The 115343-nt window shown below is 60.7% G+C and carries 101 protein-coding genes, 2 tRNA genes and 3 pseudogenes (1 of these 106 running past the window's edge); 36 read left to right on the plus strand and 70 right to left on the minus strand.

Annotated elements, in window-relative coordinates:
* Positions 1 to 141 precede the first annotated feature (141 nt).
* Together ASD99_RS10520 and ASD99_RS10525 are read right to left on the minus strand one after the other, a co-directional pair.
* Complete coding sequence (locus ASD99_RS10520; RefSeq protein ID WP_056581968.1) at positions 142 to 1377, minus strand: OmpP1/FadL family transporter; 1236 nt, start codon at positions 1375 to 1377, stop codon at positions 142 to 144.
* A 357-nt stretch (positions 1378 to 1734) separates the two neighbouring features.
* Positions 1735 to 4518, minus strand: a complete 2784-nt coding sequence (locus ASD99_RS10525) for a valine--tRNA ligase (RefSeq protein ID WP_057143520.1) — start codon at positions 4516 to 4518, stop codon at positions 1735 to 1737.
* 113 nt (positions 4519 to 4631) lie between these two features.
* Here ASD99_RS10525 and ASD99_RS33240 point away from each other — a divergent pair, with 113 nt between their 5' ends.
* On the plus strand, positions 4632 to 4766 hold the full coding sequence (locus ASD99_RS33240) for a VOC family protein (RefSeq protein WP_413813929.1): 135 nt from the start codon (positions 4632 to 4634) through the stop codon (positions 4764 to 4766).
* A 65-nt stretch (positions 4767 to 4831) separates the two neighbouring features.
* Here ASD99_RS33240 and ASD99_RS10530 read toward each other — a convergent pair whose 3' ends face one another.
* The 4 genes from ASD99_RS10530 to ASD99_RS10545 all read right to left on the minus strand — a co-directional run bounded on the left by ASD99_RS10530 (position 4832) and on the right by ASD99_RS10545 (position 8274).
* Entirely contained in the window at positions 4832 to 5653 is an 822-nt protein-coding gene (locus ASD99_RS10530; RefSeq protein WP_056581962.1) for a PopZ family protein, read from the minus strand.
* Between the two features lie 216 nt (positions 5654 to 5869).
* Positions 5870 to 7261, minus strand: coding sequence for a TolC family outer membrane protein (locus ASD99_RS10535; protein WP_056582372.1), 1392 nt, complete (start codon positions 7259 to 7261; stop codon positions 5870 to 5872).
* A gap of 180 nt (positions 7262 to 7441) precedes the next feature.
* Positions 7442 to 8110 carry a protein-L-isoaspartate O-methyltransferase family protein gene (locus tag ASD99_RS10540; RefSeq protein ID WP_057143521.1) on the minus strand — a complete coding sequence of 223 codons (669 nt, stop codon included), beginning with the start codon at positions 8108 to 8110 and terminating at the stop codon, positions 7442 to 7444.
* 90 nt (positions 8111 to 8200) lie between these two features.
* A tRNA-Cys gene (locus tag ASD99_RS10545) sits at positions 8201 to 8274 on the minus strand.
* 226 nt (positions 8275 to 8500) lie between these two features.
* On the opposite strand from ASD99_RS10545, the gene ASD99_RS10550 reads away from it, so the two are divergent.
* The gene (locus tag ASD99_RS10550; RefSeq protein ID WP_056581956.1) at positions 8501 to 8707 is read left to right on the plus strand and encodes a hypothetical protein; all 207 of its coding nucleotides are present in this window, start codon (positions 8501 to 8503) and stop codon (positions 8705 to 8707) included.
* Positions 8708 to 8732: 25 nt separating this feature from the next.
* Here the strand turns inward: ASD99_RS10550 and ASD99_RS10555 are convergent, their stop codons facing one another.
* The gene (locus ASD99_RS10555) at positions 8733 to 8990 is read right to left on the minus strand and encodes a hypothetical protein (protein WP_056581953.1); all 258 of its coding nucleotides are present in this window, start codon (positions 8988 to 8990) and stop codon (positions 8733 to 8735) included.
* Between the two features lie 224 nt (positions 8991 to 9214).
* Between ASD99_RS10555 and ASD99_RS10560 the strand changes: the two genes are divergently transcribed.
* Both ASD99_RS10560 and ASD99_RS34630 read left to right on the plus strand, forming a co-directional pair.
* Positions 9215 to 9289, plus strand: a tRNA-Asn gene (locus tag ASD99_RS10560).
* Between the two features lie 210 nt (positions 9290 to 9499).
* Positions 9500 to 9799, plus strand: coding sequence for a hypothetical protein (locus ASD99_RS34630; protein WP_244497684.1), 300 nt, complete (start codon positions 9500 to 9502; stop codon positions 9797 to 9799).
* Between the two features lie 21 nt (positions 9800 to 9820).
* Here the strand turns inward: ASD99_RS34630 and ASD99_RS34635 are convergent.
* From ASD99_RS34635 to ASD99_RS10575, 3 genes and pseudogenes are all read right to left on the minus strand, one after another.
* Positions 9821 to 10921, minus strand: a pseudogene (locus ASD99_RS34635) (recombinase family protein); the annotation flags it as partial.
* Between the two features lie 24 nt (positions 10922 to 10945).
* The gene (locus tag ASD99_RS10570; RefSeq protein WP_057143522.1) at positions 10946 to 11188 is read right to left on the minus strand and encodes a hypothetical protein; all 243 of its coding nucleotides are present in this window, start codon (positions 11186 to 11188) and stop codon (positions 10946 to 10948) included.
* A gap of 275 nt (positions 11189 to 11463) precedes the next feature.
* Positions 11464 to 12381, minus strand: coding sequence for a LysR family transcriptional regulator (locus ASD99_RS10575; protein ID WP_057143523.1), 918 nt, complete (start codon positions 12379 to 12381; stop codon positions 11464 to 11466).
* Positions 12382 to 12658: 277 nt separating this feature from the next.
* Here ASD99_RS10575 and ASD99_RS10580 point away from each other — a divergent pair, with 277 nt between their 5' ends.
* From ASD99_RS10580 to ASD99_RS10595, 4 genes are all read left to right on the plus strand, one after another.
* On the plus strand, positions 12659 to 13318 hold the full coding sequence (locus ASD99_RS10580; protein ID WP_057143524.1) for an ABC transporter permease: 660 nt from the start codon (positions 12659 to 12661) through the stop codon (positions 13316 to 13318).
* Positions 13319 to 13331: 13 nt separating this feature from the next.
* The gene (locus ASD99_RS10585) at positions 13332 to 14081 is read left to right on the plus strand and encodes an ABC transporter permease (RefSeq protein ID WP_057143525.1); all 750 of its coding nucleotides are present in this window, start codon (positions 13332 to 13334) and stop codon (positions 14079 to 14081) included.
* 52 nt (positions 14082 to 14133) lie between these two features.
* Complete coding sequence (locus tag ASD99_RS10590; protein ID WP_057143526.1) at positions 14134 to 14982, plus strand: transporter substrate-binding domain-containing protein; 849 nt, start codon at positions 14134 to 14136, stop codon at positions 14980 to 14982.
* A gap of 74 nt (positions 14983 to 15056) precedes the next feature.
* Positions 15057 to 16310 carry a CapA family protein gene (locus ASD99_RS10595; protein WP_057143527.1) on the plus strand — a complete coding sequence of 418 codons (1254 nt, stop codon included), beginning with the start codon at positions 15057 to 15059 and terminating at the stop codon, positions 16308 to 16310.
* 16 nt (positions 16311 to 16326) lie between these two features.
* On the opposite strand, the gene ASD99_RS10600 is transcribed toward ASD99_RS10595, so the two are convergent.
* Positions 16327 to 16839 carry a helix-turn-helix domain-containing protein gene (locus ASD99_RS10600; protein WP_244497685.1) on the minus strand — a complete coding sequence of 171 codons (513 nt, stop codon included), beginning with the start codon at positions 16837 to 16839 and terminating at the stop codon, positions 16327 to 16329.
* A gap of 163 nt (positions 16840 to 17002) precedes the next feature.
* On the opposite strand from ASD99_RS10600, the gene ASD99_RS10605 reads away from it, so the two are divergent.
* From ASD99_RS10605 to ASD99_RS10620, 3 genes are all read left to right on the plus strand, one after another.
* Positions 17003 to 17239, plus strand: a complete 237-nt coding sequence (locus ASD99_RS10605; RefSeq protein ID WP_032909948.1) for a helix-turn-helix domain-containing protein — start codon at positions 17003 to 17005, stop codon at positions 17237 to 17239.
* A 739-nt stretch (positions 17240 to 17978) separates the two neighbouring features.
* Positions 17979 to 20447 (plus strand): AAA family ATPase, encoded by a 2469-nt coding sequence (locus tag ASD99_RS10615; RefSeq protein ID WP_057143529.1) that lies wholly within the window; start codon positions 17979 to 17981, stop codon positions 20445 to 20447.
* A 424-nt stretch (positions 20448 to 20871) separates the two neighbouring features.
* Positions 20872 to 23715 carry a class I SAM-dependent DNA methyltransferase gene (locus ASD99_RS10620; protein WP_057143711.1) on the plus strand — a complete coding sequence of 948 codons (2844 nt, stop codon included), beginning with the start codon at positions 20872 to 20874 and terminating at the stop codon, positions 23713 to 23715.
* Positions 23716 to 23738: 23 nt separating this feature from the next.
* Here the strand turns inward: ASD99_RS10620 and ASD99_RS10625 are convergent, their stop codons facing one another.
* Together ASD99_RS10625 and ASD99_RS10630 are read right to left on the minus strand one after the other, a co-directional pair.
* On the minus strand, positions 23739 to 25547 hold the full coding sequence (locus ASD99_RS10625; RefSeq protein WP_057143530.1) for an ATP-binding protein: 1809 nt from the start codon (positions 25545 to 25547) through the stop codon (positions 23739 to 23741).
* A gap of 150 nt (positions 25548 to 25697) precedes the next feature.
* On the minus strand, positions 25698 to 26498 hold the full coding sequence (locus ASD99_RS10630) for a hypothetical protein (RefSeq protein ID WP_156388965.1): 801 nt from the start codon (positions 26496 to 26498) through the stop codon (positions 25698 to 25700).
* A 317-nt stretch (positions 26499 to 26815) separates the two neighbouring features.
* On the opposite strand from ASD99_RS10630, the gene ASD99_RS10635 reads away from it, so the two are divergent.
* The 3 genes from ASD99_RS10635 to ASD99_RS10645 all read left to right on the plus strand — a co-directional run bounded on the left by ASD99_RS10635 (position 26816) and on the right by ASD99_RS10645 (position 29915).
* Complete coding sequence (locus ASD99_RS10635) at positions 26816 to 27523, plus strand: helix-turn-helix domain-containing protein (protein WP_057143532.1); 708 nt, start codon at positions 26816 to 26818, stop codon at positions 27521 to 27523.
* Between the two features lie 432 nt (positions 27524 to 27955).
* Entirely contained in the window at positions 27956 to 29116 is a 1161-nt protein-coding gene (locus tag ASD99_RS10640; protein ID WP_156388966.1) for a hypothetical protein, read from the plus strand.
* 4 nt (positions 29117 to 29120) lie between these two features.
* Positions 29121 to 29915, plus strand: coding sequence for an AbiJ-NTD4 domain-containing protein (locus tag ASD99_RS10645; RefSeq protein WP_057143712.1), 795 nt, complete (start codon positions 29121 to 29123; stop codon positions 29913 to 29915).
* A gap of 452 nt (positions 29916 to 30367) precedes the next feature.
* Here the strand turns inward: ASD99_RS10645 and ASD99_RS10650 are convergent, their stop codons facing one another.
* The 3 genes from ASD99_RS10650 to ASD99_RS10660 form a co-directional block, all read right to left on the minus strand.
* Positions 30368 to 31804: a hypothetical protein gene (locus ASD99_RS10650; protein ID WP_057143534.1), complete on the minus strand. Its 1437-nt coding sequence runs from the start codon at positions 31802 to 31804 to the stop codon at positions 30368 to 30370.
* Positions 31770 to 32975: an MFS transporter gene (locus ASD99_RS10655; RefSeq protein ID WP_057143535.1), complete on the minus strand. Its 1206-nt coding sequence runs from the start codon at positions 32973 to 32975 to the stop codon at positions 31770 to 31772. Before ASD99_RS10655 ends, ASD99_RS10650 begins: the two co-directional genes overlap by 35 nt.
* 107 nt (positions 32976 to 33082) lie before the next feature.
* Entirely contained in the window at positions 33083 to 33970 is an 888-nt protein-coding gene (locus tag ASD99_RS10660) for a helix-turn-helix transcriptional regulator (protein ID WP_057143536.1), read from the minus strand.
* A gap of 278 nt (positions 33971 to 34248) precedes the next feature.
* Between ASD99_RS10660 and ASD99_RS10665 the strand changes: the two genes are divergently transcribed.
* Positions 34249 to 35241, plus strand: a complete 993-nt coding sequence (locus tag ASD99_RS10665) for a class I SAM-dependent methyltransferase (protein ID WP_057143537.1) — start codon at positions 34249 to 34251, stop codon at positions 35239 to 35241.
* A gap of 11 nt (positions 35242 to 35252) precedes the next feature.
* Entirely contained in the window at positions 35253 to 36179 is a 927-nt protein-coding gene (locus ASD99_RS10670) for a LysR family transcriptional regulator (RefSeq protein ID WP_082583224.1), read from the plus strand.
* A 43-nt stretch (positions 36180 to 36222) separates the two neighbouring features.
* Here the strand turns inward: ASD99_RS10670 and ASD99_RS10675 are convergent, their stop codons facing one another.
* The 33 genes from ASD99_RS10675 to ASD99_RS10825 all read right to left on the minus strand — a co-directional run bounded on the left by ASD99_RS10675 (position 36223) and on the right by ASD99_RS10825 (position 68772).
* Entirely contained in the window at positions 36223 to 36447 is a 225-nt protein-coding gene (locus ASD99_RS10675) for a DUF2274 domain-containing protein (protein ID WP_057143539.1), read from the minus strand.
* Between the two features lie 2 nt (positions 36448 to 36449).
* On the minus strand, positions 36450 to 37694 hold the full coding sequence (locus ASD99_RS10680; protein WP_057143540.1) for a TrbI/VirB10 family protein: 1245 nt from the start codon (positions 37692 to 37694) through the stop codon (positions 36450 to 36452).
* The gene (trbG, locus tag ASD99_RS10685; RefSeq protein WP_413813930.1) at positions 37691 to 38830 is read right to left on the minus strand and encodes a P-type conjugative transfer protein TrbG; all 1140 of its coding nucleotides are present in this window, start codon (positions 38828 to 38830) and stop codon (positions 37691 to 37693) included. Before trbG ends, ASD99_RS10680 begins: the two co-directional genes overlap by 4 nt.
* The gene (trbF, locus tag ASD99_RS10690) at positions 38827 to 39510 is read right to left on the minus strand and encodes a conjugal transfer protein TrbF (RefSeq protein ID WP_057143542.1); all 684 of its coding nucleotides are present in this window, start codon (positions 39508 to 39510) and stop codon (positions 38827 to 38829) included. The genes trbG and trbF overlap by 4 nt, the downstream gene beginning before the upstream one ends.
* 2 nt (positions 39511 to 39512) lie before the next feature.
* Complete coding sequence (gene trbL / locus ASD99_RS10695; RefSeq protein ID WP_057143543.1) at positions 39513 to 40874, minus strand: P-type conjugative transfer protein TrbL; 1362 nt, start codon at positions 40872 to 40874, stop codon at positions 39513 to 39515.
* Between the two features lies 1 nt (position 40875).
* Complete coding sequence (gene trbK-alt / locus ASD99_RS10700) at positions 40876 to 41271, minus strand: putative entry exclusion protein TrbK-alt (protein WP_057143544.1); 396 nt, start codon at positions 41269 to 41271, stop codon at positions 40876 to 40878.
* Between the two features lie 8 nt (positions 41272 to 41279).
* Positions 41280 to 42038, minus strand: a complete 759-nt coding sequence (trbJ, locus tag ASD99_RS10705; protein ID WP_057143545.1) for a P-type conjugative transfer protein TrbJ — start codon at positions 42036 to 42038, stop codon at positions 41280 to 41282.
* On the minus strand, positions 42035 to 44488 hold the full coding sequence (gene trbE / locus ASD99_RS10710) for a conjugal transfer protein TrbE (RefSeq protein WP_057143546.1): 2454 nt from the start codon (positions 44486 to 44488) through the stop codon (positions 42035 to 42037). Before trbE ends, trbJ begins: the two co-directional genes overlap by 4 nt.
* 13 nt (positions 44489 to 44501) lie before the next feature.
* Positions 44502 to 44798, minus strand: a complete 297-nt coding sequence (locus tag ASD99_RS10715) for a VirB3 family type IV secretion system protein (protein ID WP_057143547.1) — start codon at positions 44796 to 44798, stop codon at positions 44502 to 44504.
* Positions 44798 to 45130 (minus strand): TrbC/VirB2 family protein, encoded by a 333-nt coding sequence (locus ASD99_RS10720; protein ID WP_057143548.1) that lies wholly within the window; start codon positions 45128 to 45130, stop codon positions 44798 to 44800. The genes ASD99_RS10715 and ASD99_RS10720 overlap by 1 nt, the downstream gene beginning before the upstream one ends.
* Positions 45127 to 46143 (minus strand): P-type conjugative transfer ATPase TrbB, encoded by a 1017-nt coding sequence (trbB, locus tag ASD99_RS10725; RefSeq protein WP_057143549.1) that lies wholly within the window; start codon positions 46141 to 46143, stop codon positions 45127 to 45129. Before trbB ends, ASD99_RS10720 begins: the two co-directional genes overlap by 4 nt.
* A 215-nt stretch (positions 46144 to 46358) precedes the next feature.
* The gene (locus ASD99_RS10730) at positions 46359 to 46676 is read right to left on the minus strand and encodes a helix-turn-helix domain-containing protein (protein ID WP_023707464.1); all 318 of its coding nucleotides are present in this window, start codon (positions 46674 to 46676) and stop codon (positions 46359 to 46361) included.
* Positions 46673 to 47020: a type II toxin-antitoxin system RelE/ParE family toxin gene (locus tag ASD99_RS10735; RefSeq protein ID WP_082583243.1), complete on the minus strand. Its 348-nt coding sequence runs from the start codon at positions 47018 to 47020 to the stop codon at positions 46673 to 46675. The genes ASD99_RS10730 and ASD99_RS10735 overlap by 4 nt, the downstream gene beginning before the upstream one ends.
* A gap of 94 nt (positions 47021 to 47114) precedes the next feature.
* A complete protein-coding gene (locus ASD99_RS10740; RefSeq protein ID WP_057143551.1) occupies positions 47115 to 47570 on the minus strand; it encodes a ribbon-helix-helix domain-containing protein in 456 nt (151 codons plus the stop codon).
* 7 nt (positions 47571 to 47577) lie between these two features.
* Positions 47578 to 49563 carry a conjugal transfer protein TraG gene (locus ASD99_RS10745; protein WP_057143552.1) on the minus strand — a complete coding sequence of 662 codons (1986 nt, stop codon included), beginning with the start codon at positions 49561 to 49563 and terminating at the stop codon, positions 47578 to 47580.
* A gap of 27 nt (positions 49564 to 49590) precedes the next feature.
* Positions 49591 to 51330 carry a relaxase/mobilization nuclease domain-containing protein gene (locus ASD99_RS10750; protein WP_057143553.1) on the minus strand — a complete coding sequence of 580 codons (1740 nt, stop codon included), beginning with the start codon at positions 51328 to 51330 and terminating at the stop codon, positions 49591 to 49593.
* Positions 51331 to 51573: 243 nt separating this feature from the next.
* Positions 51574 to 52347 (minus strand): lytic transglycosylase domain-containing protein, encoded by a 774-nt coding sequence (locus tag ASD99_RS10755; RefSeq protein WP_057143554.1) that lies wholly within the window; start codon positions 52345 to 52347, stop codon positions 51574 to 51576.
* 3 nt (positions 52348 to 52350) lie between these two features.
* Entirely contained in the window at positions 52351 to 52686 is a 336-nt protein-coding gene (locus ASD99_RS10760; RefSeq protein WP_057143556.1) for a DUF736 domain-containing protein, read from the minus strand.
* A gap of 70 nt (positions 52687 to 52756) precedes the next feature.
* Positions 52757 to 53302: a S26 family signal peptidase gene (locus tag ASD99_RS10765; protein ID WP_057143557.1), complete on the minus strand. Its 546-nt coding sequence runs from the start codon at positions 53300 to 53302 to the stop codon at positions 52757 to 52759.
* On the minus strand, positions 53299 to 53787 hold the full coding sequence (locus tag ASD99_RS10770) for a DUF2840 domain-containing protein (protein ID WP_057143559.1): 489 nt from the start codon (positions 53785 to 53787) through the stop codon (positions 53299 to 53301). Before ASD99_RS10770 ends, ASD99_RS10765 begins: the two co-directional genes overlap by 4 nt.
* Entirely contained in the window at positions 53784 to 54944 is a 1161-nt protein-coding gene (locus ASD99_RS10775; protein ID WP_057143561.1) for a replication initiator protein A, read from the minus strand. The genes ASD99_RS10770 and ASD99_RS10775 overlap by 4 nt, the downstream gene beginning before the upstream one ends.
* Positions 54945 to 54961: 17 nt before the next feature.
* Positions 54962 to 55243, minus strand: coding sequence for a helix-turn-helix transcriptional regulator (locus tag ASD99_RS10780; protein ID WP_057143562.1), 282 nt, complete (start codon positions 55241 to 55243; stop codon positions 54962 to 54964).
* Positions 55244 to 55384: 141 nt separating this feature from the next.
* Entirely contained in the window at positions 55385 to 55930 is a 546-nt protein-coding gene (locus ASD99_RS10785; RefSeq protein WP_244497689.1) for a DUF2285 domain-containing protein, read from the minus strand.
* Positions 55902 to 56150 (minus strand): transcriptional regulator domain-containing protein, encoded by a 249-nt coding sequence (locus tag ASD99_RS33875; protein WP_082583225.1) that lies wholly within the window; start codon positions 56148 to 56150, stop codon positions 55902 to 55904. The genes ASD99_RS10785 and ASD99_RS33875 overlap by 29 nt, the downstream gene beginning before the upstream one ends.
* A 136-nt stretch (positions 56151 to 56286) precedes the next feature.
* The gene (locus tag ASD99_RS10790; protein ID WP_057143565.1) at positions 56287 to 56547 is read right to left on the minus strand and encodes a DNA -binding domain-containing protein; all 261 of its coding nucleotides are present in this window, start codon (positions 56545 to 56547) and stop codon (positions 56287 to 56289) included.
* A 180-nt stretch (positions 56548 to 56727) separates the two neighbouring features.
* Complete coding sequence (locus ASD99_RS10795) at positions 56728 to 57054, minus strand: DUF736 domain-containing protein (RefSeq protein WP_057143567.1); 327 nt, start codon at positions 57052 to 57054, stop codon at positions 56728 to 56730.
* Positions 57055 to 57671: 617 nt separating this feature from the next.
* Positions 57672 to 58112, minus strand: coding sequence for a hypothetical protein (locus tag ASD99_RS10800; RefSeq protein ID WP_057143569.1), 441 nt, complete (start codon positions 58110 to 58112; stop codon positions 57672 to 57674).
* 135 nt (positions 58113 to 58247) lie between these two features.
* Positions 58248 to 58415: a hypothetical protein gene (locus ASD99_RS34065; protein WP_164482285.1), complete on the minus strand. Its 168-nt coding sequence runs from the start codon at positions 58413 to 58415 to the stop codon at positions 58248 to 58250.
* 331 nt (positions 58416 to 58746) lie between these two features.
* Positions 58747 to 59676, minus strand: a complete 930-nt coding sequence (locus ASD99_RS10805) for a DUF2493 domain-containing protein (protein WP_057143570.1) — start codon at positions 59674 to 59676, stop codon at positions 58747 to 58749.
* A 356-nt stretch (positions 59677 to 60032) separates the two neighbouring features.
* Complete coding sequence (locus tag ASD99_RS10810) at positions 60033 to 61094, minus strand: toprim domain-containing protein (protein ID WP_057143713.1); 1062 nt, start codon at positions 61092 to 61094, stop codon at positions 60033 to 60035.
* Positions 61094 to 65386 carry a strawberry notch family protein gene (locus tag ASD99_RS10815; protein WP_082583226.1) on the minus strand — a complete coding sequence of 1431 codons (4293 nt, stop codon included), beginning with the start codon at positions 65384 to 65386 and terminating at the stop codon, positions 61094 to 61096. Before ASD99_RS10815 ends, ASD99_RS10810 begins: the two co-directional genes overlap by 1 nt.
* A gap of 165 nt (positions 65387 to 65551) precedes the next feature.
* A complete protein-coding gene (locus ASD99_RS10820; RefSeq protein WP_057143715.1) occupies positions 65552 to 67675 on the minus strand; it encodes a ParB/RepB/Spo0J family partition protein in 2124 nt (707 codons plus the stop codon).
* 143 nt (positions 67676 to 67818) lie between these two features.
* Entirely contained in the window at positions 67819 to 68772 is a 954-nt protein-coding gene (locus ASD99_RS10825; protein WP_057143572.1) for an ArdC family protein, read from the minus strand.
* A gap of 315 nt (positions 68773 to 69087) precedes the next feature.
* Here ASD99_RS10825 and ASD99_RS10830 point away from each other — a divergent pair, with 315 nt between their 5' ends.
* From ASD99_RS10830 to ASD99_RS10840, 3 genes are all read left to right on the plus strand, one after another.
* Entirely contained in the window at positions 69088 to 69813 is a 726-nt protein-coding gene (locus ASD99_RS10830) for a hypothetical protein (protein WP_156388967.1), read from the plus strand.
* Between the two features lie 82 nt (positions 69814 to 69895).
* Positions 69896 to 70489: an SOS response-associated peptidase gene (locus tag ASD99_RS10835; protein ID WP_057143576.1), complete on the plus strand. Its 594-nt coding sequence runs from the start codon at positions 69896 to 69898 to the stop codon at positions 70487 to 70489.
* Between the two features lie 109 nt (positions 70490 to 70598).
* Complete coding sequence (locus ASD99_RS10840; RefSeq protein WP_162256687.1) at positions 70599 to 71180, plus strand: HD domain-containing protein; 582 nt, start codon at positions 70599 to 70601, stop codon at positions 71178 to 71180.
* Positions 71181 to 71392: 212 nt separating this feature from the next.
* Here ASD99_RS10840 and ASD99_RS10845 read toward each other — a convergent pair whose 3' ends face one another.
* From ASD99_RS10845 to ASD99_RS10855, 3 genes are read right to left on the minus strand one after another with little or no spacing between them, the layout of a single operon-like run.
* Complete coding sequence (locus tag ASD99_RS10845) at positions 71393 to 74659, minus strand: error-prone DNA polymerase (protein ID WP_057143579.1); 3267 nt, start codon at positions 74657 to 74659, stop codon at positions 71393 to 71395.
* Positions 74656 to 76179: a DUF6504 family protein gene (locus ASD99_RS10850; RefSeq protein ID WP_057143580.1), complete on the minus strand. Its 1524-nt coding sequence runs from the start codon at positions 76177 to 76179 to the stop codon at positions 74656 to 74658. Before ASD99_RS10850 ends, ASD99_RS10845 begins: the two co-directional genes overlap by 4 nt.
* Positions 76091 to 76855 carry an ImuA family protein gene (locus ASD99_RS10855; RefSeq protein ID WP_057143582.1) on the minus strand — a complete coding sequence of 255 codons (765 nt, stop codon included), beginning with the start codon at positions 76853 to 76855 and terminating at the stop codon, positions 76091 to 76093. The genes ASD99_RS10850 and ASD99_RS10855 overlap by 89 nt, the downstream gene beginning before the upstream one ends.
* A gap of 177 nt (positions 76856 to 77032) precedes the next feature.
* Here ASD99_RS10855 and ASD99_RS10860 point away from each other — a divergent pair, with 177 nt between their 5' ends.
* Positions 77033 to 77323, plus strand: a complete 291-nt coding sequence (locus tag ASD99_RS10860) for a hypothetical protein (RefSeq protein ID WP_156388968.1) — start codon at positions 77033 to 77035, stop codon at positions 77321 to 77323.
* Positions 77324 to 78115: 792 nt separating this feature from the next.
* Here the strand turns inward: ASD99_RS10860 and ASD99_RS32050 are convergent.
* Positions 78116 to 78283, minus strand: coding sequence for a hypothetical protein (locus tag ASD99_RS32050; protein ID WP_162256688.1), 168 nt, complete (start codon positions 78281 to 78283; stop codon positions 78116 to 78118).
* A 224-nt stretch (positions 78284 to 78507) separates the two neighbouring features.
* On the opposite strand from ASD99_RS32050, the gene ASD99_RS10865 reads away from it, so the two are divergent.
* Positions 78508 to 79332, plus strand: a complete 825-nt coding sequence (locus ASD99_RS10865; protein WP_057143716.1) for a Ku protein — start codon at positions 78508 to 78510, stop codon at positions 79330 to 79332.
* Between the two features lie 34 nt (positions 79333 to 79366).
* The gene (locus ASD99_RS10870) at positions 79367 to 79672 is read left to right on the plus strand and encodes a helix-turn-helix transcriptional regulator (RefSeq protein WP_320410763.1); all 306 of its coding nucleotides are present in this window, start codon (positions 79367 to 79369) and stop codon (positions 79670 to 79672) included.
* A 27-nt stretch (positions 79673 to 79699) separates the two neighbouring features.
* Here the strand turns inward: ASD99_RS10870 and ASD99_RS10875 are convergent.
* Both ASD99_RS10875 and ASD99_RS33245 read right to left on the minus strand, forming a co-directional pair.
* Positions 79700 to 80004: pseudogene (locus ASD99_RS10875) on the minus strand (hypothetical protein).
* Entirely contained in the window at positions 80001 to 80216 is a 216-nt protein-coding gene (locus tag ASD99_RS33245) for a hypothetical protein (RefSeq protein ID WP_156388969.1), read from the minus strand. The pseudogene ASD99_RS10875 and the gene ASD99_RS33245 overlap by 4 nt, the downstream one beginning before the upstream one ends.
* 502 nt (positions 80217 to 80718) lie before the next feature.
* On the opposite strand from ASD99_RS33245, the gene ASD99_RS10880 reads away from it, so the two are divergent.
* Both ASD99_RS10880 and ASD99_RS10885 read left to right on the plus strand, forming a co-directional pair.
* Positions 80719 to 81123 (plus strand): GFA family protein, encoded by a 405-nt coding sequence (locus tag ASD99_RS10880; RefSeq protein WP_057143586.1) that lies wholly within the window; start codon positions 80719 to 80721, stop codon positions 81121 to 81123.
* A 344-nt stretch (positions 81124 to 81467) separates the two neighbouring features.
* Complete coding sequence (locus ASD99_RS10885; RefSeq protein WP_244497691.1) at positions 81468 to 82031, plus strand: hypothetical protein; 564 nt, start codon at positions 81468 to 81470, stop codon at positions 82029 to 82031.
* 478 nt (positions 82032 to 82509) lie between these two features.
* Here ASD99_RS10885 and ASD99_RS10890 read toward each other — a convergent pair whose 3' ends face one another.
* From ASD99_RS10890 to ASD99_RS10905, 4 genes are all read right to left on the minus strand, one after another.
* Positions 82510 to 83529 carry an ATP-dependent DNA ligase gene (locus tag ASD99_RS10890; protein WP_057143589.1) on the minus strand — a complete coding sequence of 340 codons (1020 nt, stop codon included), beginning with the start codon at positions 83527 to 83529 and terminating at the stop codon, positions 82510 to 82512.
* Positions 83526 to 86195, minus strand: coding sequence for a DNA ligase D (gene ligD / locus ASD99_RS10895; RefSeq protein WP_057143590.1), 2670 nt, complete (start codon positions 86193 to 86195; stop codon positions 83526 to 83528). The genes ASD99_RS10890 and ligD overlap by 4 nt, the downstream gene beginning before the upstream one ends.
* Before the next feature lie 276 nt (positions 86196 to 86471).
* Complete coding sequence (locus ASD99_RS10900; RefSeq protein WP_244497693.1) at positions 86472 to 88013, minus strand: alpha,alpha-trehalose-phosphate synthase (UDP-forming); 1542 nt, start codon at positions 88011 to 88013, stop codon at positions 86472 to 86474.
* A 167-nt stretch (positions 88014 to 88180) separates the two neighbouring features.
* Positions 88181 to 90211 (minus strand): sensor histidine kinase, encoded by a 2031-nt coding sequence (locus tag ASD99_RS10905; RefSeq protein ID WP_057143592.1) that lies wholly within the window; start codon positions 90209 to 90211, stop codon positions 88181 to 88183.
* A 308-nt stretch (positions 90212 to 90519) separates the two neighbouring features.
* Here ASD99_RS10905 and ASD99_RS10910 point away from each other — a divergent pair, with 308 nt between their 5' ends.
* A complete protein-coding gene (locus tag ASD99_RS10910; RefSeq protein WP_057143594.1) occupies positions 90520 to 91380 on the plus strand; it encodes an alpha/beta fold hydrolase in 861 nt (286 codons plus the stop codon).
* A gap of 73 nt (positions 91381 to 91453) precedes the next feature.
* Here the strand turns inward: ASD99_RS10910 and ASD99_RS10915 are convergent, their stop codons facing one another.
* The 4 genes from ASD99_RS10915 to ASD99_RS10930 are packed head-to-tail and all read right to left on the minus strand — an operon-like array spanning position 91454 to position 93763.
* A complete protein-coding gene (locus ASD99_RS10915) occupies positions 91454 to 91786 on the minus strand; it encodes a hypothetical protein (RefSeq protein WP_057143596.1) in 333 nt (110 codons plus the stop codon).
* Positions 91787 to 91788: 2 nt separating this feature from the next.
* Positions 91789 to 92148 carry a hypothetical protein gene (locus ASD99_RS10920; protein WP_057143598.1) on the minus strand — a complete coding sequence of 120 codons (360 nt, stop codon included), beginning with the start codon at positions 92146 to 92148 and terminating at the stop codon, positions 91789 to 91791.
* On the minus strand, positions 92148 to 93368 hold the full coding sequence (locus ASD99_RS10925) for an NRAMP family divalent metal transporter (RefSeq protein WP_057143600.1): 1221 nt from the start codon (positions 93366 to 93368) through the stop codon (positions 92148 to 92150). The genes ASD99_RS10920 and ASD99_RS10925 overlap by 1 nt, the downstream gene beginning before the upstream one ends.
* Positions 93365 to 93763, minus strand: coding sequence for a hypothetical protein (locus tag ASD99_RS10930; protein ID WP_200950985.1), 399 nt, complete (start codon positions 93761 to 93763; stop codon positions 93365 to 93367). The genes ASD99_RS10925 and ASD99_RS10930 overlap by 4 nt, the downstream gene beginning before the upstream one ends.
* A gap of 349 nt (positions 93764 to 94112) precedes the next feature.
* Between ASD99_RS10930 and ASD99_RS10935 the strand changes: the two genes are divergently transcribed.
* Entirely contained in the window at positions 94113 to 97454 is a 3342-nt protein-coding gene (locus tag ASD99_RS10935; protein ID WP_082583230.1) for a DEAD/DEAH box helicase, read from the plus strand.
* A 663-nt stretch (positions 97455 to 98117) separates the two neighbouring features.
* Positions 98118 to 98648, plus strand: coding sequence for a ferritin-like domain-containing protein (locus ASD99_RS10945; RefSeq protein WP_057143607.1), 531 nt, complete (start codon positions 98118 to 98120; stop codon positions 98646 to 98648).
* A 60-nt stretch (positions 98649 to 98708) separates the two neighbouring features.
* Here ASD99_RS10945 and ASD99_RS10950 read toward each other — a convergent pair whose 3' ends face one another.
* The gene (locus ASD99_RS10950) at positions 98709 to 99260 is read right to left on the minus strand and encodes an isochorismatase family cysteine hydrolase (RefSeq protein ID WP_320410764.1); all 552 of its coding nucleotides are present in this window, start codon (positions 99258 to 99260) and stop codon (positions 98709 to 98711) included.
* On the opposite strand from ASD99_RS10950, the gene ASD99_RS35265 reads away from it, so the two are divergent.
* Both ASD99_RS35265 and ASD99_RS10960 read left to right on the plus strand, forming a co-directional pair.
* Positions 99151 to 99570: a hypothetical protein gene (locus ASD99_RS35265; RefSeq protein WP_320410765.1), complete on the plus strand. Its 420-nt coding sequence runs from the start codon at positions 99151 to 99153 to the stop codon at positions 99568 to 99570. The two genes, ASD99_RS10950 and ASD99_RS35265, sit on opposite strands and share 110 nt — an antisense overlap.
* Positions 99571 to 99807: 237 nt before the next feature.
* On the plus strand, positions 99808 to 100842 hold the full coding sequence (locus tag ASD99_RS10960) for a PAS domain-containing protein (protein ID WP_057143718.1): 1035 nt from the start codon (positions 99808 to 99810) through the stop codon (positions 100840 to 100842).
* 162 nt (positions 100843 to 101004) lie between these two features.
* On the opposite strand, the pseudogene ASD99_RS10965 reads toward ASD99_RS10960, so the two are convergent.
* The 3 genes and pseudogenes from ASD99_RS10965 to ASD99_RS10975 form a co-directional block, all read right to left on the minus strand.
* Positions 101005 to 103118 (minus strand): annotated as a pseudogene (locus ASD99_RS10965) (catalase).
* A 35-nt stretch (positions 103119 to 103153) separates the two neighbouring features.
* Positions 103154 to 103621, minus strand: a complete 468-nt coding sequence (locus ASD99_RS10970; RefSeq protein ID WP_057143612.1) for a DUF6894 family protein — start codon at positions 103619 to 103621, stop codon at positions 103154 to 103156.
* 13 nt (positions 103622 to 103634) lie between these two features.
* Positions 103635 to 103943 (minus strand): hypothetical protein, encoded by a 309-nt coding sequence (locus ASD99_RS10975; protein ID WP_057143614.1) that lies wholly within the window; start codon positions 103941 to 103943, stop codon positions 103635 to 103637.
* 416 nt (positions 103944 to 104359) lie between these two features.
* Between ASD99_RS10975 and ASD99_RS10980 the strand changes: the two genes are divergently transcribed.
* The 7 genes from ASD99_RS10980 to ASD99_RS11015 all read left to right on the plus strand — a co-directional run bounded on the left by ASD99_RS10980 (position 104360) and on the right by ASD99_RS11015 (position 112443).
* Positions 104360 to 106756, plus strand: coding sequence for an FdhF/YdeP family oxidoreductase (locus tag ASD99_RS10980; protein ID WP_057143616.1), 2397 nt, complete (start codon positions 104360 to 104362; stop codon positions 106754 to 106756).
* A 30-nt stretch (positions 106757 to 106786) separates the two neighbouring features.
* Complete coding sequence (locus tag ASD99_RS10985; protein WP_082583247.1) at positions 106787 to 107371, plus strand: c-type cytochrome; 585 nt, start codon at positions 106787 to 106789, stop codon at positions 107369 to 107371.
* Positions 107368 to 108357, plus strand: coding sequence for a cytochrome c oxidase subunit II (gene coxB, locus ASD99_RS10990; RefSeq protein ID WP_057143618.1), 990 nt, complete (start codon positions 107368 to 107370; stop codon positions 108355 to 108357). The genes ASD99_RS10985 and coxB overlap by 4 nt, the downstream gene beginning before the upstream one ends.
* Positions 108354 to 110264, plus strand: a complete 1911-nt coding sequence (gene ctaD, locus ASD99_RS10995; RefSeq protein ID WP_057143620.1) for a cytochrome c oxidase subunit I — start codon at positions 108354 to 108356, stop codon at positions 110262 to 110264. The genes coxB and ctaD overlap by 4 nt, the downstream gene beginning before the upstream one ends.
* On the plus strand, positions 110261 to 110863 hold the full coding sequence (locus ASD99_RS11000; protein ID WP_057143622.1) for a heme-copper oxidase subunit III: 603 nt from the start codon (positions 110261 to 110263) through the stop codon (positions 110861 to 110863). Before ctaD ends, ASD99_RS11000 begins: the two co-directional genes overlap by 4 nt.
* 292 nt (positions 110864 to 111155) lie before the next feature.
* Complete coding sequence (locus ASD99_RS11010; protein ID WP_057143626.1) at positions 111156 to 112034, plus strand: cytochrome c oxidase assembly protein; 879 nt, start codon at positions 111156 to 111158, stop codon at positions 112032 to 112034.
* A gap of 31 nt (positions 112035 to 112065) precedes the next feature.
* Positions 112066 to 112443, plus strand: coding sequence for a c-type cytochrome (locus tag ASD99_RS11015; protein ID WP_082583248.1), 378 nt, complete (start codon positions 112066 to 112068; stop codon positions 112441 to 112443).
* A 2-nt stretch (positions 112444 to 112445) separates the two neighbouring features.
* Here ASD99_RS11015 and ASD99_RS11020 read toward each other — a convergent pair whose 3' ends face one another.
* The 3 genes from ASD99_RS11020 to ASD99_RS11030 form a co-directional block, all read right to left on the minus strand.
* Positions 112446 to 113366 carry a c-type cytochrome gene (locus tag ASD99_RS11020; protein WP_057143629.1) on the minus strand — a complete coding sequence of 307 codons (921 nt, stop codon included), beginning with the start codon at positions 113364 to 113366 and terminating at the stop codon, positions 112446 to 112448.
* 49 nt (positions 113367 to 113415) lie between these two features.
* Positions 113416 to 114309 (minus strand): SDR family oxidoreductase, encoded by an 894-nt coding sequence (locus ASD99_RS11025; RefSeq protein WP_057143631.1) that lies wholly within the window; start codon positions 114307 to 114309, stop codon positions 113416 to 113418.
* 364 nt (positions 114310 to 114673) lie between these two features.
* Positions 114674 to 115343, minus strand: the 3' portion of a protein-coding gene (locus ASD99_RS11030) for a zinc-dependent alcohol dehydrogenase (RefSeq protein WP_057143632.1). It continues 485 nt past the right edge of the window; the window shows 670 of its 1155 coding nt (coding positions 486–1155); its start codon lies off the right edge, out of view — the gene reads right to left on this strand; its stop codon occupies positions 114674 to 114676.

Below are 115343 nucleotides of genomic sequence, written 5' to 3' on the forward strand. Positions count from 1 at the left end.
TGCCTCCTGCCAAAATCTCCTGACACAAACTGTCCAAGACACTTCAATCACATAACAAAAAACCCCGCCGAAAATCGACGGGGTTTGTCAGCAGTCTGAAGGCCGGGCGATGCCCGGCCTTTTGTTATACTTTTCCGAGACTTAGAACTTGATCTTGAGGCCACCCGAAATTGCCGTGACCAGATCGTTGCCGAAATCATAGCTGACTTCCTCGCCGGCCACATAGCCGTTTTCGCCATTCACTGTTCCCGAATGGCCGCTGGTCAGCACGCCAATCGCACCGGCCAGACGAACTTCGATATTGGGCTTCGGTGTATAGGCGACACCACCGCCCACAGTCCAGGTATCGGTCTGCGAGCCATAGCCGTGTGAAGTGCCGCGATCCCATGAAAGCTGGCCGGCGGCGCTCCACTGATCATTGAACTTGTGGCCGATGCCGCCGGTGACGGTCCAGCCGTCGCGGTACATCAAATCCAGCGAGGTGATCTGGCCTGAATGCAGAGTATCACCCGTAACGCAATCCGAAGCGGGAGTACCTTGGACACAAATCGGAACACTCTGCAGCAGGCTCCAGTTGACCCACTTGAGCGAACCAAAGGCAAGCCAACCGGGCGCAATGCCCGACTGCAACTTCAATTCCACCGTATCCGGCATGTACTCTGTCGCACCGTAGATCGGGAGCACGACACTGCCAACATGCGTCAGGTCCAGCGTGCCCGAGATATTGTCGAGCTTGACCCGCGAATTGTAGACGAGGCTGGCACGCAGCGCGATCTCAGGGATTTCGTAGGCGATGCCGGCGCGCCACCCCCAGCCGGTGCCTTTGAGATCCACCCGACCGGTTCCCTGGAAATCCGGCACCAGAGGCGATACCAGGTCTTGCTTGAAGCCATAGACTTCCTGGTAATAGACACCGCCAATGAAGCGAACCTGGCCTTTGCCGGCATCCATTTTGTAGGAGCAAGTCGTGGCGTAGTTGTTGCTCTTGATGTCGGTTTCCATGTTGGACTCGGAACCGGCCCACAGACCCGGATTTGTATGTGCGCCCCAAGGCTGGGAATAGTCGAACATACAGTCGACACCCTGGACGATCTGCGCCTTGACGCCGATGCGCGGGACCCAATAGCTCTCGCTGTCCTTCGCCGTGCTACCGAGGAATGTCACATCCCCGTCGTTCGGGTCCGTGTCCACCGCATTCTTGAGCTTGCGCTGCGGCATCACATAGGTCGATTCCGCTTCGGTCGCGAACGGAGCCGGGTCAAACAAAAGATCGATGTCGTAACCGCCGCGCTCCAACCCACCGGCGTGCGCCGTCCCGATCAAAGCCAGCGAACAGCACCCCGCCCCCAGCAGTGCTTTCAGTCGCAGAATAATCATGAGATGTTCTCCCCGAATTCGAGTGCATCAAGCTAGAACCAATTCAGGTTAACGGTGCAATAACGAATTCAAGGGCGTACATGTACGTATTCGCCAGGCGCATTTTCGAAAAAATGCAACCGGGTACAGCAAGGGCGAAAAACGGCCCATGCGGGGGTATCGTCCGAAAAAAAGGAGAACAACCGCCTAAAAAGGCTCGAAAACAGTGCTTTTTTAAGGGCCACGGGCCCCATTGTTACATTATGGCAACAATGGGGCAAAAACTCCCGTTTACGTCAAAATTAACGCAACGGAATGCCGATTTTGGAGGCAAAAAACCGGCATTTAGAGAGGGCTAAAGTCTAGCGAATCTATCCCTCACCCGGCATCACGAACCCGGGTCAACGCCACCGATAGCTTGTCCTGCGCATCGCGGTACTCAGCGAGCTTTTCGCGCTCGGCATCGACGATCTCGGCCGGCGCGCTGGCGACGAATCTTTCGTTCGACAGCTTCTTGTGCAAGCGCGCGATTTCCTCGGTCACCTTGGCCAGTTCCTTCTGCAGCCGCGCCGCCTCGGCGGCAAGATCGATCAGGCTGCCAAGCGGCAGACAGATCGTCGCCTCGTTGAGCACGATCTGCGCCGAACCCTTTGGCGCGATATCGGCGAGCGAGATGTCGCCGATCCGCGCCAGCCGCTTGATCGCGGATTCCTCGCGAACGAGCCGTTCGCGTGTCACAGCGTTGGCGCCGACCACGACCAGCGGTGCGATGGCTGCCGGCGGCACGTTCATCTCCGAGCGCACCGAGCGGATGCCGGAGACGAGGTCGACCAGCCAGTTGATGTCGGCGGCGGCATCCGCGTCTTCGAAGTCCGGTGACGGCCACGCGGCATGACACAGCAGCGACGACCGTTCCTTGCCTTCGCCTGCGGTCTGCGCCCACAGTTCCTCGGTCATGAACGGCATCATCGGATGCAGCAGCTTGTAGATCTCGTCGAGCACGAAGGCGACGCAGGCGCGGCTTTCGGCCTTGGCCGCCTCGTCGGTACCCATGAACACCGGCTTCAGCAGTTCCAGATACCAGTCGCAGAACAGGTTCCAGACGAAGCGGTAGGCAGCGCCTGCCGCCTCGTTGAAGCGGTATGAAGTGATGCCGTCCGTGATCTCTCGCGCGGCCCGCGTCAGCTCGGTCAGGATCCAGCGGTTGACGGCCAGCTTGGCGTCGTTCAGCCAGAATTCGTCATTGCGCGCGACCTCGTTCATCTCGGCAAAGCGCGTCGCGTTCCAAAGCTTGGTGCCGAAATTGCGATAGCCGGCGATGCGTGCCGGGTCGAGCTTCACGTCGCGGCCTTGCGCCGCCATCACCGTCAGGGTGAAGCGCAGCGCATCGGCACCGTATTCGTCGATGAGATCGAGCGGGTCGATGACGTTGCCTTTCGACTTCGACATCTTCTGCCCGTTCTTGTCCCGCACGAGCGCATGCACATAGACGGTGTGGAACGGCTCCTCGTCCATGAAGTGCAGGCCCATCATCATCATGCGGGCGACCCAGAAGAAGATGATGTCGAAGCCTGTCACCAGCACGTCGGTCTGATAGTAGGTCTTCAGCTCGGGCGTCTCATCGGGCCATCCCAAGGTCGAGAACGGCCACAGCGCCGACGAGAACCAGGTGTCGAGCACATCCTCGTCGCGGGTCAGGATCTCGCCCGGCTTGTAGTTCTCGAGCTTGTCCTCGACCCAGGCCTTCCATGGGCCTTCCAGTGCCAGATAGTATTCGATCGCCGCGCCAAGGGCCTCTTCCTCTGTCTTCTCGACGAAGACGCGCCCGTCCGGCCCGTACCAGGCCGGGATCTGGTGACCCCACCACAGCTGGCGCGAGATGCACCAGGGCTGGATGTTCTCCATCCAGTCGAAATAGGTCTTTTCCCAGTTCTTCGGCACGAAGTTCGTGCGGCCTTCGCGCACCGAGGCAATCGCCGGCTTGGCCAGTTCCGCCGCGTTGGCATACCACTGCTCGGTCAGGAACGGCTCGATCGGCACACCGCCGCGATCACCATGCGGCACCGCGTGGCGATGTGGCTCGACCTTTTCGAGGAAGCCGCCCTCTTCCATCAGCGCGACGATCTTCTTGCGCGCAACGAAACGGTCGAGGCCGTCGAGTTCATCCCAGACCGCCTGGCGCTCCGGCGTCACCTCGAGGCCGGCAAGGAAATCCTCATTTTCCCTGAGGCTCACCGCCGCCTCCGTGGTGAGGATGTTGATCGCCGGCAGCTTGTGGCGCTTGCCGACCTCGAAGTCGTTGAAGTCGTGCGCCGGCGTGATCTTCACCGCTCCCGAACCCTTTTCCGGATCGGAATACTCATCCGCCACCACAGGAATCCTGCGGCCGACGATCGGCAGAACGATGTTCTTGCCGACCAGATGCCGGAAGCGCTCGTCGTCAGGGTGCACGGCGACGGCCGTGTCGCCCAGCATCGTCTCGGGACGAGTCGTCGCCACGGTGATGAAGGTTTTCGGATTTTCCGGGTCGAAGACCTCACCCTCGATGGGATAGCGGAAGTGCCAGAGATTGCCGTTGACCTCCTGCTGCTCGACCTCGAGATCGGAGATCGCGGTCAGCAGCTTGGGATCCCAGTTCACAAGGCGCTTGTCCTTGTAGATCAGCCCTTCCTTGTAGAGCGTGACGAACACTTCGAGCACGGCCTTGGACAGGCCTTCGTCCATGGTGAAGCGTTCGCGTGACCAGTCGGCCGAAGCGCCGAGCCGCTTCAGCTGGTTGAAGATCGCGCCGCCGGATTCGGCCTTCCACTCCCACACTTTCTCGATGAACTGTTCGCGGGTAAGGTCGCGGCGATGGATCTGCTTCTCCATAAGTTGACGCTCGACCACCATCTGCGTGGCGATGCCGGCATGGTCCATGCCCGGCTGCCACAAGACGTTCTTGCCGCGCATGCGCTCGAAGCGCACCAATATGTCCTGCAGCGTGTTGTTGAGCGCGTGCCCCATATGCAGTGAACCGGTAACGTTCGGCGGCGGGATGACGATGGTGAAGGCCTCGGCCCCCTCCTCCGCCCCGGCACCGGCGCGAAACGCGTCGGCCTCTTCCCATACTTTGGCGATCTTCGGCTCGACGGTTTTTGCGTCGTAGGTCTTTTCAAGCATGGGAAAATGGTCCGCGCTGTCGGGAGTTTTGCTGGTCCGGTGTAAATCGGAAGGTATTGGCCAAGTCAACCGCAAGGGCTGTCTTGGACACTCGACGTCAAATAGGCGTGACCATGAACATTTCAACGGGACAAGGCGGCAACGGGCCGTTCCGCCAGACGTTGCGAACCGAACCGTCGGGCGCCCGCACGTTCATCGTCAAGGATCCCGACGGAAACCTCATCTGCTTCGCCACCAGCGCGAACTGACCTCACCGACGAGAAACGGCGCCACGAAGGCGCCGTTTCTCCTGGGCAATCGGTATGGGGAACTACTACGCCCCGCGCGCCACGCGCTCGATCTCCTCGCGCACCAGCCTTTCGACCAGTGTCGGCAGATTGTTGTCGAGCCAATCCTGCAGCATCGGCCGCAGCATCTCTTCTGCCATCTCGTCGAATGTCTTCTTGCTGCGGCTGGCAAACGCATCGGAGAGCTCACCAAAGGCGGCGGCGACCTGCCGGCCGGTGTGCTCGGAAACGATCGCCGGACGCGGCGCGTCGCTGGCCGCCACCGGCCGCAACACGCTTGCATCGGGACGAGACGGCTCGATGACCGGGTCCGTGGCCGGCTCGTCCCTGAAATTGTCCACCGGCGGCTGGGCAACCGACTTGCGTGCCTCTCCCCTGTCCGGCACCGCCCTCGCCTGCTCGCCAACCGCGGCGATCTCGCGCCGCCAGTCGGCGACGGGGGCGTCGGTGGCAAGGACAGGACGCGGTGCTGGTGCGTCGACAGTGGCCGGCTCGGCCGCAACACGGGCGCTGACCTCGGCAAGTGTCATCGATGGCCTTGCCGGGGTGGGATCGGGGCGCACCGGCGTTTCCATGCGCGCGATCACCGGCTCGACCGCCGGTAACTGTCCCTGGACTCCCGCCAGCGTCACCGGCTTCCTGACCTCGGGAGCCGCATGCAGGTCGGCACGAAATGCTTCGACGTCGGGGGCTGCGGCGGCGTTCGACGCCGGCTCCAGATCCTGGAGCAGTTCATCGGCATCGCCCGGCTGCTTGCGGCCGCCGTCGCTGTCCTCGATGATCCGCCTGATGGAAGCCAGTATCTCTTCCATGGAAGGTTCGCGCTGTGCGCTGCTTGCCGTTGCCATCGTCACATCCGCCGCCTTTGTGACCCCTGTGGGTTTCCGCTCCGGCAAAGCCGGATCGAATCATGGCGACAGCGTAACCGACGGAGCGCCGCACGAGAATCCCCAATCTGGGGACTTGTGGGATTTCAACAGATTAGCGCGATCCCGAACACAAGAGCAGCGGGGCAAAAAAAGCGCGCTCAAACGGGAAGACGGCAAAGTCCGGGCCGAACGCCCTCAGCGGCCGTCCGGCGTGCGCAGGCCGTACCACTTGTCCTTGACTGCGTTGTAGTGCTCTTCAGGCTTGTATTTTGTCACCTGCAGGCCAAGGCGATCGACGGACAGACGACCTGTCGCCTGCAGGATGGCGTAGCTCGCCACCACCACATCATGTTCAAAGCCGGCCTGGTTGATCTCGGCGGTGATGACCGTTGCCTGTGCGTTGAGGACATCGAGCGTGGTGCGCTGGCCGACATTGCGTTCTTCGATGACGCCGCTCAGTGCCAGCTTCGCTGCCTCGATCACTTGCCTGTTGGCCGCGAGGCTTTGCTGCGCGGCGGTGTACTCGGTCCAGGCGGCGGTGACGGCCTGGCGGACCTGGTCGCGGCTGACGTCGACCTCGATGCGGGCCTGACTGAGCGATTCCTTGTCCTGGCGCACGATCGCCGAGGTGCGCCCACCGGAATAGATCGGGATGGTCAGCGTTGCCCCGACACTGGCCGAATTTGTCGTGCCGTCCTGCGAACCGACGCCCGGCAAGGGCGAGGTATTGCGATAAGCGCTCGAAACGCCAGCGGATGCCGACAGTTGCGGCAGCAGCGCACCTTCGGCCGACTTCACCGAAAACGCGGCGGCATCAACCAGGTGCTGGGTGGCAAGGATGGCTGGATGCTCGTTCGAGGCCACCCCGACAGCGGCGGCAAGGCTCGACGGCAACAGCTTTGCCACCGGCGAAGCGCCCTTGAGCTTGCCCGGTTCGTCGCCGACGATCTGGCGGTAGAGTGCCGCACTTGCCAGTGCCTGCGCCCGGGCAGCACTCAGCGATGCCACGGCGGCGGCCCTCGAAGCGTCGGCCTGCGCCACGTCGGTGCGTGTGCCTTCGCCAACCTCGAAGCGCGAACGTGCCGCGCGCGCCGTTTCGGTCAGGAACTGCAGGTTCTGCTCGGTCAGCACGGCGATCTGCCGGTCGCGAATCACGTTCATATAGGCCTGAGCAGCGCTGAACAGGATGCCCTCTTCGGTGTTGCGCAGGCTTTCGACCGAAGCGCGGACCTGTGCTTCGGCGGCAGCAACATTGTTCCTGGTCTGAAAACCATCGAACAGCGTCTGATTGATCTGGACGCCAAAATTGCCGGTGGTCAGCCGCACGCTTGAGTTGGTGCCGTTGAGATGGCTGCTGGAGTAGTCGATATTCGCCGAGCCGGTGACGGTCGGGCGCCAGCCCGACTTGGCGATGGCGACGCCCTCATCGGTGACACGAACGCCGGCACGGGCCGAATTAAGCGAAGAATTGTACTGATATGCCTTTGCAAGCGCGCCGGAGATGCTTTCGGCCGAAGCGGCCAGTGGGGACAGCATGGTCGCCGAAACGAGGACGGCGGTGAAAAAAGACTTGCGTACAGACGGCACGGTTAAACCCTCATTCGTTTCCATGGGAACTGCGCCGCGCCAGCTTCTCCTTTGAGCAGCTGTAGCGGCGTGTTTCATGTTCCCTGCTGCTCAGCCCCAAAGTGCCCCCAGTCTGGGATCAGCAATGATCGTTCAAATGCAAGCGACCATGACAACGCCTCTCCTGCAAGGCAAAATCATTCAGAATTCGAAGGCACGAATGCGTTCGAATCCCGGTAGTGGCTTAATTGCCGCATTAAACGCGCGTCTTCCGGTTACAACCCCCCCCGCTTTGAAAAAAAGTCGGGCCACGCCGGAATTGCCCTGTCCTTCGACGGCGACGAGTCGGCCACCTTCGGCAAGCTGGTCGAGCAGCGGGGCCGGCACTTCCGCGACGCTGCCGCCGACAAAGATGACATCATATGGAGCCTGGGCTGCATGCCCTTGCGGCAATACCCCCTGGACAACGGTCACATTGCCGCAGCCAAGCGACGAAAGCGTCGATCTGGCGGTTTCGGCCAGCTCCGAATCGCTTTCGAGCGCGACCACGGATCCGGCCAGCCGCGACAGGATGGCCGAGGCGTAGCCCGTGCCGCAGCCGACATCGAGCGCCGAATCGGTCGGGTTGATCTCGGCCAGTTGGATCAGCTTGGCCAGCGGCGAGGCTTCCATCAGGTAGCGCGCGCCGTCAGCGCCTGCGGCAATGCGGATGTCCTCGTCGATATAGGCGAGATCGCGCTGGGCGGCGCCGACAAAGACCTCTCTTGGGACGACAAGCATGGCGTCGATCAGCGGCGCGCTGGTCACATCGGTGGTGCGAACCTGACCATCGACCATTTTGACGCGAAGCTCGGAGAAATCAGCGCTCATGTCCCAACCAATCCGCTTGCCGCGCCAGAACCGCGGTTCATTATGTCAGGAACTTCAGGCCCCAGCGCTGCTGCGCGGGGGCCCGGGCATTGGAGGCCTCGCCCGGAATCGAACCGGGGTGCAAGGATTTGCAGTCCTCTGCGTAACCACTCCGCCACGAGGCCTCGTTGCTCCCGGCGTTCCACCCGGTTCCAATAGGTTGCGGCGAAAATGCCGTCAAGCGGCCACCGTGCATTCCGAACGGTTTCCTCGGCGCGAGTGCGGACAGCATCCGTCAAATCCTCATTACCCAGGCAACACAACGGCATATTAGCCGATTGTTAAGCATGACCAACCGCCGGAAGAAACGCATCAACGGCCCACGCGTTGAGCACGCCAGGAGGCAAAGCGATGCACCAGGCAACTGTGGTAAAGGACAAGAACGCGCCGTCCGGCCTGTCCCTGTCGCGGTGCGGAGAGCTTTTGCACCACGCCATCGACCGCCTATCCATCGAAGGTGCGAGCAGCCTTTCGCCGCACGACCGGGCAAGGCTTGCCTCGGCCGCGGCGATTCTCAAGCAAATCCACGATGCATTGGAAGAGCACGCCAGCCGCTGAAGCGCGCCACCTTGCGCTAACGACGTCAATCCGGTCGGCGGCGCCGTTCCCACCAGACGACAAAGCGGCGTCGGTGGCGCCGAACCATGGCGAATTCATAGGACAGCACCAGCAATCCGAGCGGAACCATCCAGAAGCCGAGGATCGGCAGGAAACCGAGGATGCCGCCGATGGTCAGCAGGAAACCGATGGTGATTCTGAGTCCGCGCGAGCGCGGCATTTTGAACTCACGCCCGAAAACCGAGATTTTTCGCGCCGGCATCTGGTTGTCCTGTGCTGTCATCGTCTCGAAAGATTGACCCGTTTTGATCGTTCAGGAGCATCGTTAAACCAAGCCGCAGCCGCGCATTCGGTTCCCTACCCCCTGCCAAGACGGCTAATATGAGGGCATCCATCGACGATTGCGAGAAACGCCTATGCGAAAAAGCCTCGGAAAAATGCGAAATGCTTCTTTGCAAAGCCGAAAAGGGCAGCTATAGGCTGCGCCACTCACATAAGAGCCTCCGTTCCCCGGTAGCTCAGTGGTAGAGCAACCGGCTGTTAACCGGTTGGTCGCTGGTTCGAATCCGGCCCGGGGAGCCACTTCAGATCAAAACTGCGAACGCCGCTTACACGCGGTTCCACTCCCGAGCCCCCCTGCTCCGTGGCAAGCGCCTGCAGGAGTTTGATTCTGGAGCCAGTGATCCGAATTTCGGCATCTCCCACTTCAATCCGCTGCACTAGCGCCTGCACGTAGTGACGGCTGAACCCATTATCCGTTCGAATCTTCTTTCGCGCCTCTGAGCCGAACCGGTGAAGCAACTCCGGCGTAATCGTGGTTTCCCCGCTTTCCGTGCGCACTTCTGCACGCTCAGCGTCGGCACGCGCAGCGTCTCGGGCTTGCTTCAGCTCACCGATTCGCCCTTTAAGATTGGAATCACCCAAATCGGCGAGGCCATTTTCGATCGCCTCGTACAATCGCGTGAGCTTGGCATCGGCGTCCGCAGCCTGCCTCTTCAGCTCGGCGACTCGGCCCTTTCGCCGCTCTGCTTGCTCGTCGCGCCGCTTTATCAACCCCGACAGCAGCTCTTCCAGGCGGGCTGGCTCCAGTAGCCGATCCTCCATATAGGCAACGACCTTCGTATCGAGTTCCTCCATGGGGACAGTGCGTCCTCGGCATCCGGTCTTTCCCTGACGCGCTGCCGTGCAGCAGGTGTAGTAGCGATACTGTTTCCCCCTTCCCGATGTACGCAGGGTCATCGCCCCACCACAGTCAGCGCAGAAGCAGACGCCACCGAGCAAGGTGCCTCCGCTCACGAATCGGGGCGCTTTCAACTGCGGGCTTCGGGACCGCATCATTTGCTGGACCTCGGCAAACTCCTCAGGGTCGACGATAGGCTCGACGATCACTTCAACCACCTGGTCGTCGGGGTTCTGCTGTTTCTTGCGCCAACTGGCCACGTTGAAGCGGTGGCGTCCAATGTACGTCTCGCGCGTCAGAATTTGATGCACCGCGCCAACACCCCACCGTCCACCGGTCTGGGTCCGAATGCCTCGAATGTTCAAGAAGTCAGCGACCTGCCTCGCCCCCATGGGTCCGTTTCCCGCGCCAATGCGCGCGAGGCGGAACATCAGGCGGACGGTATCGACTCGTGCGGGATCCGGTTCGATCTTCTTCTTCGTCCGCGAGCCGCGCTGCTCGGCAGCGACGATCCTGTAGCCATAGGGCGCGCGGGAGCCATTCCAATAGCCCTGCCGGGCATTCTCACGCATAGCTCGAAGCGTGTGTTTGGCGTTTTCCTTCGACTGATACTCGTCGAAGAGCGCCATGATCTGGCGCATCATCACACTCATCGGATCGTCACCGAGATCCTGGGTGGTGGATGTTAGCCGGATGCCGTTCTTCGCCAAGCGGCGCACATAGAACTCAAGCTGAAACTGGTCGCGGAAGAAGCGCGAGAATGAATGCACGATAATGAACTCGAACGGAGCCGGCTTTTGCGCCGCTGCGTCCATCATTCGTTGAAACTCCGGGCGGCGGTCGTCTGTAGCCGATGCGCCGGCCTCCACGAACTCCGCAACAACGGATATTCCCTTCGCTGTGCAATAGGATTGGAGCTGACGTCGCTGATCGGGAATCGAAAGATCGTGCTCGGCTTGCCGACCAGTCGAAACTCTTAGATACAAAGCCGCGCGCCCTGATGAAGGCAAGGCGTTGATCACCGTGAGGGTCATGTGACACCTCCCTTTTTAGAATTGTTATGTTTGGCGCAACAGTTCGTCCAACAACGCCCCGAATTGAACCTCGAAGACATCGAGTTCGACGTCAGTGACCGGGACTCGGTCCGGCCAGTCATCGGAGATGTTGAGGTCGCGACCATCTTCGGCAACACGTCCTGCGCGGCGCCGACGCCGTGCATCCGGCACACTGCTACCGCGGGCGTAGTCATAGAGATCGAGATGGCCTTGCCAGGCAGGCGATGGAAATATGTTGTCGCGCATCGCCCCATTGTGCCGACTATCGGCACAAAATTGAACCGCGCCAGACGATTATCGGCAACTTCTAAAGCGCAATGACGGACGCCCGCTGCGGTATTCAACCATCTTGGCGGATTGCGTCGCACTTCAGCGTAGCGCAATAACCGGGAAATGGCTCGCCGGTCCGGTACATGTTGGAATCTGCCCATCCGCCGCTCCGTTTCCTCTATCAGGCTTCATCTCTCTGGAAATAATACCGGGAACAAACGCAATCTCTGCCGCTTCGGGAGGAATATCTGTCAACCTCGCGCAGGGGGCTCCGTGGAAAACGCGGCGATGATCGCCTCGAGCGACACATTCAACGTGTTGGAAAAGGTTCTGCCCTTCTGCCAAATCGCAACGTAGTGATAGAGCGCGGACGGCTCCACTGGCCTTATTCCCAAGTGAAACGCCGCGTATTCGCGCGCAATGATCTCATTGGTTATCGAAATGCCGAGGCCAGCCGAAACGTATCCGGCTTCGTGACCGTTGCAATCGAATTCCACCAATATGTTTGGCTCAACGCCGGCGAATCGCAACGCGTTGAAGTTCATTTGGTGGGCCGCGAACTGGGGATCGATATCGACGATCGTTTCGCCTGCCAGGTCGTGAGCCTCGATACCGGCCTGTTTTGAAAAACGGTGGTCGGGATGAAAGATGCATACGTTTCGTGCCGATCCAAGCGGCGCCCACTCAAACAGGCTTGGATCCAGGGGCAGTCTCGAGATTCCAATATCCGCCCGGCCGGCCAGGATGTGCTCGCCGATCTGCTCGTAGCTTCCCGAAATCGAGCGGACATTCGACGCGGTCTTTGCGTGGATGATCGCCACGACCTTGGGCAAGGTCACGAAACCGAAAACAGAAGGCGCGGCAATCGCAATCCTCTGCTTTTCCTCGTTCTTCATTGCGAAAATCGACGCCTCCAGCCGATCCAGGGACGTCAGGGCAAGTTCTACGTTTCGCAGGAGTTCCCAGGCCTCCTGCAAGGGCACGATGCGGTTGGCCGACCTCTTGAAGAGTGTGATGCCGAGCGTGCTCTCGAGTTGCTTCACATGTTGACTGACGGCAGGCTGGCTTATCCCGAGCGCAACCGCTGCTCGCCTTGTCGAACCGGCCCGCAAAACTTCTCGGAAGACTTTCAACTGACGGAGCTTGAGGTCGCTCTGTAGCAACTCCATCCCTGCGCTCCATTCCCTGATAACGCCCACCTGGGAAGGAAGCGGATAACCGCCAACCTGGGGAGCAACGAACCGCCTCAGTATATAACGGCACGTTATAGATAAAAGAATAAAAATTATAGATTGAGTGTGTAATTTCAAGTGCTAGAATTAGCAAATATCTCAAATTAACTCCAAATTACCAATATAGCAAATCGCAACCTTGGGTTATACGACTTGGTCTTGGCGATAAAGACCGGCGTATCCTGCGGTAATTGCGAGTCGAGGAAAGCGCCCCATGGGTGGTTTTACTACTCAGTTTGTTGTCGCGCTCACCGTGACCATAGGCCTGGCTCTTGTCAGCGGCTGCCTGGGTACGGCATTTGGTTTGTTTCTGGCGATTTCGAAGGGCACGGCCCTACCCCGCGTCAACGCAGTCGTCACGGCCTACACGACTGTGGTCCGGGGTGTACCAGAACTTCTCATTATCCTGCTCATCTACTTCGGCGGAACGACGCTCGCCAGCAAGATCGCCGGCCGGTATGTCGAGGTGAACGCATTCACCGCAGGCGTTATCGCGCTCTCGGTCGTTTTCAGCGGTTATGCGACCGAAGTGTTTCGCGGCGCGATTGCGGCTGTGCCTGCCGATCAAACCGAAGCGGCAAAGTCGCTTGGGCTGAACGCCTGGCAACGCTGGGTGTTCGTCATCGGACCGCAGATGCTGCGGCTGGCGCTGCCGGCCTATGGCAATCTCTGGATTTCGCTCTTCAAGGACACCGCGCTGGTCTCGATCGTCGGCCTGACCGACATCATGCGCGTCGCGTATGTGGGGGCCGGATCCTTGCGCGCACCATTGACCTTCTACCTTGCGGCCTCCGCTCTCTATCTCTCGCTGACCACCGTCACGCTGCTGTCGATCCGGCTGGCTGAGCGACGCTATCCGGCACTCGGCCGGTAGGAGGGAGCGACCCATGAACCTCGGCTTGATGCTTGACGCAATGGTTGTCCTGCCTTCGGGCGTCGGTCTCACATTGACCCTGACGGTCTTGTCGCTGACGGCCGGATTTCTTGTGTCCGTGCCGCTGGCCTTCATCCGCGCGTTTGGACGTCCCAGCCTCTCGCTTGCGGTGCTCTCATACACCTATGTGATACGCGGCACGCCGATGCTGGTTCAACTCTTCCTGCTCTACTACGGCCTCGCTCAGATCGAGGCGGTGCGAGCCAGCATCTTCTGGGTGATCCTGCGGGATCCTTTTTGGTGCGCCCTTTTGACATTTTCGCTGAACAGCGCGGCGCACACCACCGAGATCCTGTGCCGCGGTCTCCAGTCCGTGCCCAAAGGTGTCACCGAGGCAGCCACGTCTCTCGGCTTGAAACGCTTCCAGATCGCTCGTCTGGTCACCTTCCCGATCGCTTTCAGAATATCGCTTCCGGCCTACGGGAACGAGGTCGTGGGGATGATCAAGGGCTCGTCCCTTGCGAGCACCGTAACGCTGCTCGAAATCACCGGCATGGCGAGACAGATGGTGTCGACCACGTTTGCACCGTACGAGATCTTCATCGTCGCCGGAGCGATCTATCTGTCGCTGACATCGATTGCCGTAAAAGCGATCCAGCTCCTGGAGCGATGGCTTTCGACCGACGGCCATCCGGTGCGACGTCGAAAGGCGCGATTGCGCCCCGCCCTACCTGACCCAGAAATCACGACGCCCCTGCCCTGACCCGCGGGTCTTTCGGCAGCCCTTTCCATCTTAACCAACGAAGAGGTGCATCATGCGCATACCCCTGGCTATTGTTGTTTCTATCGCATCCCTGATGTCGGCATACCCGGCGAGCGCGCAAAGCGAGCGCGTCATTTCGATCGCCTCCGAAGGTGCTTCGCCGCCCTGGGACAGCACCGACGCGAACGGTCAACTCTACGGTTACGATATCGATGTTGGACAGGAGCTGTGCCGTCGCATCCAGATCAAATGTACCTTCGTCCCGCAGGATTGGGACGGGATCATTCCGGCACTGCTTGTCGGAAAGTTCGACGTGATCATGTCCGGCATGGCGATCACGGAAAAACGCAAGCAGAAGATCGCGTTCTCAGTTCCCTACGCCACCGGCTTCAACCAGTTCGTTGTGCGCAAGGACCTGGGTCTCGACGCCGGTGACACCAAGGAGAAGGTCAACCTCTCGACCATCGGGGACAAGGAAAAAGCGACCATTGAACGCCTCAGATCGACACTCGCCGGCAAGGCGATCGGGGCCTTGCGCTCGTCGAATTCGGAAGCCGTCGTGAAGGAAATGCTGGGCGATGTCGTGACCATCCGCAGTTATGACAGCCAGGACAACATGAAGCTCGATCTTGCCGCGGGTCGCATCGACGGCGGCCTCGCCGACTACTTCACCTGGCGGGATTTTCTGGAGACGCCTGCCGGCTCGGATGTGGTGTTTTTCGGGCCGGAACTGAAGGGCGGGCTCTGGGGGCCAGGCGTCGGCGCCGGCATGCGCAAGGACGATACCGAACTGCTCACCAAGTTCAACGCAGCGATCGACGCCGCCACCAAGGATGGGACGATCAAGGCGCTGAGCCTGAAATGGTTCAAGAGCGACATCTCGCCTGCCGTCTCGCAATAAGCGGCGACCGACTTCCACATTGACGTGGCGCTGGCCGAAACGCCGGCGCCCTCCCCTCCTTCAAGGCGAGCCCCATGAAAGACCAATTCTGTGCGGTCGTTACCGGCCAATCCCTGATCAAACACGATATTCGTGACGTCAAAGACGAACGCTTCATCGCGGTTAAGGACTTCCTGCGCCAAGGCGACGTCGTCTTCACTAACTTCGAGTCGACGATCCTCGGCAAGCACGGCGGGTGGCCGACCAAAGGCAAATACTTCGGATATTCCAGGGCTGAAGTGCTCGACGCATTGCAGGCCATCGGTTTCAACGCGCTTGCGCTCGCAAACAATCACGCTTTCGATCTCGGCGCTGGCGGCATCCTCTCGACGCTGGACGAGGTGGAAGCGCGCGGCTTCCTCCATGCCGGCATCGGAGCCGACGAGACGGAGGCCAGGAAACCGGGGCGCCGCCGGCTGGGCGCGCGAGAGGTCGCGCTTCTTGCGATGGATGCAGGCCCCGGCCCGACCAACATGTATGCCGAAGACCGCACGGCCTTCCGGCCGGCTCGGCCGGGCGTCAATCGTCTGAACACCTTTCGCAAGATGGGGGTGCCGGACGGACATTTCAGCAGACTGGCAAGACTGGGCGCGCATTTGCAAAGCTCGCCCTTTGAACTGGCCAACTATGCGCAACCGGAGGACCCTGTAGAGGTGGCAGCCGGCAAGGAGATCAATTTCTACGGCACCGTGTTCACGCAAGCCGCCGATTTCGGCCGCATGATCGAAGTCGATCAGCGGAGCGCGAGTGTCCATCTGTCCGCCATCCGGCATGCGGCGGCACAAGGCGATTTCGTCATCGCCTATCTGCACCACCATCATTGGGAACCAGGTTGGCAGGACGTGCCGCGCTGGGTGCAGACCTTCGCCCGGATGTGCATCGACGCCGGCGCGAACCTCTTCGTCAGCCACGGCGCTCCAGTGCTGCAGGCCGTGGAAATCTACAATGGCTCGCCGATCTTCTACGGTTTGGGGAATTTCCTCTTCCATGTGCACCCCGACGAAACCGAATGGGATCCACCGGAGGTCTGGCAAAGCATCGTCGCCGCGTGCCGCTATGATGCGCGCGGAAACCTTGCGGGAATAGATCTCCTGCCCGTCGTTATCGGCGCGGAACCTCAGTCCCTCGGATCAGCGACGGGCAGACTGGTGCCCGTCGCTGTGACGGGAAGCGCGGCCCGAGACATCCTCGAGGGATTCGCGACCCGCTCGCGGGCGTTCGGCGTCGAAATCGAAGTATCCTCGACTTGCGGCCGCATCGCCCTGCCCGCTGCCCGAAAATTCGGCTGACGGGCACGGCCGGCCGTCAGACGGTCTTGCATTCGGCCGGCGCGGATTCGCCGGCCGTTTCGCTGTCCGCCTCTGTGTCTGGCAGGGCCAGTTCTTCTCCTAGCGCTGCGATCAGGGCCGAGACGCGACCGCGCACTCGCGGCGGAAGCTTCACCAGTCCCTCGATCAGGCGCCGCCCTTCCGCGCTGGCAATGAAATCCAGGCGTTCATCGACCGGGAGGGGCCGCGCCTCGACCCGGGCCTCATCGTTTCCGGGCAGGCCTTCGAAGAAGCGGCCGACAGGTACGCCGAGCGAGCTGGCGATCTCGTAGAGCATCGACGCGCTCACGCGGTTCCTCGCGTTCTCGTATTTCTGGAGCTGCTGGAAACTGATGCCGATGGATCGGGCAAGCTGGGCTTGGGAGACGTCCGATTGGACGCGAACGGTCGCAATCTGCCTGCCGACATGTTGATCGGCGGGATGAGGGTCACTCTCGATCTTTGGCTTCGTCTCTATCCGAAGGAGGATGGAGCGTTGCGGTTTCAACAAGGCCGTTCGATGCTCCATTAGTCAGCCGGGATTGTAGTTTTCGCGTACGCTCCGGGTTTTTCGACCGACGTGACTGAAAGTCGAATCGCCATTTAATATACCTTATAGGGTGCAAAATGACCCTATAGGTGGCAAACAATATCGGCCTGCCGATTGTGGACCCATGGTCAGTCCACGACAGATTCGAGCCGCACGAGCATTGCTTGGTTGGTCGCAGCAGGAGCTTGCCGACAAGGCAATCGTGTCGCTGAATGCGCTGGTCCGGTTGGAAAACGGCAAGGTAGATTCCCGGATCAGCACTCTCCAGGCCATTGAGGCGGCTCTGATAAAAGCGGGTGTCGAATTCTTGTCCGCTGGTCAAAAGGGTGAAGGTGTACGGCTCTTAGATCCTCTGGTTTGAATGTCCCGTTCGCGGAAAGACAGGTTCTAGCAATTGCAATTGCCCCAAGTACCCCCTCCTGCGGATGACGAGAGGCAAAGTCGTGGTATTGTCGGAATCAGCCATGATCCGAACTTCTGACAGCGCGGTTGTGGTCAGGTCGATCAAAGTCTTCCTGCACCTTGATCGGTCGTAGCACGCGCTATGCATGTGCACTGCACGTGCTTTGTTATGCATTTTTTCTGCGCCAAGTTCAAGCCGAAAAGCGACAATGATAAAAAAGCCATTCACAACGCGTTTGGACCCATCTGTGCTAGCTCTGGCTGAACAACTCGCAGAGTCCGAACGTCGGTCGATAACCGCTGTCATTGAGCTCGCATTGATCGAGTATGCGGAACGTCGTGGTGTTAAGGCGCGAGACGCCGAAAAAGGCGGATAGCTGCGTCGCGCTCGGAGGTTCGGTTTACGACAGCCCGACCGCCAAAAGGCGGTCACGCTCCTGTCTTTCAAGTAAAACCTGTGTGGCTACTCAATTTATTGCGGCACTTATGCTTTAGGCATAAGTTCAGTGCATGGCGAACGCAAATCCACCTCTCTCATCCACGGTTGAAACGATATTCACTGCATTCCTCAAGCAGCTTGAAGCCGACGAGACAATTCCAAAAGACGCGATTAAGAATTTGAGGAACACGCTCGAAGGGCAAAAGCTGGACGCGGAGAGTCTCCGCAAAGCGCTGTTTCCGCCGACCGAGCCCAAATAATGATTCGAATCAAGCAAATCGAGATCGTTGAGTTTCGCGGTATCCGCAGCCTCACGCTATCTCTCAACGGCAAAAGCTTTGGAATCGCGGGGCCGAACGGAACCGGCAAGAGCGGGATCGTTGATGCTATTGAATTCGCACTGACAGGTAACATCACGAGGCTGGGCGGCTCGGGAAGTGGCGAGTTGAGTGTGAAGGCGCATGCGCCTCACGTTGATTCCAAAACGAAGCCAGAGAACGCTCTCGTCCGGATAACCGCGCTCGCGCCGTCTCTAGGCAAGGAGATCGTGATCGAGCGCAGCGTCAAGAATCCGACTACTGCCAACATAACCCCTGATGAGCCCAAGACGCGTGCACTCCTTGCACGTCTTGCAACGCATCCAGAGTTCGCGCTGTCGCGCCGGGAGATCATCAAATACATCCTTACGCCAGCGGGTGACCGTTCGAAGGATGTCCAAGCACTGCTTCGCCTGGACCAGGTCGAAAAGGTTCGCGTGTCCCTGCAAAAGGTGGCCAACGACGCCAAGAAGGAGGCTATTCGGGCAAAAGCGGAAGATGGTCGCGCCCGCGATGACCTTTGGCAGCATCTAAAGGTCAGTGCCCCGAAAAAATCGGAACTGCTGGCTGCGGTCAATGAGCGCCGTGCGCTTCTCCAACTTGAACCTCTGGTCGACCTTACAGCTGACACTTCGATTAAAGCGGGTGTCGCCTCAGCCGACGTGGATCAGCCAAAGCGGCAGCGCCTCTCCAAAACGCAGACACTTTCGGACCTCACGCTGCATGAGCAACGACTTTCAAAACTCAGCGACCCGGAGATGAAACAACAGCGCGACAAGGCCGTCGCGGCTTTGACCAAGTTCACTACCGATCCTGAGATATTGAGAAGCTTCAGGCAGAAGGTGTTGATCGAGCAGGGTTTGGAATTGATCGACAGCGATGCCTGCCCGCTATGTGATGCGGCTTGGGACCAGGAGCATCTCAAAAACCATCTTGCAGAAAAGGTCGCACGAGCGTCCACCGCTTCGTCGATCCTGGACGAATACAATCAGGCCATCCAGCCTATCGTTGAACGCCTCGATCACGCTGTCGGCGCCGCGAAGAAAATTGAGCAGGCATGCGGAAATGTCGAACCCAAGATCGATTCAGCCGCCATCGCCTCCTTCTCTGCAACTTGTCTGACCGATCGCTCGGCGATCCAGCGAGTTCTCAATGACCCCGCAGGCCTCATTGAAGCTGTTGCGGTCCTTGGCAGGATTGGCGCAGTCCCACCGAACGAGGTCGCGAAAGCGGCTGATGATCTGAAAAAACTTGCTGATGCCCTGCCTGACCCATCCGTCGAGGAAGCAGCGAAGGACTTCCTCATCGTTGGCCAAGAGAAGCTTGACCGATTGCGTGCAGTCGCAGCTGAAGCCGAGACGGCGAAATCACGGGAGACATTGGCAGCTAACGTATCAGAGCAGTATGGCGCTGTCAGTACGTCGGTACTGGAGAAAATCTATGACGACGTCCAGACGGATTTCACCGAGTACTACAGCTTCGTCAATCGGGACGACGAGGAGAAGTTTGAGGGCAAGCTGACGCCGTCAGTTGGCAAGCTCGCCTTCGACGTTGATTTCTACGGACGGGGCAAATTTCCTCCAGGTGCGTACCACAGCGAAGGCCACCAGGACGGAATGGGATTATGTCTCTATCTTGCGCTGATGAAACACATGCTCGGCGACGATTTCACGCTCGCGGTGCTCGACGATATCCTGATGTCGGTAGACGCAGGGCACAGACGGGAAGTCTGCGCCCTTCTAAAAGCCAAGTTTCCCAAAACGCAATTTGTGCTCACCACGCACGATCCGGTTTGGCTGCAGTTCATGCGGACAGAAAACCTCATCCAGGGCAACATCAGCTTTGGCGGGTGGACGGTCGATACGGGGCCGCAGGTCTGGAGCGAGGGTGATGTGTGGAAGCAGATCGCCGACAAGCTGGCGAAGAACGATGTCGCCGGCGCGGCTGCTACGTTGCGACGCTATCTTGAATACATCTCGACCATCCTGGCCGACAATCTGCGGGGCCAGGTCGTCTACCATGGCAATGGCCAGTATGACCTGGGCGATCTCTGGCCCGCGGTCATCAAGGCGTGGAAAGACCGATTGCAGGAGGCAAAGGACTCGGCTGTCTCTTGGGAAATGAACGTTGCCGACATCGAGGTGATGCAGGCCGATGCCAAAAAGAAAATAGCAGCCACCCAGTCCGACCAGTGGATGATTAACAAGGCGGTCCACTACAATCAGTGGGCCAACCTCACGTCGAAGGAGTTTGCCAGCGTCGCCTCAGCATTTCAGGATTTCCTGAAATCGATGCAATGCCCGGCTGCTGCTTGCACTGAATTCCTATGTGTCTCGCCCGCGAAGGGTGAAAGGGAAGCGCTTCGTTGCGGATGTGGGACCAAAAACATCAACCTGAAATCCAACAAGTAGCGTGTCTTGACGCATGGAAAGATCGGCAGGTGGCCCGTTCCGATCCGACCGCGCGCCGCTAACCATGCCGATGAGCGCTATCTTGCAGCTAGGGCGTTGCCCAAACCCGTCTCGACTGCTCCACTCGGCTCGCGCGAATCTACTCACTTGGGACGGGCGCATCTAGCGTGGAACTTATGTTGCGAGCATTGGCGGAACAATCTAATTATACACTGTATTAGGGTGTACATCACGCGAGAGTATTATGAAATCTGAGTATGGAGAGGATATTGTGAGGGCGAGATCCTTCGATCCAGGCTACGTTGCCGTGCCTATGCGGGAGCGTGAGAGCGCCATGAAGGAAGCGGACGCCAAGGGCGCCCCTGCAATCGTTGGTTCCAATCTTCACCCTACGCTGGTCTGAGCGATGGCGCAGGTTGGAGGCATGCGCCTATCGTGGAATGAGATTCGAGCTCGGGCGGCTCGCTTTGCGGACGAATGGAAAGATGCCCATTACGAGAAGGGTGAAACTCAAACCTTCTACAATGAGTTTTTCGAGATTTTTGGCGTCACACGCCGCCGAGTTGCGAGCTTCGAGGAGCCGGTAAAGAAACTCGGGAAGGATCGTGGCTTTATCGATCTCTTCTGGAAGGGCCTTTTGCTCGTCGAGCAAAAAAGCGCTGGAAAGAATTTGGTCAAGGCGAAGGCTCAGGCCCTCGATTATTTCCCAGGCTTGAAGGAAATCGAGCTACCTCGTTTCATTCTTCTAAGCGATTTTCAGACTTTCGAACTGTACGATCTTGAGCAGGACAGCGAGGTTAAATTCTCTCTCTCCGAGCTGCCTCGGCACATCGAGAAGTTCGGTTTCATCTTAGGCATTCAAACCCGTACCTTCCTCGACCAAGACCCAGTTAACATCGTGGCGTCGGAGCTTATGGGAAAGCTCCACGACGCTTTGAAAGCATCAGGCTATGACGGGCACGATCTGGAACGGTTTCTGGTGCGCGTCGTGTTTTGCCTCTTTGCTGACGATACCGGCATCTTCGAACCTAGAGGTATTTTTCAAGACCTCATTGAGCAGCGAACCCATGAAGACGGCAGTGATGTTGGACAATGGATCAGCCATCTATTCGATGTCCTGAATACGCCGCCGGACCGACGCCAAAAATCTCTCGACGAGGATCTCACCAAATTTCCATATATTAACGGCGACCTCTTCGCAGAGCGCTTGCCGATACCGGCCTTTGACGCAGCAATGCGCGGGCGGTTGGTCGAGGCTTGTGACTTCTTCTGGGATGCGATCTCCCCGGCAATTTTCGGGTCGTTGTTTCAGTCTGTCATGAAGAAAAAGGAACGCCGCGCTGTCGGCGCCCATTACACGACCGAAAAGAACATCTTGAAGGTCATCGAACCACTCTTCCTAGATGATCTTAGGGCGGAGTTTACGCGACTGAAAGCGCGCCGGGACACCGGCCGTACAAACGTGCTCAAGGCGTTTCAGGACAAGCTCGGAAGTCTCAAGCTGATCGATCCAGCCTGCGGCTGCGGGAATTTTCTGATTATCGCCTACCGCGAACTACGTGCATTGGAAATTGAACTGCTCCGTGAGCTGAACCCGAAGGGACAGCGCGTTTTCGATGTTTCCTCGCTTTCAAAAGTGAATGTGAATCAGTTTTACGGCATCGAAATCGGAGAATTCCCAGCACGTATCGCAGAAGTCGCGTTGTGGATGATGGACCACATTATGAACAACCGACTCTCTCTTGAGTTTGGCGAAAACTATGCCCGGATTCCTCTCGAAGTTGCGCCCCATATTCACCACGCCGACGCGCTCGATACGGATTGGGCCGATGTGCTGCCGCCCGCGGAATGCTCTTACATCTTAGGCAATCCTCCGTTCATTGGATTCGTCATGCGCGGTGCGCACCAGCAGGACCAAGCAACGGGACTGATGAACAGGCTCGGCGCTTCTGGATCTAGGCTCGACTATGTAGGCGCCTGGTTTTTAAAGGCCGCCGAATACCTACAGGAATCACGAGCGCGGATCGGTTTCGTTTCCACAAATTCTATTACCCAAGGCGAGCAAGTGGCCGCGCTTTGGCCCGCTATTTTCGGAAGGTACGGCCTTGAGATCGCCTTTGCTCATCGCACATTTGCTTGGGGATCTGATGCGCGCGGTAAAGCACACGTCCACTGTGTAATTATCGGCTTGACCCGTCGAGACGACGAAGTGCCGGAAAAGCGTCTCTTTTCATATCACGACACCGACTCGAATCCGGACGAGACTCTCCATAAGAGCCTGTCTCCCTATCTTTTTGATGCGTCAAGATTGGCCAATCGTCACCTGGTCGTTCAGCGGACTCGCCGCCCGCAGGGGGGCGTGCCAACCATACGAGTCGGCTCCAAGCCAGTTGACGGCGGATACCTAATTATGAGCGGGCCCGAGCGGGCAGCTTTTATTCAGGCAGAGCCTGATGCCGCCGAGCTGGTTCGGCCCTACGTCGGTTCCAATGAACATATCAACGGCGGTGACCGATGGATTTTGACATTGCGAGGTGTGGGGCCGAACCGTCTGCGAAGTATGCCGCTGGTGATGGACCTCGTGGAGAAGACGAGGCGATACCGGCTTGGTCAGTTACCCCCTCGCGACGATCCTGAAGGGGAGAACAAGACGGCCAGTGCATTGTCCAAAAGTCTAGCCAGCACGCCGACAGAGTTTCACGTTACGGTCCTTCCCACTTCCTCCTTCTTAGCGATCCCGGAGGTGAGTTCCGAACGTCGCGAGTATCTTCCTGTCGCCTGGTTAGAGCCACCCACAGTGCCAAGCAATAAACTCTTGATCGCGACCGGCGTTGAACTCCACCATTTCGGGCTAATCGTCTCAAAGATGCATATGGCTTGGGTGGCGTTTGTGGGCGGGCGGCTCAAGAGCGACTACCAATATTCGCCCGGCATCAACTACAACCCGTTTCCCTGGCCGGCGCTCGACAACCAGACGAAAACGAAAATCGATCTTCTTGCTCAAGCGGTGTTGGATGCTCGCGCCGCGCATCCGCAAGCCTCGCTCGGCGATCTCTATGATCCCGACGTAATGCCTCCTCTGCTGCGTAAGGCTCACCGGGCACTCGACGCCGCGGTCGATCGCTTATTTCGATCCTCACCGTTTGTAAGTGATCGAGAACGAGTGGAGCACTTGTTCGCATTGTACGAGAGCGCCATAGCGCCGCTTACGACGAGAGCACGAGCTAGCACCGGTCGTAAGCGCGTAGCAAAAAAGGCAGCCGGATAAATCAGCCGCTAACTCCGGGGCGCTCAGACCGGCAATACAGGTTCTTGCGCTTGCGGCGGATTGACAAACGCCTCTGCGTCAATGCCGTGCTCCTTCAAGAACGGAGCCTCTTTGAGCTTGTCGCGCAGGCCAAGCATCCGCTTTTCTGCCCTGCGGATAAAAGTATTGTAGATCATCGGAATGATCGTGACCCGCCCAGTCAGCTCGGTCCTTTCGCCAACCTCGGCAGCAGAAATTTTGGACCCCAAGATGTAGCAGGTCACCTTGGTTTTCTCGGTGATTAACCCGCGTTCGATCAACTCCTTGACGTAATTCCAGGCCTGAGTTTTCTGCTCTGCGCCGATCGTCACGCCGGCTCTTTTGATCTCAGCAACGACCAGACGTGCAACCCCGTCAACCTCGTGTCCAAGGTCATGCGCGTCGCGACTGTACAATCCGACACTACCGTCGGGTAGCATCACGAAATCCGGCCGTAACCTGCTGCCAGTGATGTTCGCGCCGAAAATCTTCTGGATAACCTCAGTCATCCCCCTGTTGCTCGTGAATTCTAGACTCTCGAATTCTGGACCAAATACCCACAGCGAGCGCTCCAAGAGGGGTTGAAGATCGCTGACCTCGTCCATAGTCTCGTCGCGAAGCTTCGTATCCAAGTCCTCGATGAGTTTCAGCCGTGTCTGGATCTCATCCAGGGCATCTTTAGCGAGCTTCAGCGTCCAATCGTCAAGCAACTGGTAGAGCGCGTCCAGGTCACCAGGTTGAAGCTCGTGAAGCTTGCTCATCAGCCCGAATTTCGAAGTGCTCAGCTCAAGATTGGCAAGAATTCCTGCTACCTTGCCGACCTCCTCGGTCGAGATCGACGGGCAATTATCGATCACTTCATCGACGAATTGATTCCAGCGGTCGCGGCCGACCGGCGGAAGCAGGCGAACTGTCTTGACGAGATGTTCCCGGACGGTCTCTTTCGCTTCGCGGCGCCGCTCCGCCGAGAAAGACGACAGATATTCTCTGATCTTACCATGCACGATTGGCTGCGTTGCCTGCCAGGCGGAATCACCGGGAATAAAACCGCTCCAGTCCGCTTGAACGGCGGTTTCGAGCAAGTCGGCCGACACGATAAATTGGAAACGCTTCGCTTCCGACGTCCGGCCGTCCAAGATGCGCTCATGGTCGAAGCCGATCCAGCCGGGGTTTCCGACTAACCGAGAGTTTACACGCCAGGCGATCCCGTGCTGCTTCGTCGTCCTGTCCGCTTTCTGACTGTCGATCATGACAATATGGACCTGGCCGTATCCGGGTACTTCCAGATCGGCCTTCTGGATGCTGTGGGTTGGGATGTCGTCGAACGTGACCAATGTCCCATCAAGGGAGACCACGAAGTTTGGATCGGCCAGGAACCGCGTCCCAATGATCTCTCGGGCCGTATCCGCATCCAACGAAACCCCGTCGGACGACGTAGCCGTAATCTCCGTGCCATGGCCTTTTACCCCGCCGCGCGAGCTGATCTCGTTGACATCGAATGGCTGTGTGGTCCCTCGACGAATTTCGTAGACCGTCTCGATGCCGTCTCGCCAAGTTCGCACCCGGTAGGGATCTGAGAACTTGAACGCAGCGTGGCGGCCTTTGCCGTTGCGGCCATAAGCGTTACGAGGCGTGGCGTCAGCCATGTCTGCCGGTGGTGACGACTTCGCTCCTTCTTCTGTGATGCGATTGTAGTCCAGCGTCTTCCAGCGGCGCTTGAATTGTTCGGGGCTCATCCCCTTGCCGTTGTCTTTGATTGAGAAAGGGATGTTTTTGGTACGCTGTGGCCAAACAATATCGATTCGGCCCCGCATACTTGTCTAAGAACCGATCGTCGAACAGGACTCCCTGTTTCGGCGCTTCTGTATCCATGGAATACCCCCGCCCGCATTACACACGGGATTGTAAGCAGCGTCCACTGCGAAGCGCATATGCCCTGACGCGTAGGCAAATCGTACATATAGTCAGTACGGCCAGATGCGATGCTTTCGATTGAAGCGCATTTCTTCCCTGCTTTTGCACTCCTGCGCTCTCGCGCCGTTAGGGCGAATCTCGCAATCAAGAACGATCAGAGCCCTCGTTGACATGTTGAAACTGACGCTTGGCTCATCATAGCCGAATTGGTCGATATGCCGCTTGAAGTGAAAACCAGCATGTATTGCAGCGGCGACGAACGCCCCGTTTGGCACATACTGCGGCCCAAGCTCGTCACCGTCCGGATAGGTGCAAACATAATTTTCGGCGACATGCTTGAGCCAATAACTGCCGGTGTCCGGCCTGATCGTTTTGGTGCGCTTCACCCGGTCAAGCAACGCCAATGAGAGAAGGAAGGGGACAACGGCTGCGTCGCTTTGCAATTCCAAGCGAGCCTCGACAAAGCGCGCGCTGTGCTCGCGCGCGTTTTCAAACTTCCCATCCGACTGTCGTTGTGGGCGGCCTATGCCTATGCCCCACATGGTCAGTGTAGGTGTTTGTTCTACGATCTTGCGTAACACTGCCTTGGTAGCGGCGTGGTACAAGTGTCGGCTGGTTGTCTCGAAGCGATGGCTTGCGAGATAGTCAACGAATGGGTCGCCACTGACATCTGCCAGCGCCGAATCGGTTGATTGTGCCGCAGCTTTCAAAGCTGCGTATGTACCAAATCCTAGACCGCGCCCGAGTGCTTCGCATCGATGAGAAGATTTGATTCCAGGCAGGGAACGAGTGAGTTCGGCCTTGATGGCTTCGATACTATCAGGCGTTACATGCATTTTCAGCGTGAACATGAAGCATACCTCCAAGTGGGCAGCGCTGTTCGCCGATTACGCAGCAGCCCATTGGTTGGGATGCATTCGAGCTGAAAGAAAAGATGCTATCGATGTTAGACGTTTGACCCGGCGACAGGTCACAGGTGCCCAACCCGACTCAGATTCTACGTTCGTGGCCTTTGTGATGCAACAGGGGCCTGGAGCGTTCCCAAGTTAGGTGATGCCAACTTTGATAACCGCGCTGCCGCTCGTTCGGTACGCGTTCGGGTAGCGTTCGGGGACATTCAGGCGAGTCCGCTGTCATAGTCGTTGCATCCTCAACAAGGAGAGCGAAAATGGACACAATGGAACGCAACCCGACCTACATTGCCGAGCAAGTCAAATTCATCCGTAAGCTGCACGGGCTCACGCAAGAGAATTTGGCCGATGCCGCTGGCCTCACGACGCGCACGATTGAAAAGATTGAGAGCGGCCGCCACCGCCCTGAGGAGCAGACGCTCCGCAGTATCGCTCGTGCCCTGCAGATCGACGTGAAATATTTTGCGAAGCCTACGCCCGAAGAAGAAGCTCGGCAAAGAGCCGATATGGAGTGCGCGCTCCGCAAGATGGTGTTGGTGCCTACCCAGCCAATTCGCACGACGAGCGACTTCCTCAGTGCATTTGAGGCGCGACATGCGTTCCGGATTGATACTTCGACCGTCACGGCCGATGAGGCTTTGGACATCGCGGCGGCGATGTCCGACTACATCACGGACGTTAATGATATATGGGACGATTGTCCGAGGTCGCAACAGCTGGAATATGCCCGAAGCTTTGTGGATTTGTGTCAGCAGATCGAGCAGCATGGATATGTCTGCCACATTGGCGACCACCGCCAGCGGCTTAGAGAGAAGGATCGGCCCACCCTCGTTTTCAGGGTCGGTGTAATGACCATCCAGCCCAAAGAAGGGGTAGATGGGACCCGCTATGCGCTCATCCATTTAGAGGGTGGCTGGGAAAGCCTTGAGGCAGATCGGGTTCTGCGTCCGTCAGATAGTGCCTAACTCTAAGACGAACGCGATACGGACCTTTCGCCGACCATTTCCGCCTAACATGCTCCGTGTCCGGCGATGTAATATCACCTTGGGGACCTAAGGTGAGCTGGAAGAGTGATGATCAGACTTGGATAGGGATAACTTGCTGATTTCGCACGGGCTGATCATACTCGAATCGGTGATCAAGAGCGACGACGCTTTAAGCGAAGAGTTCACCTCGTACCAGTAAGGCACTGCGCCTTCGGGAGGGCAAAAGACAGCTGCGGCGTCGTCGGTACGATGTCATTGGTTGATGCGATTGTTGGACCCTGACTTACACACCACCAAGCTCGCTGCTCCACGAGCGTAATCGCAGAATGGACCTAGTCGGGCAAAGTGAGAGAACCCCGCAGACCAACGGCGAGGACGAGCGATTTCGGAAATCAAGGGCGGGATTTAAGTGTGAAAAGGCGGCATTGTGTTTTCTGCGGCGAGCCTGCGATTAACAAAAATCGGGAGCATATCCTTCCCAAATGGCTGCTTGAGCTCACGGGCGCCCCAAGTCGCGTCGTGACGATGGCATTCGACCCGGGAACGGGTAAACCAATCAAATTCGCTTGGTCTGCTCTGGTTATGCCTGCCTGCGAGGCTTGCAATGCGGAGTACAGCGCGCTGGAAGCAGCGGTCAAGCCAATCTTGCTGGCACTGCTAGATAGGCGGCCCATAACGTCTCGCCAGTACCTCTTGCTCCTAGACTGGCTCGACAAGGTTCGTGTCTGCCTCTGGCTGAACCAGCTAATTCTGCAGAAGGCGATGGAGACCATCGATCCTCATCTGCATGTCGGTAATCGCATCGGCACGAAGGATCGTCTGCTCTACCTCTACACTCTCGATGGGCAAGCGATGGGGCTGAATGCGTTCGGCATAGAGAGCCTGATTTTCCAGCACCAGCCTAGCTGTTTCGCCCTTAGGGTAAACAACATTATCCTGTTCAACGCATCCAGCGACTATGCATTCTCTGACGGCTGTGGTTTCTGGCATCCGGAGCGCATCGACAGGCAGATCGACGGAGAGTTCGCGGGGCGCGTGGTCTTTCAGGGTCATGCCATGACGCGCAAGATTACGCATCCGATCGTGGACTACCCCCTCCTAAAGGCGGCGGTTCGCATCATCCAGCCCATTGCTCAGCGGGGCGAGGATGGTGAGTTCTTTGGGCCGCTTCGGCAGAACGAGAGCTACCACATCAGACATATGTCCGACCCGTCACGTGGGGCCGGAATCCTTTTCCGGCAGTTCGACGATAAAGTTCTTCCCATCCACAATTTCGACGCGCCAATCGAATTCGAGGGCGTGGATGCGGTCAACAACGGCAACGCTGGCGATATTGCGGCACAGGTGTACCGCTTCCAGGTCTACCTGTTGCATAAGGGCGTCGAATTGGTGGGGAGCGAACCAGCAATCGCTCACGCCAATTCGATGTCCAACATCCTGACGACGACCAACGAGATGAGAGCAGTCCTAACCGAGAGGGGCCAGAGGAGCAATCAGGGAAGGGATTTCGTGACGCTCGCGTTTCGCGATGCAATGGCGGCCGCCAAGCGCCCTGCTGAACCGAAAGGGTGACCAAATGGAGAGTCGATTTTCGCAGAGGCACGGCTATCGCGGTCCCGAGCGTGACATTACGATTCGCGAGGACGCGCCGGACAGCTTGCGTTTCGCCGTCGCCCAGATCGCCACCGATGCGGGATGGGCTCCGAGCGATCTGCGGGAGGTAATCTGCAGGGTTCTGTTCGTTGCGCCGGACCGCAACAACTGGTCCGAATACCCTAATATTTCGGACGAAGTGCAGTACCTTTTGGCGCACTGCGAGTGGTTCAAGGTTTATGACATCGCAGAATCCATCTACAAGAAAATGCGGGCCGGCACGGATCGCGCCGAGGAGTTTCGCAGCGAACTCAATCGGTGCTTCCGTGAAAACGGCATCGGCTGGGAGCTGACAGATGAAGGGATCATCTATCGCGGGGAGCAGACATTTGAGACGACGACCCACGAAGCGGTCTCGGTTTTAGAACGTGCTGGCCGAAACACGGCAGCGAACGAAATCCGCGAAGCGATCCATGACTTGTCTCGCCGCCCCTCGCCCGATTTGACCGGGGCAGTTCAGCACGCTGCGGCAGCGCTAGAATGCACGGCGCGGGATGTTCTTGGCGAACAGAAGCCAACGCTCGGGCAACTAACAAAGAAGCTCGATCTGCCGAAACCGCTCGACGTCGCCGTTGAGAAGCTGTGGGGGTTCGCCTCAGAGAACGCGCGGCATCTGAGTGAAGAAAAAGAACTCGAGGAGAAGCAGGTTGAGTTGTTTGTGAGCGTCGCGTGCGCTGTCTGCTCCTTCCTAAGCAAGCGACGCGAAGAACCTTCTTGAGAAAGGCGACTTAGAGCGACTGAAGCATGCGACCCAGCTGCCTCTCTACCTGAACGCAATCGGACTCGATCAAGGCTCTTCCTCCATGACGGAGCTTGAGTCTATAGCGGTACAATCGACCCAAAGGCTCATGACCGCGATGCGACTTGTGGGCTAGCCCTTGCCCACAGGTCGTGAACGACTGCTGCAGCATCCGGGCGCAAACAGAACAGACAATCTGCTGCGCACGGCACATTTCACGAAGACGCGTAGCAAACGCTTTTCCGACGAGCGACCGCGGCGGCCATATCAGTCATTGGCAGGCCGACCCACCCGGTAGAGTTTTCCATTGGCGCTGAAGACCTGGCATCTGCTTTGGGAACGGGATCTGGATCGCCTCCGCGACCGACATTGCAAAGCAGCCATTCGCATTCCGGCGCACACATGCCAGTTGCCGGAAGCGCATAAACATCTCAGGAAAATGCCCATTCGTCATCAGCCGGTGTGACCAAACCCTGCCGCAGCCGGCTGTGAAGTTGATGCCATGACGGGTCCGACACGAAGCCTTTCATGCTTCCACATGCCTCGGCGAAGGAAATGTCGCCCAAACGGTCGATAAGATCACTCATCCCGCCGTTCCTGCCATTTAGCAACAGCTCGAACGGATCATCATCACACTCAATTACCCGATGTCCCCAAGCACCCGGTACGTCGTCGGTTGCGAGGGCCTGCCGAAGATCCCCATCCACGCCTGCGGCCTCAAGCGCCCGGCAGACGACATAGCGCATCAGGGGGTAGTAGATCGGCTGATAGCTGCCTCCAAGCGCGCGCACGCCGGGCAGGATCGACAAAACCAGAAACATCAGCAGGAGATTCGGGACAAGGCTGCGGTTTGCCAGCCGCTCGAGAATGTCCTGGGCTGTGAAGCACGCCACCTTCATACCGGTCGCAGGATCGATGAGTTCTCCGGCGACCAGACGCAGCGGACGGCGTTTGCCATTTTCATAGGACCAGAAGAAGTCGGTGCCGCGCGCGAGCCAGCCACTCCAGGGCCCGGACGCGAGCCCGTCGAGGCCGGCAAGGATGTTGGAAGCGAACTTCGGGTCTTCCAGCAGTCTCATGCGTAGCCAGGAATTTTCGTCCGACAGATGGTCGGCCACCAGGTCGGCGATATCCTCGTCGTCGATCTGCAGGAAGGCAAATCGCTCTCCGAACATTTTTGGCCAAAGGATAAGATTGGCTGCTCTGATGGCGTGTGCGGGCCGTTCGAATTGCGTTTTCGGCAGAAGGCTACGAAGCAGCGCGAGCGGGTCTCCCCCAGTGTTCGGTTCCGTTGGCAACAACTCGAACCTATAGGGTCCCGGCCCGGCTAACAGGCTGTATCCGATCATCCGGCTTCGGCTGAGGCCAAAGACGTTGATCGGCTTCCCGTCGACTGTGAGCCAGCCTGGCCCTTTGCGTGCCTTTTCAACGAGGTTCACCGTCGAAACGGCATAGGAAACATAGGTCGAACAGCCATGCGCCGAGAGGCCGAGGAGGCTGAAGACGTGTGTGTAAAAAGCTTCCGGCTCCATGAGGAGAAACAAATGAGGCCCTGTCTGCATCACACGGCGTCTTTCGAAATCCCTGCAGATTTCCGAGGCCGTATCGGTCGGCAACCCGTTTCGTGTCGCTGCCTTCCTGATGATGTCGAGTAGTTTGGTGAAGGCTCGGAGCCGGATTTCTGGCATGGGACCCGAAGCCGGCGCCGCAAACAGGCGAAATGCATAATCGCGGATCGGCCGGGAATGATAAGGTTTCATCCAGGGGTAGAGTGCCGTCAGCGACCCCAGGACTGCCTGTTTCGCATCGGCACCTGCTGCTAGCTCTTCCACCTCACGATTCACCTTTTTCTTGTGGCTGACCGGCACCGACGCTCAAACACGAAATACTGATGAGGAGCACCACTCCAAAGCTGAAGAAAATCGTCGAAGGAAATGCTCGATCTCCTACACCGGCGGCGATGCCGAAGACGAGTAACCCGAGCACCACGGCCACACTATGCATAATGCCTTTTGCCCGGCCCAATAGATAAACGGATACACGCGACTGCAATGTGACTTCAACGCTGACGCGTCCAAGATTGTATAGGAATCCGAGCGCGGCAAAAAGGATCACTGTCCAGGGCATGCGCAGAGATGTCAGCGCCATGAGTACCAGCGCCGTTAAGCCCAAAAGCATGAGATGCCGCGCATGGGTACTCATCGTTCTTTCAATTCGGAACAGAGAGACCGCGCCGATCAGTGAGCCCGCCGACCATGCAGCCTCGAGGTAGCCGAAATCCACGGCAGTACCCTTCTGCTCCTGGAAGACGAAGCTCGACCCCATGACGCTGACAAGCACCGCGCCTGTATAGAGAAGCGCGTAGACGACAATGAGACGACGCAGGCTCGGATCGATTTGTGCCGCAGAGATTTTGGCGATGCGGACATCACGCGAAACCGGTTCCAGCCGCATCAAGGCAAGGCAACCCGCCGAAAACAGGAAGAAGGCAGCAAGAACGGCGAATGGCAGGGCTGGGGAGCGCTCATGCAGCAAAGGTCCTCTAAGCAGAGCTGCGCCGAGATTGCCGAACTGCATGACGAAGAAGACGGCGGAATTCGAGGCTACAAGATCGCGACCGTCAGCTATCAAGGGGATCATTGATTGAGAGCTCGTAAGCGCGACACGGTCGCAAAACGAAAAGAGGGCCGCTGACAGACAGATAATCAGAAACACGTCCATGTAGAGAAGCGCGCCAGCGGTAGCCAGCATAACGACGAAGCGGCTGAGGTCTGCCTTAACGTTCAAGCGTCGCCTGTCAAATCGATCCGCCGCCGCGCCGGCCAGAGGGCTCACGATGAATTCGACAATGCTTGCGATCGCAAGGAACGTCGCCACGCCGGCAGTTCCGTACCCCCGCTCGACGAGAATCCAGGCGGATGCGATGTAGTAGCCGTTTCGGGCAACAGCCGCCGACAGCGTGCTGGCCAGGAAACCGAGGCAGGGATTGAACCGGTCGGCCCGTCCGTTGCCATGAAGAATTCGAACCAGGTTTGACATGAGCGGCGCATCCAGGCTGATCGCCGATGGATACCTTCTTCCGCCAAGCCTGCTTTACTGTGACGTTGGGGTTTTCCGATAGTTGCTGAGAACCGACAACCGGCCACCTAGATTCTGCACTTACGACGAAATTCCGTGGGGGCCGCGCCGAAGGCCCGCTTAAAGGCGGTCGTGAAATGGCTCGAACTGCCGAAACCACATTCCATCGCGATCTCCGTCGCCGACAAATTGGTCGATCGCAGCATATCCGCGGAGTGCTCCAATCGGCGATGCGCAATGAATGCGTGCGGCGTCATGCCTGTCGAGTGCTTGAAGGCCCTCCAGAAATGGAACCGGCTAACCCCAACCTCTTTTGCCAAATCGGCGAGCGTAGGTCTGCCGCCCGACGATGCCTCGATCATTCCCACCGCTCGCTTGAGATCGAACGATGACAAACCGCCTTTTGCCGGTTCCTGATGGACGCCGTTCAACCTGAACATTTGCCCGAGCAGTTGCGTGGCCTGGCACTCCGCCATCGTTGCGCTGATGGGGTCAGGCTGCTTGAGCTCCAAGACAATCCTCTGCAACGCCGACTCTACAGTGGTGTCCCGAAATCCGATCGAAGGCGGCAGCACGGCCGCGCGATTGCGAGCCATCCCCGCAAACACGTCGTCGGCGAACCCTTTTTCAATCGAGACCAGTAGGTAGGAAGCGGTCGCATCCCCCTCGTCCCACCCATTCCAATCACTGCCGGCGGGCATGAAGATTATCGAACCGGCCCGGCGCGGCAAAAAGGCAATCCGGCGCCCGTCCACAATGTCTTCTCCGCGGCACGCCGTGCCCTTCAGGTTCATCAAGAACACATGGTTTGGCTGGAGGATTCTTGTCTCCTGGCGCTCGAGCCCGGTCCTTTTGACGACGTCCGCTCGCACGCTCCCCCAATTTTCATACTTGTGGGAAAGCGATTGGTGGTGTGAACGGCGGTTCTCGGTCGGGTCGAGGGCAAGAGTACTCACGTATCCACAGTCTCCTTACTGGCGAGTGGCCAGTCGTTGCGTGATGTGGCGAACCATGGGTTGCTGAACAACACGCAAATAACTCTGGATTGGTAGAAGATGTGACTTTAGCGAAAAAATGACAATCGAGTGAAAGCCGTCTGTATCCCGCAGGCCTACCATTTGGCTCAGCCGATACTTGAGCCAGGCGAAATATTAGACCACTCTTATCTTAGTGGAATTTCCCCCGTCGACGTATCGGCATCTCACCAATGGAACGGTGCTGGAGGCATACTGCGATGCGTGGACTCGACGACTTTCTGGCTGAGTGCGACCATGGCCCACGGATCAACGGACTAGCCGGCTTTTTCGCGGCGACCGCCGCTGGCAAGAGCGGGATGCCAATGCGCAAGCCCGTCGCCGACGCCCGCCTTCTGCCGAGCGATGACCTGCTGCGCGGCCTGGTCAGCCTGCATGCGGCACGACAAGGTTTTTTCGACCAGCACTATCACGGCAGCATTCCCTACAGACTGGAGGAAGAGTGCCGGATGGCCTATGCAGTGCTAAAATACGCACGGCTCCGTGGCGCTCCGCTTGCGCTATACAGCCTTGGAACAGCGGAAGGCACGATGGCGAGAACGTTGTCGGAACTGTCCGAAGGACAGATACGCACGCTGTCGTGCAGCCCGAACGCAGAGAATTACAAATGCTTCATGGCCTATGGCGAACCGCAGCACGCCGACTTCTTCGTCGGCCCCTTCCATCATTTGACGAAGGACGTCCTGCGTTCAGATCCGCGACTGGCAAAATTCGCCCACGGCTTCGATATTATTCTCGAGGACACGACCTTTCAGATGTACTCGCCAAACAGAGCAAGCCAGATCGAGTTCGTGACCCAGCACCTCAAGCAGGACGGAATCTTCGTCTTCGTCGAGAAGTTCCGGGCTACCGAGGAGCCGGACTACAGGCGTCGCGAATACCAGAAGGATTTCGGCTTCAAGGCGCGCTATTTTCCCCCAGACGAAATCGAGAAGAAGCAAACCCTCGTTCTGGATACGATGTTCGGCAATGAGGTCACTTTGGCGCAGATGGCTGACGCGATGCGCGCGCATTTCAGCCATTGGTCCCTGACCTGGAACAGTGGAAATTTCTGTAGCCTCGCTGCGAGCAATAGCGCGGAAAACCTCAACCGGTACCTTTCCCAGATGGCCGCTCCAGCCATTCCGCTCGAGTACGTCTACGAAACCAGCCTGTATCCGACCCTGCCGGTTAGCGCCGCCGCGCAAGAATAGGCTCCTGAGCCTTGAGACAGGTCAACAACACGCTCCGCCGTTTGGACCATGTCTTCGCAGCTGTCGACCATGGTAGCCTCAGGCAGGCCGCAAGAGTTCTCAGAGTGAGGGAATCCTGTGTCAGCCGCAACATCGTTGCTCTCGAACAATTGCTAGACATGCAGTTGTTTGATCGCGACGTCCATGGTGTTCGGCTAACTGAAGCAGGCCGGGCCTGGACTGACCTCGTCCGGGCTCACTATGAAGGCTTGCAAGATGCCTTGGCCGGAGGTGGTCGTGGCGACCAGAATGCCAAAACAGTCAAGATTGGGTTGTGCGGCCAGATAGGCCGGGCGTTCGTGGCGCGCCTTGTCGATCGATTCCGCAGCTTACATCCGGACGTGTGCATCGCCATCGAGGACGTTCCCCATGAACAGTGTCTGGCGGCAATACGTCGCCGGCGCCTTGACATCGTCTTCACGCACGGGCTCGAGAACGGCGCCTTATGCCGCAGCGAGCTATTTGGGCACGAGCGCCTGTTCGTTCTCCTGCCCGGCGGCCATCCGCTCGCTGAAAGGCCGGCAGTCAGATGGAGGGATCTCGCAGATACTTGTCTGCTGGTTTCGGTCGGATCGCCGCAGGATCCGGTTTTGCTGGAAAAGATTGCCGCAGATGGTGGCCCCGCCATACAAATATGTCGCGCGAGCGAAGCGACGGTCATCCTCAAGATACAACTCGGCCAAGGCGTAACTCTGGCAGGCGAAGGTTTTGCCAGGACAGTCGCCATCGGCGCTACGGTGTGGAAACCCATCGACGGTCCAAACAGCATCAGTTCGGTCAAGGCAGTGTGGCTGGAATCGAACCCCAAGCGTACGCTTTTGCGGCTGGTTGGGACTGCAAGAAACATGGTGATACGCGACTTGAGCCGACCCCGTCAAGCGCTTGAAATTACTCCATGAATTCCGGCGAGATTGACAAGGCTCAACTTCAGTCGTCCGGCCTTCAACCACCCTCCGATCGCTTTGCGCTGGCGAAGCCTCGATCCGTCGCAATGAACCGCTCCAACATCGCAACGATGAGGCGCGGCGCATCGGCTGGCCGTTGGCCCGCTTCGCGACCGAGGATCTCGGCATAAGCAGCCAGATCGCGGTGCAGTGCCGCAGGGAGTTCCACCATGACCTTGACGGGTTTGTCGTCGGCGATTGGTCCCAGTTTCAGCTTGGCCATTTTCAACCCCCGTAAGGTTCGAGTACGAGATCGCGTGTGACGATGACGCGCACCGGGAATCCCGGCCGGATGGTGAGTGTCGGCGCTATGTTGAGCTGCCGCTGGACGATCTGCTGGCCTGTCTGGCTGATGCTGTCGGAAGCACCCTGGCGAAGGGCGCGCACGATGTCGCTCTCCTGGCCCGATGAGCCTGCCTGCGCCCCGATGCTCAGAACCGTGGAAAGTGCTGCAGCCTTGAACAGTTCGCCCCAGTGATAGTCGACGCCGTCCTCGAGGCCAGCATAGCCCTCGGCGTCCGCGCCAGGCTCACGTTCCAGAACGATGGAGCGGCCGTCTGGAAAAATCAGCCTGGTCCAGACCAGCAAAACGCGACGCTGGCCGAAACCGACACCATTGTCATACTGGCCGATAAGGCGCGTCCCTTGGGGAATGAGGCGGATTTGTCCGGTGGGGCTGTCATAGACATTCTCCGTCACCTGCGCGGTAATCTGACCCGGCAGGTCGGAACGAATGCCGGTGATGAGGGCGGCTGAGATGACCGCGCCCGCCTGCAGGACGTTCTTCGACGCCGGCGCCGCGACGCGATCGGCCGACACGGTGCGTTTGTCCGGTGGCTGATCTAGGAATTCGCGCTGGCGGTCCTGCGCCGAGGGCGTCGCTGGCTGCGGCGCGAGGCCAAGGCTGGCGAGATCGGGCCTTGGCATGGTCTCTGTCGTGGCTTGAGCGGCAGTCGCCTTACTTGCAGGCCGCGTTTGCGTGGACGCGAACAGTCGCGCGGTCCTCGCCGCTTCCAGTTCCTGCTCCCGGCGCTGCTCCTCCGGGTCCGGACCGATGGGGCCTGTCGATGGCGCGGGGCCGCGATTCTGTGCGGCGAGGATCGGGCGGCCGAGATCGCCGGGAAGCGGTGGGCCAAGCTTCGGAACGCCCGCATAGTCCTTTGGCAGGCCGGCGAGCCCATCGGGCGTCGAGCGATTGTCGGTCGAATACAGTTCCTGCCCCTGCCCTTGTTGACGGTTCTGAAGTGCGTAAATCAGCGCGCCGCCGACGATCAGGCTTGCGGCGAGCCCCAATCCGGCCAGCGCCTTGCGGGACAGACGTGTCACGCGCGGCGGCTCGGCGCGCAGCCGCATGGCCGCGGCCGGCTCGCCTGTCAACGGCCGGGCGTCTTCCTCGACCGGCGCCTCCGGCCGGGCGTCATTCCTCGGCCCCCGGTCTTCTTCCTTCCCGGGATCGAATTTGCTGGTCACGATGCCGGCCCTCCGCTGTCCGTACGGAGGCTCGTCGCTTTCGGGGTCTCACCAGGGCCACGCATCCATGAAAATCGACTGCTCCTTACCCCATCGGTGCGAGAGATGCGGATGCGCTGCTGGTTCTTGCCGGCGCCGAAGCGCATCTCGGCGGCGGCAAACAGCCGGTCGACGATCATGTAGTTGCCGCGGACGCGATAGTTCACCAGTTCCGACGTGTCGCCTTGCGGCCCGACCACGAAGAGTGGCGGCATCTCGCCCTGGCCGATGCCCCGCGGGAACTCGATGAACACCTGCTTGCCATCGTCGAAGGCGCGCAGCGGCCGCCACGGTGCGCGATCGCCCGTCACGTCGTAGCGGAAATTGACGCGAGAAAGATCGATGCCCGTCGAGACCGGCTGCGCAGCTTCAGCCTGCTGGTTCTGCCTGCGCAAGGCGATCAGTTGGTCCTGCGGGTATTGCCAGGAGACCGAGGCCATATAGGTCGACGGCGTCGAGCGAAGTTCCATGTGATAGGTGCGCCGATCGGTATTGATGACGAGATTGGTTATGAGTTCGGCGCGCGTCGGCTTGACGAGGATGTGGACTTGCTTGGTCCCGCCCGTACCGCTCTCGGTATCGCCGATGATCCAGCGCACGGTGTCACCGGCGGCGACGGGGCCGGAGCCGACGAGCTGCTCGCCGGGCTGGAGCGCGATGTCGGTGATCTGTCCCGGCGAGGCATAGACCTGATAGAGCGCGCCATCGACGAAGGGATAGACCTGCATCGAGTTGATGAACCCGTTGCGGACAGGCTGCATGCGCGCGGCCGCATTGGCCAGGTTCACGCGCGCGGTCGGATCGGACGGTTCCGGCTCGGGTTTTGCGTCCTTGCCGACCGGCTTCAACTGGCCTGGAAGCGGCAGCGGCTTTGACAATTCGACCACCTTGACGGGCGGGGGCGGATCGACGGCTTGCACGGCCGGGATCGGATCGTCATAGGAAATCTCCGGCGGCTTCTGCCTGGTGGCACAGCCTGCAAGCGCCGAAGTGCAAAGCAGCAGTGCTGGAAAGGCCATCTTGCGGAAAGCCGGCATTGCGTGGATGAGGAAAGTTGGACACACCCAGTGGGCGGCCTTGAAGAGTGCGGGCGTCATTGTCCAAGCTCCTTCGACCAGTTGATGGCGTTGATGTAGATGCCGAGCGGGTTCTTCCTCAGTGCGTCGGCGTCGCGCGGGGGCTGCACGACAATTGTAAGGATCGCGGACCAGCGCTCCGTGGAAGCAAGGGAGCCGTCCTGATAGCGGCGTTCGACCCAGGCGATGCGGAAGCTCACTGGGGATGCGCGGATGACCGACGACACGTCGACGGCGATCTGCTGTTTGCCGACCATGGTGAACGGGTCATTGGCGCGCGCATAGTCGTTGAGAGCCAGCGCCCCGCCCTGCGTCGCGAAGTCATACGCGCGCAGCCAGTTCTGCCGCACGATGACCGGATCGGCGGGGATCGACCTCACCTGTTCGATGAAGTGCGCCAGGTAGAAGGCGATCTGCGGATCGTTCGGCTGATAGTCGCCGACCGCTGGGGCGACAGCCTGCGCCTGGCCCAGACGATCGACCTGCACCACCCAGGGCACGATCGAGCCGTTGGCGGATTGCCAGACGAGCGCGGCGGAGAACCCGGCGGCGAGCGCCAGGCAACCGAAGGCCATGGTGCGCCAATTGCGCGCCTGCACGCGAGCCGAACCGATGCGCTCGTCCCAGACCTGTGCAGCGCGTTGGTAGGGCGTCTCGGGTTGCGGGGATCTGCCGTAGTGCGTGGACGGTCGTTTGAACATGCTTAGTCTCTTTCAGACAGGTTGATCGAGGAGCCGCCGCCATGGCTGTCGCCACTGCGAACGGCGTGGGCGGCGGCCTGGACGCCATGGGTCATCTGTTGCGAGCGCTTCATGCGCTTCGCCCAAGCGGGCTGACTTTCGGCTACGGAAGACGCGACGGGAGCGGAGCCGGCTTCGCCAGTGTCCGCGCCGATTGTGCCAGCGGTGGATGATCCGCCCGTCGCCTCGAAGGCTGCGCGAGCGCCGGACTGGTAGCTGTGCTTCATGCTGCCTGCCGCATTATTGGCCGCGCGCTTGAGCGGTGAGATGGCACCCTGGGCGCCGGCGCTGATGACACCGCCGAGCCCGGATGCGACGCCGGAAAAGCCAGAGTGTCCGGCCGCGCCGAGATTGTAGGCTGTGGATGCCCTGCCCGCGGTGGCGGCACCGCCACGGGCGGCCGCTGCTGCACCGCCGCTGACAGCCGCGCCGCCGGACACGCCGGCGCCTGCGGCCGCGGCGCCCACTGCTGCCATGCCGCCGGCGGCGAGCCCGGTGCCGACCGCCGCGCCCGCGCCGAGCTGCGGGCCGCCGGAGACGAGACCGTTGGCAATGCCGGGTCCAAATATGCCAAGGCCGAGCAACGACAGCGCGGCCAGCACGATCGCCATCGCGTCGTCGATCGACGGCGTGTTGCCGCTGAAGCCTGCGGTGAACTCGGAGAAAAGAGTCGAACCGATACCGATGACGACGGCGAGCACCAGCACCTTGATGCCGGACGAAATGACGTTGCCGAGCACCCGCTCGGCCATGAAGGCGGACTTGCCGAACAGACCGAAGGGTATCAGCACGAAACCGGCGAGCGTCGTCAGCTTGAACTCGATCAAGGTGACAAAGAGCTGGATTGCCAGGATGAAAAAGGCCAGCAGCACCAGCGCCCAGGCGAAGAACATGCAGGCGATCTGGATGAAGTTCTCGAAGAAGGACCAATAGCCCATGAGGTTCGAGATCGAGTCCAGCAACGGCCGGCCGGCGTCGAGCCCGGTCTGCGCCACCTTGCCCGGGCGCATGAGATCGTTGACGGCAAAACCCGTACCCGAGGCCTTCAGGCCAAGCCCGGCGAAGCTTTCGAAGACGATGCGGGCGAGATTATTCCAGTTGGAGATGAGATAGGCGAAGACGCCGACGAACAGCGTCTTCTTGACGAGGCGCGCCATGATATCGTCGTCCGCCCCCCAGGACCAGAAGAGCGCCGCCAACGTCACGTCTATGACAATCAGGGTCGTGGCGATGAAGCCGACCTCGCCGCCGAGCAGGCCGAAGCCGCCGTCGATGTAGCGCGTGAAGACTTCGAGGAAATGGTCGATGACGCCCATGCCGCCCATGTCAGCGGATCTCCGGCCGGGGCGGCTCGACCTGCATCGCGGGAGCGGTCACATCCGGCCGCTCTCCTTCTTTCCGGTCGGCTGACGCCGCTACGTCCGGAAACAGCGTTGTCGGCGCTACCGGAGCAGGCGCGGTTGCCGAGTCACGTTGACCGAGGAACCGGCGCCGGCTGTCTGCCCACGCCTTCAGGCAGCCGGGATCGCGAGGGCCGGCCTCCCCGATTCCGGAACAGCGGCGCAATTCAGCCGCGAGTGGGTCTTGTAACGCGATGGAACGGTCCCGCGTCGCAAGGGCATCAGACTCATCGTCCTTGCTGCTCATCTCGATTGCGGTCACTGTCAAAGCGACCGCGATGAAGACGACTGCACCGATGCGAGCGAGGATCTTGCCGTCCATCGCGGGCCTCAGTTCTTGCTATAGAACATCTGCGCACGGCCGGGCTGGTAGCCCGAGCCCTGCGTCAGGAAGCGCCGGCGCTGCTCGCGGCCCTGGTCAGCGGCGGTGGCCTGTTCTGCCGATTGCAACGCCTGCGCCCGACCGTTCGCGGCGACGACAGCGGTGAGATCGGCGAGTTGCTGCGCCTGAAGCGCGAGGAGTTGGTTGCCGGCCTGTGTTGCCTGAAGCGCTCCGTTCGCACCCTGGCTCTGGCCCACCAGCGCCGACATCTCACTGCGATTGGTGTCGATGTTGCCGACGACGCCCGCCTGCACACGCATGGCATCCTGAAGGCCACCAACGGTGTTTCCCCACCGCGAGCGCGCCTCAGTGACGAGTTGCTGATCCGAAGCCGACAGCGAGACGTTGCCGTATTCCTGCTGGAAGGCCTGATCGATCTGTTGGACGTCATAGGCAATGTTCTGCGCCTGGCCGAGCAACTGCTGCGTGCGCTGCACCGACTGCTGGAGCTGCTGCAGTGAGGAGAATGGCAAGCTTGCGAGATTGCGGGCCTGGTTGATGAGCATCTGCGCCTGGTTCTGAAGCGAGGTGATCTGGTTGGTGATCTGCTCCAGCGAGCGCGCTGCCGTCAGGACGTTCTGCGTATAGTTCGAGGGATCGAACACAATGAAGGCGTGTGCCGGCGTCGCCAGCATTGGCGCCAGGGCGACCGGAGCGACAAGCAGGGCGGCAGCAAGCCGCATGCCAAGGGAACGGCGCTGTTTCATGGGGATTTCTCCTTGTTGGTGAGGGCGGGGCTGGTTAGGACGGGAATGAGTTCAGCGGCCCAGCCGACGCCACGGTGGTTGAGCCAGGCAGCGAGGAAATCATTGCTGCCGTGCTCAGCGACGATGCGGGCGATCGCGGCCTGGTCGGTCTTGGCGGATACAGCGCAAAGCGCGAGCGCCACATCCGACAGACCGAGCTCGAACAGCCGGTTGCCGCGACGGGACTGGCAGTAGTAATCGCGCTTCGGCATCGCCCGGGCGATGATCTCGATCTGCCGGTCGTTGAGGCCGAAGCGGCGATAGATCGCGGTGATCTGCGGCTCGATGGCCCGCTCGTTCGGCAGCAGAAGCCGGGTCTGGCAGCTCTCGATGATCGCCGGCGCGATTGCCGAACCATCGATGTCGCTGAGCGACTGCGTGGCGAAGATGACGCTGGCGTTCTTCTTGCGCAGCGTCTTCAGCCATTCGCGGAGCTGGCCGGCAAAGCCGTCATCGTCCAGCGCAAGCCAGCCTTCGTCGATGATGAGGAGGGTCGGCGAGCCATCGAGCCGGTCTTCGATGCGATGGAAGAGGTAGGACAGGACCGCTGGCGCAGCACCCGTTCCAATCAGTCCTTCGGTCTCAAATGCCTGGACCGACGCCGATCCGAGATGTTCGCGCTCGGCATCGAGCAACCGGCCGTAGGGACCCCCGACGCAGTAAGGGCGCAGTGCCTGCTTGAGATCATTTGATTGCAACAGCACGACCAGACCGGTGATGGTGCGCTCCTCGAAAGGCGCGGAGGCCAGAGAGGTCAACGCCGTCCAGATATGCTCCTTGACCTCTGGGGTGATCGCCACATTCTCGCGCGTCAGGATCGACACGATCCAGTCGGCGGCCCAGGCGCGCTCGGGGACATCAGGAATGCGGGCGAACGGCTGAAGGCTGACGCTGTCGATCGCCCCGTCGCTGAGATCGCCGCCGAGATCGTGCCAGTCGCCGCCCATGGCGAGTGCCGCCGCGCGGATCGAGCCGCCGAAATCGAAGGCGAAAACCTGCGACCCCGCATAACGGCGGAACTGCAGCGCCATCAGTGCCAGAAGCACGGATTTGCCGGCGCCGGTCGGGCCGGCGATCAGCGTATGGCCGACGTCGCCGACGTGAAGCGAAAGCCGGAACGGGGTCGAGCCTTCGGTCTTGCCGAAGAGCAGAGGGGGCGCTGCAAAATGCTCGTCCCGTTCCGGCCCCGCCCACACCGCGGAAAGCGGAATGATGTGGGCGAGATTAAGGGTGGAGATGGGAGGTTGACGGACGTTGGCGTAAACATGACCCGGCAGGCTGCCGAGCCAGGCGTCGACGGCGTTGATGGTTTCGATCATTGCCGTGAAATCGCGGCCCTGGATCGCCTTTTCGACCCGGCGCAGTTTTTCGTCGGCGATGCTGGGATCATCATCCCAAACAGTCACTGTCGCAGTGACATAGGCCATGCCGGCATAGTCGGCGCCGAGCTCCTGCAGCGCCATGTCGGCGTCGGCGGCCTTGTTTGCGGCATCGGTGTCGACGAGGACGGACGCCTCGTTGGTCATCACCTCCTTGAGGATCGCTGCGACCGATTTGCGCTTGGCGAACCATTGACGCCGGATCTTTGTCAGCAGCCTGGTCGCATCGGTCTTGTCGAGCAGGATCGCGCGTGTCGACCAGCGATACGGAAACGCCAGCCGGTTCAGTTCGTCGAGCAGACCCGGCGTGGTCGCGGTCGGGAAACCCGTGACGGTGAGAATGCGCAGGTGCGACGCGCCAAGCCGCGGCTCGAGCCCGCCGGTCAGCGGCTGGTCGGCCAGCATGGCGTCGAGATACATCGGCGTTTCGGGAACGCGGACACGGTGACGATTGGTCGAGACGCAGCCATGCAGGTAAGTCAGTGTCTCGGCGTCATCGAGCCAGCGGCATTCCGGCATGAAGGCTTCGACAAGGCGCAGGACGCGGTCGCTGCGATCGGCGAACCCGGTCAGTACCGCGTTGGGGTCGAGGCCCTTCTTCTCGCGGCCTTCGTAAAGCCAGCTTTCCGCTCGCGCGGTGTCTTCGGCGGGCGCTAGATAGGTGAGTGTCAGGAAGTAGCTGGACTCGAAATGCGCGCCGGCCTCCTCGAAGCCCGCCTTTCGTTCCGCATCGACCAGCGTGGAGGCCGCATCCGGAAAGCTGCTGTCGGGATAACGGGTCGAGGCATGGCGCTGCGCCTCCACGAAGATCGCCCAACCGGAGCCGAGACGGCGGAAGGCATTGTTGAGCCGGCCGGCGACGGCGACTAGTTCGGCCGGAACGGCGCTGTCGAGATCTGGGCCGCGGAAACGCGCGGTGCGCTGGAAGCTGCCGTCCTTGTTTAAGACCACGCCGGCGCCGACCAATGCCACCCAGGGCAGGAAGTCGGCGAGCCGGCTGCTACGATTGCGATATTCGGCAAGATTCATCATCCGATGGCCCCCCTCAGACCGTGAGATGCGCCGGGATGCGCAGATGCCGGCGAACGACGTCGACGAAAAGCGGATCGCGCTTGGCGGCCCAGACGGCGGCAACATGGCCGATCGCCCAGATTGCGAGGCCGACGAGCCAGAGACGCAGCCCCAGCCCCACGGCGCCGGCGAGCGTCCCGTTCATGATCGCAATGGCGCGCGGGGCGCCGCCGAGCAGGATCGGCTCGGTCAGCGCACGGTGCACGAGGACCGTATAGCCCGGCACTGCATAATCCGGCATTGGGCCGCCCTGTTCGACAGCGCCCGCCATCAAATCAGCGCCCCGCCGCCGAACGAGAAGAACGACAGGAAGAAGCTCGACGCCGCGAAGGCGATGGACAGGCCGAACACGATCTGGATGAGCCGGCGGAAGCCCCCCGACGTGTCGCCGAAGGCGAGCGTCAGGCCGGTGACGATGATGATGATCACCGCCATGATCTTGGCGACCGGGCCCTCGATCGACTGGAGGATCTGTTGCAGCGGCTGTTCCCACGGCATAGACGAGCCGGAGGCATGAGCGGGCGCGGCCATCAAGAGGATGAGCGTGGGAACCGAAACTGTCATGGCAAGGCGATGGCGCGCGAGGCGCAGGCGTTGGATCACGGTTTTCCTCCTTCAGGGCTTTGGATGGGCAAGGTCGGGCTGTCGTCGCCCGCGAGGACGGCTGGCGCGACCCGGTAATCGCCGTCTGGGCGAAGGCCATCGACACGGGCGAGTTCGGACAGCCGGCGCGCGGAGCCGCGACCGGAAAGGACGGCAACCAGATCGATTGTTTCGGCGATCAGCGCGCGTGGAACGGTGACGACGGCTTCCTGGATGAGCTGTTCCATGCGTCGGAGCGCGCCAATGGCGCTACCAGCGTGGATCGTGCCGAGGCCGCCGGGGTGGCCGGTGCCCCAGGCCTTCAGCAGTTCGAGCGCCTCGGCCCCGCGCACCTCACCGACCGGAATGCGGTCGGGGCGCAGGCGCAGCGATGAACGAACAAGATCAGACAGAGACGCGACGCCGTCTTTTGTGCGCATCGCCACGAGATTGGGTGCTGCGCATTGCAGTTCGCGCGTATCCTCGATGATGACGACGCGATCGGCGGTCTTGGCCACTTCAGCGAGCAGCGCGTTGATCATCGTGGTCTTGCCCGTGGATGTGCCGCCGGCGACCAGGATGTTCGCGCGGTTGGCAACGCCCTGGCGCAGCGTGTCCGCCTGGCGCGCCGACATGATCCCGGCCGCGACGTAGTCTTCAAGGGTGAAAATGGCGACGGCAGGCTTGCGGATCGCGAAGGCGGGCGCCGCGACAACGGGAGGAAGAAGCCCCTCGAACCGCTCCCCCGTCTCGGGCAGCTCGGCCGAGACGCGTGGGGTGCCGGCATGGACTTCGGCACCGACATGATGAGCGACGAGGCGAACGATGCGTTCGCCGTCCGCCGCCGACAAACGTTCGCCAGTATCGGATAGGCCCTCGGACAGGCGATCGATCCACAAGCGCCCATCGGGGTTAAGCATCACTTCGACGATGCTCGCGTCGTCGAGATAGCGCGCGATCGCGGGTCCGAGCGCTGTGCGCAGCATGCGTGCGCCGCGCGCCAGACTTTCTGAATTGTGAGGCGAAGCTGCCATCGTGTCCCCGTTTCGATCCGGGGAACATGGGCGGCCCTGGACGGGGATGATTAAGAGAACCGCATCTCGAGTGGTTTCAACACCTATATCGAGGCGTAGTGGCGTAGCGTGCAAATACAGGAGATTGGCGGTGCGGACCTGTAATCAAGTCCGGCGATCTTCGGGCAAGGGCGGTGCTCGCCGTCAATTGTGCGCTCGTGGGCAAAGCCGTCTGATCAAGCGGCCTCAGCACGAGTTGACCGTCGAGGTTTATGGCGCACCACAACATCCACCTTGTAATCGAGCCGATCGAGGCAACGCACGAGGCGATCTATCGAGAACTTGCCCGTTCGCCCGGTGACGATCGCGGAGACGTCCGGCTGTTTCATTCCGAGCAGCTCGGCCGACTTCGCCTGGGTCAGGCGCCGGCGCTTGATGATGGCGCGGATCTCGCGGGCCAACTTGGCCTTGAGCAATTCCTCTTCGGGATTGTCGAAGCCGAGGTCCGCAAACACGTTGCCGCTGCTCACTTCGGCGGTGATGTCTTCTGTCATGACTTTGTTCCTTTCCCATAGTTTTCGCGGTAGTGCGCCTCAGCCGCCTTCAATCGCACTGTCACGAGATCGATTTCGTGCTTGGGTGTCTCCCTGCCCTTCTTCGACTTCTTCTGGAAGCAATGAAGCACGTAGATCACCCCGGCAAAGCGCACGGCATAGACGGCCCGGTAGGTATCTCCGTCGAAGTCGTCGACCACCTCGAGGATGCTGCGGCCCCCAAACCCTTTCAGGGCTTTGACAGCCGGGTGCTCCTCACCATTCTGGGCGTCGTTGATTGCGACACCCATCAACCGGCGAACATCGATCGGAAACTCGCGCAGGTCGCCCTTCGACGACCCCATCCATACTGCGGGCTTTTGGTTTTTCATTCTCCCTCGCCTTATAGCATACAGACTATAATTTTCAACGAAAAATCCTGATATCGCTCAGGGCCATTTAGCCCACGGGCCTGCCGGGCTGGTGGGTGTCCAGGCCGCCATCGATGTCCTCGGAGATCTCCTGTCGAAGCTTTGGACCTTTCGCCAGGCGCCGGCCGAGCGCGGTGACGAAGGCATCATAGCGCTCGCCAGCCTTGGCGTGGGCAGCCTGTGCCGCGGGCTCGGGCAACGCTGGTGTTGTCGCCAGCCAGAAGCGGACGAAAACGGCGAGCGTCTCCACGGCAATTCCAAGATCGCGCTCCTGGCGTGCCGTACGGCGATCGAGTTGATCGAGCCGCTTGGTGATCGCCGCCTCCTGTCGCTCGGCGGCATCGGGTGAGAGGAACGACTCGATGGCCGCTTCCGCGACGAGCGACCGCGAAAGATCACGTCGCGCCGCATGTTCGACCAGCCTGCTCATCGCCTTCGGATCGAGATAGACGGACAGGCGTTGTTTGCGGGGTGACTTTGCCATCCGAGCCTCACATATCCACGCCGTCGCCGGGGTCGAGCGACGCCTGCCGCGCAATGCCTTGCATGAGGCGCGTCAATCGACGATTGCGGGCAACATCGTCCTCCACGTCGTCGAGGTGATCGATCTCGAATTCGTTCTCGGTCGATGGCTTCACGACCGGCTCGACGCGACTGAGCTCGGGTTGCCGACGACGCTCGGATTCGGTCAGGTCCGCATCCTCGACGGCGGGCGATGATGTGGCTTCGGCAATCCCGGGACGGGAAGGCAGAGGCAGTTTCGTCCAGTCGTCGGGCCTCCCCTCCTCCTCCGTCCCCGTAAGCACCGGCGGCGGCAGGATACGCTCCCGGAAGCGAGCATCCTCATGATAGCGCGCCTTTTTGGCGCGGATCGGCGGCGCACCCGAGACCATGACGATCTCGTCGGTGGAGGGAAGCTGCATCACTTCACCTGGCGTGAGCAGCGGGCGAGCCGTCTCCGAGCGGGAGACCATGAGATGACCGAGCCACGGCGACAGCCGGTGGCCGGCATAGTTCCTCATGGCCCTCATCTCGGTCGCGGTTCCCAGCGCGTCGGACACCCGCTTGGCGGTGCGCTCGTCGTTGGTGGCAAAGCTTACCCGGACGTGGCAGTTGTCCAGGATTGAGTTGTTGGCGCCGTACGCCCTCTCGATCTGATTGAGGGATTGAGCGATCAGGAAGCTTTTCAGGCCGTAGCCGGCCATGAAGGCGAGCGCCGACTCGAAGAAGTCGAGGCGGCCAAGCGCCGGGAACTCGTCGAGCATGAGAAGCAGCCGGTGCCCTTTCGCCCTCACCTGGAGATCTTCGGTCAGGCGGCGGCCGATCTGATTAAGGATCAGGCGAATGAGCGGCTTGGTCCGGTTGATGTCGGACGGCGGCACGACGAGGTAGAGTGTCGTCGGATGCTTGTCGTCTACAAGATCGCTGATGCGCCAGTCGCAGCGGCGCGTGACCTCGGCCACGACAGGATCGCGATAGAGGCCAAGGAACGACATGGCGGTGGAGAGGACGCCAGAGCGCTCGTTGTCGGATTTGTTCAAGAGCTCCCGCGCGGCGCTGGCGATGACCGGATGCGGACCGCCGTCACCCAGATGCGCCGTTTTCATCATCGCCGACAGCGTCGATTCGATCGGACGCTTTGGATCGGAGAGGAAACCGGCAACGCCGGCAAGCGTCTTGTCCTTCTCGGCGTAGAGGACATGCAGGATCGCGCCGACCAGAAGGGCATGGCTGGTCTTTTCCCAATGGTTTCGCCGCTCGAGCGAGCCTTCTGGATCGACCAGGATGTCGGCGATGTTTTGAACGTCGCGGACTTCCCATTCGCCGCGGCGCACCTCGAGCAGCGGATTGTAGGAAGAGGATTTTGGATTGGTCGGATCGAAGAGCAGGACACGGCCATGCCTGGCACGGAAGCCTGCGGTGAGTTGCCAGTTCTCTCCCTTGATATCGTGAACGACGGCTGAACTCGGCCAGGTCAGCAGTGACGGGACGACGAGGCCGACACCCTTGCCCGAACGTGTGGGCGCAAAGCACAGCACATGCTCCGGCCCGTCGTGGCGAAGATAGGCCCCGTCATATCGCCCAAGAACCACACCATCGGGGTCGAGGAGGCCAGTTGCCTTGACCTCCTGCTTGTCGGCCCAGCGGGCGGAGCCGTAGGTCTCGACCTTCTTGGCCTCGCGAGCCCGCCAGACCGACATGCCGATGGCGACGGCGACGCAGGCGAAACCGCCGGAAGCCGCGATAAAGGCTCCCTCCACGAAGATCGACGGCGCGTAGGCATCGAAGCCATACCACCACCAGAAGAAGGACGGCGGAAGGTAAAACGGAAAGCCGAGGACACGGAACCATGGCCTGCCGAGCTCGGGCTGGAATGCCAGGCGCCAGGCCACCCACTCCGTCGCGCCCCAGGTCGTGAAAATTACGATCGCGACGACCGCGAGGATCTGGCCCCAGAGTATCTTGGTGGCGGACATGGAAGCGGTCCTTTCTTCAACATGAGGTTAGAGGCCGAGGCCTCGCTTGCGGCCAAAACTCCAGTCGATGCCGTCGTCATTGCGAGCGACGCCAGAGACGTGGCGGCCAAGATGTTTTTCCAGGGACGGCGTCCAGGGCACCAGTTGGAAACCGAGGCCGTCATCGATCATGGCGAAGCGGCCGGAGGCGAGCGTGAAACGTTGCCGATAGGAACCGGCGACAAACTCGCCGCCGCGGGCGCGATTGAAGGGCAGGCCGGTTTCGGTCGAGAGCTTTTCGCCGAGCGCCTCCAACTCGCGTCGACGCAGCGTGTCGATCAGGTTGGGCGTGAAGCTGATGCGTTGGCCATGCCGCTCGCCGAGACCCTTTTCGACGAGATGGTCGGCCCGGCGCTGCATCGCTTGCCGCACCTCGCCCCCAAAGCCGCCTTCCGACAACGCAATCGGTTCGCGGGCGATGTTCTGGCGGTCGAGCCAGGTGGCGCCGGCGGCGGTAACCTGCCGCTCAATATCGTGATCGGAACGGACAGCGAGTGCTGCGCGCCCATGTCCCTGCGCGTCATGGAACTTACGCAGCTCGACGATCGAACCCGGAGCGCTGTCGTCGGCGGCATCGAGGTCGGACAGCTTGATGTGATGTGTGCGGCCGTCGGTGCCATCGACCACGACGTACGCGGTGCCCTTCAGTTCATCGTCGAGACCGCGGTCGATCAGCCGACCCACGATCGGCGTGTCGAGGCGCTCCGCCGCCAGCACATAATTCGACGCGCCGCGCTCGATGCCCTGCTCTGTCAGGGCGCGATGCATCCGCTTGATGATGTCACCGCGCTCGCCAAGCTCGCGCAGCGTCGCCTCGGCCTTGTCGTCGATCATCCATTGGCCCGGGCCGACCTGTACGGCAAGTCCAAGGGTTTCGAGCTTGCGCACCCGCCCGACCTTCAGCACGTGATACTCGTCGGGCTGGGCGTTCGGGGCGGCGGCAAGGTCGATGACGCCTGTGTCGCGGCCGTCGCGAACAAGCTGCCGGTCAAGCTGGGTCCAGCGCTCGGCTTCGACCTGGCGCTGCAAATTGCGACGGATGTCGAGATCGCTGCGCGGGCCGAGCTCCTGGGTAACGAGATCGGCCGCGCGGGCGCGCATCCCCTCCTTGATGTAGTCGCGCGAGATCACGAGATCCTGCCCGTCATCAGTGTGGCCGCGCAGGATGATGTGAAGGTGCGGGTTGTCGGTGTTCCAGTGATCGACGCCGGCCCAATCGAGCTTCGTGCCGAGGTCCTTTTCCATCTGGCCCATCAGGTCGCGGGCGAAGGATTTGAGATCCGCCATGTCGACGGCGTCTTCCGGCGAGACGATGAACCGGAAGTGGTGCCGATCATCGCCGGACCGCTCGGCGAAAGCACCGCCATCCACCTCACCCACCTCCGGCCCAAACAGCCTTGCCTTCTCCCCGTCGCGGGTGACGCCCTCGCGGCGCAGATAGGTGAGATGGGCGGCAAGCGGGGCGCCGCGCGCGTGATGGCGCACCAGCCGTGTCTTGATGATCACGGTGCGCGAGCGGCTGGTGAGGAGACGATTGGCGCGCACGCTCGCCGTGCGGCCACGCCCGAAGGTCGAGCGATTGCCCGGACTGATCCGGCCGGTGCGAGAGACACGGGCGCCGGCCTTCTGGGCGGCGGCAAGCGCCTGCGCGATGAAGGGCCTGGCGCGCTGGGCGCCAGACGAGCGGATGCGGCCGGGGCGGATTCGGAAACCATCCTCACCGTTCATGGCGAGTATCCGCACATCGTATCAAGGCATTGAAATCAAAGCTAAACAAGTGTTTAGGCGAGGCGCGCCGAATCTTCGCACCTCGTGGAAATGCGGCATAACCTAATGAAACTACACAACCGATCGACGCCGCACCTCGCGGCCTTTTATCTCGCCATCTTCCGGTTGTTCTGCCCACCTTTCGCCTCCAAGCACGCCACGGTGCGCTGAAGTTTGCGGTTGCGCGAAAACGCCCATGCGCGCTCATGGCTGGATCCCTTCGCCCGCTCGCGCCACGAAGAGGCCTTCGGACAGCGGCACGATGGCGGAGACATCGCGCACGGTGGGCGCAGAGCTCGCGTCATTTGGTGCTCGCTCGGTCGGCATGAGAGCGACAGCTTGTATGCGATCCGGCTGACCTACGAAGAGCGAGCCGTGCTTCCAGGGAATTGCCTCGACAGACGTGACGGCGAAAGGGCGGGTGGTCGCGCGGCCTCCGACAAGCGGGGCAAGGGCTGCGACATAGGCGCGGGTCTCGGCCGGTAGCGGACGCCCGGCCAGATAGGCTTCGTAGCGCGCAGGCCCCGCGTTGTAGGCGGCCAGAAACCCCGGCGAACCGTAGCGATCGTGCAGTTCGCGCAGATACGCCGTTCCTGCCATGATATTGTCGCGAGGATCGAACGGATCGCGGCCAAGCGACCAGCGGGCGCGTAGATCATCCCATGTGCCGGGCATGATCTGCATCAAGCCGCGAGCACCAGCGCTGGAGCCGGCGCGCGCATCGCCCGCACTCTCCTTGCGCATGATGGCGCGTATCCACGCGGTCGGAACTCCGAAGCGGTGCGAGGCTTCTGCGATGTGCGCGCCGAACGGATCACGCTGGGACAATGGCGCGACGGCCAAGTCCTGCGCCACTGTCGCCACCGGCATGACGGTGGCGACGGACAGGCCGCAAAGGAGGAGCAGAGCCATGCGCCGGGCAGCGCGAAGCGGCCCGGGCGCACCGCGATGGCTCGTCGAGGGACGGCGAGCGCGCATCGTTCACTCCTTTTCGCTGCGGTCGCGCGGTCGCGCCCAGTGCAGCGACCAGGACGTCTTGTCGTCGCCATTGCGAAAGAGGTTCGCGCGTATCGGCTGCGCGAAGGTCGGGTCGTCGAGCTGGATCGAGACATAGTCTCCGGCCTTCTCGCTGGAGCGTTTCCAGCCGGCGCCAATCTCGGGGCCGTCCTCGTTGCCGGCGTGAACGCGGTAGTCAGGCGCATTCTCCGTTTCGCTCGCCTCTGCCGCAACAATGGCGATATCCAGGTTGAGGCTGAGCGTTTGGATGCGCCCGCTATAGCCAGTCTTCTGGCGCGTGAATTCCCCGATCTGTTGCATGTCAGGCTCCTGTTCTAGAGTTGTGCGGTGATGAAGGCTGGCGGCACGACGAGCGCCGCCGGTCGCGCGCTCACCGCGTTGGCGCGCGCCATTCGAAGCGGCCGTTGCCGCCCTCGTCCGTCCACAGCGGGACGGCGCGGCCGATGATCTGGGCTGTGGAGATGAGGCCGAAGTAACGGCCGTCGAGGCTGTCGCGGACCTGCCAGTTCATCAGGAAGACTTCGCCGCTCGGGATGCGGCGGCAACCCTGCCAGACAGGTAGGCCACGGCCGGCACGATCACGTTCGAGCGCCACGCCCACCTCGACGCCATCGACGGTGACGGTGAGGTTTGAGCGACAGACAATTTGCCCGGATACGCCAAGGATTCGCTTCAAGAGTGGCACGCCCATCGGCAGATAGCCGCGATCAGCGAGGAACGCCGCGAGTGGCTCGGGCGCGTCGACAGCGACAAGATCGGTGACCTCGAAGGGTCCGTCGAAGTCGATCGTGTAGAAGCCGATCGGTGCGCTGGCTGACGCATTCCAGATGAGCTTCGTGGGCATCGAAGTGAGGCCGGGATAGCCGACGCCCATGGCAGCGAGAACGCTAGCGAGGATGATCCCGGCGCGCGTCACGGTTCGGTCCTCCTGCGCAGCAGGAACGCGCGATGTTGGTCGAGTGTGTAGCTGCGCGGCGCGTGGCCTGCGGTTATCCGGTTGTGGATGTGCCGCCAGTGATCGGGCGACACCAACTCGGGCTCGATGCCGAGGGCCTGGACGGCGTCGATCGCCTGCAGTACGCGTTCGACTTTGGGCCAGCTCTCGACCTTCAGAAGGATGTCGCCCCCGGGACGCACGAAGGGCAGTGTCTGATAGGCTTCGCCACGTGCGGCCGCACGCACGATATCGATGCGTGAGATGATCGTTCCGAAGTCGTTCGCGGCCCAGCGGACGAACGCGAAGACCGTGCGGGGGCGATAGGACAGGATGCGCCGGCGACGATCAACGATCTGTTCCTGGGCGTGGGTGCCGAACCGTATCCAGTTCTCTTGCCTCTTCTCAACCCAGGTCAGTTCGACATGGACGAGTTCGTCGCGAGCGTGGTGCGTGGCGGCGCTCATCGGGTGGCTCCCGAGCGCGGATCAAGAGGCGGATTCGGGACTTCGGAGACGCTGGTTGCCGTGCTGCTGCCGTCAGAGACCGATGGCCCATTCGAGGTCTTGTCGGCGTCTATGCTGAGTGCATCGCTGGTTCGCCGGATGAGCCTTTGCACATCACGAGCGCGCTCTTCAAAGTTAGACTCTGGGTTAGACTCTAAGTTAAGGGCGCGATTTCGGCTTTGCTTTCCAAGGGTTAGGCCCCGTTTGGGTTCCTGATAGCACGAGCCTGCGGTTCCCGATGGCACGATAGGTCCGGTTCCCGATAGCACGAGGCTGTCCACAGGCCTTCCACCGGAGGCGATCCGCTCGAAGGCGAGCAGCGTCCGGCCGCCCATCTCCACTTCGAGGAAGAGCGTGTAGCCGGGCAGCGGCTGGCGGCGGATGATGTCGCGCAGCTCGAAGGCAAAGCGCTTGTGGGGCGACAGGCTGCCGGATTTCTGATGAAGGTGACGGAAGTCGAAGCGCCAGCCGTCGCGCTGGCGTCCGCCATGCTTGCGCACCAGCCGATAGAGCCAGCGCTCCAGCCCGCCAGTCAGGTCAAAATAGGCGCGATCGATCGTCAGCACGAGCGCGTCATCGAGGACTGCCTGGTAGAACCAGTCGGGGACGATCAACTCGATCCCCGCGGGTTTACCATGGCGATCGATGCGCTCCTGCCACTCGTTGATCCATGAGAACCGGTGACGCCTGCCCTCGGCGGGCTGACGGATGGTCGTCGAGACGGTAGTCGACTGCAGCCGGTCAAGCGCCGCCTTCAGGCGTTGATAGTCGCGCAGGCTCTTGCCGCGGCCGACGAAGGTGAGGATCTCATAGGGCGTGGCGGCCATCAGGCGCGAGGTACGAAGGCCGGTGTCGCGCGCCTCGACGATCTGGCTCGCGGCCCAGATCAGGATGTCGGCGTCCCAGATAGTGGCCATCCCATGATCGGGTACGGCTTCGACCCGGATCGTGACGTTGCCCGCGGCAAAATCGATCGGGGTGACGCGATGGGTCTTGGAAAGGGAGAAGAACGGATAGGCCATGAGATCCTGCGCGTCTCGTGGGGCGAAGTCGCCAGGCAGCGCCCGGAACAGGTCGAGTTGCCCGCGCTCCGAAAGGGATTGGTTTCGCGCCACCATTTGAAATCCGCGCGCGGTCAGCGTGCGTATCGTCCGCCATGCGCCGGCGGCGACGGTGTATGACGCTTGGCCGGCAGGACCGAACCGCGCGGATCGGATGTAGAGGTGACGGCACCGCGTTCGGCCCAAGCCTGAAGGTCGTCGACGGCATAGACGACACGGCCGCCGAGCTTGCGGTAGGAAGGACCCGTGCCATAGGTTCGGTGCTTTTCGAGCGTGCGGGCGGACAGGCTGAGGAAATCCGCGGCTTCCTTGGTGCGCAGGAAGCGCGGCGGCAAAACGGCGATATCGGGTCGCATGGGTCGGACCTCCGTGGGGTTTTTGGCAGCCGCTGGCGTTCAGCGGTGGACGGGGACCACGGTGGCGGAGAATGCGCTTCGCAAGGGATGGGGAAGTTGAGGGAGGCTAAAATCCCACCCCCCTGTCCAGGGCCAGACCCGCTATGGTCGACGGCGATGACGCAGGATCTGCAAATAGCCGCCGCCGATCATGGCGGTGGCGCCTTCGACGAGGCCGATCACCGCATCGCGCAACGCCGAGGTCTTCCAAGGATCGGCGGCGATGCGCTTGTGTCCATAGAAAGCAACCGCAATGTCGCGGTAGCTCGCGCCGTTCGCACGGCCGTCAGCGGCCTGCATCATCAGACGAAACCGGCGGCGCTGCTGTGGGGTCATACGCGTGTCCGAAGCCGTTGGGCGCCCCTGCAAGGAACGCCAGAAACGGGTGAGTGCTTCGATCCGTCCCAACGTTTCTGCATCCAAGGGGATCAGCGCCGCCACGTGGCCGTGCGGATCACTGCCCGGCAGAAGGAGAAGTTGGGTCGCGACGCCTGCACTGTGGACGATGTGACGTCCTTCCGGGCTGTCGTGGACCGCCCCAAGACCGGTCAAAGGCGCCGATCGCAACGACGACAGGAATTCCGGCGCCGGCACGAGAGAAACCACAGCTGGATCGACGTCAGGCGACCACAGAACGTCTTGCGCCAAGGCGGACAAATCCGGCCTGGCCGGGAAATCGCAACCCCCACAGCCGCTGTGTCTCAAAGTGGAAGGGTGCTTTTTCGGCCCTGGTGGTCAGGAGCGCCTGATAGTGCCGTTGATAGGGTTCGTGACGCCGCAGACACTCCCAGGCGAGCCCTTCGACGGGCAATGTATCGAAATAATCATAGCTGGCATTGTCTCGCCAATGCGACGTATCCGGCCTCATCCAAGAGCTCCTCACGCAAGAAACGCGTAGACCCCGCCTCAAAACAATTCCGGGTTGTAGCGATTGGTGGAAGACCCTCGCCGGGCATCGGGTGATGCCAAAACGGCATCACCCGGGAACGACAGGAGCGGCGGTGCTAGCTGCCTGGTTGACGCAAAAGATGGCGGTAGCCAGCACGCGCCATCCAGCGCGCTCGCGCCAGATGGCTGTCATGGATACGCCGGGCGCGTTGTGGCTCCTTCGTCAGATCAATGCCGAAGAGAATTTCGACCACCTCGCGCCAGTCCGCGCCGTCGTCGGCGGCGTCGAGCAGGCGTGCATAGAGCTTGATGTGCTCCTGATCGTATTCGGTGAGTTCGTCACTGGTCGGCGCGGTTTCGTCAAACGGCTCGATCATCGCTTGCCTCATCTTCACAGAGTGAAAGCCTGCATTTTATAGAAACAATAGCGCCGACGGAGGATGGTTGATCGGCATCAGGCGATGCGGTTTCGGCATCGCCTCGGTTGAGTGAGATGAACCGGACCGGCCGCCCGCGAAAGAAGGCCCCGGCCTTCCGGCCGGGGCCTGCGCGGGGTCTTAATCGCCCCGCCGCGCGTTCGGGCGGGACCAGATGAGCGAGAAGCCCTCACCTTCCTCCTCGTCGAAGAGGTTGGCGTAGATCGGGGCGTTGAAGCTCGGATCGTCGAGCTTGAGGCCCAGGTAGTCGCGGCCCTCGTTGGAGGTCTTCGACCACGCGGCGCCGATCTCGGCGCGACCGACCAGCACCCGGTGGCTGGGAGCGTTCTCGCCAGTGGCGCGTGTGTCTGGGACGATGCGCACGTTCTTGGCCTGGACGCTGAGGGTGACGATTTCGCCGGTGAACTCGTTCGAGGCGGACTTCTTGAAAGTGCCGATGGTAGCCATTGTAAGTCTCCGTTTTCTGTTCCGAGCCCGCACCATGCGGCCTCGATGGCGATCACTTGGCCGGAGGCGACCGACGACGCATCGCCTGCGACCGGAGCAACGCGGAGGACGGCGCAGGAACGACTTTCTTGTCTCGCGAGGAATGGCGGCGCTCGGGGTCCCCATGCACTTGCGGCATGGGGTGGGCGCCCGGCAGGGGAAGAAAGTCGAGACGCGCCGTTGCGGCTTAGGCGGTCGAGGCTTCAGCCGTCCTTCGGCCAGATCAGCCCATTGAAGAGGTCGTTTGGAGCGCTCTTGGGACGGATTGGCAACGGAGACGGTGGCGTCCAACGCGCCTCCAGCAGATCGCTACGAGTTCACTGGCTTCGTCCACGCATTCCAGGCGCCGCGAAGCCCACGCACCTCCAACGCCGCAGCCACCGGCCGCGCTGCCCTCCTGCCACCGACTGGTCGGACCTGCCTTGCAGCATCGACCGAACAAAGTCCAAGACCAAACGAGGTCGCGCCGGCACGTGCACGTTGCTCGATTCTTGGCACGTAACCCGTTCGCTCCAACCCCGATGATGAGGAGGCTAAGGCCTTCATCGCTCTGGTCCATCTGCTTCGCTCGCGCGGGTTTAAGCTTGAACCATGCCCCTACCGGATTGGTCGCCGGCGGCCATGCCCGCGATCCGGAGAAACGCCGTGACGCCAACGGCGATCGCGCCAATGGCGGAAAAGACGATCTGCCAGGTTTCCGAAGGCATCATGAGCTTCGCGATGCCATGAGTGGCATGGTAGCCGGCAACGATCGCAGGCGCGACGAAGACCAGCGCGATCGCTATCTTCGCCCACATGGACCTGATAACGCCGAGGAGGATTTGGCCGACGCCGAGTGTCAACCCGGCTGCCAGGACGCCGACCAGGATCGCGCCAAGCCAGCCGGCACCCGCGTTGAGTGACCACGTGCCTGCGGTGACCCCGGCGAACAGCGGAAGGGCGAAGATAGCAAGCGTGAACAGCAACCAGCACAGGATGCCGATGCCCGCGATGCAAAGGAGAATGCCGAGAATGATCATGATGGTGTCTCCGAGAGAATAGCTCTGACGATTGTGCCTTCCACCACCACCTCGGCGCAGTGCAAAGCATAGCAACAAAAACCACGGACAAAAATGCCAAAGGTCTTACTTAGCCAAAGGCAATGTTCGCCCCCGTCATGGGGCGAACGGGTCGATTTCACCGATGATGGCAGCCTCGTCGCCGTCATACTCGTTCACCGGCACGACCGAGAGAGTGCCGTCACCGGCCCGGAAAATCACGATGCTGACCATCATGCTGGTGGCGAGGCTGAAGGCGAAGGCGTTTGCTTCTGCGAGGGACATCTTACCGGCTCCGGTTTGGAAGCGGGGACCATCCCCGCGTGACAGGCGCCCGATGTGTCCGGCCGAGGGCCGCAATCACCGTGGAGGCGAAGCCGGAATGGCGGCACGCTTTGCGTAGTCCGACCCTTCATGGGTTGATGGCATCAGGTCCTGGGACCGGACCAAGGAATTGCGCCGATAAACGCGGCGATGGGCCGTGCTTGCAATTTCAGAAGCCGATGAAGCCTCTAGCTAAACGTCCTGCCTTCGTTCGCCGCAAACTGCCAAGAAGGCTGGTCAGAATCCGTCCGGGGCGAACATGGCATCGTGTGACGTTGGCCTCGTCGACCCATCATGCGGCGCCGAATTTTATGACCGGGATGCCGAGCTTGCGTGCCTTGTCAGCGAGGTTGTCCTGGATGCCGGTGCCAGGAAAGTGAATGACGCCGATGGGCATTGTATCTAGCATTGCATCGTTGCGCCTGAAGGGAGCGGCCTTGGCGTGCCGGGTCCAGTCAGGCTTGAAGCCAACCTGCGGAACCTTGCGATGGTGAGCCCATTTGGCCGCGATCAACTCGGCTCCCTTCGGTGACCCTCCGTGGAGAAGGACCATGTCGGGATGCTTGGCATGGACCTGGTCAAGCTTGGCCCAGATCAGCCGATGGTCATTGAAGTCGAGCCCACCAGTGAAAGCGACCTTTGGACCGGCAGGCAGAAGCGCGTGGCTATCGGCATACTTCTTGGCGGCGAGGAAATCACGACTGTCGATCATTGCCGCGGTGAGATGGCGATGGTTGACGACGGAGCCCGAACGGGGTCGCCAGATCGAATGCGAGTGATGCTCGAAATGCTCGCCGGCCTGGTCGCGCATAAGCTCGAAGGCACTGCGGCGTTCGAGCAGCGTCTGCCCCTGGGCGATGAGCCGTTCGAGTTCAACGGATTTGACCTCGGACCCATCCTGTTCACGCTGCAGGCGCTGCTGGGCCACCTCGTTTTCGTCAAGTTCGCGCTCGATCCGGTTGCACGCGCGATGGAATAGATTGACCGTGCCCCAGAGAAGCTCCTCAAGGTCGGGTTCGAGGCGTGTGTCGGCCATCGCCACCACGAGGGCGTCGAAGATGTCGGAGATGCTGGCTGCGATGACCTGGCCCTCTGGAAGCGGGCGCGGATCGGGTTCATCCTCGAAGGGACGGTACCCGTAGAGCTGGAGCTCCTGCAGGAGGTGTTCGGTGGGGGACGATGCTGGTTGCGGTTCTAACTCGGTGTCTTGCCGGCTAACCATTGTCGGCTTCCTTCGGTGGATCGACCGCGCCCATCGCGGCCTTCATGGCGACGAAGGCGGCGGGCGGTCCGGACCTGCACCCGCAGCGCCAGCGCAGGGCCGCAACGGCAGTGCAGGATGGCGAGCACGGCTATTTTGGTTCGCGATGGAAAGGCCCGAGCCGGGGTCCCCGCGCGGCCCGCCGCGCGGGGTGGATAGGGCTGCCGGAAAATAGCCGGGCGCAGCCATTGCCGGTCCGGGCCGCCCGCTGCCCGATCGCCCTCTGGAAGGCCGTGGGCCGGCCCGATCCCCAGCGGAGAAACGCGACATGCGCACGACATGACAGCGGCTCGCCGCCGTCACCACCCTCCTTCCGGTCAGGCAGCGAGGAGCATGAAACGCATGACATCCTGTGGCGCGATCTGAACCCGCAAGGACGCTCTGACCGCGTCCAGACCGAGCATACGCAGATCCTCGTTGAAATCGCCGAGCCGGGGCGTCAGCACCATCGCCTCGATCCCGGCCGAATTGGCGCGTTCGATGAGGGTCGCCATTGCTCCATCCCCTGCCCGATCATTGTCGCGAGCGATGTAGAGCCGGCGAAGCGTGTCGGGAAACAGGATGGCCGACAGATGTGCAGCCGACAGGGCTGCAATGACCGGCATGGAGGGAAGCGCCGAACGTTGCGACAACATGGTCTCGATACCTTCACCGGCCGCCATCACGTCGCAGCCGACGCCGAAGCGGACCGCGTGCCCGAGCAGTTCGCCCATGGCTCGCCGGGGTGTGTCGATCGGAGCCCGGCCGAGATGGGCTTCGCTGAAGCCGCCCGGATCGAGCCATGTGCGGTGTGCGCCGGTGAGCTTGCCTTTGATGTCGGTGACTGCCGCGATCATTGCCGGCCAGGTCTCGGTCGGCCCGGGCTCGTTGGGACGGTAGTAGCAGCGCGGATGAAAGCGAAGGCTTCCGGTTTCGTGCAAGGCCGTTATGCCGCGTGCACGCAAATATGTCTCGACGGGCGTGCCAGGGATCGGCTGCGAGATGGAGACCAGCCGCCGGGCCGCTTCGACAGAACCGAAACGAACCGGAGCCGATTGTCGTTTGCGTTCCGTCTTGTCGGGAGTTGGCCGAGGGATGGACAAAAAGCTGCGCGCCTCATCGGCGACGTCCTTGAAGCTTGCCGCGCCAAGAAACTCTCTGATGACGTCGAGCAGATCGCCGTGCTCACCGGTTGCGGCGTCCGTCCACTTGCCTGCCTGGCCTTTACCGGAGTCTGGACCCTCAAGGCGGACGAACATTGACCGCCCAGGCGAATTGCGAACATCGCCAACCAGCCAATACCTGCCCTCGCGGTGACCATTGGAAAGATAGCGCCGGCATGCCGCTTCGGCCTGTTGGGCAAGGCGCCATGCCAGTTCGGAAGCATTGTGAGGAAACATCATGCGGCCTCCCTTTCACCAACGCGCTGCACGGGATAGCGCTGAAGGACCTTGGCAAGGACCGATGATCCATGTGCATCGGTGGGGACGAACATGCGCAATTTCCAGGATATGATCTCGTGGAACAGCCCGTCCGCCGAGAGCCGCTCGCGCATGGTACCGGTGAAGCCCGAAAGCTCGATGCGATTGGCGCCCATGACGCGGACACGTCGCAGATGAAGGCCTTCAGCGAGGTCGAGCGTCGTGCGACCCTCCATCAGTGCGTTGAACGCATCCTCCGCGCTCAACGTGCTGACACCGATTGCGAGTGCGCCAGCGACCCAGGCGGCCGAAACCCTGCGGCCGATAATGCGCTGGCCGTCATCGGTCTGAAGGCGATAGACGCGGCTTGATTCATTGGGCAGCCGTTTCCAGACCGGCAGCAGCAAGCCCGCGACGATGTGGATGGTCGAATCGGAGAACGCGGGGACGCCGGCAACCTCGGCGCTCCACGCCGCCTCGAAAGCGTCGCGATCCGCGTTGTCCCAGTGGCTGTCCTCCATCACGCGCAGTGAGGCATGATGTTGCTCCATCGGACGGATCAGGCGAACCCGTCGCTCGATCTCGCCGTCATCGAGCATGAACGAGGGTGCCGGCAGTTGCACGGCGGCGCGCCCTGAGCGTTCGTTGATGAGGAGAAAGGCATGTTGCTCGTCGAGATGGGCGACAGCCTCCTCCGCTGACATGGGTCGATTGCGCTGGCGCTGCGCGATGGTGAGGAGCTCCGTTTCGGCGCCGGTGCCCGGATGGGTGTAGATCGTACGCCGCTCGGTGATGACGAAGCTCTCGGCCCGCATCGTTTCCAGTCCGATATCATAGACGCCAGCCGCGATGGCGCCTTCCACCTTTGCGGTAAGCAACTGCTCGAAGACCGCGAACAGAATGTCCTGCAAGTCGATGGTGAGTGCGAGCAGGCGATTGAGGAATGTGGTGATCGGCGGCAGCTCATCCTTGATGCCGCTATCGTCCATCAGCTTCAGGCCGGTCATCTCCTCGAACCGCTGCAACGAGCAGCCTTCGACCTTGCCGCGGGCGACCAGCAGATAGAGCTGGCGCAAGGCCGCGCGCGCATAGTGCGATTCCAGATTGTCGTCTGGCCGAAACAGGCCATGCCCGCCGGTTTGGCGCTGACCGCGCGTGATCGCGCCCAGGGTGTCGAGGCGCCGAGCGATGGTAGAGAGGAAACGCTTCTCCGCCTTCACATTGGTCGCGATCGGCCGAAACAGCGGCGGCTGCACCTGATTGGTCCGGTGTGTGCGGCCGAGACCCTGGATGGCGGTGTCGGCCTTCCAACCGGGCTCCAGCAGATAGTGGACGCGCAGCCGCGTGTTTCGCGCCGAGATTTCGGCGTGGTAACTGCGTCCCGTCCCGCCGGCATCGCTAAAGACTAGAACGCGTTTCACATCATCCATGAAAGCCTGCGTCTCGGCGAGATTAGCCGAGGCCGCGCGGCTCTCAACCATTAGTCTGTCGCCCTTTCGGACGATGCGCCGCGACCGGCCCGTCACCTCAGCCACTGTGTCCGTGCCGAAGCGCTGCACAATCTGGTCAAGCGCGCCGGGTACCGGCGGCAGACTGGCGAGCTTTTCGATCAACGCCGTCCGGCGGCCGACCGCTTCGCGGCTCTCGACGGGCTGCCCGTCACGATAGACCGGCCTGGATGACAGGTTGCCCCCTGAATCCGTGAAGGGCTCATAGAGCTGGACCGGGAAGGAATGAGCGAGATAGTCGAGCACATATTCGCGTGGCGTTATGTCGACGCGGATATCGTTCCATTCCTGCGCCGGGATTTCGGCCAGCCTCCGCTCCATGAGCGCCTCGCCAGTGGAGACGATCTGGATGACTGCCGAATGGCCGGCTTCGATATCCTGCTCGATCGAGCGGATCAGCGTCGGCGTCTTCATCGATGTCAGCAGATGGCCAAAGAAACGCTGCTTGGCGCTCTCGAAGGCCGAGCGGGCGGCCGACTTGGCCTGGCGGTTCAGTGTGCCGCTGTCGCCTGTGATGTTGGCGGCCTGCATGGCTGCGTCGAGATTGTTGTGAATGACGGCGAAGGCGGCAGCGTAGGCGTCGTAGATGCGCCGCTGCTCGGATGTCAGTTCGTGCTCGATGAGCTCATACTCGACACCGTCGAAGGAGAGCGAACGAGCGGTGTAAAGGCCCAGCGCCCGCAGGTCCCGGGCAAGTACCTCCATCGCCGCCACGCCGCCTGCCTCTATTGCCTCGACGAACTCCGCCCGGGTCGAGAACGGGAAGTCTTCACCGCCCCACAGGCCGAGCCTCTGGGCGTAGGCCAGGTTGTCGACGGTGGTCGCTCCGGTTGCGGAGACGTAGACGACCCGGGCGTTCGGCAGAGCATGCTGCAGGCGCAGGCCGGCGCGGCCCTGCTGCGAGGGGGCAACATCGCCGCGCTCCCCCTTGCCGCCGCCGGCGTTCTGCATTGCGTGCGCCTCGTCGAAAATGAGCACTCCATCGAAATCGGAGCCCAACCATTCTACGATCTGCTTGACCCGCGAAACCTTCTCGCCGCGGTCTTCGGAACGCAGCGTGGCATAGGTTGTAAACAGGACGCCTTCCGCCAGAGCGATGGAACGGCCCTGCGGGAAGCGCGACAGTGGAGTGACCAGCAGACGCTCCATTCCAAGCGCCGACCAGTCGCGCTGAGCATCTTCAAGCAGCTTGTCCGACTTGGATATCCAAACGGCCCTGCGGCGGCCCTGCAGCCAATTGTCGAGGACGATACTGGCGGACTCCCGGCCTTTGCCGACGCCGGTGCCGTCCCCGATAAAAAACCCCTGCCGGAAGCGCACCGCCCCTTCCGCATCCTGCGGCGCGGCTTTGACGATATCGAAGGTACCGTCGTCGACCAACCATGAACCGGCGAGAAAGCCCGAATGGGCTTCACCGGCCAGGATCAGCGTTTCGAGCTGGGCATCGGAGAGTGACGACAGGATATCGCCGGGAAGCGTTGGCCGATAGCTCGGCTTTGGCGGCGCGACCGAGGCCATGGCGGTGGATTGGACAAGCTTGGTGGGATGCGCCTGGGAGCCTGGAATGCGGATCGTCTGCAATCCGTATTGCTCATAGATCGCGTCGGTCAGCCGCGCCTGCTCACCGGGTGCCCAGTCGATCGTCTCATACGAGAGTTCAACACCGGCCGGCCCGGAAAGCTCGTGGCGAGCAGGACAAGCGACAGAGCGGCCGGGATAGCCGCGCACGGAGCGTGGAACCGAACCAGCTGGAAGGACCTTGATGGTCTCGGCGACCGGCAACCTTGCGGGAAGATGCTCTTCTATCCAACCGAGCAGCATTGCGGCGTCCGGAGCAAGACCGGGAGATTCCGGAAAGAAAGATGGATCGTCGGCCGGCAGCTTGTCGATGACCGTCATGCGCGTCTCGATCGTCGTGCCATGCCTGGCATAGACCGAGCCCTCGATGGCCGCGGTGAAGACGACGCGACCATGTCTCTGCAGGCGGATGAAGGCATCGCGCCAGGCGGGCGCCTGCGGTCCAAAGTTCGCGCCGCTGATCGTGACCAGCCGGCCACCCTCGGCAAGCCGTGCGAGGGCCGAAGCAATGTGGCGGCTGGCTGCATCAGAAGCCCGACCCCGCACATTGGCGAGCACGGAAAATGGCGGATTCATCAGCACCACAGTCGGTATAATCGTCGGGTCCAGGTGGTCATCGATCTGGGCAGCGTCGAACCGGGTCACCGAGAGTGCCGGGAAGAGGCTGGACAGCAGGCTGGCGCGGGACTCGGCAAGTTCGTTGAGGACGAGCGAGCCGCCGGCGATCTCGGCGAGAATGGCGAGAAGGCCGGTGCCAGCGGAAGGCTCCAGGACCCGATCCGCAGGCGTAATGGCGGCCGCGGTGACGGCCGCGAGGCCAAGCGCGATCGGCGTCGAGAACTGCTGGAAGGCCTGACTCTCCTCGGAGCGGCGCGTATGCGTCGGCAGAAGGCCGGCGATCCTGCCAAAGCGCGGCAAGGCGTGAGCCGAAGATCCGGCTTTGCGCAGAAGTGATTTTCCATATTTGCGCAGGAAGAGGACGGTTGCCGCCTCGCATGCATCATAGGCAGTCTTCCAGTCCCATGCCCCGCTCGCGTCGGATGCGCCGAACGAGGCTTCCATCGCCGTACGCAGAACGGCCGTGTCGATGCATTGACCCCGTTCGAGATGGAGAAGGAGAAGTCCGCCTGCCGCGAGGATGGCCGTGGCTGGGTCGTTGATGGGTGTCGAAAACGAAACGTTCATTGGTCAAGGCCCTGGGAGAGCGCCACGAGAAAGCCCGCCGGCGCTCTCTCTGACCGGACGGGCTCAAACCCGTCTCGGCCGGACTTTCACTCTGACCGGCGAACACAAAAATGCCCGGCGCTCTTGCGAGTGCCGGGCAGCCGGTTGGCCAGGGAAAGGCCGTGACTATTCGGCGGCGTCGAGATGCTGTTCGTTCCCGTCGCCGGCCGATCCATCCTCGTCGTCACCTGCCAGGAAGTCCGGCAAAGTTTCGTCTGTGTCGTCCGCGTTTTGCTCGACCGGCTCGGCATCGAGGCCGGCAAGCCGCAGCGGTTCAGGCAGCCAGCCGCTGCCGGCGAGCAGCCGCTCCGCCTCCTTGGCCATGTCGTCCTTCTTCAGGTGTTCGATAAGCTGGGCTGCGCGTTCGCCGTCACCCTCACGAACGGCCTCGACAATTCGCGCCTTGGTGACGCGTCCGAGATAGTTGCCGACCGTCGGCCGCCAGCCGGCATCGACCATGTCGAGGCCGACCACGCGGGCCAAATGATCGGCATCAGTGAGACGCTGCCGGACGCCATGCGCCGAGATGGCGCCGTTGCCGTAGCGATCGGCCCTTTCATAGAGGGCGTTCACACCGAAGGAGGCACAATGGGCAAACAACGCGGCTCGCTCGTCGTCCCCGAGCGACGCAAGTGCACCCCAAAGGTTGCTGACGTCTTCCGGCAGGCGGGTCTCCCAGCTCGCATGACGGGCTTCGATCGCTTGCGCGTAAGGTGTGTCACGAAGCCCGGGAGCTTGGGCAGGGAAGACCGTGCCGCGGACGGAGACCTCCATCGCGACACCCTGTGAGCGGTACCGGGAAAACACGTCCCGCACGAACTTGTGGAGCACGGCGAGGAAGGCGGCCGCCGGATCATTTGCCAGCTTGTCGCGCAGCGCCAGCGTGCGCTCGGCGGTCAGCTCCATGACCAGGCGATCCGGCAATGGCTTGATGCTGTCCTCCTCCTCATCCTCCTGTTCGATCGGCCTGCCACCGATGGTGATGACTGCGCGATGTATCGACCCTGCCTTCGCCGGATCGCCGGTCCCCTCCGTCCCGAAATCGTTCTCCTCGTCAGTCGCAACGGGGGACTCGTCCTCCGGCCTCACATAGCCACGTTCGACGAGAAGCGATCCATCCGCATCGACGCTGAGAAAGACGCCGGCTCGTGCAATTTCGACCGGATCGAAGCGGACGGGGCGCGCCTCTAGCGCCCGAATGGCGGTTTCAAGCTCGCCAAACCGCTGGTCGATCTCATCGGGCAACTCGTCTGCCTCTTCGTATTCCGCCTGCAGCTTGTCGACCTCGCCACGCAGCGCGGCGAGCGTTGCCTGCTCCTCATCGGTCAAGTCGACGGGCGTGCCCTCGAGTTCACGCAAGCCGTTCGCCGCGCCATAGGGAAAGCTCACCGCGACTTCGATCCACTTCCAACCCTCATTGGCGATTTCGTTAGCCATGACCTGGAGCTTTTCGGTCACAAGACGGTCGAGCAGCGGCGCGTCTTCGAGCCATCCGCCATCATCGGACTGGAAGAGATCACGCAGCACCTGACCGCCTGCCGCTTCATAGGCATCGAGACCTGTGAACACGGCCCGTTTGTCGGAGGCGCGGACGCTGTTCTCGGTCAACATGCGGCGGATCTGGTATGGCTCCTTCGACCAGCTGTTTTTGATCGCCTCCCACACTTGCTCCTGTCGCGCGTGATCGCTGGTGACCGAGAACGCTTCGAGCTGGGTGATCGTCATGCCGTCGTCGGCATAGACATCGAGCAGCGCCGGCGACACGGCGGTGAGCTTGAGGCGCTGCTTGACGATGGTGACGGAGATGAAGAAGGCGGCCGCAATCTCCTCCTCCGACATGCCTTTGTCGAACATGTCCTTGAACGCTCGATATGCATCCAGCGGATGAAGTGGGGCGCGATCGATGTTCTCAGCCAGCGAAATTTCCTCCGCCATGACAGCGCTGCTGCCCAAGACACAAGGAACGGGTGCGGTCTTGGCAAGCCGCTTCTGTTTCACGAGCATTTCGAGGGCACGGTAGCGGCGTCCGCCGGCCGGCACCTCGAACATGCCGGTCTCCTCGCTGCCTGCATCGAGCACCGGACGAACATGGAGGCTCTGGATCAGGCCCCGGCGGGCGATCGAGGCTGCCAGGTCCTCGATTGAGACGCCGGCCTTGATGCGCCGGACGTTGGACTGGGCGAGCACCAGCTTGTTGAACGGAATGTCGCGTGAGGAGGACAAGGTGATCTTTTGGACGGCTGTAGCCATGGTGTTTTCTCCGCGACGGGCGCCGAGAGACTCTCTCTCGACCGAAAACCCGTCATGAAATTCCGCCACCCCTCTCACTCTTTCGACGACCGAAGCGGATAGCCGCGGAAGCGCACTCCCGGCTCCGGGTCGGCTTGGCCTCATCACGCCGCCTCCCGTTCGTTCGCTGCAGCCGCGGCCGCTTGATCGACGCCAGGTTGTAAGCCAAGGATGAACTCGGCGGCTTTCGACGCCGCGCTGGCAGCGCGGACAATGGCGCGATTGTCCTCGCGCAGGACCTCCAGCCATGAACCGATATAGTCCGCATGGCGCACCCTTGGCAGGATAGAGAGCGAGGCACAGATGAAGGCGCCGGCCATTTCCGCCACCAGTTCCTCCCGCGCATAGGATTTGGAGCCGAAGGATTCGGCTATGTCACGGCCGAGCCGGGAGGGATGACCCGACCAATGCCCCAACTCGTGGAAGGCGGTGCGGTGCCAGTTGATCGGTTCGAAATAGGCGGCTGGCGGGGGGACCTGCACGAAGTCGCTCGCAGGGCAGTAGAATGCGCGATTGCCTCCTATCCGAAAATCCGCGCCAGTGGACCGGATCAGTGCCTCTGCTTGTGGTTCGATCATGCCGGGCGGAGGTGGTGGTGCGACGGCGGCAATGTCCTGCGGCAGGTTCTCGCATTGATCGGCGTTGAAGACTGTGAAGCGTTTGAGGAATGGAATTGCCTGTGCCTGGTCCCCGCTCTCCCGGGCTCGCTTGCGCTCATCTTCGGGCACGAAGCGGTCGGCGTAAACGACGCTCGTGCCACGCTCTCCCCTCCTCACGTTACCGCCGAGGGCGAGAGCCTGACGGAATGTGAGCCAACTCTGCCCTGTGAATCCGTGCCCGATGACCGCGCCCCACAGGATCAGGACGTTGATCCCTGAATAGCGCCGGTGCGTTGACGCATTCTGCGGCATGGCGAGCGGCGCCTTTGCCGCCGCCGTCCCCCAAGGTTGCACCCAGGGGATGCGACCGGCTTCCAGCTCGGCGATGATCTTGTCGGTGATTTCCTGATAGAGGCCCGTGCGGTCATTGCCGGCACGGGCGCGAGTGTTTCTGAACATCGCGGTTCTCCGCGACGGGCGCCAGGAGCCTCTCTCCCGACCTTCAACCCGTCACGGCAAGCCCGGTCTGCACTCTCACTCTCATCGATCCGTCTCGATGCCAATCGGCGGCAGGAAGAGGCGCCGGCATGACAGCGGGCGCGTCAGGGATGGAAGCCCAGATGGGGGAAGATCCGTCGCAGGCGGGGCTTCAGCTTTGCCGGCGGCCCAGTCCAAAAGGGGACGCCCGGTAGGACCCACGCTCGATCAGCTGCTCCATGCGGAACGAAATTCACACGCGGCAATTATCGATGCAAACCAAGCGTGGGTGTTTGCATGCCTAAGGTTCACGAAACATGGCAAGTTGAGCCGCATGGCCGCTTGGAAACGGTTGCTACCGGTCTCTTGACAGTCAGCGGTGAGATTCAGATGCCGCTCGGTCATTTTCCGCGGCGAATGACAGTGATCGGCCTGACGGGAGACCGCACGGCGATCTGGAGCTGCATACCTCTTGCAGAGTCGGAAATGCGGGAAATCGAAGCGCTCGGCGATCCAGCCTTTCTCATCGTGCCGGGCGCTGGCCATCGGCTCGACATCAAGCCTTGGAAGCTTCGCTATCCCCAGGCGAAAATTGTCTGCCCGCCGGGGGCGCGGGAGGCTGTGGAGAAAGTCGTCAAGGTCGATTCGACTGCCGATATCTTTGATGATCCTTCCGTTCGGATGGAGACGGTCCCGGGTTTAGGGGAGAAGGAGGCGGCGCTATTCGTGCGACGTGACGGCCACACCACCCTTGTCGTCAACGACATCCTCGCCAATGTGCGCCATCCCCATGGAATTGGCGCCCACATTATGGCGCGCGTTCTTGGCTTTGGGGTCGACCGGCCGAGCACTCCGCGCGCTGCCAGATGGTTTTTTGTCCAGGACGGAAAGACGCTGGGAGCGGCTTTTCGCAAGTGGTCAAAAGATCCCGACCTGGAGCGCATCATTGTTAGCCACGGCGATGTCATCGCCAACAAACCGCGCAAAGTGCTCGAGCGTGTCGCCCAGGATTTCGGAGCATAGCAGAAAATCACAGCGTGCTGGCGCCGAGGCCAAGCCGCGCTATTTTGCATACTCTGCAATAGACCGAACGTATGGGGCAGCCATGTGCAATGACTACGAGCAGCATGTCGTCTGGGCCGAATATTGCCGGATGATGCAATCGCTGGCGCTCGATATTCCCGCTCATCAGACGGAACTTGATTTGCCGCTGTCGGATGATATCCGCATCAGTGACCCCGCCCCGATCATGCGCGCGGCTGGCGACGCGATCGAGCTTACGCGCATGACCTTTTCCTTTCCGCCGTCCGGGCCAAAGGGCGGGCCTGTCTTCAACTTCCGCTCGGACGGACGGAGTTTCGCCAACAGCAAGCGCTGCCTCATCCCGGCATCGGCGTTTTTCGAGTTCACCGGAAAGAAGTCTCCGAAGGCGAAGCATCGCTTCACCCTCAACGGCACCCCGTTCATGGCGATTGCCGGACTATGGCGCGAAGGCGAAGGCAACAAGCCGCCCACATTCGCCATGCTCACCACGGAACCCGGGCCTGATGTAGCGCCCATCCACAATCGCCAGATAGTGGTGCTGCGCCCGGAGGACTGGGCACCATGGATACATCTCACAAAACCCGAGGCAGAACTCTTGAAGGCCTTGCCAGCTGGGTCGTTGGCGGTCGAAACCGTACGGCAAGGGAGCGACTGACCCTGGTGCGCCGGCACTCCTCGAGCCAAGAGATGTAATGGTCGATTTGATGAGGTCGGAACATGCTGGAAGAGATTCGCTGGTTATTGCGGGTGATGGGAACTGTTGCATGAGCGCTCGTGAAATCACTCCACGTGATGTGAGGCAGATGGCGGAAGCGGCACTTTTTGCCTCATATGCTCACAAGGACCAGATGCGGGAAGACATGAAAGATCCTTACATCGTCCATCTTTCCGAGGTGGCAGCGATGTGCGCAAGCATCGAGCCGCTGGATCCAGTTCTGGTGGCCGCTGCGTGGCTGCACGATACGCTAGAATACACAGATACCGATGAGAGCGCCCTCCGTGAGCATTTCGGCGAGGCAGTGGCTGATCTCGTCGCCGATGTAAGCGATCCATCGGGGCTCAAAGGAAAAGCCCGCCGCCAGCGACAGGTTGACCATACCGCCACGGCCGGCCTTCGAACTAAAAGGCTCAAGCTGGCGGATCGGACGTCCAACATCGAGGAGGTTCTAAACGGTCCCGATGCCCGTTTCAGGGCAAAGAGCGGAGCCAGATATCTGAAATGGTCGCGCCGCGTCGTCGATGTTTGCCGTGGCGCCGCTCCCACGCTGGAAGCGCGCTTCGACAAGTCGGCAACGCGGCTTCAGGAGCGCCTCGACAAAGTTTTCGGCCAAAGCGTTTCACGATAGCGCTAGCTGAACCCGCATTATCGCAAGTTCACACCAAGAGAGGAGCTCCGGGTGTCGAACAGCGCACGCTCGACGGCCGTATCCAAGAGCTTATCTATCGGCCGACCTTGCATCGCTAGGACAACCTCGCTTCTTCCCGTCAGCCGCCTTTCGGCAGGCAGAGCGGCGTTGGCCAGCGTGCGCATCCTCGTCGGCAAAGCTGAAACCCCAGCCTATTTGAAATCCCGTGTCTTCACCTTGATCTGGTCGATGTGCAGATAGGGGTCGATGATGTTTCGCGGCCTCGGCCCCTTCGGCAGTCCGCGCGGATCAGGCGTCGGGCTGCCGTGATGGAACTCGTCGCCACGGCCATGCGGCAACGGGAAAGCGGCATTCCGATCACCGACGCTGGCGAGATCGACTGACAGATCGGTGAGCCGATGCGCGACGAGATGGACCACCTCGCCTTCTCGCTGAATGCGCCCATAGACGCCAATCATGCCGGCACCAAGGACTACCCTGCGATATTTTTCGAAGACCTTCACCCAAACGACCAGATTGGCGGTCCCGGTCTCGTCCTCGATGGTGATGAACATGACGCCCTTGGCTGAGCCTGGCCGCTGGCGGACCAATACGAGGCCAGCCGCCTCCAGCCATTGTCCGTCACGCGCCTGCATGGCCTGCCGGCACGAGACGATGCGCCTGCGTTGCAGATCTGCACGCAGGAAGGACACAGGATGATCGCGAAGTGTAAGCCCCACATGGCCATAGTCTTCAACGACCTCGCCACCGGCGGTCATGGCACGCAATGTGACGCCGGGCTCCTGGAGCTCGGCCACCGTCCGCTGCTCGCGTGAAGACGCGGCGGCAAACAGCGGCAGCGGTTCGTCGCGTAGTCCCTTGATCGCCCATAGGGCTTCACGCCTGGCTAGCAACAATGACGGTTGAAACCCATCGGCCTGCGCAAGTTCAACCAGAGAGGCAGCGGGAACGCCGGCTCGGCGCCATAAATCATCGACCGAAGTGAACGGCCGGTCAGCGCGTGTGGTGACGATTGTGGCCGCGTCAGCATTGGCCAGGCCACGAACCATGCGCAGGCCAAGGCGAACGGCAAACCGATCCTCGTCCTCAGTGGGCTCGAGCGTGCAATCCCAGCGTGAGGCATTCACACAGACCGGGCGCACCTCAACCCCATGGTCGCGGGCGTCACGAACGATCTGCGCCGGCGCGTAAAAACCCATCGGCTGAGCGTTGAGAAGGGCTGCGCAGAAGACATCGGGGTGATGGCATTTCAGCCAGGAGGAAGCGTAGGCGATCAGCGCGAAGCTCGCCGCATGGCTTTCGGGAAAGCCATAGCTACCGAAGCCCTCAAGCTGTTTGAAGGTCTTTTCGGCGAACTCGTGCTCGTAGCCGTTCTTGACCATACCGCCGATTAGCTTGGCGCCGAAGCTGGAGACGCCGCCGGTATGCTTGAAGGTCGCCATGGCGCGGCGCAGCTGATCGGCCTCGCCCGGGGTGAAGCCGGCGCATTCGATTGCCACCCGCATCGCTTGCTCCTGGAACAGCGGCACGCCCAGAGTTTTTCCGAGCACCTTTTCGAGCTCGGGCTTGGGATAGACGACGTCCTCCTTGCCTTCGCGCCGACGCAGATAGGGGTGCACCATGTCACCCTGGATCGGCCCCGGGCGAACGATCGCGACCTCGATGACCAGGTCATAGAAGGTGCGAGGCTTGATGCGCGGCAGCATCGACATCTGCGCGCGAGATTCGATCTGGAAGGTGCCGAGAGTGTCGGCCTTGCGGATCATCGCATAGGTGCGCGGATCCTCGGCCGGGATCGTTGCGAGATCGAGAGTGATGCCCTTGTGTTGCGACAGGAGATCGAAGCCGCGCTTCATGCAAGACAGCATGCCCAACGCCAGCACGTCGACCTTCATGAACTTCAGCGCGTCGATGTCATCCTTGTCCCATTCAATGACCTGACGATCCTTCATCGCGGCCGGCTCGATCGGCACCAGATCGTCGAGCCGGTCCCGGGTCAGCACGAAGCCACCAGGATGCTGCGATAGATGACGCGGCGCGCCGATCAATTGCCGGGCCAGATCCAGCGCCAGGCGCAGACGGCGGTCGCCGAGATTAAGGTTCAACTCCTCGGCGTGTTGGGGCTGGACGCCGTCCTCCGACCAGCCCCACACCTGCGACGACAGCATCTTGATCAGGTCTTCGGGCAGGCCGAGCGCCTTGCCGACGTCGCGCATGGCGCCCTTGGAGCGGTAGCGGATGACAGTGGAGCAGAGCGCGGCATGCTCACGGCCGTAAGTGTCGAACACCCACTGCATGACGATTTCTCGTCGCTCATGTTCGAAATCGACATCGATATCAGGCGGCTCACGCCGCTCCTCGGAAACGAAGCGTTCGAACAGAAGATCGTTTCGGTCGGGATCGATCGAGGTGATGGCAAGCACATAGCAGACGGCGCTGTTGGCCGCCGACCCCCTGCCCTGGCACAGAATGTCCTGGCTGCGGGCAAAGCGGACGATCGAATTGACTGTCAGAAAATACGGCGCGTATTGCAGCTTCTCGATAAGCTGCAATTCATGTTTGAGCGTGCCGACAACCTTGTCCGGCACGCCCTCGGGAAAGCGCTCCGTGGCGCCTTCCCATGTGAGTTTCTCCAGCGCCTGCTGCGGCGTCAGGCCGGGCAGCATCCGCTCCTCGGGATATTGATAGGCAAGCTCGTCCAATGAGAACCGGCAGCGCTCGGCGATTTCAACGGTTCGAGCCATCGCTTCGGGATAGCGGCCGAACAAGCGTGCCATCTCATCCGGTGGTTTCAGGTAGCGGTCGGCGTGCCGCTCGCGCCGAAACCCGGCATCGTCGATGGTGACATTGTGCCGGATACAGGTGACGACGTCCTGCAGGATGCGCCGTGACGGTTCGTGGAAGAGGACATCGTTGGTGACGACCGTTGGCACACCGGCCTGCCTGGCAAGGGTGGCCAGATCGTGCAGCCGCAACGCGTCATTGGGACGGCGGCGCAGCGTCAGCGCCATGTAGGCCCGATCGCCAAAAGCTTCATGCAACCGCCGCAGCCAAAGTGAGCATGTGTCATCGGCCTGGCCGGGAACAAGCACCGCAACGAGGCCCTCGCCATAAGCAACAACATCGGCCCAGTGCAGCACGCATTTCGCCTTGCCGCCGCGCTTCTTGCCCAGCGACAGCAAGCGGCAAAGTCGGGAGTAGGCCGCGCGATCGGTCGGGTGGACCAGGATGGAGGCCCCTTCCGCCAGATCCAGCCGGCAGCCGACGATCAGCCTGACGCGGGTCGCCTTTGCTGCCTCATGCGCCCGCACGATTCCGGCCAGGCTGTTGCGATCGCAGATGGCGAGCGCCGGCATGTCCATAGATGCTGCTTGCGCAAACAATTCCTCGCAGGAACTGGCGCCGCGCAGGAACGAAAAATGCGAGGTGCATTGCAGTTCGATGTAGGACGCGGTCATCCGAAGATGCCGTGCAAGAACCAGCGATGCGAGCCGGTCGCGACATCCTCGCCGTCGCCGGCGCGATAGATCCAGAACCGTTCGCCGGCGTCGTCCTCGACCTGGAAATAGTCGCGCACGGCGGCAAGCTCGGCGTCACGCTTCCACCACTCGCCAAAAACCCGCTCGGGGCCATCGGCGCGCGTGACCCGCCGCCGGATGCCTCTCCAGGTAAAGCTGGCCGGCGGATGATCGGGCAACAGCGCTATCGCCTCGATCAACTCCGGCACGGCAAACAAACGCGCCGGACGCGGCCAATGGTCAGGCCAAGCGTCGCCGGTTTCAACCGACGCGGGTGCCACGCGCCGAACAGACCGTTCGGGCACGTCGCTGGCGACCGGGGCAAACCTGTAGAGCTTTTCCTCGCCGACACGATTGCCGAGTATGTCGATCAGATCTGAGATGTCGGCGTCCTGTTGCTCGATGAGCGATGAAATGGTCTGTCTGGGCGTCAGCGGTTCAGCCAGCGGCGCCGACAGGCGCATCAATTCGATGCCGAAGCCCGGATCGACCGTTTCGATCTTGTCGCACAACAAGCGCGTCAGTCGCTTTACATCGCGAACCGGCAAGGCCGTGCCGACGCGAATGGCCTCGACGCGGTTGTCGACGCGGTAGAGCAGCAGGTCAAGCCGCCGCGCGCCGAGGCCCTTGGCCTCCAGCTCGAGACAAAGCGCTTGAACAAGCTTGCCGACATAGCGCGCGATTGTCTCGGCCGCACCGATGGGTTCGCCAAAGGCACGCTTGACCTCGATCACATCAGCCGGCCGGACCGGCTCTATCGGTTCGGCAAGGCGCCCCGTCGCCTGGTCAAGGCGGCGACCCAGTTCCGGTCCGAAGCGCAGGGTCAGCGGCGCGCGCGGCTGCTTCAAAAGCTCGCCTACCCTGTCGAAGCCCAAGACACGCAGACCGTTGACCATTGCATCGGGCAAGCGCAGCGCCGGGATAGGGAGCGAAAGGATTGCATCATAGGTAGCGTTCACGGCAACCACGCTGACGGTCTGCCTGACGTATCGCGCAACGGCGTGTGCGGCACCCCAGCTGTCCGCAACTGCTGCCCGCGCCAAGATGCCGGCCTGGCTGAGACGCTTGACCATATCGATCAGCATCAACTTCTCGCCGCCGTGAAGATGATCGGCGCCCGTGGTGTCCATGACCAATCCGTCCGAAGGATCTGTCGCGACGATCGGCGCGTACCGCCGCAATGCCCATAGCGCCAGCCGCTCCAATGCCTCCGCGTCGGCATCGGGTTCGGCATCCATGACCGCCAGCCCCTGGACCAGTGCCTGCGCCTTCGTTGCAGGCATTCCGACGCGCAAGCCGGCTTCCAATGCGGCGCGATCGACCGCGGTCACCAGGCGACGATTGCCGTGCCGCCCCACTGTCACCAACGGCTTATCCGATGGCGGCGAGACGTCGCCCAATTTCCTTCTGAGCCGGTCGGTCGACCAGCTTGGAAGGAAGAGCGAGACGACCCTTGGCATCACAAGCCTCCACTTCGATATCGAGCGTTTCCCCTCCACGGGATCTGATCAATTCAAGTTGCCATCGTGCCCGGCCAACGCCCGGCACGGGGAGCGGACGCGATGGCAGGGCAGAAACCCGCCAGCGGGTGACAGACGCCGTCGGTTGCCCGAAATCGGCTGCTTCGGTCTGGCGGCGCCAGCGGCGGATAGCGATGCCCATTGCACCAGAGCCTTCCGATGCGAGTTGCAGGCGTCGCGAAGCCGTCATCGACAGACGGGCAACCTCGGCGACCACAGCCCCTAGTCCGACGTGCCGCAGGCCTTCCTCGAAGCAGGCGAGCAGGGATTTGTCGTCACCGGCCTCGACATAGATCACCCGATCAGGGTGAAGTCCGACCTGTGCGATTGCCGGCGCAAACAGATCCTGGCGCGTCACACACCACAGCACCTTGCCTTGCGTCCTGGCCGCAATGCCTGCAGCAAAAAGCGATGCAGCAGCGCCATCGATTGCACCATTGCCGCCACCGGCCACCTCATGAAGAGCGCCAAGCGCCACCCCGCCCCCAGGCAGATGGCTGTCAATGGAAGCGACACCGAAGGGAAGCACCGCTCGTTCGCGCGTGCTTCCTCCTTCGAGACGCGCAATGCGATCTCGGAGATCGGAAATGGCAGCAGTCGGCGTCGATGCACTCATCTGTCCTCTGAACGCGAAATGCTGATGGCATGTTCCTCATTTGTTCTCTTCCTGACAAAGAGTCAATGGGACGTGAGGTCGGCGGGAAGGATCGGATATCGGTCTTCGAGCTTCCCCGTACGTCGTTCTCGGGAACCCAATTTGTGCACGGACATTGCTTGGTGACAGGAGATGTTCATGCCGAAGTTCCGCTTTGAGACCACAGAGTTCGACCAGACCACAACATTCGAGGAAGAGTTGGCGAGTCCCGATTTGGCTAGCCCGCGAGCAATCGAAAAGGCCCACGCGGCGCTTGTTGCGGGTGCTCCCACCGGTCTCGACCAATCCGGATCGGTCACAAGGGTCTACGACGAAGCCGGCTATCTGGTCGCCACAGTCAACTTTTCAGACGTGGTGCTCGACAGCTCCCAGCAGCAGCCAATCAGCGATCAGCCGACAGAGGAGCCCGGTGTTATGCGGTCGGGCTGACTGCGCTGGCCTTCCAACTTTGAACCAACCGTCACACCGAGTTCGATTTCCAGAGAGTGTCCAATGCCCATTATCACCGGAATCGCTTTTACCTTGCTGATTTTGTTCGTTGTCCTGTTCATGACGCACGCCGCGCGTGACTTGCAGAGCTCCCCGGCGTTCTATCGCTTGAGGCGCCGGCTGCGTTACTAGGTCGTGGAAACGAAGTTCAGAGATTCGATGTAGACTCAAAGGTCGCGGTTCTGCGGGCCGCTGGACGGGTCGAAGACCCCTTCTCGATGTAAACCCTCGGTCGGCCCTCTAAGGAAAGACGGCGTATAAGCCGCAGTTCTGCGCGCGTCCGCAACAGCGGACAATTGTCGCGCGCGGGACGGAGGAAATTCGCCCCCGCCGCGGGCGGTGAACGGGACAGCCGTAGGAGCGTCAGCATAGCGCCGGCCGCAGGACGGGACGCGGGACCGACTGTCCCCGTCTGCGGCGGTCCGCATGAAGCATCGGCCAATGAGTGAAGTCGCCTTGGATGGCCCACGCCGGCAATGGTGTATTTCTCGATCACCTCGTTGCCATCGACGTCGCTCCAGACCTGCCGCGTTTGTCCATCGACGGTCTCTTTTCGAGCAGGGCTTGCCCCCAACGCGGTGAACGCCCTGCCATTGGGCGACAAGGGCGTCAGCATTCGCCGGCGCCACCGTATGGTCGGCCGTGCCCTGCTAGTCAAAATCTTCGGCCAGCTTCCGTGATGTGGCGACGCCTGCGCGAGGCGACTGGAGATTGCAGCGATGCCAGAAACACTTAGGCGGGTGCAATTTCTTCCGGCTGCGCGGGCCGTTTCATCGGCCTTCGCGCCAAATTTCGAGACGTCCGCGGCCTGCTTTTCCGGCGGGTTGAGCGGTGGCGACATTGGACCGGAGCAACGTCGTTCACGCGGATTCCCTTATCTGTCAGATTGCCAGATAGCACCCTGGCGAAGGCATGGATTCCGCTCTTCGTCGTGTCAGTACCTTGGAGCCGTCGAAGCCGGTTGCCGAACCGCTGTTGACGATCGCTGGCGCCGCGACACGGTCGATCCCGCCATCTTGGCTTTCAAGCTTCTTGCTGGATCCAGTCGACTCCGCCGAACCCGCGGCGGAGGGAACGATTTGAAAGAAAACTCGTTTGCACTGACCGGAAACAGGATGAACGACATGGCTGCGCCACGTGCTGTCTGGAAGGGCTTTTTGAAGGTTGGATCGGTGACTTGCGGGGTGAAGATTGTCGGCGCCACCAGCGAGGCATCCAAGATCCACTTCAAAATTTTGAACCGCAAGGACGGTCTTCCTGTCAAAAGCGTCTATGCCGACGAGAAGACAGGAAAGACCGTCGACGCAGAAGACCAGGTCAAGGGGTTCGAGGTCGAGAAGGATGAATTCCTTCAGATCGAGCCCGCGGATATCAAGGCGCTTAAGCTCACCTCGGATCACACGCTCGAAGTAGGCGAGTTTGTCGCGATCAGCGAGATCGACACCCGCTATCTCGAGAAGCCCTACTACCTCATTCCCGCCGACGGCGCGGCCGTCGAAGCCTACGGTGTGATCCGCGACGCGATGAAGAACAAGGGCGTCGCAGCACGGTCGTGCATCGTGCTCTATCAGCGCGGCCGGGAAGTTGTGATCCAACCCTATGGCAAGGGCATGGTGATGACCGAGCTGCGAAACCACAACGAGATGGTCGCCGAGGACAGTGTTTTTGAGGGCTTGACCAAGGCGAAGTACGATCCCGAGTTGCTGGAAATCGCCGGCATGCTCATCGACAAGAAGGTGACCACTTTCGATCCCTCGAAATTCGAGGACACCTACGAAGATGCGCTGATTGCCATGATTGACGCGAAGCGCAAGGGCAAGGCGCCACCGAAGGCGGCTCCTAAGCCGAAAGAGAACGTTATCAACCTGGCTGAGGTGCTTAAGAAGAGCCTCAAGCAGGAGGGGCTAGCGACACCCAAAAAGAGCGAGCCGAAGCGCAAGAGCGCGTAGGCCAACGAGCACCGTGTCGATCGAGGAGAAGTTTGTGACCCAATTGACTGTCGAGCAATGCCGGGCGGCGCGTGCTCTGCTGGATTGGTCACAAGCCAGGCTTAGCGCCAAAGCGCAGGTCAGCGAGGGGACGGTTCGGGACTTCGAGAAAGGGAAGCGCATTCCGGCCGCCGGCATGATTGTCGCGATGCGATCGGCGCTCGAACTGGCGGGGGTTGCCTTTCTAAGTGATGGCGAGACGATCCATGGCGGCCCTGGCGTTCGGCTCAAGAACACAACGGTATCGCGCAGGCCTATCCAAGATGGCGAAGCGGGAATTATTCAGAACAGCGAGATGTAAGCCGTCACCGAAATCGAGCCATCGTGGTTACCGCTGATCGTTATACGGCTCTTTCGTTTGTCCAACCATCTTTTTTCCGAGAACGGTGGAATGTCGGATTCGCCTTGGGCATTGTTTGCGATCTGCAGAAGCCGGATCGGGAAGCAGATGGCGTCGCGATTGGCCGGCGACATATCTTCATAAGTCCGCTCGTCGCCCGTCACATTGGCCTCGGCCTTTCGCAGCGCAATATCGATGTCGTCTATTGAAAGCAGGCCTTTGTGGACCAGCAAATTGTTGATCGACGCGACTGCTATCATCAGACCTTCGAGCTGAAGATTGGCGACGTTCATGGCCGAGCACTCTTTACCTGTCCTGATGGGTTCTGTCCGTCCGATTGATGCGTCTTGTCATCGACTTCGTCCACGGGACGCGTCAATCCAACTCCGCCCTTGGGCTTCTTGTTTCCAGCTGCGTCCTGGGAGAACGCATCCGATGGTTCGGCACCCGTCTTGGCGGGATATTTCGTCGCGCCGGTTTCACGATGGTTTTCATTGTCAGACATTTTCATTGCTCCTGTGTGATCATCGATAACAGGCCTGCACCCTGCGGGTTCCGCGCTGCATGGAACATTCCTGGCGGCCGGTCGTTGGCCAGCAAAGGAGATGACGGCATGGCCAAAATCAAAAACCTCAACGCTGCAATTGCCTGGGAACCGGAGACGGCTGGTGTCGAAATCCAGCGTAAAAGCCCCGGCGGCAAGGACGCCCGCCAAGCGTCAGCCAGCCCTACGACGGCAGGCGCTCCGCCCACAGGTAATATCCCTTTGGCGGACCCCTTCCCGGCCAGACAAGGCGACGCACGTCCGGTGGCCGGCAAGACACCGCGCCCAACTAACAGACCGGGAGAATAGTTATGCCGCCCAAACCAGAGCCCCACGAAGAACCGCCGGTGGATGCACCAAGCTGGACCCCAGATGTGCGCGAGCCTGACCCTGACCTCTTGCCGGACGAATTGCCCGTCCCCAACCCCGACGAGAACCGTGATCCTCCAAAGCGAGCTCTGACATGAGCGAAGATTATATTCGCAGGGGTGGGTGCCTCTGTGGTGCGGTTCGCTTCTCGGTCACAGGCGCTCCGCTTCGTGTTGGCCTTTGCCATTGCCAGGATTGCCGCCGCTCAAGCGGCAGCGCGTTCAACTTCTTCGGCGTTTGGGCGCGGTCGGATTATCAGGGCACTGGCGACCTACGGGCTTTCAATGGCCGAAGCTTTTGCCCCGATTGCGGATCGCGCATCGCCTCATTGCGGGACGACGAGGCGGAGATCATGCTGGGCGCTCTGGACCTCGCCCCGAGCGACATCATTCCAGGCTATGAACTCTGGATCGGCCGGCGCGAGCCTTGGCTGATGGATCTGCAATGGGCAGAGCAATTCCAACATGATCGAGAGGCCGAAACGCCCGACTCGGCTTGAGCCGCCGGACACATCTGCTCTCGGTCCGCTCTCTCGATCTTCTCGCGATCGATGCGTCTTGTCATGGCAGCCTCCCTTGGTCTGCCCCCCAAAAGTGCGACCGGGTGCAAATGTTCATGACAAATAAGCGTTTCCGTCAAATGACATTGACGGATGTTCCGCGATATTTCGCGGCGGACTACACGATTGCTGGGTGGGGGTGACTGTCGAATGTGTTGCCGTTCTGCCGGGTACTGGAACCGCGCCTCTCGACGCTCGTTACTTCCGTGCTGCGCAGACTAACGGCCCGACAAAGCTTGCATGCGCAGCCGTACGCTGTTCCATCGATTTCTCAGGACATCATGATGACCCAGAACGACACCGAACTGACCGCCCGTCTTGCGCGCGAGCATGGCATCTCCGAAGGCGCTGTCACCGCTGTTCTAGACGCTTTGCGGCGTGGCGGGGGGACCATGGCCCAGTTCAGCCATGTCGACTTCGGCGGCATGTCGCAATGGTCTTCCGGCATGACGATGGTCGGCGACATGTTCAACGGCAGCCTCAAGGCGAAGCTCAACGCTATCGCGGGCGAGCTGTCCGCCTACCTCCGCGATCATCCAGCGGAGGGGCGCAACGACGATACGAATGTGAGCTATCGCTCGGCTGGTTTGGCAACGGCCGGCTCGTGGTGGCCTGACGAGTTTGGAAGCCCGTCTGCCGCTGGCTCCCAGAACCATATGCGCTACGCGGCGTTTAACGAGAAGCGCCGTCTGGTCATCGACGATCATGGAAATACGATAATCTACGATACCGGAGATCATCGCATATCTGGTGTTTCACAGAGCCAGAGCACGGACACGACCCTGACCTTCGTCAGCCAGCACGGCGTGGTCAGCGTCTCTGATCTCCAGCGCGTCGATGCTGCTTAGGTCAGGCCCGCAATTACGCAAACAGTAACGCTCATTGGCGCACCTGCAGCGCAGTAACCGGAGGACTCCACAATGACGCAATCGACACCGATGCCACCTAACCCAATGGTTGAGCAGCCTGCCAGCGAGGTTTTTCGGACCATCAACGGGGGAGAGCTCCCGCTGTCTAAATCCGGTCAGCAGCAGGCGGTGCAACCTCAGCACTCACCGAAAACACCAAGCGGGTATGAGAACTTTCGGTGACGCCGACCGAATCTCTGTAGCGGAATTTGGCTCGGCGGATTCAGGAATGGATAGTTCCAGGCGGATTGACGCGCTGATCGATTAGCGCCGCCGCCGGAGCCAGTGGGTCGTTGCGGGAATCACGCCAGAGGCCCAGCCTAACTACGAAAGGAGGTCAAGAAGCGAACACTGGGCAGTCGAGCGCATAGGGCTAAGGTTTAAGCGCGACGCGCGCGCTACAGACCGCGTGCCGATTTTATGTTTTCAGCATCTGTTCGAAGGTGCACTGCTTGGGATTCTTGTCGGGGCGCCATCGCAGAAATTTGGTACCGTGCCGGAAGCGATCATTCGTGACGTGATCGAAGCGAACTTCGACCACCAATTCGGGGTGAACCGGTTCCCACTCCCCACTCCTCTCGGTGCTCCAGCGGCTTGGGCCGCCCGGAGCCTTGCCGGTAAAACCAGGAGGCGACCGCAAAGCTTCAAGTTGTCGGGTCAGTTGCGGTCGATCCTCCCGCGCGATTGTCGACGTGAACCCCACATGGTCGAGCTTGCCCAGGTTATTGTAGAGGCCCAGCAGTAGTGAACCTACCTCGCGCGCGCTGGCCAGATAGCGGAAGCCGCCGACTACACAATCGGCTGTGCGCAACCGTTTGACCTTGATCATGGCGCGTTCGCCGGGCCGATATTCGTCGTCGACAAGCTTGGCGACAACGCCGTCCGTCGAACCATGACCGGATGCGCCAAGCCACTTCGTTGCTGTCGCCAAATCCCGAGTACAAGGAGACAGTTCGATATCGGCATGACCAGCCGATTCTACGAACAGTTCCAGAGCTTGGCGCCTTTCGGACAGCGGCTGGTCCATCACGTTGAAGTCCGCCCTAGCCAGCATATCAAACAAGATCAATCTGGCGGGGGTTTCGACAGACAGCTTTCGAACCCTGCTTTCCGCTGGATGCAATCGCATCTGCAGCGCATCGAAAGAGAGCGCGCCATTCACCTCGATGACGATCTCACCGTCGACCACGAAATCAGTGGCCCTCAGAACACGCAGCATCGAGACGACTTCCGGAAAGTATCTGCCGAGCGGCTTGCCAGACTTTGCCCTCAGGTCGACCTCATCGCCAGCTTTGAAGGCAAGGCAGCGGAAGCCGTCCCATTTGGGTTCGTACTGCCATTGGCCAGCGCTGTCAGGCAACGTGGCGGCGGCCTTTGCCTCCATCGGTTCCGTGTCCAATGGGACGGCGAAAGACGGTTTTGCATGTTTCGATGTCATGCCGCTAGCTTTGCTGAACCGAGCCGTTTGATCGCGCTCGCGATTGACCTTTCGCCATCGTCGTAGTCGGCCCAGGCAACCGTCTTCTTCAGCAACCCCGGCACGGTGCGGACTGTGTATTTTTTCGGGTCGAGATCCGCCTTCACCTGGCTCCAGGTCAGTGGCATGGAAACAGTTGCACCTTCTCTGGCACGCGGTGACAGGGGTGCAACGGCCGTCGCCATGCGATCATTGCGGAGGTAGTCGAGAAAGATCCGGGACGTCCGCAACTTCTTGGCCATGTTGACGAGGTAGAGATCCGGACGGTCCGCCGCCATTTGCACGCACACCGCCTTCGCGAAGGCCTTGGCCTCGGGCCAGTTCGTTTTGCTGCGCTGGCCGGCCAGCGGCGTCACAACGTGCAGGCCCTTGCCGCCCGTGGTCTTGCAAAAGCTGACCAGCCCCAAATCTTCGAGACGGTCGCGCATCTCCTTGGCGGCCGCGACAACTTCGCCAAAGGAAACCTCCGGACCGGGATCCAGGTCGAAAACCAGCCTGCCGGGAACCTCGGGATGAGCGGGGTGGCAATTCCAGGGGTGCAGTTCCAGGCCGCCGATCTGGGCGATCGCAGCCAGGCCCTCGACGCGGTCGATCTGCAGATACGGCTTGTGGTCGCCGAAGACTTTCACCAATTCCAGTAGATTGGACGTGCCAGGCATGGCGTGGCGCTGGAAGAACTGCTCGCCGGCGTAACCGTCCGGCGCGCGCACGAGTGAACAGGGGCGGCCCTTGAGATGCTTGATCATCCAAGGGCCAACGGCCTCAAAGTATTCCGCGAGGTCGAGCTTGGTGACTGGCTTCCCGCCATCACCGGCATTCGGCCAAAGCGGCTTGTCAGGTTTCGAGATAATGACGCCCATGACGATTGGGGTTTTTCCGGTCCGGCCGGACCCTCTGGCAGGTTCGGCAATCTGCGTCTCTTGTGGATTGGCGGGACGCTCCGCCTCTACCTCCTTTGCTGGCTTGTCTTCGCGAAGGCCCTTGAAGGCCGCCTGCCTGACATTGCCGCCGCCGGTCCAGCCGGCGAACTCGATTTCCGCGACCAGTTGCGGCTTCGTCCAAAAGACGGTTGAATCCTTTTTCGGTGCGCCATCGCCTGTAAACGGCGACTTCGCTGTCTTCATCTCCTTCAGCCGCGGCAGCAGCTGCTTGACCTTTGCCTCGCTGTATCCAGTCCCGACACGGCCGACATAGGCGAAATGTTCGCCCCTGTTGACGCCGACCAGCAATGAGCGGAATTTTCCGTTGGTCGTCGACCAGCCGCCGATAACAACCTCATGTCCAGCGCGGCACTTCGATTTGGCCCAGGTGTCGGTTCTGCCCGAGACGTAGGGTGCATCAGCCTTTTTTGAGATAATGCCTTCGAGTTCAAGTCGGCAGGCGGACTGCAGCACAGCGTCACCGCCATTGGTGAAGTGCTCGACATAGCGGATGAGGTTCTCCTCACCGCGCTCAACCTCGCCGATCATCTCGCTTAGCCTTACCTTGCGTTCCGAGAGCGGCAGCTTTCGCAGATCGACACCGTCCGCAAACAGCAAATCAAATGCAAAGAAGATCAAATCCTTCGTCCGGCGCTCCGACAACGCGGCTTGCAGCGCGGCGAAATCCGGTGCGCCATTTTCGCCGAGCGCCACGATCTCACCATCCACGATAGCGTTGGGAAAGCTCTCCGCCTCTTTTGCAATGGCGCCGAACTTCTCCGTCCAGTCCAGGCCTTTTCTGGTCTTCAGCGTGGCGACGCCATCTTCGACCCGCAGCTGGACGCGATAGCCATCGAACTTGATTTCGTGAACCCAGTTTGTTCCTACAGGCGGCCGGGAGAGCGTCGCGCAAAGCTGTGGTGCGATGAAGTCGGGCATCTTGACCGCATCAGCACGAACGGCGCGTTTCGGACGTGGCGATGCTTTCGGCGACGGCTTTGGCGATACCTTTGACGACTTTGCGCGTTCCTCAGCGGCGAGGCCGCGATTGCTGTCCCACACGGCGTCCGCATCGGGCACCGATGAGCCTTGCATCATGAACGGCTTCGGGCCGGCCCCCTTCCCGGCAGCAATCTTTTCCATGCTCCGGCCCGAGGCGACGGACCGGTCCTGCGTCAGCACTGCGTCGCCATTGCCATCAGTCGCGTATTTGTCGCGGTGCTTGATCAAAAGCCAGTTGGTTCGCTTTCCGCCATTGCGGTCGTGCTTCATGCGCACGAGAACGAAACTTCCATGCACGCGTTTGCCGTCGAGCGTGAATTTCAGATCGCCTTTCTCCAAGGCTTGTTCAGGAGACATAGCGCCTTCTGGCTCCCAATATCCACGGTCCCACAGCTGGACGGTGCCGCCACCATATTGCCCTTTAGGGATCGTGCCTTCGAAGTCGCCGTAGTCCAGCGGATGGTCCTCAACCTCGACCGCAAGGCGTTTATCCTGAGGATCGAGCGACGGACCTTTGGTGACGGCCCAGGACTTGAAGACACCGTCGAGCTCAAGGCGAAGGTCGTAGTGGAGCCGTGTGGCTGCGTGTTTCTGGATTACAAACCGTAGCCGGTTTGATTTCGCGATCAAACGCTCGCCGTTGGGTTCTTTCGTTTTGGTGAAATCGCGTTTGGTCCGATAGGTAGATAGCTCGCCCTTTGTCATGGAAATGCCCCGGCTGATGACGCAACGCGACTCAACGCCTTTGGCGACATTTGGTTCTGTCCGCGGCGTTCCAGTCCGGTTTTGCAGTGTTTCGGTAGGAACTCTGGCGCCACCTGCTTCGGAAACGGCGGCGCCGGATATTTTCGCGCACCGGCCTGCATCGCGCCGCCGAACTTGGTAATTCCGCATGAAAGCGGCCTGCTCGCCGCCACACAGCTGCTTCCCTTTGTAAACTCGGTGTAGTCAGGCCGCTTGCAGGATTAGTGCAAACGCACACTACCCCTCGCCCGCGAGCGCGGCGAGAAATGATCGCCGCCATTCTGCTGCGTCATTGCGCCTGATGCGCTTGAGCAGTGCGCCGTGCCTAGCAATTCGTTCATCAAGTGGCATCACGAGTGCTTTTGCGATGGCATCGGCAACCTCGTCAACCGCATAAGGATTCACGATCAGGGACTCCGCAAGCTCTTCCGCCGCACCTGCAAAACGAGACAATACAAGCACTCCGGGATCGGCTGGATCCTGGGCGGCTATGTATTCCTTTGCCACAAGGTTCATCCCGTCACGCAAAGGCGTGACCAAGCCGACCTGGCTAGCGCGCAACAGACCAGCTAGCCGCGAGCGCGCTACGGCCCGGTGGATGTAGCGGATCGGGGTCCAGGCCAGATCGGCGTACTTCCCGTTCACCGCGCCAGCAGTTGCCTCTAGCTGTGACCGGATGTCAGCATAGGCGCTGACCTCCTCGCGCGTGGGCGACGCAATCTGCAAATAAGTTGCCGCCCGCTCTTGTTCAGGGTGCCTTTCCAGCAGGCGAGCGAAAGCCTGCATGCGGCCGGGCAGACCTTTGGAGTAGTCCAGCCGGTCGACGCCGATGATTTGTTTCAGTCCCAGAATCTGACGGCGCATGGAATCAATCTGGACATCCTCGGCCGCGTCGTTGGCCATGCGAGAGAATGAATCGACGTCGATGCCTATTGGGAAGCACTTCGACAACACTGTCCGGCCATTTGCCTCAGCTGCGCCGTTGGTATCAAAGGTCGTGGAATTGGTGGCCTGCACCGAACGCCGAAAATTCGCCACGTCCGTTTCGGTCTGGAAACCCACAACGTCATACTGAAGCAGATCGCCGATGAGCTCTTCATGGTCGGGTGTGGCTGCAAACAGGTCAGGCGGCGGGAACGGAATGTGCAGGAAAAAGCCGATCCGATTGCGGATTCCGAGCCGCCGCAACTCGGCGGCCAAGGGGATAAGATGGTAGTCGTGTATCCAGATTAGGTCGTCGTTGCCCGACAACAGTCCCGCGAGCGCTTTCGCAAACCGCGCATTGATCTGCCGGTAGGCGTCTAGAAACTCTGCCCGGTGGTTCACCAGGTCTAGCCGATAATGGAACAGCGGCCATAGCGTACTGTTTGCGTAGCCGTTGTAATATAGCGAATACTCCTCGCGCGGCAGGATGAGCGCAGCCGTCTCGATCCTACCTAAGCGTTCGAGGCGGATCAGCGGTTGGTCGCTCGCGACAGAGTCCTGATGTTCGTCGCTTGCTCCGAGCCATAAGCCACCACGCTCGGCCAACGCATCCGCGACACCAACCGCCAGCCCGCCGGCTTGCGACAGATCGCGAATGTTACCCAACCTATTCGAGATGACAACCAGTCGGCGCGCAACGTTGGCGATTTGCCTGGGCTCGGCCAATCCGCCCTGGCCATGAGTGGCATCGCCAGACCTTTGCGAGGTAGCGAGACTTTCGTTGGGTCGCTGAAACAAGGCAAATCCTGAGCTTGAAGACCGCTTGGCAACGGTCTGGGCATCCGATTGTTCCACGAAATTCGCCGTAGATTGTCTTGCTGTGCCACGCAAATTTTCGGCCTCGCGCCGGCCATGCCAGAAATGCGCACGCAACGACGAAAGACCTGCGCGCGCCAGGGAGTTGGGCCGGAGCCAGCGTCCGCAATCCCACTCGGCGTAGTGTCTCACATTGAGATGAACTCTTAGGTCGTTGCCCCCGCAATTGTCTGCCTGGAGAGGCTCACATGGAAAACGCAAAGCAGGCCGGATGGCTCGTATCGCAAGACAACTCCGCCAGATTGCTCATTGTCGAAAACGCGCGTCAGCAATTGCGTTCCAAAGCCCTTGCGCGTTGCAGGTATGACCGGAGGCCCTCCTGACTCACGCCATTCCAGCTTGAGTTTACGCCCATCCTCCTCGCCGGTAATCGTCCAGGCGATTGAAATTGTCCCGGCCCCGTTCGAGAGCGCCCCGTACTTGATGGCGTTGGTCGTGAGCTCATGAAGTGCCAAAGCAAATGAAAGCGCTACGGCTGGCGGAAGCCAGACATCCTCGCCGCTGATCCGAAAACGGTCGAGCGGTGCGTGCGCGGTGATCGAGTTGGCGATCAGATCGCCGAGGTCCGCGCCGCTCCAATTTTGGCGTGTCAGAGCATCGTGAGCCTTCGCCAGCGAGACGAGCCGGCTGGACAGGTTGCGTCCTGCCTCCGGCAGATCCGCGGCGTTGCGGATTGTCTGGGTGGCGATCGACTGGACAACCGCCAGCGTGTTCTTCACCCGGTGATTGAGTTCGTTGAGCAGCAGCTGACGTTGCTCTTCGCCACGCTTACGCTCCGAGATATCCAAACTGATTTGCACGGCACCAATGATGGATCCGCTCGGATCGCGGATCGGACGTGCGCTGGAGAGCAGGTAACGGTGAACACCCGACGGCAGAATGTATGCAAATTCCTGGTTGTCGATCGTCTCGCCGCGCATCGCCCGGCTCAAAGGACGATCTTCGCGAGCGACACGCTGCCCGTCCTTGACGGCCACCGTGTCAATAACGAGATCGGGTTCGCCGAATGACTTGGACGTTACTGTCGGTAGACCCATCAACTCGGCCGCGAAGCGATTTCGGATAACTTGGCGAGCTTGAGGGTCATAAGTAAACCATACGGCTGCCGGCACCGTCTCAAGCACGGTCTGCAGCTCTCGCGTGCGTTCCGTAATAGCGTGCTCTGCATTGACCATCGCCTGGGCGATCGTGGCGAACTCGGCCACCGAGGTGGACATTGGCCGAACTTCGCGGCCATTACCAAGCGACTCTGCGCGGCCAGCAAGATCAATCGTGGCTTGGGTCAGCTTTTCTCCAACGATGTAAGCGAGGGCAAGGGAGATGAGCAGCGCCGCCGCGCCAATTCCACCAATCGCTGCGAGCGAACGCCAAAGCGGCGCCTGGACTTCTGAGAGCGGCACATTGGCGGTGTAAAACCATCCAGAGTACGGAGAACGGTAGTAACCTGCCAGCAGCGTTGTCCCTTCGAAATTGCGGGCCGTGAAACTGCCATGAGGCCTGACGATTTTTTCGACGTACTCCGGCAACCCAGGCTTTCCCGTCATCTCCTCGTGTTGCTTCGACCGTGCGACGTAACTGCCGTGGCGATCGCCAATGCCCACAGTCCAGCCTTGCGGCACGGCGGGCAACATGACATCGCGAATGCGGGCAGTCGGCACGGATACCGAAAGCAGCCACTCTTCACCGTTCGGTCCGGACACGCGTCTCTCGACCGCCGCCCGATAGTCCGTGGTGTCTTTGGCCGCGAACACATTGCTGACCGAGATGCCGCCCGATTTCAGCTTTTCGCGCTCGTCGGTCGTCACAGGGTCGACGGGCGGCAATGGCTCTCCCTGTGCAATCTGCGTGTTTGCAAGTTGGCGGCCATCGAGGTCGCGCAATGCGATGATCTTATCGGTGCCCTGCGCAAGCCGACGCGCTTCATCCTCAAACGCTTTCAGATCCCCCTTTGCGAGAGACCCCGATTTTGACAACCCATCGAGGATCGTCTGTAAATTGAGGAGTTCGGCCTCGACCACCAAGGAGACCTGTCGTGCCGTCTGCAAGGCATCCTGTTCAAAGCGGCTTTGTTCATGAAGCGCATATTCTACAAGGAGGTAGGCAGCAAACAGCCAGACTGGCAAAACGGCCACCGCGATAAGACCAAGCAAATGAGCCCGAGCCGATCGACGAGGCATGCCACCCTCCGGAAATGGGCTAACCATAGAGACAAGAAAACAAACAACAAGGGACAGCGCGCACGCATGAGAGCGCCAGCGATACCCCGAGGTTTGGTTTGCTTTGACTACCCACCGGCGGCTTGCCACGGCTTGCAAACTTTTCGCTCCATCAAGTGTTGATGGCAAGGACAAATCTATCTGACGGGGAGCCCGTCACGTCCCGGGATTATTCCGACTGGGGCACGGAGAAATGGCGATCCCGCCGTGAACCGTTCCTAGGTGAGAAGGTTCTATAAGCTCATGGTTGACCTGTAGGTAGATGGTACATGTTCGACAACTTCGCGCTTGAAATGATTGATACCGAGGGAGGACCGATACGGCTTCGGCACGGCGGATCTGGCCCGCCGCTGCTTCTGATCCATGGCCATCCCCGCTCGCATATGACGTGGGGCCGGGTTGCGGACTTGCTGTCAGCAGATTTCAGAATTGTGTGCCCGGATCTTCCGGGGTTCGGGCGCTCCTACATACCGGCCGATGACCCCGAGAGCAGGTTATCGTCCAAGCGAGCAAAGGCTTCGGCGCTGGTTGAGATGATGGAAAGATTGGGCCACCACACTTTCTTCGTCGCCGGGCATGATCGTGGCAGCCTGGTCGCTTTCAGAATGGCGATGGACCATCCCGACCTGGTGCGAAAACTGATTGCCGTGGATGGATTGCCAGTCATCGAGCATCTGGAGCGTGCCGACTGGAAATTTGCCCGCGATTGGTACCACTGGTTCTTCTTCGCTCAACCCGAGAAGCCAGAACGGGCCATCCTGGCAGACCCATTGGCATGGTACAGCGCCTTGCGGCCAGATGAGATGGGACGTGAGGCCTATGACGAGTTGGTTTCCTTCATCCACGATCCTGCTGTCGTCCATGGGATGATCGAAGACTACCGCGCAGGTGTCAGGATCGACCATCGCCACGACCGTGATGATCGAGATGCAGGCCGGAAGGTGCGCTGTCCGATGCTTTGCCTCTGGTCGCTCGACGATGACTTGGAGCAGATCTATGGCGATCCGGTCGCAATATGGAAGCACTGGGCCGACGACGTGGGAGGCTTTGGGATAACGAGTGGGCACCATGTCGCCGAAGAAAATCCAGTCGTTCTCGCAGCAGCATTCAAGGCCTTTCTTCAAAAATGATACCAGTTGATCGATCGTCGTTGCGTGCCAGTTACCTGATCGTCTGAAGGTCGACTGACCCGGCGACCGGACCTCAGCGTTCGACCCGCACGCTGGATTGCATCGTTGCGAGCTCGTGCTCAGAGCAGCGAAGGACCGGCCGCGCGGGGTCGGAAATGTCAAGCTTGTCCCACGGAATCCGATAGATCCCTTTGCGATGGCGCAGCCGAACGAGGTCGAGCAGGGCCGTGCCGATTGACGAGGCGGACAGACGCTCGAACACAGCGAAAATACCGACATGGTACTCAGTGACGACAAGTTCATCGCCATCTGCCTCGGCGACGATCTCTTCCAGATGGCCTATGCACTGACCCTCTTTTGACAATACGCGCCTGCCAACCAGTCGGTCGAGATTTGCGGTTGCCATCGTCAAGCTCCCGGAATCCTTCCGACGACGTGGTCGCGCAACCAGTCCTGCCAGTCAAAAATCGCAGTCTTGCGCACATCGACATCGAACTCGATGTCGATGCCGATGTCGCGAACCTTGCTCCATGCCACCCGATGAGGCTTGGCATGGCGTTCGCCCCCCAGCTTGGCGGCCAGAATGACCATCCAGCGTCCAGGGAGCGGTCCCAAGCGGCGCGCCAGCGCAATCGAGCCGATCTCGACGGCGATGACCCTTGGGGGCTTACCTTGTCTCAACTGGGCTACTATCCCGTCCACCTTGCCGATCTTGACCTGATTGCGGTCGACAACCTGCTTGTCCAAAACGTCGCGTATCATGTGCATCAACTGCCTCCAAATATTTGCAGAGGAATGGTGACAACCGCGAGGATGAAGCCAAGCGCGATAACTAAGAGCACTGCCGCGTTGGAGATCACGCCGTTGCGATGTTCGCCCATATAAGACCGGTCATTGAGCAAGAAGAGAAATGGCACCACCGCCAGAGGCAGGCTTGCGGCCGTAAGGGCCATTGAAAAGATGGTAAGCTTCAGCGGATCAAGGCCGAGCGCAATCGGAATGGCGGCCGCGAAGATCGTGACGGTATAGACCATGGTGAAGCCTGGATCCTCGCGAGGCTTGCGGTCCTCGCCCCAATTCCACCCGAACCCCTGCGCAACGAGGTATGCCTGCTGCAGGGCGATCTCGACCGTGGCGCCGAAGCAGGCGATGCCAAGCGATGCAACGAACAGCACAAAGCCCCAGAAACCGAACACCGGAGTCAGCATCAATGGCAATTGGTGGTAATCGTCGACCTGGGTGATGCCGTTCGCTCCAAGCACCAGCGCCGAGATGATAAGCACGGCTATGGAGATGGTGCCGCCGAAACTCATGCCGAGCCCGGCAATGGCGCGATTGATGCCGAGATAACTCTTGTCCCACTTGTCCTCGATCGCACCCGCGGAATAGAACATGAACAGATATGGCGAGATGGAAGCACCCAGAATGCTGACAGCCATGAACCAGTAGGTAGCGGTGTCGTGATGCGGCAAGGAGGGCACCGAACTGACGGCGACCCGCGTCCAGTCAGGCTTGAGGATGACCGCTGCTACGACGAAGCAGAGCGTTACCAGCCCCAACAGCGAAACGCCTTTCTCAATCAGGCCGAAAGTGCCTTTCCACAGCAAGAGCCACGCAATGAAAGCTACCGGCAGCGCCCACCATTGGAAGCCGATCCCGGTGGCGAGTTCAGCAGCAACGGAGACACCGCCGATTTCAGCAGACAGCACCAGGAAATTGACCAGCAATGTACTGACCAGAGGCCAAAGGAACGCATTGAAGCCGAAGCGCTCGCGAATGCCGTCGGCTATCGTGTGCTTGCTGACGGCTGCGAAACGGCCGGCCATCTCCACTAGGAAAATAATGCAGATAGTCCCAAGGAGAATCGCCCAGACCAGCTGAAAGTGGAACAATGCACCGGCCTGGGCTGCTGTCGCCAACGATCCGACCTCAAGGAATCCGCCAACGCTGGTCACCACGCCGAGCGAGATTTCAAGCAATTTTTTCATGGATTTGTCGCTTGATCGGCGGGACCTGCCACAACGAACTTGGCAATGACAGTTCGAAGCTCCTGACCGGCTTGCCCCGCTTGTGCTCTGTCCCCGCTCGTGACGGCATTTTCGGCCCGCTCGGCAGCGGCTGTGAGTTGTCGCGCCAGTCGCCTGGAGGAGTCCGAACCGTCCGCCGTTTGTAGTTGCCGATCGTAGTCAGCTAACGCTTCGGCCAAAGACCGCAACGTGGCTCCCGCATAGTGGGAAGGTGCGGCGCCGGCGGTCCAACTGTCGATGACCATGATCGCTGAACTGGCGGTGGACTTGGCGTTCTGCGCCTGCTTGTCTTCAGCATCGGACGAAGAACAGGCAGCTACGCCGGCGAGCAACAAAGCCGCCAGCAGACGCGACATGATGGTATTGGCGAACGTTACGACGCTGCGTGACATCGGATGCGTAAAGCATTGCGGTCGAAAAGGTTCCGCAAGCGTTCGGCTCAGGAACTACCCTCCCTGCTTGTGATCGTCACGTTCGCCGCGATTTCATTGCGGGCTTTGCTAACGACCGTATCCGGAGGCCCGACTGCATCCTGCACGTCCTGCCGCCGAGGGGTCACTCGGCGAACGGTCGAAGAACAGCCACTCGCACGCTGTCCTCTGGCCGCCGCATTCGGGCTACACGCCTTCTTGAAGCGCGCCCGCCGCCTTTGGAACACACCGTGCGCAAGCTCGTTAGAAGCGGGCAACCTCGGACCGATATTTCATGAAACGACAAAAAAACTTAAAACCGCCGATCGACGTGGTTGGGTCGAGCACGCTTTCAGAATCGGGTGTTCCGAGCGAAGCACACGCAACAAGATCGCGTCGTATACCAGCTTCGGCGATTGCCGCGCGGCTGGTCCAGGCCGTACGGGATAGCGACGCGGATGACATGATTTTCATCGCACGGAGCGAGAACCAGGCCGAAGAAGTCTCAATTTCTTTCAAGCAGTTTATGCCGGAAACGCAGGTGATTTTATTGCCGCCGTGGGACTGCCTGCCGTACGACCGTATCCAGCCATCGCGTGAAAGCATGGGACGACGCGCAACCGCGCTTCTCGCTTTGGCCAAGGCAGCCAACAGTCGCGCTCGCCTGGTCGTCATGTCACCCGAGGCGGCGCTGCAGCGCTTTCCTCCTGCCGATGCCATTGCGAAGGCCTTCACATCCCTGGCCACCGGCGACCGCGTTGATGTTGAGGCATTTTGCGATCGCCTGCAGACTTATGGCTACCTGATGGACGATCGGGTCGACGAGCCTGGGGAATTCGCCTTGCTTGGTCAGGGCATCGAGGTGTTTCCATCAGGAGCGCCACATCCCTATCGCATTCTAATCGAACGTGGAGCCGTAGACAGCATTCGTTCATACAACCCTGTGTCGCAACGCACAGATGAGAGTTTCGAGAACATCATGCTCGCGCCTTCGACGGAGTTGCTGGAATGCAGCTCAGCGCCGGCTGGACCTACGGAAGCACAATGCATGGAAATGCAGATGGTCGGGGCCGGGTACAAGCTCAACACCATTTTCGAACTCTTGTCGCACGCCCGTATCGCAATGGAGCCGGCTGTGGACGAACGCTTCGACGCCGCGATCGCGTTGATCAATGACGCCCGCCGGATGCGCGACAGGCAGCAAGGCCGCAAGCCGACCTCGGAGCGCTTCTACCTGGATCGCCCGACCCTTGATAAGCACCTGGCGAAACGTCGGATGAAGATCGATTTGCAGGGCTTGTCGCCAACGCCCGATTTTATCGTTGAGGTCAACCCGTCAAAGGCCATGGGGAACTTTATTGCCGAACAGATCCAAGGTGGCCGGCGCGTCGCCCTCGCCGGCCCTGCGGTGGACCTCGATCGAATGGTCAAGACGCTGCAGCGTCATCTGACGCTTGATGTCGGCCACGCCGAAAGCTGGGCATCGGCACTGGGCGCCGAGCCCGCAACCTTGGTCAGCCTCAATGTCGATATCGATGACGGCTTTGTCGATGACAGGGCCGCTCTTGCGGTCGTATCGGCCGCCGACGTCTTCGGTACACGTTTAAACCCGGGAAATCATGGAGCCCCCTCGCTCTCTCAGGAGCCAGAGTTGCGAATCGGCGACGTCGTTTTGCATGAAGATCGCGGCATCGCCGTTCTGCGAGACCTTGAGACCGTCGAGGTCGAGGGACTGGTCACCGATACCGTACGGCTTGAATATAATGGAGGAGCCACGCTTCTGGCGCCCGTAGAGGAATTCGGCCGCATCTGGCGTTACGGGGCCGATGAAGAGGCAGTGACACTCGACAGGTTGAAAGGGGATGGCTGGGCCAAGCGCCGGGCACAGCTCGACATGGAGATTGCTGAGGCGGCGGAACAGCTTGTCAGACTGGCTGCCGAGCGTGACAGAACTGGTGCCCGAGCGTTGAAACCACCGCGTATTCCTTATGCTCGTTTCGCCGGAAGGTTCCCCTATCCGGAGACCGCCGATCAGGCCGAGGCGATTGCCGCAGTCATCGACGACCTGTCATCTGGCAAGGCGATGAACAGGTTGATTTGCGGCGATGTTGGTTTCGGCAAGACTGAAGTGGCCTTGCGCGCTGCCGCCGTTGTCGCGTTGAATGGCTGTCAAGTCGCGGTCGTCGCACCGACTACGGTGTTGGCGCGCCAGCACTACGAAACATTTTCCCGCAGGTTTGAGGGCACCGAGGTGAGTGTGGCCCTTCTTTCGCGCGTCGTCAGCGAGGGCGAGTCAAGAAAGGTCAAGGCAGGGCTCGCCAACGGATCGCTTCGAGTCGTCGTTGGGACGCAGGCAATCGCGGCCAAGGACGTCAGCTTTGCCGACCTCGGTCTGCTCGTTATCGACGAGGAGCACCGCTTCGGCGTCAAACTCAAGCAAACGCTTCGCGGCCTCGGCCAGAAGCTGCACGTTCTGTCGATGAGTGCCACTCCCATACCGCGTACGCTTGCGGCAGCCATGGTTGGTGTGCAGGAAGCCAGCCTGCTTTCTACGCCACCGGCAAGGCGGCGTCCGGTGCGCACAGAACTTGCCCCATTCGATAGAGCGTCGGTCAAGACAGCACTGATCCGCGAGCATCGACGGGCTGGCCAAAGTTTCTGCGTGGTCCCACGCATTGAGGACATCGAGCCCACGCTTGCTGAACTGCGCAAATTGCTGCCCGAATTATCCGTGCTAGTGGCCCATGGCGACATGAACGCCGCCGAGATGGACGACGCTATCGTGAATTTCGCCAACGGGGATGGCGACATCCTTCTGTCGACAAACATCATCGAGAATGGCCTGGATGTGCCACGCGCCAACACCATCGTCGTGTTTCGAGCGGACCGGTTCGGGATGGCTCAACTGCACCAGTTGCGCGGCCGTGTCGGTAGGGGGCGGGTGCAAGGTTTGGCATACTTGTTAACCGAGGCTGGGAAGGACATCGCGCCGCAAACGCGCTCGCGGCTCTCGACACTGCTCGCTTTCGACCGGCTCGGTTCAGGGCTTGCCATCAGTGCCCGCGATCTCGACCTGCGCGGCGCGGGCGATCTGGTTGGAGAGCAGCAAGCCGGCCACATGAAGTTGATCGGGTTGAGCCTCTATCAGCGGCTGTTGGCGCGGGCGGTCGATAAGGTGCGGGGTAATGATGACACCTCGACCCTTGAAACCGAGATCGAACTGCAATTCTCGGGCACTCTTCCGTTCGACTATGTTCCCGAGGCTGTGGTGCGCCTCAATCTCTACTCGCGTCTGCAACGCTTTGAGACCCTCGCTGAAATCGATGCTTTTGCCGAGGAGCTTGAAGATCGGTTTGGAAAGCCGCCACCTGAGACGGCCATGCTACTCGATTTCGCACGCCTCAAGGTTGCGGCGGTGAAGGCCGGCATCTCCAAGATCGGCGCTGGCCCCGTTGCCATAGCCTTCGAATTTACGACGCCCGGTTCCAAATCCTACAGCCGCTTGGCCCAGCGCACGGACTGCGTTCGCCGTGACGGGCGGCTCATCTTTAAGATCGCCACCCAGCCCGGGCCGGAGCGGTTGGCCGCTGTTCATGAACTGGTGCTAGACGCTTTGGAACCAGCCCATCCGGCGTGATCGAAGCTCAACACTGGCTGGGCAGGTCTAGCGCGACACTGGCTGGTCCGCTGGCAAATCCGACTGAACTTGGCTTCCTTCACTGATCGATATGATCCCGTGCTTGAAAAATACCGTGTTTGTCTCCCGGCGGGAATGCTCGAGCTCTCGCGGCCTGACAGCCAGTTCGCAATAGCCTTTCGTGCTGCACTGGTCTACGAGGCTCGACAACCGGGCATTCTCGCTGCTGGCACGAAATTGCCTCCCATCAATCGTGGTCACCACAAAATCAGTCACCTTGTTCTCCCATGGCCTGGTGAATTGTTTCATTGATGTCTCGGATTCGCTCGGCTTGCCAGTCGGCCTCCCCGACACAAGAACGATGCGTAACCCGCGCCGAAGCAGTTCGTTCCCCTGCAGCGTCGGTGAAGCCCCCGTATGTCGCCCTTCGTCGTGCATCAAGGCGGTCATCCGTTGAAACGCCCAGCAGCAAACAGGAGTTCAAACGATAGCATCGAGCAGATGCGCCGAGCACAAAAGTCGGTCACGTTTCGCGTCGCTTTTGGAGGGGTTCTCGAGGCTAAAAAGAAAATTGATCTCACCTGATTTCCGGAGGAACCCGGTGCGACCATCCGAGTTGGATTAGCACCCGAAGGGGTGATTTCAACCAAAGGAGATTGTCAGATGGCAGCCACCAAGAAAGCCAGTGCCGGCACCAAGGGCCTCGAGGATCTGTTCCTCGACGGCCTCAAGGACATTTACTACGCCGAAAAGAAAATTCTCAAAGCCCTGCCGAAGATGGCCAAGGGCGCAGAGGACGCCCAGGTGTCCGCCGCTTTCGAGAAACATCTTGTCGAGACGGAGGGCCAGGTCGAGCGACTTGAGCAGGTGTTTGATATCCTTGGCATCGCTGCGCGCGGCAAGACCTGCCCTGCGATCGACGGCATCATCGAGGAAGGATCCGAAATCCTGGAGGAATACAAGGGTTCGACCTCGATCGACGCAGGCCTTGTCGCCGCCGCGCAGGCGGTCGAACACTATGAGATCGCGCGCTATGGCACGCTGATCGCCTGGGCGACATCGCTGGGCAAGGATGACATCGTCGAACTCCTCAACGCCACACTCGAAGAGGAGAAGGCCACCGACGATGCCCTGACCTCACTCGGTGAGTCCGGCGTGAACGACAGGGCGGCCGAGCAGCAAAAAGCGGCTTGATCTCACGCACTTAAAAAAGGGCCACGGCGACATCGTCGTGGCCCTTACCGTTAGGGTCGGTCACCCACCAATCCAACAGTTTACTAGCTGCTTAGTGGTCGCGGTCTCGATATGCTGGCCGTAGCGATTGCTGAACAGCCCGATCATGGCATCATGGGCCTCATCCGAGGCGCTGCAGACCGCATCCTGGACCACGATGGTACGCAAGCCATAGTCTGCCGCGCCCAACACCGTCGAAAGCACGCACATATCTGTTTCGCCGCCGGTGACGATTACGGTGTCGCAGCGCCGCTGCGCCAGTAGAGTGCGAAGGTTCGAGCCAAGCCAAGGCGAATACACCGGCTTGTCTACAACTGGCGCCGGCGGCGTAAACGCTCGAAGTTCCGGGACCAAGTCCACCTTTCCCGGGCCAAGGCGCTCAAGCGTCATGTCTGCCCATCGTTCATAGTAGCGTTTCCAAGTCCCCTGCCCGGCGCCGGGCCGCCTAGCCGGTATAAACCGCGTGAAGACCAATCTCGACGGCTGTGTGCTGCAAAGATCTACGATCCTGGGAAGCACGCGGTCCATCCATGGCAACGACCATTGCGACGGTTCGCGGAACATCGCCTGCATGTCGACGCAGATGTGCACTGCGTTGCTGCCAATGGGTTCCTCGCGCAGCGTAGGGTCAGCGGCCATGTCAGCGCGAGATCGAAAATTGTGGCGGGGATTGCTGCGCATCGAACGCAACACCCAGGCCATGAGCCACGGCGCTTGCGGCGATCATGTCGTCGAGCTCGCTTCTGGAAACCGGACAGGCTTTCATGACAGTCAGGACAGCCGCTGCTGCCTGCCTCACCGACACAACATCGTGCCGCTTCTTCCGCACCTCGACGTACTGCTCGATAAGCATTTTGAGGCGGCGCTCCTCTACCTCGTGTGACATCTTGATCCTCCACCCAGATCAACCGCGACCGGCGGTGCCCTTGTGGCACCCGCCGGGATTTCGATTGCTGTTAATTTGCGGCCCCGATCCTTGTTCCACCGCTCGGGCAGAAGGGCGTCAACTTCGTCAACGATTGTCGCGACCAGATTGGCGTCCGCAGCGAATTCGCCAACGATCGGCAACGCTTTTACGCCTCTCACGTTCAAGGTTTTAGTCGGTACCAAGGAAGCCTTAATGGACGAAAAAGACCTGTCCCATATTCACGGTGATCAGCCGGCCGCGGTGACGGCGGATGCGCTGCCAGACCGCAAGGAGTTGGCGGCCACAGCGTTTCAGCGGACACGCATGCCGATGGTGGTCACCGATGCCACACAGCAAGATTACCCTATAGTCCTGGCAAACGAAGCTTTCCTGAAATTAACAGGATACGATGCAGGAGAGGTTCTCGGCAAAAACTGCCGGTTCCTGCAGGGTCCGGCAACATCCAAAATCGCCGTTTCCGAAATACGAGCCGCGATAAGAGAGGAGCGCGAGGCCAGTGTCGAACTCCTCAACTACCGCAAGGATGGATCTGCCTTCTGGAACCAGCTCCATTTCAGCCCAATTCACGATGACAGCGGCCGTGTTGTGTATCACTTCGGCTCTCAAATCGACCGCACAGACTATCGCAGGATCCAGTCTCTGGAAGACTCCGAGCACCGGCTTCTTCTAGAGGTAGACCATCGCGCCAACAATGTGCTTGCGCTTGTCGACAGCATCGTTCGGCTTACTCGATCGGACGACGCTGCCTTGTATGCGGCCTCCGTACAGCAGCGTGTGCAATCTCTGGCCCGAGCCCACACCTTGCTTTCCCGGCGCGGCTGGCATCAGATTCCGCTACGGGAGGCCATTCGCACTCAGATAGAGCCCTACGGGGCGTCACGGGCAGTTTTGAGCGGCCCAGAGATCATGCTTGCAGCTCATGCGGTCCAACCGCTTGCGTTGTTCATTCATGAGCTCGCCGTAAACGCGGCGTCGCATGGCTCGCTCTCGCACGACACCGGCCAGGTTGCAATCAGTTGGAACGAAATCCCGCAAACCAAAGGGCTCGCGCTCGTTTGGGAAGAAACGGGAGGCCCGCCGCCTGCGGGCATCCGAAAGGCAGGCTTTGGCACCGTGATCGCCGAAGCTACGATACGGCGGCAGCTTCAAGGATCTACCGAGCGCGAATGGTTAGATCGCGGCGTTCGAATCGTCGTCGAAGTGCCTAACGTCACCAACGAAACGTAGCAACCGTTCATCGCACATGAGCGGGCAGTCGTAGCGGCAAAAGCTGCGTCGGTCAGCGCCGACACGATGTGCACACCATTCGGAGCTGTGCTCTGTCAGAAATTCAGCAAAATGAAGGGCCCACTTTGCGGGCCCCTCTTTTGCAAGCCTGAAGACGCGGCCTCACAGCTTGACTGCGGCTTCCCGCGCCCACAGCCGCAGACCCCTGCAACTTTGAATGAAATCCGTGGCACTCGCCTTGTCAGCCAGCGGCAGCATTCCCTCGTCAGCCCCGGGCTCGACGCCCGCTTTGGCCAGAAGCGGCACGGCGCCGGGCGTGAAGCCGATGAACTTGCAATGGGAAAAGGCATCCGCCACGAAATCGCGAGCCGCTGCTTCGCCGGCCAGCAGATTGGCACTCTCTTCGGTGAGCAGGATGGCGACCGCGTCAAACAATACCGATGGGCCGCCATCGATCATATGCTTAGCCACAATCTTGGTGCCATCGCTGGCCACCGCGCCGCCGACCTTTGCCGCGATAACTTCCATGGCGGCCCCCTCATTCTCAATGGCAGCCTGCAAGGCTTTGAAGAGACCGGCGTCCGTGCCGGTGCCGATCAGGACGCCAACCTTGCGGCCAGCAAAGCTCTCCGGGCCATTGGCAATGATGCTCAGCGCTGGCGAGGGCTCGAGATCCGTGCGCGGCGATACAGCGGCGTCGGCCGGCTTCGGCATCTCGGTGATGCCAAGCTTGTCGGCGACCGTGACAGCCAGTCCCTCATCGATGTTCAGCAAGTGCGCGATCATCCGCTCGCGGATGGCTGGGGTTTCAACCTTGCTCAGTTCAAAGGTCAAGGCCTGAGCGATGTGGCGTTGCTCGGGTGGGGTCTGGCTGTTGAAGAACTGAGCGGCCTGGCTGTAGTGGTCGGCGAAACTTTCGGGCCGCAGCCGGACCTTCTGGCCATCCTCCCCGTCAGCGAAGGAACGGAACCCACGGTCAGGGGATTCGCGCGGGCCGACGCCGAATGAATTCGGCTGGTAGTTGGCTCGTCCAACCGGATTGCGCATCGCCATATGGCCGTCCTGCTGGAAATGATGGAATGGGCATTTCGGCGCGTTGATCGGCAGATGCGTGAAATTGGGGCTGCCCAGGCGTTTCAGCTGTGTGTCGAGGTAGGAGAAGTTGCGGCCCTGCAGCAGCGGATCGTTGCTGAAGTCGATACCAGGCGGAACATTCTGGGTCATGAACGCGACCTGTTCGGTCTCGGCAAAGAAATTGTCCGGCATCCGGTCGAGAACAAGACGCCCGACAGGTATCGGCGGCAGGATCTCCTCCGGAATCATCTTGGTCGGATCAAGGATGTCGAAGTCGAAATTGTCGGCAAACTCCTGGTCGAACAATTGCAGGCATAACTCCCATTCGGGGAAATCGCCTGATTGGATGGCATTCCAGAGGTCCCTGCGATGAAAGTCGGGATCGGCGCCATTGATCTTGACCGCTTCGTTCCACACGACTGATTGCATGCCAAGCTTGGGCTTCCAGATGAATTTCACGAAGGTCGATTCATCGGCCTCATTGACGAGCCGGAAGGTGTGTACGCCGAACCCTTGCATGAAGCGGAAAGAGCGCGGGATGGCGCGATCCGACATCACCCACATGATCATGTGCATCGATTCCGGCGTCAGGCTGATAAAGTCCCAGAACGTGTCGTGCGCGGACTGCGCTTGCGGGAAGTCACGGTCAGGCTCCGGCTTGACCGAATGGATTACATGGGAAACTTGATCGCGTCCTGAATGAAGAACACCGGGATATTGTTTCCCACGATATCCCAGTTGCCCTCTTTGGTATAAAGCTTCACGGCAAATCCCCGGACGTCGCGGGCAAGGTCGAATGACCCCTTGCTGCCGGCCACCGTCGAGAACCGCACGAATGCCGGCGTTTTTTCTCCAGCTCGCTGGAAGATGTCGGCGCGCGTATATTTTGCGAGCGACTCGTAGGTTTCGAAAAAGCCGTGGGCGCCATAGCCACGCGCATGCACTACCCTCTCAGGAATGCGCTCATGGTCAAAGTGGAAAATCTTCTCGCGGAAATGAAAATCCTCGATCAGCGTGGGACCACGTGCGCCGATCTTGAGCGTGTTCTGGTCATCTGAGACCGGCCCGCCCTGGGCTGTTGTCAGGACGTCAGTCTCGCCCTCCGCAACTTGATGCAATTCTCCTCCCTGGCCTCTGACCAAGGTCAAGTCGTGGACGGTGGCGGACGATGCGTTGGCTTCGACTGCTGGCTCACGCGGCATAGTCCTCTCCTTTGAAATGCTTGAGAATGACGGGCTCAAATTTCGGACTGAGGTCGTTGATCCAGCTCGGCGGCGGCGCGTTGCAAGTCGGAAAAATCGACCGTGGCGACGATGTCACCGCGACGGTCACGCGCCCTGACGGCCCAGCCCACCGGTGCTTCACCCCGAGACAGGGCGTCTTTCCACAAATCCTCCGCCGAGCGCCTGCATTCGTCGCGCACCGCGTCCAGATCGGGAAAGACCACGCCACTCACGTCACGGATCTCCCCATTGTCATGATACTCAAGCCGATACTCATCGCCCGCATCGGCTATCCGCTGTTCGCCAGAATTCTCTTCGTCGACACCAAATTTGGCGGCATGCAAAAGCATGATTTTGGATTTTTCGATCAGCTCTTCAGGGGATAAAACCGCCGGTTGCGCGACAGTGACGAGTATATTGTCACCACCCTCGCCGCGGAATTCCACCACGTTGTTGGCAACGACGATTTCCAAAACCTCCATACCTATGCTCCCTTCACATCTGGTCGTTGTAAGGCTGTTTGGTGATCCCGACCTGCTTGGCCAACTCTGAAAACGGCGGCACGCCGGCCTCGAACTGGCTCGTGTTCGCGAGTTGCAGAAGTCGCAAAGGGAAGCAGACGGCATCGCGATTTGCCGGTGACATGTCCTCGAACAGGCGCTCGTCGCCGGTGAACGACGCTTCCGCGGTTTTCAAGGCCCTATCGATATCATCGATCGAGAGGAGTGCCTTCCGCACCAGGGCATTGTTGACCGCTGCGACCGCCATCAGCAGCCCCTCCAGCTGTAGGTTGGCGACGTTCATCGATTTTCTCCATCACACGCTTCCGATGGTCGGCGGACCAACGGGTCTGCAAGCTGGACGCGCCAGCGGGGAATCTCCTTCGGGACGTTGGACAACTTTCCACACGAGACGAGGTTCCAGAGCCGCCATGCAATCCCGAAGCGGCCGACGCAACGCTTCTCCGACGTCAGGAATCGGTGGCAAAAGTTGAGGAAAATGAAGTCGGTCCATGCGTGGAACCGTCAGGCAGATCCCAAGTTTCATATTGCCGGGAAACGTCGATTGGCCTGCCTTTCGCATTGTCGAGCATGTCGCGGCCGGCAAGTCATCCGTGCCGGCGAAGGGAAGACGCCGTGGGCCAGGTGGCGTTGCTTGGGCGTCCACGGCAAATGAGAGCGAGAGCAACTGAAATCTCGCTTTGGCAATCGAGGCAGGAAATGACGTCGAACACGAGAACAGCCACTATCAAGCCGTATAAAGGGCCCGCGGGTGGGTGGGGCTCAGCTAAATCCGTGGCTGGTGTTCTCCTAAAAGAACATGTTCCCTTGAAAGGGAGCCGATTGCTGTCGACGCAGAACAAGCCCGAAGGCTATATGTGCGTGAGCTGCGCCTGGGCAAAGCCGGCGCAGCCGCATCCGCTCGAATTCTGTGAGAACGGCGCCAAGGCGACAGCTTGGGAAACCACGTCGCGACGTGCAGGCCCGGCGTTCTTTGACAAGCACACGCTGAGCGAACTTGAGCGATGGTCGGATCACGATCTCGAAGAGGAGGGTCGGCTGACGCACCCCATGCGCTGGGACGCTGCCAGCGACAAATATGTGCCGGTTGAATGGCCCGCTGCATTCGAAGAGATCGGCAGGGAGTTGCGCGCTCTGGACCCGCATCAGACCGATCTTTACACATCCGGGCGGGCGTCACTCGAGGCGAGCTACATGTACCAGCTGTTCGCGCGGATGTACGGCTCCAACAACATGCCCGACAGCTCGAACATGTGCCATGAAAGCTCCTCCGTTGCGCTTCCCGAGAGCATCGGCGCATCGGTCGGCACCGCCATTTTGTCCGATTTCGAGAACACGGACTGTATATTCTACATTGGCCAGAATGTCGGGACATCCTCGCCACGCCTGCTTCATGATCTGCAGGACGCAGTCAACCGAGGCGTGAAGATCGTTACTTTCAACCTGCTGCGGGAGCGCGGGCTGGAGCGCTTCGTCAATCCACAATCACCCGTCCAGATGCTGACCGGGAAAGAGACACCGATTTCGTCGGAATATTATCAGGTCAACAACGGCGGCGATATCGCAGCGTTGTTCGGCGTCTGCAAGGCTCTCATCGAAGCAGACGACGCTCTGAAGGCCTCCGGTCAAAACCCTGTCGCCGGACGCGATGCGACGCCAAAAGATCCGGACAACGCAGCCATGATTGCCTTTGCGGCATCGATGGCATCCGCTGCCAAGAAGCACGTTCTCGATCACGACTTCATCAAGGAACACACGACCGGCTTCGAGGAATTCGCAGCAGCTGCGCGCGCCCACCAATGGGACGAGCTTGAGCGTGTATCGGGGCTGACACGCGCCGAAATGAAGAAGGCCGCCGCCACCTATGCCAACTCAAACGCAGTCATGATGGTCTACGGCATGGGCCTGACACAACAGCTCATGGGCGTCGAGAACGTTCACATGGTCTGCAACCTCGCGCTGCTGCGCGGCAACATCGGCAAGCCCGGGGCAAATATTTGCGCGGTTCGCGGTCACTCCAACGTGCAGGGCCAGCGCACCGTCGGGATTACGGAGAAGCCAGGCCTGGCGCCCCTCGACAAACTTTCCGAGCTCTATGGCTTTGAGCCGCCGCAATGGACCGGTCGCTCGACGGTGGAAACGTGCGAAGCGATTATGACGGGTCAGTCCCGTGCGTTTATCAGCCTTGGCGGCAATTTCCTCAGAGCGGTGCCAGACACCGCCGCCATGGAAGAGGGATGGCGCAAACTTCGTTTGAGCGTTCAGATAGCCACCAAACTCAACCGCAGCCATGTCCTGCATGGAGAGGTCGCATATCTGCTGCCGTGCCTTGGCCGCATCGAACTCGACCAGCAGGCGAGTGGGCCGCAAGCGGTGTCCATGGAAAGCTCGATCGCTCATTTCCATGGCTCGCGGGGCAAGACCAAACCGGCGAGCTCTGAACTTCTCTCCGAACCAGCCATTATTGCCGGCATTGCCAAGGCTACGCTTGGGCAAAACAAGGTTCCATGGGACGCCTGGGTTGGCGACTACGCCGAGATCCGCAATGCTATTGAGCGGACCTACCCCGAGACTTTCAAGGATTTCAATGGACGGCTTTTCAAGCCCGGCGGATTCGCGAGACCGCTGCCGGCGCGCGAGCGCAAATGGGTGACGAAAACGGGGAAGGCGAACTTTATCACGCCGGACAAGCTTTTCCCCGACTTTTCAACCGCCGACAGAGCAGATGTTTTGCATCTCGCTACGCTGCGCTCCAACGACCAGTTCAACACAACCATCTACGGCTACAGTGACCGCTTCCGTGGCGTTGAAGGCACGCGCCGGATTGTATTCATGAATGCACAAGACATCGCTCGCCTGGGCTTCGTCGACGGTGACATCGTCGACATGACGACAGCAATCGATGGCAACAGCGTTCGCAGCGTCGGTGGCCTCAGGATCGTCCGGTACAACATTCCCAAGGGCTGTTGTGCGGCTTACTATCCTGAGACAAATCCGCTGTTTCCCTTGGCGCATCACGATCCAAAGTCCAAGACCCCTTCGTACAAACTTTTGCCAGTGCGTTTGAGCCGATCAACCCTGTCCCAGGATGGTTGAGTCCCTTGTAGGCGAATGATGAAGAGGGAGATGAGCTACTCGAATGGCGCCTTTGCGGCTGCGGCGATAGCGCTCGGCATCGCCAGCGCCACCTTGGGATGGCTTCGCGAGCCCCGAGAGCTTCGGCTGGATCCGCCTGTCGCGTCTGATCTTGATAGATTTCGGCTGATGCCAAATGGCATCAGCGGAACGCCGCCCGAGAGTTATTTTGCGTCGGGCAAGCCATACGAAACGGACGCCTACAATTTAAGCCAGGGCAAGCGTCTTTACGCCTGGTTCGGCTGCCCGGCATGCCATGGTGATGGTCGCGGCGGCGATGGTCCGTCGTTCCTGGACGGCTGGTGGCTGTACGGGCCCGAGATCGTGTCCATTGTTGCGTCCGTCAGGGACGGCCGGCCGCATGGGATGCCGGCCTTTCGCGACCGGATGACGACCGAGCAGATATGGCAGCTCGCCGGCTATGTTCAAACGATTGGCGCTTATAAGCCCAAAGTTGCGGCGCCCAGTCGCAACGATGACAAACACACCCGCCCTGCCGAAAATCGTGGTCCGGCAAAAATCCTCTTCGACCAGGGGCCGGCGGGGGTTCACCCTGACCAGGGGCCATCGCCTTGAGAGCCGCGCGCGTCATCGCGTTGTGGGCCGCTACGATCGCGTGCGGCTGCAGCGGAAACCAGTCCGCGCTCGACCCCTCTGGCGCGCCCGCGCTCCATATCGAACACCTGATTATCGGCATCGTGGCCCTGTGCTCGGTAATCTGGCTTGCTGTGATGCTCGTGCTTGGTGGCGCACTGTGGCGCAGACGCCAGCAGGACGAAACGGAAATCCGGCAACGGCGGCTGACTGTGGTCGTAACTGCGGCAGTGGCCGCGACCGCCATTATGATTGCCGGCATGACGGTTGCCAGCTTCTACACCACCCGCAGCATCGGCCTTCCGGAAAAAGCCTCTATAACGATCACTGTAAGAGGGCAGCAATGGTGGTGGCAGGTAATCTACGCCGGTTCCTCCGAAACACCTGGCTTTCAGACCGCCAACGAAATTCACATCCCTGTTGGTCAGGATGTTCATGTTCGGCTTGAAAGCGCTGATGTCATCCACTCTTTTTGGATCCCCAGTCTTGCCGGCAAGCAGGATCTTGTCCCGGGGCGCTCCAACAGCCTGCTGCTGCGGGCCGAGAAGCCGGGTGTCTATCGCGGTCAGTGCGCCGAATTCTGCGGACTGCAGCACAGCCATATGGCGGTGATGGTCATCGCCGAGGCGCCAGCCGACTACGCACGCTGGATCGCGTCACAGAGTGCTGATGCAAATCCGACGACGGGTCCTGACGTCGCCGCCGGACGCGCGGCTTTTCTGGCAAAGCCGTGCGCCGCCTGCCACACCATTCGGGGCACAGCCGCCAACGGCACCACCGGACCTGACCTTACCCATGTCGGCAGTCGTCAAACAATCGCGGCCGGCCTCGTCGAGACCACGCGCGGTTCAATGGCCGCATGGATCGCCGATCCGCAGACGCTGAAGCCCGGAAACAACATGCCGATGGTGCCGCTGACCAGTATCGAGCTCCAGGATATCTCGGCCTATATGGAGAGCCTGAAATGACCCGCTCGAAGGATGATGGGCTCAGGGACACGGCATTAAGCGATAAGGAGCTCACGCAGGCCCTCGCCTCGACCTGGTCAGCGCAGCCGGGGCTGTGGGGCGCCCTGTCGACAGTGGATCACAAGGTGATCGGCCGACGCTATATCGCGACAGCTTTTGTTTTCCTGGCGCTTGGCGGGGTGCTGTCGCTGCTGATGCGGCTGCAACTGTCGCAGCCTGAAGCCAGGTTCATCGGACCCGATCGCTACAACCAGATTTTCACCATGCACGGTTCGAACATGATGTTCCTGTTCGCCGTCCCCGTCATGCAGGCGATGGCCGTCTACCTCGTGCCTTTGATGGTGGGGACACGCAACATCGCCTTCCCGCGCCTCAACGCATTTTCCTACTGGATCTATGTCGCGGGCGGCCTGCTCTTGTGGATTGCCTTCATCGTCGACACCGGCCCGGACGTCGGATGGTTCGCTTACGTGCCCTTGTCGGGGCCGCAATATGGCGTGGGGAAACGCGCCGATATCTGGGCACAGATGATCACCTTCACCGAGGTTTCCGCCCTCGCCATCGCCGTCGAGATCGTTGTGACCGTGTTCAAGCAGCGCGCGCCGGGGATGTCGCTCGACAGGATTCCGTTATTTGTCTGGTCGATGCTGGTGACGTCGTTTCTTATCATTCTGGCCATGCCGGCGATCATGATCGCAAGCACAAGCCTTATCCTCGATCGCCTTGTCGGCACGCACTTCTTCAACCCTGCCGAAGGCGGCGATGTGTTGCTGTGGCAGCATCTGTTCTGGTTCTTCGGTCATCCCGAGGTCTACATAATCTTCCTGCCGGCAGTGGGCATGGTGTCGACCATTGTAGCGACGTTTACGCGTCGGCCAGTGTTTGGCTACCTGGCGATGGTTATGGCCTTGGTGGCGACGGGGGTCCTCGCCTTCGGCCTTTGGGTCCATCATATGTTCGTTGCTGGTCTTCCACGACTGGGAGAGAGCTTTTTCACCGCCTCCAGCATGGCGATTGCAGTCCCGGCCGGATTGCAGATTTTCTGCTGGCTTGCCACCATCTGGGCGGGAAAGCCGATCTTCAAAACGCCGTTCCTGTTCGTCATCGGCTTCATGGTGATCTTCGCGATTGGCGGCCTCACCGGCGTCATGGTGGCCTCCGTTCCGTTCGATACCCAGGTCCATGACACCTATTTCGTTGTCGCCCATTTCCATTATGTCCTGGTCGGCGGCGCGGTTTTTCCGCTGCTCGGCGCGATTTATTACTGGTTCCCGAAGCTGACGGGCAAAATGATGAGCGAGACCCTTGGCCGCTGGGTCTTCGGCCTGATCTTTGTCGGCTTCAACCTGACGTTTTTTCCCATGCACATCCTGGGTCTTCAAGGCATGCCGCGTCGCATCTACACCTATCAGCCCGAGATGCCTTGGGCCGGCCTCAACATGTTCATTAGCCTTAGCGCAATCGTCCTGGCCGCTGGCTTCCTTCTGTTTTTCATCGATGCCATCCGCAGTGCCAGGTCAGGCGCCGTCGCGAGTGCTAACCCCTGGGGAGCCTCTACGCTTGAATGGGCGACGGCGTCGCCGCCGCAACCTTACAATTTTGCCAGGCTACCCGTGGTCGGCAGCAGTGAACCCCTGTGGGCGGAGGAGGCCGCCCCGCCCGTCGCCGCCGGCTTGCGGGTCGACCGTCGTGAGCTTTTGATCACCAGCGTCGTTGAGGGCATTCCGGAAGCGCGGGAATCATCGGTCGGCAATTCTATCTGGCCGCTTTGGGCAGCGCTTGCGACCACCTTGACGCTGGTCTGGTCCATATTCAGCCCATGGGCGGTTGTCTGGGGTTCCATCCCGGTAGCGGTCTCACTGATAGGCTGGTTCTGGCCCAAGGGCGTGCCGGAGGACGAGTCATGAAAGAAAACATCGTGCTCGATCTGACCGAGCTCCCAGCGCATGGCCTTGGCACCGCAAGCCCGTCATGGTGGGGAACGCTCGCTTTCATGCTCATCGAAGGGACCGGCTTTGCGCTCTCGATCGTGATCTATCTCTACCTGATGAGCCTGGCGCCGCGATGGCCATTGGGCGCCCCGCCGCCGGATCTGTTCGCCGGCACGGCCCTGACGGCCCTTCTGCTGGCAAGCGTTGTTCCCAACATCCTCGTCGCACGCTGGGCGCGCGAGCAGGATCTGCAAAAAGTTCGCCTCGGATTGATCGTCATGGCCGTACTGGGAATAGTGCCTCTGGTCCTGCGTGTCTTCGAGTTTCCGGCGATGCATATTAAGTGGGATCAAAACGCATACGGGTCGATTGTATGGGTCATGCTTGGCCTCCACACCACCCACATCCTGACGGATGGGATCGAGACGCTGGTGCTCGCCTGCCTGATGTTTTCCCGGCATGGCGACACGCCGCGCCGGTTCGGAGATGTCAGCGACAATGCGATGTACTGGAACTTCGTGGTTGCGACGTGGTTGCCCATGTACGCCTGCCTCTATTGGATACCTCGGCTTTGAGAAAAACATGGCTGCAATGGACCGGAGTTGGTGTCGCGCCGCTAGGCTGGGCGCTCAGCACCCAACTTGGCCAAATCATGCCCTACATTGACTGCCGACAGAATAGTTCGTGGAGCGCCGTCCTCTGCGGGGTTCTTCTGGTTGTTTCGATCGCTGGCCTAACTGCAGCGCGTGCGGCTTCACACGGGACAGTCCAGACAAGGCGCTTTATTGTTGACGCGGGATTTCTGATCGCGCTGGCATTTGTCTTTGCCCTGGTGTTGCAGGAGGCAGCCACGATGCTGCTGGACGCATGCCAACGCTGATCTGCGCCCTGATCTGCGGTATGATGGCCTGGCCGGCCATGGCGCATGGCGACGATGCGCATGGCTTGGAGCCTGCCTGGACTTTCGATCCGTGGATGGTGGTGCCACTCGGGACGCTGGCAGTTCTGTATTGCGTGGGAGCGGCAAGACTGGCCCGACGCACAAGGCGGCCCGGGGGTATGTACCACCGCATCTGCCTTTACAGCGCTGGAATGCTCACTCTGGCTGGTGCGCTGCTATCCCCTCTTCACTGGCTTGGCGAACACCTCTTTACCTTTCACATGATCGAGCACGAGATCGTCATGGCTGTATCGGCCCCTTTGATCGTGTTGGCGCGGCCGATTGGAATCCTGCTGTGGGGATTGCCCGCCAGGGCCCGTATGGCGGCGGGAATGCTGATGCGGGCGCCTCTATTGCGCGTGCTGTGGGACAGGAGCACAGGCGCGACCAGCGCAACCATCTTGCATGGCGTTGCAATCTGGGCCTGGCACGTGCCGATAGTCTTCGACGCCGCCGTTACAAACCCCGCAGTGCATCGCTTTCAGCACCTCACTTTCTTCGCCACGGCGATCTTGTTTTGGTGGGCGCTTGTTTGGCGAAGCGATTACGGCTCGGCTGCCTGGCATCTGTTTTTCACTATGATCCACACAAGCGTTCTGGGCGCATTGATGGCTCTCGCTCCCCGCGTCTTGTACGCCGCGCAGACGCAAGCCGCGATGGCATGGGGCTTGACGCCGCTTGAAGACCAACAACTGGCAGGCATGATCATGTGGATCCCCGCCGGCACCGTCTATGCAGGTGCGGCACTGACGATGCTGGCGCTTTGGATCAGAGGCTCGAGCGAGAGAAAGGCGCAAAATGTCTAGTCCGCTCGCATCAGCCCCCGGCGGGGTCGCCATGGCCACGGTGTTTATCGTCGTGGCTTCCGCCGCGTTTGTCACGACCAGTGTCGTGCGTCACAACCATACCAGAGCTGCCATTGCCAGGGTGATGACCGGGGGCGATCCCGGTCGAGCGCCGGCGATCTTTCGTCGCTATGGCTGCGCCGGATGTCACACGATCTCCGGGATTCCTGGGGCGGACGGCCAGACTGGGGCGCCACTGACGGAACTGTCGAAGCGCGTTTATATCGCGGGTGTCCTGGAAAACCGTCCAGACAATCTGGTCGCCTGGATCGTTTCGCCGCAGCGCTTCTCCCCGCAAACGGCCATGCCGCAATCGGGGATTTCTGAACAGGAAGCGCGGGATCTTGCAGCGTATCTTTATGCCCAATGAAGCTATGGGTGTGGGGTCGCGACCGGCGGAAGCCCTTTGATGTAGTGCGCGATCGCCTCGCGGTCGCCTTCAGGCAGCATGGCGGTATTCGTCACCACGTCGGCCATGGACGATCCCACCCGGCCGTGGTTGGGCGTCTCTCCGGTTCTAAGCATCGTGGCAATATCGGTCTCGGTCCAAGCCACCAATCGTTCCTGCGTAATGTTGGGCACGAACCCGGTGCCTTGCGGGTCGATGCCGCCGGCAAACAGCGTATCGGACCGGATTGCTCCAAACGCATTTCGGCTGGAGTGGCATTCCGCGCAATGAGAAACGGTTTCGACGAGGTATGGGCCACGATCAGGCATCGTCTTGCCGTGTGCGTTCGCAGCCGACCGGCCCTGGCGGAAAAACATCAGCTTCCAAAATCCGACGGACCGGCGAATGCTGAACAGGATTGCGGGATCGTGCGGCGGCGCACGTCCAGACACTTTTGGCAGCGTCATGAGATAGGCGTAGACATCGTTGATGTCGGCGACGGTCATGCCGGTGAAGCTGGTGTATGGGAAGGACGGGTAATAGTGTTCACGCCTGGGAGACACTCCACCGATCAGCGCATTTGCCAGATCGGCGGCGCTCCATTTGCCTATACCGTCAACGGGATCAGGGGAAATGTTGGGCGGCCTGAAAGTGCCGAACGGCGACCCAAGCGCCATGCCACCGCCCAGTTGTAGTCGATCTGACTGTCCGGGGGTAGCGTGGCAGGAGGCGCAGTCCCCCGCCGCGAAGACCAGCTTGCCGCGGCCCACATCCCCTTTCACTTCGAATCGCGGATCGTCTGGCGAGAACGGCGGGCGAGCCGAGGTCACCAAGAACGCGGCGATCGCAGCAGCCGCTGCGGTCAGGAGAATGGCGACAGCAACTTTGTATGCAATGCGCCCCATGGCGTCCCTAAACTTCGATGTCTCTATATGGGGTCACGCGAATATAGGGTCACGCGACACCCTTGCCGCCAGTGACGCCATAAACTTCGCCATTTATGAAACTGGCTTCCCGCGAGGCCAGCAGCACATAGACGGGCGCTAGCTCGACCGGCTGTCCAGGACGGCCGAAATCGCTGTCCTCACCGAAATGCTTGACCTTTTCATCTGGCTGACCGCCGCTTGGCTGCAGCACTGTCCAGACAGGCCCGGGAGCCACGACATTGGCCCGAATGCCCCGCTTGATCAATTGCTTGGCGAGCGCCTTGGTATAAGCGACAATGCCGGCTTTGGTGGTGGCATAGTCGAGCAGGATCGCCGAAGGCTCGTAGGCCTGGATCGATGCCGTGGTGATGATGGAGGCGCCGGCAGGGAGATGCGGCGCGGCTGCTTGAGCGATCCAATGAAGTGCGTACAGATTCGTTTTCATGGTCTTGTCGAAGTCATCTGTCGTCAACTCATCAATGCTCTCGCGATATTGCTGCCTCCCGGCATTGATCACAAGCAGATCGAGGCCACCGAGGGCGGAGACAGCTTTGTCTACCAAACCCCGACACCAAGCCTCGTCCTTGATGTCGCCAGGCAGCGCCAGCGCCTTGCTGCCCGCGGCTTCGATAAGGTGGATGACCTCCTTGGCATCCGCCCCCTCTTCCGCGAGGTAAGAAATGGCTACATCCGCTCCTTCCCGCGCAAAGGCTATAGCGACGGCCCTCCCTATCCCGGAATCGCCCCCTGTCACGAGCGCCTTGCGCCCAGCTAGCTTACCAGAGCCCCGATAGCTTTCCTCGCCGTGATCCGGCACCGGATCCATATTTCCGGCAAGGCCAGGAGTGGTCTGCGGCTGTTTTGGAAAAGGCGGCGCGGGATACTCCTGACGCGGATCCCGAAGTAATGCACGATCATTCACCGTGAAGCCTCCATATCCTCGTTGACCTTGCCGCAACGCGAGGAGAAACCCTTTGTTCCGCTGAGAGTCTGGTTAGAAAAACAGTCGCCGCGCAGCAGAAGTCATCTCCCGCCCAATAGTTGCGTCGGCCTCGGAACGCGACAAAGCCGCAAAGGTTGACATCAGCTGGCGTGGCATCAGATTCGCTTCGGTCTACTGCGCAAAGGAACACACAAAGTTGCTCCATGTCGTAACATGGCAGGAAGCTTCATCTCGGGCGGTTCGCACTCATGCAAGATGGAATTCCCCGTCGCAGCCCTCAACGTTGCGCAATCGAAGTAAGTTTCCATCGAATTGAGGGCGATTGCCGGGCGGGTGATTGAGCCTACGGTTTGATGACGACCTTGATGCAGCCATCCTTCTTGTCGCGGAAGGTCTTGTAAGCCTCCGGTCCTTCTTCGAGCCCAATGCGGTGGGTAATCAGAAAGGACGGGTCGATTTTTCCGCCCTCAATGAGCTTCATCAACGGCTCCAAATAGCGCTGGACATGTGTTTGGCCCGTCTTCATTGTCAGCCCTTTGCCAACGAACATTCCCATGGGCACAGGAACGCTTCCAACGAACACCCCCGGCAACGAGACAGTGCCGCCCGGTCGGCAGGCCATCAGCGCCTGTTGCAGCGCATAAGGCCTCTCCATCGCCGTAAGGTCCGTTTGCAAGGTCTCCATGACGCCACCGGGGCCGTGGCTCTCCATGCCGACCGCTTCGATGACAGAATCCGGCCCTTTACCGCCCGTCATAGCCAGGATCTGCTTTTGCAGATCTTCGTCGTCATATCTCAGCGTTTCCGCTCCCGACGCTTGCGCAAGCGCCAGCCGTTCGGGGACGATGTCCAGCGCGATGACCCGGCCCGCGCCTAGGAGAAAGGCTGACTTGATTGCGAACTGGCCAACTGGCCCGCAGCCGAAGACGAGCACTGTATCACCGGGTTGAATGTTGCAGTTTTCCGCCGCCTGATACCCGGTGGGAAAAATATCGGAGAGAAACAGTACCTGC

Source organism: Mesorhizobium sp. Root695 (assembly GCF_001428185.1).
GTDB lineage: Bacteria > Pseudomonadota > Alphaproteobacteria > Rhizobiales > Rhizobiaceae > Mesorhizobium.

Coding starts and splice junctions, on each gene's coding strand:
- ASD99_RS10520 (WP_056581968.1), bottom strand. CDS start 1,377: ATGATTATTCTGCGACTGAAAGCACTGCTGGGGGCGGGGTGCTGTTCG.
- ASD99_RS10525 (WP_057143520.1), bottom strand. CDS start 4,518: ATGCTTGAAAAGACCTACGACGCAAAAACCGTCGAGCCGAAGATCGCC.
- ASD99_RS33240 (WP_413813929.1), top strand. CDS start 4,632: ATGAACATTTCAACGGGACAAGGCGGCAACGGGCCGTTCCGCCAGACG.
- ASD99_RS10530 (WP_056581962.1), bottom strand. CDS start 5,653: ATGGCAACGGCAAGCAGCGCACAGCGCGAACCTTCCATGGAAGAGATA.
- ASD99_RS10540 (WP_057143521.1), bottom strand. CDS start 8,110: ATGAGCGCTGATTTCTCCGAGCTTCGCGTCAAAATGGTCGATGGTCAG.
- ASD99_RS10550 (WP_056581956.1), top strand. CDS start 8,501: ATGCACCAGGCAACTGTGGTAAAGGACAAGAACGCGCCGTCCGGCCTG.
- ASD99_RS10555 (WP_056581953.1), bottom strand. CDS start 8,990: ATGACAGCACAGGACAACCAGATGCCGGCGCGAAAAATCTCGGTTTTC.
- ASD99_RS10570 (WP_057143522.1), bottom strand. CDS start 11,188: ATGCGCGACAACATATTTCCATCGCCTGCCTGGCAAGGCCATCTCGAT.
- ASD99_RS10575 (WP_057143523.1), bottom strand. CDS start 12,381: ATGGAGTTGCTACAGAGCGACCTCAAGCTCCGTCAGTTGAAAGTCTTC.
- ASD99_RS10580 (WP_057143524.1), top strand. CDS start 12,659: ATGGGTGGTTTTACTACTCAGTTTGTTGTCGCGCTCACCGTGACCATA.
- ASD99_RS10585 (WP_057143525.1), top strand. CDS start 13,332: ATGAACCTCGGCTTGATGCTTGACGCAATGGTTGTCCTGCCTTCGGGC.
- ASD99_RS10590 (WP_057143526.1), top strand. CDS start 14,134: ATGCGCATACCCCTGGCTATTGTTGTTTCTATCGCATCCCTGATGTCG.
- ASD99_RS10595 (WP_057143527.1), top strand. CDS start 15,057: ATGAAAGACCAATTCTGTGCGGTCGTTACCGGCCAATCCCTGATCAAA.
- ASD99_RS10605 (WP_032909948.1), top strand. CDS start 17,003: ATGGTCAGTCCACGACAGATTCGAGCCGCACGAGCATTGCTTGGTTGG.
- ASD99_RS10615 (WP_057143529.1), top strand. CDS start 17,979: ATGATTCGAATCAAGCAAATCGAGATCGTTGAGTTTCGCGGTATCCGC.
- ASD99_RS10620 (WP_057143711.1), top strand. CDS start 20,872: ATGCGCCTATCGTGGAATGAGATTCGAGCTCGGGCGGCTCGCTTTGCG.
- ASD99_RS10625 (WP_057143530.1), bottom strand. CDS start 25,547: ATGCGGGGCCGAATCGATATTGTTTGGCCACAGCGTACCAAAAACATC.
- ASD99_RS10630 (WP_156388965.1), bottom strand. CDS start 26,498: ATGTTCACGCTGAAAATGCATGTAACGCCTGATAGTATCGAAGCCATC.
- ASD99_RS10635 (WP_057143532.1), top strand. CDS start 26,816: ATGGACACAATGGAACGCAACCCGACCTACATTGCCGAGCAAGTCAAA.
- ASD99_RS10645 (WP_057143712.1), top strand. CDS start 29,121: ATGGAGAGTCGATTTTCGCAGAGGCACGGCTATCGCGGTCCCGAGCGT.
- ASD99_RS10655 (WP_057143535.1), bottom strand. CDS start 32,975: ATGTCAAACCTGGTTCGAATTCTTCATGGCAACGGACGGGCCGACCGG.
- ASD99_RS10665 (WP_057143537.1), top strand. CDS start 34,249: ATGCGTGGACTCGACGACTTTCTGGCTGAGTGCGACCATGGCCCACGG.
- ASD99_RS10675 (WP_057143539.1), bottom strand. CDS start 36,447: ATGGCCAAGCTGAAACTGGGACCAATCGCCGACGACAAACCCGTCAAG.
- trbG (WP_413813930.1), bottom strand. CDS start 38,830: ATGACGCCCGCACTCTTCAAGGCCGCCCACTGGGTGTGTCCAACTTTC.
- trbF (WP_057143542.1), bottom strand. CDS start 39,510: ATGTTCAAACGACCGTCCACGCACTACGGCAGATCCCCGCAACCCGAG.
- trbL (WP_057143543.1), bottom strand. CDS start 40,874: ATGGGCGGCATGGGCGTCATCGACCATTTCCTCGAAGTCTTCACGCGC.
- trbK-alt (WP_057143544.1), bottom strand. CDS start 41,271: ATGGACGGCAAGATCCTCGCTCGCATCGGTGCAGTCGTCTTCATCGCG.
- trbJ (WP_057143545.1), bottom strand. CDS start 42,038: ATGAAACAGCGCCGTTCCCTTGGCATGCGGCTTGCTGCCGCCCTGCTT.
- trbE (WP_057143546.1), bottom strand. CDS start 44,488: ATGATGAATCTTGCCGAATATCGCAATCGTAGCAGCCGGCTCGCCGAC.
- ASD99_RS10715 (WP_057143547.1), bottom strand. CDS start 44,798: ATGGCGGGCGCTGTCGAACAGGGCGGCCCAATGCCGGATTATGCAGTG.
- trbB (WP_057143549.1), bottom strand. CDS start 46,143: ATGGCAGCTTCGCCTCACAATTCAGAAAGTCTGGCGCGCGGCGCACGC.
- ASD99_RS10730 (WP_023707464.1), bottom strand. CDS start 46,676: ATGACAGAAGACATCACCGCCGAAGTGAGCAGCGGCAACGTGTTTGCG.
- ASD99_RS10735 (WP_082583243.1), bottom strand. CDS start 47,020: ATGGGGTCGTCGAAGGGCGACCTGCGCGAGTTTCCGATCGATGTTCGC.
- ASD99_RS10740 (WP_057143551.1), bottom strand. CDS start 47,570: ATGGCAAAGTCACCCCGCAAACAACGCCTGTCCGTCTATCTCGATCCG.
- ASD99_RS10745 (WP_057143552.1), bottom strand. CDS start 49,563: ATGTCCGCCACCAAGATACTCTGGGGCCAGATCCTCGCGGTCGTCGCG.
- ASD99_RS10750 (WP_057143553.1), bottom strand. CDS start 51,330: ATGAACGGTGAGGATGGTTTCCGAATCCGCCCCGGCCGCATCCGCTCG.
- ASD99_RS10755 (WP_057143554.1), bottom strand. CDS start 52,347: ATGCGCGCTCGCCGTCCCTCGACGAGCCATCGCGGTGCGCCCGGGCCG.
- ASD99_RS10760 (WP_057143556.1), bottom strand. CDS start 52,686: ATGCAACAGATCGGGGAATTCACGCGCCAGAAGACTGGCTATAGCGGG.
- ASD99_RS10770 (WP_057143559.1), bottom strand. CDS start 53,787: ATGAGCGCCGCCACGCACCACGCTCGCGACGAACTCGTCCATGTCGAA.
- ASD99_RS10775 (WP_057143561.1), bottom strand. CDS start 54,944: ATGGTGGCGCGAAACCAATCCCTTTCGGAGCGCGGGCAACTCGACCTG.
- ASD99_RS10780 (WP_057143562.1), bottom strand. CDS start 55,243: ATGCGACCCGATATCGCCGTTTTGCCGCCGCGCTTCCTGCGCACCAAG.
- ASD99_RS33875 (WP_082583225.1), bottom strand. CDS start 56,150: ATGAGGCCGGATACGTCGCATTGGCGAGACAATGCCAGCTATGATTAT.
- ASD99_RS10790 (WP_057143565.1), bottom strand. CDS start 56,547: ATGATCGAGCCGTTTGACGAAACCGCGCCGACCAGTGACGAACTCACC.
- ASD99_RS10795 (WP_057143567.1), bottom strand. CDS start 57,054: ATGGCTACCATCGGCACTTTCAAGAAGTCCGCCTCGAACGAGTTCACC.
- ASD99_RS10800 (WP_057143569.1), bottom strand. CDS start 58,112: ATGATCATTCTCGGCATTCTCCTTTGCATCGCGGGCATCGGCATCCTG.
- ASD99_RS34065 (WP_164482285.1), bottom strand. CDS start 58,415: ATGTCCCTCGCAGAAGCAAACGCCTTCGCCTTCAGCCTCGCCACCAGC.
- ASD99_RS10805 (WP_057143570.1), bottom strand. CDS start 59,676: ATGGTTAGCCGGCAAGACACCGAGTTAGAACCGCAACCAGCATCGTCC.
- ASD99_RS10810 (WP_057143713.1), bottom strand. CDS start 61,094: ATGTTTCCTCACAATGCTTCCGAACTGGCATGGCGCCTTGCCCAACAG.
- ASD99_RS10815 (WP_082583226.1), bottom strand. CDS start 65,386: ATGAACGTTTCGTTTTCGACACCCATCAACGACCCAGCCACGGCCATC.
- ASD99_RS10820 (WP_057143715.1), bottom strand. CDS start 67,675: ATGGCTACAGCCGTCCAAAAGATCACCTTGTCCTCCTCACGCGACATT.
- ASD99_RS10825 (WP_057143572.1), bottom strand. CDS start 68,772: ATGTTCAGAAACACTCGCGCCCGTGCCGGCAATGACCGCACGGGCCTC.
- ASD99_RS10830 (WP_156388967.1), top strand. CDS start 69,088: ATGCCTAAGGTTCACGAAACATGGCAAGTTGAGCCGCATGGCCGCTTG.
- ASD99_RS10835 (WP_057143576.1), top strand. CDS start 69,896: ATGTGCAATGACTACGAGCAGCATGTCGTCTGGGCCGAATATTGCCGG.
- ASD99_RS10840 (WP_162256687.1), top strand. CDS start 70,599: ATGAGCGCTCGTGAAATCACTCCACGTGATGTGAGGCAGATGGCGGAA.
- ASD99_RS10845 (WP_057143579.1), bottom strand. CDS start 74,659: ATGACCGCGTCCTACATCGAACTGCAATGCACCTCGCATTTTTCGTTC.
- ASD99_RS10850 (WP_057143580.1), bottom strand. CDS start 76,179: ATGCCAAGGGTCGTCTCGCTCTTCCTTCCAAGCTGGTCGACCGACCGG.
- ASD99_RS10855 (WP_057143582.1), bottom strand. CDS start 76,855: ATGAGTGCATCGACGCCGACTGCTGCCATTTCCGATCTCCGAGATCGC.
- ASD99_RS10860 (WP_156388968.1), top strand. CDS start 77,033: ATGCCGAAGTTCCGCTTTGAGACCACAGAGTTCGACCAGACCACAACA.
- ASD99_RS10865 (WP_057143716.1), top strand. CDS start 78,508: ATGGCTGCGCCACGTGCTGTCTGGAAGGGCTTTTTGAAGGTTGGATCG.
- ASD99_RS33245 (WP_156388969.1), bottom strand. CDS start 80,216: ATGTCTGACAATGAAAACCATCGTGAAACCGGCGCGACGAAATATCCC.
- ASD99_RS10880 (WP_057143586.1), top strand. CDS start 80,719: ATGAGCGAAGATTATATTCGCAGGGGTGGGTGCCTCTGTGGTGCGGTT.
- ASD99_RS10885 (WP_244497691.1), top strand. CDS start 81,468: ATGACCCAGAACGACACCGAACTGACCGCCCGTCTTGCGCGCGAGCAT.
- ASD99_RS10890 (WP_057143589.1), bottom strand. CDS start 83,529: ATGACATCGAAACATGCAAAACCGTCTTTCGCCGTCCCATTGGACACG.
- ligD (WP_057143590.1), bottom strand. CDS start 86,195: ATGACAAAGGGCGAGCTATCTACCTATCGGACCAAACGCGATTTCACC.
- ASD99_RS10905 (WP_057143592.1), bottom strand. CDS start 90,211: ATGCCTCGTCGATCGGCTCGGGCTCATTTGCTTGGTCTTATCGCGGTG.
- ASD99_RS10910 (WP_057143594.1), top strand. CDS start 90,520: ATGTTCGACAACTTCGCGCTTGAAATGATTGATACCGAGGGAGGACCG.
- ASD99_RS10915 (WP_057143596.1), bottom strand. CDS start 91,786: ATGGCAACCGCAAATCTCGACCGACTGGTTGGCAGGCGCGTATTGTCA.
- ASD99_RS10920 (WP_057143598.1), bottom strand. CDS start 92,148: ATGCACATGATACGCGACGTTTTGGACAAGCAGGTTGTCGACCGCAAT.
- ASD99_RS10925 (WP_057143600.1), bottom strand. CDS start 93,368: ATGAAAAAATTGCTTGAAATCTCGCTCGGCGTGGTGACCAGCGTTGGC.
- ASD99_RS10930 (WP_200950985.1), bottom strand. CDS start 93,763: ATGTCGCGTCTGCTGGCGGCTTTGTTGCTCGCCGGCGTAGCTGCCTGT.
- ASD99_RS10935 (WP_082583230.1), top strand. CDS start 94,113: ATGAAACGACAAAAAAACTTAAAACCGCCGATCGACGTGGTTGGGTCG.
- ASD99_RS10945 (WP_057143607.1), top strand. CDS start 98,118: ATGGCAGCCACCAAGAAAGCCAGTGCCGGCACCAAGGGCCTCGAGGAT.
- ASD99_RS10950 (WP_320410764.1), bottom strand. CDS start 99,260: ATGCAGGCGATGTTCCGCGAACCGTCGCAATGGTCGTTGCCATGGATG.
- ASD99_RS10960 (WP_057143718.1), top strand. CDS start 99,808: ATGGACGAAAAAGACCTGTCCCATATTCACGGTGATCAGCCGGCCGCG.
- ASD99_RS10970 (WP_057143612.1), bottom strand. CDS start 103,621: ATGGAGGTTTTGGAAATCGTCGTTGCCAACAACGTGGTGGAATTCCGC.
- ASD99_RS10975 (WP_057143614.1), bottom strand. CDS start 103,943: ATGAACGTCGCCAACCTACAGCTGGAGGGGCTGCTGATGGCGGTCGCA.
- ASD99_RS10980 (WP_057143616.1), top strand. CDS start 104,360: ATGACGTCGAACACGAGAACAGCCACTATCAAGCCGTATAAAGGGCCC.
- ASD99_RS10985 (WP_082583247.1), top strand. CDS start 106,787: ATGAGCTACTCGAATGGCGCCTTTGCGGCTGCGGCGATAGCGCTCGGC.
- ctaD (WP_057143620.1), top strand. CDS start 108,354: ATGACCCGCTCGAAGGATGATGGGCTCAGGGACACGGCATTAAGCGAT.
- ASD99_RS11000 (WP_057143622.1), top strand. CDS start 110,261: ATGAAAGAAAACATCGTGCTCGATCTGACCGAGCTCCCAGCGCATGGC.
- ASD99_RS11010 (WP_057143626.1), top strand. CDS start 111,156: ATGCCAACGCTGATCTGCGCCCTGATCTGCGGTATGATGGCCTGGCCG.
- ASD99_RS11015 (WP_082583248.1), top strand. CDS start 112,066: ATGGCCACGGTGTTTATCGTCGTGGCTTCCGCCGCGTTTGTCACGACC.
- ASD99_RS11020 (WP_057143629.1), bottom strand. CDS start 113,366: ATGGGGCGCATTGCATACAAAGTTGCTGTCGCCATTCTCCTGACCGCA.